This window comes from Zooshikella sp. RANM57, from assembly GCF_050749885.1.
Taxonomy (GTDB): domain Bacteria; phylum Pseudomonadota; class Gammaproteobacteria; order Pseudomonadales; family Zooshikellaceae; genus Zooshikella.
On the sequence record NZ_JBOIUB010000009.1, the window covers coordinates 1 to 115,343 of the forward strand.

The following is a 115,343-nucleotide window of genomic DNA, read 5'->3' on the forward strand; positions in this document are numbered from 1 at the left end:
CAGCAATAAACTGCTATGATAAACTCTTCTACTGACATCCCCTGTCCCTTTGAATTTGTTTCGGCAAAACAAAGGTTGGGGTCAGGGGTTGTCATTTCAAACTAATAAAAGTCGAGCATCGCGTTAACTTTCGACCTCAAGAGATAAATGAAGCTGTTCTTTTCTTAGAAGATGCTCAAGAACTAATCGCCCACAATGGTTTCTGGTTTGATTACTTAGCAATTAAAAAGCTTTACCCCAAGTGGAAGCCTAAAGGTCTACTCAGAGATTCCCTTGCAGAAAGCCGCCTTATTTACTCCAACCTAAAACTGATGAGTCTGTCTTAGGTCGCTTAGATAATCCTCATGCAAAAGCTATGTGTGAGTATTTAACAATTAATAAACGAATAGGACAGTTGGCCGAAGGAGATAACGCATGGCTCCGTTTAGAAAAAGATGGCTTTATCCATGGACGCGTGAATCCAAATGGAGCTGCCACCGGGCGAGCCACACATGCTGACCCCAACGTTGCACAAGTACCAAGTACAAGAGCCGCATATGGACCTGAATGCCGCTCTCTGTTTACAGTTCCTGAAAACTGGTTCTTGTTGGGGAGTGATGCTGATGGTTTAGAACTTCGTTGCCTAGCTCATTACATGGCACGTTATGATAAAGGACGCTACATTAATGAAATTTTATCTGGGGATATACACTGGGCGAATGTCCAAGCATTGGGTCTTGTACCTCAGGGTACGCTAAGAGATAAACATAATCCTGAGCATAATTATTTCCGTGATGAAATAGCGAAGAAATTCATCTACGCTTTCCTTTATGGAGCAGGTGACCAAAAAATTGGGGAAATAATTAAACCCAAAGCCTCTCCAAATCTCCACCGCAAGTATGGCTCTCAGTTTAAGAAGCGATTCCTACAAAACTTACCTGCACTTAAATACCTTTTAGATAACGTTAAAGCAACTGTGAGTAAGTATGGCTACCTAATCGGCCTAGATGGACGCCATATTTATTGTTCTTCTCAACATGCAGCACTTAACTATTTATTACAAGGAGCAGGTGCCTTGATATGTAAACGATGGCTTTTAGAAATTGAAGATTTGTGCAAGGTGAATGGGTTACTACATAGTTGGAATGGTGACTTTACCTTCTGTGCTTGGGTCCATGACGAAGTGCAAATTGCTTGTCGGAATAAGCAGGTTGCTGAAGAAATAGGGAAGTACTGTGAGCAAGCCATGGTGAAAGTTCAGGAGGTCTTTAAATTCAGATGCCCCCTGAAAGCAAGTTATGACATTGGTTTAACATGGGCTGATACACATTAATTACTAACTATATAAGAAACACCTAAAACAATAAAAAAGCCACATAACGTTAAATAAGATAATAAAATTAAGTAATAAAAAAAGTTGACTCTTCGTGTTTTGCAACGTGGTAATCTTGCCAAAGAGTAAAACGTACTCTTGCAACTCCAGTTACCCAAAAAATACATACCCTTATAAAAAAGAGTAATCCCCCTAAAACTAAAAGTATTGCTGTCAGAATCGACATTGTAAATCCTTAAATTACATCAAGCTATAAAAATAATAACCAACATGGAGATAACTTGCCAGATACTAATATCACTATTCTTTTTACTAATCCCCTGTACTTCCCTCTCGTTAGCTACTGATGAATTATACTGCCTCCAGCTTAACCTTTATCACGAAGCTCGTGGTGAAGGCATTGCGGGTATGATTGCAGTTGCTGAAGTAACGATGAATAGAGTGGAAAGTCCTCAGTGGCCTAATAAAGTGTGCCAAGTGGTCTATCAGAAAAAGCAATTTTCTTGGGCTCATGATGATATACCAGACCTTATGAAAGATAGGGAGTCTGCTAAATTATCCGCTCTTTTATCTCAAGTAGTACTAAATGGATTGAACCTAAATTTAACCAAGGGTGCAACTCATTATCACTCACATCTTATCCAACCATACTGGACCCACTCTTTAACCAGAACGGTACAAATTGGAAATCATATTTTCTATAAGTAAAAAATAACAGGAACACACATGATTGAATTTACTACAGATGGCGTAATTACATTAGGCGACCTTAAAAAGTTTATTGCTGAGGCAGACATTCCTGATGATGCCATTCTACATACAGACGATACAACAAAGCCATTTTGTGGCTCAGGATTACTCTATGTAGACAAAATTTATTACGACAGTACAGACGGGAGTTTAACATTTGAGTACTAACCGTGTGGGTCTACTCGACACGGACATACTTTGTTTTCAGGCTGCATCAGCAGCTCAAAAGTCAATTAACTGGGGAAATGATTGGTGGACCTTCCATGCAGACTTTAATGTAGTTAGAGAAATCTTTGAGGAAAAAGTTAGGTATATAAAAAAAGCATGTCAATTAGATAAAGTTATTATGTGCCTGACTGATAAGGACAATTTCCGTAAGACAATTTATCCGCAATATAAAGGAAACAGAAAGGATATTCCTAAGCCATGTTCCTACCCAGCCATTGTCGAATACGCTATAAATAATTATACATCTTTTAAAAGACCCTCATTAGAAGCTGATGATGTGATGGGTATTTTGGCAACTTGGTCTAAGTTTCATTCTAATTACAAAAAAATAATTGTATCTGAAGATAAAGACATGCAAACTATAGGGGACTCCTACTTATTTAATCCTGCAAAAGATTTAGAGCCACGATTTATTTCAAAATCGGAGGCTGACCGTTTCTTTATGAAGCAAGTCTTAACAGGTGATATTGCGGATGGTTATCCAGGCTGTCCAAATGTAGGTGACTCTCTCGCTGAAGAGCTACTCTCAGATAGACTTAAATTTGAACCTTATGAGCACACCTTTAAATCAGGTCCACGCAAAGGGACGTCTGAAATTAGGTGGCAAAAGGTTCCATCAAGTTCTATGTGGGAAACTGTCGTATCTTGCTATGAAAAAAATGGTTTATCTGAAGACATTGCAATTCAGCAGGCTTGTTGTGCTCGTATATTAAGAGCATGTGATTATGACTTTAAACTTAAAAGGGTAATTTTATGGAAATCTTCATGATATGTTTCGCGATAACGTTTGTATTTACTTTAGGTGTATTTAAAGTAATTGAGTTTGGCTTTGAGGAATTTAACGATTGAGCTTTAAAAAAGGCGATAAAGTAGGTGTTAAAGATGAATACCTGCAGCTTTGTAAAGAGCATGGTTGGCCTACTGAGGTTCATCCGAATCGTGTTTACACAGTTTTATCTAATCAGGAAGGACAGGTAAGCCTTGACGGTGTATCCCGTTTATTCCATTACAGTCACTTTGAAAAAGTAAGTGGAGGTAACTTGAGTAAGGATATAAGCTACTCGTTTAATGAGAGTACGTATGTGTCTGAAATAAGGAAATATATAGATAAGACCTATAGTCAACACTATGCTTCTAAAAAGGTTCAAACAGGTGAACTCATTTACTCAAAGCCTGAGTGTGGTCTGCACTTTTCAATAAGTAACATTATTAAATATGCAGACCGCTTTGGTGACAAAAAGGGTATGAATAGAAGTGACTTATATAAAATCTGTCATTACGCTATTCATGCCCTTTACTGTCTTGATGCCTTAGAAGGAGATAAAAATGGCAAAGAAGAAAAAGAAAGAGGAAATAATTACCGCTGTTAACTTTATGCAGTTAATCTCTGAGACTTTAGCAGCTCAATCAGAGATGGAATTAAAGCACTTCCTTAAAGATGGCTCAGTTGAACGCTTCGTTGTACATAAGGTAGATAATGAACATAAGTCTTCTACCGCATAAAGAGCTAATCACCCACCTAGACCAGTCCCTTACTTTCCCCTCTACATTGTCCCCTCCTTTTTAGTGAAAGAGAAGCTTGCTAAGATAATTAAAATGCGTATAAAATATAGCACTGGAGAATAAAAAACCAGTTTTGTTTATTAATGATTTTTTATTTAAACAGTAAGACATTATTTTTATAAATGTTAATTCCTCTACTTTATTTGATAATAGTAAGGATAAAATTACGTATATTTTTATAAAAGCTATAAGTCTTATGTTTGGTGGCGGCTTACTTTATCTTATATAGAATGAATTACTGAATTAACAACAATTTAATATGATGTAAGGTCTTGGTTGAAGAGAGCCTATGCTCCTCAGAGGTAAATCAGGTTATCACTCCAAGTTAACCCTCCCTGCCCCCCTAAGAAGCGTACATAACGATATGAAACAATAGGTAATACACACAGGTGCATATGTATTTTAAGACGACATATGCCACTAAGAAGCTTGCTAGAGGTATCCATGTTATCCAACTCACTAAAACTATTGGCATCATCTCCCTAAAGCCATCTCTTATCAAACCCATAAGAAATAACCAAATAGAGTTCGTCTTTTAAGTGTTGCAGGGAAGTGAAATGAGAGAATAGAATTTTCTGTGAACTTTTTTCGTGTTTGGTCTACTTAAATTTTTCCTTAGCCATTTATAAACAGGGCTTTGAGGTTATTTTAAAGTTTCCTGAGTTGTTCATAAGGTAGGTATGGCTTTAGTCCTCTAGTAGACGTACAAGAACGTGACCTGGAGTTACAGAATACCCTAAGTCGTTTCCTGATGTATCCAAAAGCTATTATTTTAAGTTAAACCTCTCAGCCGCTCTAAGAAGCGTACATAATGAGATGGAATAAAAAATAATACACGCAAGTGCATAGATTCTTTAAGACGACATATATCGTTGAAAAGAATGTAAGAGGTATCCATGTTATCCAACTAGTTAAAACTATTGGCAGTATCTCCCTAAAGCCAGCAATTAGTGTGACCATGAAAAATACCTAAGTGAATTACTCATTTTTAAGTATTGTAGATATTCAAAATGAGCAAATGGAACATTCTGTGAACTTTTTTCGTGCTTGGTCTCTTAATTTCCTCCCTAGCCCATGATGCACAAGGCTTTGAGATCACTTTAACACCTCCTTCTCTGTACAAAAAGTAGGCGCGGCTTTGTTTTTTCTAATATACATGCAGCCCAGTGATGACGTGGTCTAGAGTTACCCCCCCGTTTAGGGGAGACCAAAGGCTCCCCCCGAGTGTGTATAAACAGCACTCCACGACTCACAGGGTATACCTGAGCGCTATCTTGGCATGAGCAATGTGTGTGAATCTTACTTCCAATACAAGGACACGCTAGAAGCTCTTCAGAAGCAGCACACGAACGCAGAGTTAATGTGGGTCACGAGAAACTACAGAGCGTCCAGTAAGGGCGCTAAGATATACACTTACTTTGTGAAATATTTCACCTGAAACTTAAGTCCATACTGCCGTATATTAGGCACTATTAATATAGGCCAGACAGATGTGGTCCTTTGTTTTTATCTAGGTTAACGCGATGCTCGACTTTTATTAGTTTGAAATGACAACCCCTGACCCCAACCTTTGTTTTGCCGAAACAAATTCAAAGGGACAGGGGATGTCAGTAGAAGATTTTATCATAGCCGTTTTAAAGGAGAGGCAGACTACGGTTATTGTGCTTCAAAAAGTGAAACTTATTATGGGTTTAAAGGGCACTTACTCATTGATTTTCATGGTGCAATTGCAGGGTTTACATTAACACCCGCTAATGACAGTGAGCGAGAAGTCGTCTGGGAGTTAACGAAATTGATGAAGAGTGGTATTTTGCTAGGTGATAAAGGTTATTTAGGTGCAGATTTTAAGGCTGAATTACTTGAGCTAAAAGCAGTACAATTAGAAACACTGGTCAGAGAAAAAATGGTGGATCAACTCCCAGAGAAATGGAGGGGGCGTTAAACCGGGTCCGACGACGGGTTGAGACAACGATTGGTCAGCTTGTAAAAACGTTTAATATCCAACGAACAAAAGGTAGGACCTTATGGAGTCTGACGAATCGAATAAGTCGTAAATTGTTATCACACAGTTTATGTGTGTTACTCAATAGAAATGAAGGCAACGCTCCACTTCAGTTGGCTCAATTAATAGGCTAAAAAGTCGAGCATCGCGTAATTTTATGCTTATTCTTTAAGAAAAAATCATCACCAGTTATAGCTGTAAGAATCTCTGCTACAAGTGTTTGTTGTTCAGGTGTAGGCATACATCGTCCTTAAAGTGTAGATTCAACTGAAGCAATAATTTTATGCAGTTCTTCTCTTGTGAGGTTTTTTGCGTCTATAGCTAAAGCTGCATTTTCTAGCTTGTCATGAGTTATGTAGACTACAGAAAGTTTAGGAGAAATAGCTTCAAAGGCTTTCATAGGACCTTTTTCGTACATATAAAGCTTTGAGCTGTTAATAAGCATCATTTTGAATACAAATAATTCTGCTTTTTCTTTCTTTGTTATGTCCTTTAAAGTTTTGCTATCTGGCTTATTTTGGAAAGCAGTCTCAAAGAATTGCTTTATCTCCATTGAGTTTTGATTTTCTCTTATTTCAAATACCAGACCTTTTTTATCAAGTATGACAAATTGAGACTTTTCAGTTGATACCCATCGTTGAATATCATTTTTAGGTAAATTTATTCTGAACGGACCAATCTTATAAGAAAGGCTTTTTTCATATTTGGCTTTAGGCCACTCTATAGATTTGGCCACGAGGTTACATGTAGGGCGATCCTTACATAAGGTCTCAACGCTTGGTAGCTTCTCTTCTTTGACATCTACACTCTGTGCAGCTATTCCAGTTATAGACCAGCAAAGTAACAATGATAGAACTAGATGCTTTAACACTGATAGGTGCTCCATCCTTTGAATAACTTAGAGTGTTGAACCATAGCACAACAAGAGGGGGGGGGTACTTGAGCTACTTCTAATTATGTCGTCCAGTTATCGCTAGATTTGGGTAGGGCTAGAGCAGTACATAATTATCTTCGTCTGTTTCCAGCTTTCCATTTTGAAGTGGTAGATAATAGAAAATAATAACTGGTAAGTAGTAAGACAGTAAGCGTATGATTTAAATTTTGTGAGCTATTTATTAAGTGTAACTATATGATATTGCAGAGAATTATATCCAAATATGGAGGTAATTAGTTCTGTGGGTAGTATATAAATAAAGATTGAGAGAGACAGAAGTAACCGAAAATTATTCTGTTAAAGCATTGCTAGTGAAGGTTTATTTCTTTTTTGTTGGTTGATAAAACTTACCACGTTTAGCATTGGACCAATTAGTTATTGGTGGAATTTCACTAGTATCAATTTCGTTATCTGTCTTTGCCGCTAAAGCGTGTAGTTCCTCAATTTGCTGAGGTGTGAGAGGGTCAGAAGGGTCTATTTCGTGCTCTTCTAGGTTAGTCTCAGTAGTTTCTTTTTCTTTCATCGGTTCAGGCCCAAGAAGTGTTGTGACTAAAGAATTATAGTTGAGAAGAGCTGTATAAGATATAAGGTAGCTTGAAGTCATTAAGATGACACAGATAGAAGACAGTTGAAGACAAAAAGGTTTGACAAGAAGCATTCGAAACTGCTACATAAATAGCTTAGAAGTTGCTACAGAATTGAGATGAATTAAGGATACTTAGAGAGGAAAAAATCTAGGAAAATCAATAAGTTAGGCGATATGGTGCCGAAGGGGAGACTCGAACTCCCACGCCCAAAGGGCACTGCCACCTGAAGACAGCGTGTCTACCAAGGCCGCGTCACATAATGATTTCCAGATTAGTACCTACTTACAAAATACCCGCTTAATGAAACCCGTTCTTTTTCTTTGCACCTCAATTTGCACCTTTATTTTGCACCTCAAGTTTGCACCTAGGACCGAAGGTAGTCAATAAATTCGAAAGAGCGAAGGATTTGTTCTGCATTTTTCTTTTATTTAATTATTTCTATTTTGTTGATTTATAAATTGAGTAAGTACAAGCCAGCTTCTCACATGAAGAAAATGAAATAATTCACCTAAAAATAAAAATTAATAACTGTTAGCCTTAAGAAGCGCTTATTTTGTTGAGCGTTTTATGTTCAAGTAGTAGGCAGATAGAGCGAATAAAAGTAAGTGTAATTTTTAGCCATGAGGCGCTTTAAGCATGCTTCAGGGGATTCCTATGTCTGAAATATGCCGAATGCGGGAGTAACTGAGGGGATACTCGTTATGTAATAAGAATAAAACCTAACTTCAAAAATTAAGCACATCAACCAGAGGCTCTGACTTTCACAGCTTCTCGGCCTCCTATTATCTGAAATATCCCGAATATGGGAGTAAGTAGTAAGGTTAACCATGGATAAGTACAGTAACATCCAAAGGGTAAAAGGTACTGAAGAAGACCAAGCAAGACTTGAAGCAGGCATGGCTCAGGCAGGACGCGATAGATACATTAAGCGTACGCTGAAGGCCGTACAAGGAAGAGATGAGAGTAACACGGCATATGGCAACAGGTTAGTCTCAAAGATGACAGACAGCTTCTCAGACGCTATACGAACATGGCTTGAGAAATCACTCAGAGCTGCAGGAAGACACCACAAGGCAATTCCATATTTACAACAGTTAGAAGACAGGACGACTGCTTACATCTCGTTGAAGGTAATTATGAGTAGTATTTCCGCTCACACAAAGTTAACAAGCTTAGCGTTGAAAATAGGTGAAGCGCTTAGCCTTGAAGTTGAAATGTCGCGTCTATCTGAGGAAGAAAAGGTTTTATATAAAGGCATTCTCAGCAGAGCGAATAAGAGGAGTCAGTATTCAAGGAAGAAATATACAGCTAAATACATGGCTGAACAGAATGGGACACCAATACACTTATGGTGTAAGGATATTTTACTCCTAGTTGGCAAGGTCCTTTTAGAATTGTGCATAAGTGAGCTAGGTATAATTGAGGCAGACATACAAGTTAAAAATAAAACACAGGAATACATTATTAAGCCTACTAAGGAGTGCATAGAGTGGATAACTCAATGTAACGCCTATCATCTGGATATAGCTGCTATTTATGAGCCTATGGTGGTTCCTCCTTTTCCTTGGCAGTGTCCCTTTGTTGGCGGATATATAACTAATCAGGTAGCACCTATCACCTTGGTTAAAACTAAGAATAAACAATACTTAGAAAAGTTAGCTAATGTCGAAATGCCTGTGGTCTATGAAGCAGTAAATAAAATACAAGCTACACCATGGCGTATAAACGTGAAACTATTGGACCTCTTATTAAACCTTGCAAATACAGATAGTGAGCTTGGAGGCTTACCTAGAGCTTCAGAAATACCTGTTCCTGAGAAGCCAAAGGACATAGATACAAATGAGGAGGCCAAGGTTGCATGGAAAATGGAAGCCGCTGCAGTTTATCAAGAAAATATACGCTTAGTATCAAAAAGAGCTGGCCTTTTTTTAACTTTAAAATGTGCTGAGAAATACGCTAAATATGAAAAGATTTATTTCCCTTACCAGCTAGACTTTCGTGGTCGTGTTTATCCAGTGACAAATGGCTCCCTGTCCCCTCAAGGAGCTGACTATGTTAAAGCCTTACTTGAGTTTGCAGAAGGGGAGAAACTAAGCTCTCCTGAGGCCGTAGACTGGCTAGCAGTGCATGTAGCGAATGTCTGGGGGATAGACAAGGTTTCCTTCGAGGACCGCATAGCATGGACTAAGAAGCACTCAGACATGCTCTGTCGTATTGCTGAGAACCCTTATGATAACCGTGAGTGGACAGAGGCGGATAAACCTTTTCAAGCCATTGCTGCTGCTCTTGAATGGAAGGGATACATTGAGAACGGCTTAAACCACGTCTCACACATTGCTGTTGCCTTGGACGGCTCTTGTTCGGGTCTTCAGCATCTGGGTATGGCCTTGAGATGTGAGGAGACAGGAGCGGCTGTTAACTTAACCCCTGCAGATGTACCTCAGGATATATACCAGCGTGTCATCGACAAAATATATGTGAAGCTTGAAGCAATCGTTGGGAAAGACTGGAAGGAACACGACTACACAAAAATAATAAATATCATTGATGAAAAAATTGAAGGTATTTATAACAAGAGTAAGCGGAAATATAAGTTAAAAAAAACACTTTATGAATGGAGACAGTTAGTTAAGTCTGATAAGCGCAACTCAGATGGAACCCTTGCAAAGAGGTCTATTCCAGAGCAAGAAGCTCATGACCTTTACAATACCATGCTCTGTACTTACGCCTGGTTAAACTATGGGTATGACAGAGAGAGAGACTGTATGAGCCGTAAATTAGCTAAAAGTGCCGTAATGACATTTCCTTATGGGAGCAAGGAGTATGGCTTTAAGGACCAGTTGCTGGAGCGAGTAATTAAACCTGCGAAGATTGAGGCAATGAAGTTTAATGACATCAAAGACATAAGTGCGACCATTTGGTCCCGAATATGGGAGGATAACTCTATTGTCTTTAAGAGTGCATCCTTGCTTGCATCACTTCTGTATGAGGCTGTGTGTGAAACTGTAGTTAAAGCGGCTGAAGGCATGGAGTGGTTACAAAAGACTGCAAAAGTAGTGGCTAAAAAAGGTGAGCCTATTTCATGGAAAACCCCCATAGGCTTCTTAGTTGAGCAGAATTATTGGAAATTAAATTCTAAAACAATAAATACAAGCTTTTTAGGAAAAGGAAAAACCGAGTTTATTTTTAAGGTACAAGGTTCTTCTATTGATAAAATGAAACAAGCTTCATCAATTGCTCCTAACTTTGTGCACTCACTAGATGCTACTCATTTAATGATGGTTGTTTCAAGCTCAGCATATATAGATAACTGGGCCTTGGTCCACGACTCTTTTGGGACATTACCAAGTAGAACTCAGGAATTATACAACAATATAAGAGCATCATTTCATCAGCTTTATACTGAGCATGATGTTTTCCATTTATTACATGAGCAAGTTATGCAAAAGGTTCAAGAAAAAGACTTAAAGAAAGTACCATTTCCCCCGAAAAAAGGACAGTTAACAGCATCATCAATTCTGACATCGAAGTACTGTTTTGGTTAATTGATAGTCGAGAGTAGTGAAGCGCGGTAATTTTAGACCCACTTCGCTACAGACCACGTATCATATACTCTAGAGTTATACGGGACTTTTTATCAGTTCTAGTCAGAGAGGATAGGGAAGAAAGGGGTCCTATTATTAGATATACTGACAATAAATTTTTTAAAAACAATAGGTTATATAGTTTTTCTTTGCCTATTGAGTTCTTTTCCATAAGCGCGGCTTTGTTTTTTCTAATATACATGCAGCCCAGTGGTGACGTGGCCTAGAGTTACCCCGGCGTTTAGGGGAGACCAAAGGCCCCCCCGGGTGTGTATATAGGTTATTACTTTAAGTTAACTTTAGGTAAGCTCTTAGTTACCCAGTGGATAGACCCCTTCTTCCCTCTCTGCCTATCTGAGGGCTAACTTATGGCCTCCTTTAAGCTCACATGGACATGGTGTACTTAAACTGTATCCATAAGCTACCTCATGCTTACCTTGTCATATGCTACTGTAGGGATATAAAACATAAGAAGCAGAAGACACAACAAGTTAGAGCGAGCTTGTAGGTAGCAGGTAGGAGACTGTAGCTGAGCGAGTAGGGAAGCTTATCTATCGGTCAGCTATAAGATGACTCTATGGTACCAACTTGTCAGACTCAATTACCCCCAAGAGACCAATATCACCTGTCATGTCATCGTCATGGGTTTGTAACCTCATCTGAAGCCGCATAAGCCAATTTATACATCAGGAGGTGTGGTTTCATCCCTTTAGCTTAAATCACCTCTAGACAGCCTCTCAGGCTCATTTAAAGCATCTTAGTTTGGGGTCCATAAACGTCATGTGTTGTATAAGCTCGCCAGGAGCCGTATGAGCAACTTTCTGTGTAGGTGGTGTGATTCATCAGGTATTGTCTTTTTGTTGTCACAGAGGCTTCACAGGAGCTTGTAGGGTCTATTAGACGTAAAGGTTAACTTGGAGTAGACTTCGGGCCTTGTTCTTGTTTAGCGTTTCTTGGAGTCTTTCATCTGTGGTGCATTTACAAGATATTGTACGAATGAGACAAGCTTTGTCTGAATATAATTTAACCTTACTGCAGTTGGAAATACTTCTAGCCGTTGAAAGCAATGAAGGGGATACTTTATCTGATATAATAAGCAGAGGATTCCTCCCTACAAATAGTCCAATTGCAACAATCTCTTCTCCTCTACAGAGACTGGCTGAGGGTACATCACGAACAGGTGGTAGGGGGTTTGTAAAACGAGTTGTTAGCTCTCATAATGCTAATGCTAGTTTGCTATTTCTAACTGATGATGGGAAAAAAGTGTTAAAAGAGATTAAAAATAAAATTAACTATAAATAACTGTGAAAATGAAATAATTTTGTGTTAAAAATGTGAGTCGTATTTTAATAATCCAGCACGCGTTAAGTTCCCCCGTAGCCCACCCTATGATAAGGAAAAATAAAGGGATTAGTCACAGTTTGTAGTCACAGATAGAGCGCAATCCCTTATATTTACTGCCTTATCAATACACATGTAGTTTTATATTCTCAATTTATTGTTTAATAAGCTTAGATTGCACATCTTTTTGTTTATTTGTTTTTATACCTGTTTTTAGTGTTGACCAATTAAAAAATATTTGATAGCGTAAAAGATAAGTTGAACATGCAAACCTTTTTAAAAGATGATGCTTCCTATAACTCTTAGGGGCAAAGAGCAAGAGTTTAAAATAAACCCTAGGTATTATCTTTAGTGTAATTACTGTTACCTAAATGGTTCTCTCTAATTACCTTAAAGGTTGAACATGCCAACTATTAATCTAAGCTCCAAACCAAAGGCACCCGCAGCCTCACTCGGTGGGCGGCTGTAAGCTTCCAGCTAGGCCACGCTTAGCGCTTAACAGCTAGTAGCTCTTTAAAAAGTAGGTGGGAAATAGACGGACTTTGTAAGAGTAATATCTTACCTCCTGACATTTCATTTCTTAATACATGGTGTGTTTTACGTAGGGCATTAAACCTAGTGCCCTATAAAAAGCATACATGAAATTAATATTTATTTTAATAGGGAGACATTAAAATGACCTCAATTACTTTTTATTCACTTTATGATTATAATTGTGGTAATATATTTGCTAATACATTAAATTTAGATAACTTTTCTACCTTAGAAGAATTAGACGCAGCACTTCACGACTGGCTAGAAGAATTAACAGAGAATAGGAACGATGGGGTAACCCGCGAGGAGTGGATTCTAGCAGACTGTGAGGACGTGCCAGACCAGTATATAAATACCTATGGTATCAATGGGGAATACTTCACTTATAGAGATACCATAGAAGAATTATCTAACTATCATGATGATGCTGAAAACATTTTAAATGCATGGATAGCTTATGGATATGAGCTAAACCTTGATGAAATTAAAGACGCATACATAGGTCACTTTTATTCAATTAGGTCATTTGCTGAGGAATATTTGTGGGAAATAATGGATTTATCCTCACTACCTCAACACCTACAGTTTTACATTGACCTAGAACGATTGGCGAAGGATGTCTTAATAAACGACTGCTGGGAAAGTAACGGTTATTACTTTAATAGAATTTAATTTCCTTGCTACGGATTAGGGGGAAGTAATGCCTAGAGTAACACTATACTCACTTTATGATGCATATTGTGGCAATTTAATTTATCAACATTTTTTCTTGGATAGATATACGACACATGAGGAATACCTTAACGCTGTCTACATCTGGCTGAAGAGCTTAAGTGCAGTCATGGGGGACAACGTGAAGCGCGAACAAACAGCACTCCACGACTCACAGGGTATACCTGAGCGTTACCTTGGCATGAGCAATGTGTGTGAGTCTTACTTCCAATACAAGGACACACTAGAAGCGCTTAAGAAGCAGCACACGAACGCTGAGTTAATCCTTGAGCTTTGGGTCTCCCAAGGTTACAGCGTGGACCATGAGGAACTACAGAGCGTCCAGTAAGGGCGCTAAGGTATACACTTACTTTGTGAAATATTTCACCTAAAACTCAAGTTCATACTGCCGTATATTAGACACCAGTAACGTAGACCAAACAGGTGTGGTCCTTTGTTTTATGTAGGTATGGCTCATTGGTGGAGTATTGTAAATGAGTTCTGTTGTAGTAAAGGGTAAGCAGTATGCAGAAGGGGTCTTACTAGAGCAAACAGAATTAGTATGTGATTATCTCTTAGCGGGAAAGGACAAGTACACAAATATAGTCCAGTGGTGGGCAATAACGCCCTCACTTGGGGAGAAACTAGGAAAGAGAAAGCACGATTCCTTTGTATTATTTAGTTCCTATTATGGGAGTTGGTTAGGCCTATATGATAATAATAACACTATAGATGCAGTGGTTATGGATGCATTAAGCACATAATCCCTTGTTTATTTAGTCTCATATATGGTACAAAGTAGGAAGTGCATAACCAATAGGCGAGAGAATTAAATGGCTGGCGGCTTAAAGTTACTTAAATTTTTAAATGCTGTTCAAGCTATGCGCTCAATTGACCCTGATATGACCTTATCACAGCTAGCTACCCTGCTAACAATTGCTAAGGACGAGGGGTTAAGTGTATCTGAGATACAGCATAGAGTAGGCTTAACGCGTACAACAGGCTCCCGCATAGTTCGCAGTCTTACCAACTGGGAAGGGGAAGGAAAACCCGGGTTTGACTTTATTGAAATGCGAGCAGACCCAATGGACTATAGACGACGTGTTGCGTATTTAAATGAAAAAGGCCGTAAAGTAGTTAAAGACGCAATTAAACATTTATAATTATTTCTAAGGGTAGCTGTCCTCGCTACTCTTTTACTTTTCCTATCTCTTTTTTCTTAATTTCTCCTTTTTTATCTTCTTCATCTAAAAGCACCTATCATTAAAGGAGGCTTACTCATGGCTATTCGTAGGCGTGGTAATCGCTGGCAAGTAGACGTGTATGTAGGTAAACAAAGGGTACGCCTAGCATGTGCAACAAAGAGTGAAGCCTTAGCAGAACAGGCGAAATTATTATCTTTAAGTGCTGAACAAGGTACTTACCAAAGAGAAAATAAGCTACACAAAAAGTTATCTCTGACCGAGTTATTAGAATTAACAACAGCACGTTTCTGGGAGGGAACTAAGAGCGAATTAGTTCAATATAAAACAGGCAGGCAAATAATAAGCTTTTTGGGTCCATTAACATCAGCCTCATCCATTGATGTAAACACAATTGACTCCTTCATTACTCAATGCAAAAAGGAGGGAAATGCAGCCGCAACAATTAATAGAAAGTTAGCCGTTTTACAAAAAATGCTTAGGTATGCTTTTGAACGTGGCTACATTAAATCAATGCCACGCTTTGAGCGCTTAAAGACCCGTCAAGGCCGTATACGTTACCTATCATATGAGGAGGAAAAGCAGCTCCTTTCCTTAGCTGATAAAGACCTCGCTGACTTTATTGTTCTCGCCATTGAAACAGGTGGCAGGCTCTCAGAAATATTCAATTTAAAGCCTCAGGACATTCTAGAGCATAAGGTTATCTTTTGGGAAACCAAGGGTAATAGGAGCCGCTCAGTGCCTTTAACTCAGCGCGCTAAGGAGGTCTTACACAGTAGACAGGGGCAGTTGTGGCCGTCCTCATGGACAAAGGGAGGGATAAGCAGAGCGTGGTCTAAGCTGCGCAAACAGATGAACCTAGAGCATGACACAGACTTTGTATTCCACTGTACACGGCATACCTGCGCTACCCGCTTGTTATCTGCTGGGGCAAGCTTAAGGGAGGTTCAGCAGTGGCTAGGGCATGCCTCAATCAACCAGACAGCAGTCTATGCGCATATCGAGGAGGAAGCCTACTACAGGCTTGTGGATAACTTAGAGAAGCAGAGATTTGAGGGAGTGTTATGAATAATCTAAATGTGCCACAATGTCACATATTGAATGCTTTGGAAGAGTGTGTAATACTTAGTATGTGCCACTCTGTCACGTATAGGAGATTAACTTATGGCTACGAATGACCCACGTATAACAGCGCGCGTTGACCAAGAAACACAGCAACTTTTAGCAAGAGCGACAGCTATTACTGGAATGGCTAGCATTAACTCATTTGTCTTAAGCTCATCCATTGAAAAAGCAAAGCAAGTCATTGAACAAGAAGAGCTTTTAAAATTAAGTCGGCGGGACGCTATGATGCTGGTTGAAGCTTTGGATGCTCCACCTAAATCACTCCCACGTTTGAAAGAAGCGGCAAAGCGGTATAAGGAAAAATTTAAAAAATGAAGGTTGTACCTCTTGATAAAAAGAAACATGACAGGAAACGCTTTGACTGTGAGATTGATGCCTTAAACAATTACCTAAAAGTAATGGCGAATCAGCAGGATAAAAAAGACAATACACGAACGTATGTCCTGGAGGATGAAGAAAACCAAAGTACTATTATAGGGTATTATACATTAACTCTTGGTTCAGTGTTTTTAGGTGCTTTACCTCCTGACCTGCAAAAGAAACATCACAATGCTAGCTCTGGAGGGTTAATTGCGCGTCTTGCGGTAGATAAACGCTATAAGAAGCAAGGATATGGAGAGTTGCTACTAATTGATGCTCTATCAAAGTTATTACAAGGGAGTGATTTAGTTGGTTACCCCTTAATAATTGTTGATGCAAAAGGAGGGGCTGTAGATTTTTATAAAAAGTTTAATTTTAGACAGTTTAAAGATATGCCTAACAAGCTTTTTGTTTGTATTTCAGAAGTTCGATTAATCTTAGAGGAAATAATAAATAACTTTGAGTAGTTGAGCGGAAAGCAAAAAGCTATTAATAATAAAGCACAGCTGCATGTGCTAGAAGGGGTAAGTGTTATGCCTGATATTCTTATAAAAGATGTAAATGTAAGTCTAGAAAAAAAGTTAATTTCTCAAGCTGCTGTGAACAACAGGAGTTGTGAGGATGAAATAAAAGCTATTTTAAATGAGGCCATGTTTGGAGGTAGACCCAAAAAAATACCTCTTAATGAAGTATTAGAAGAGTTAGCCTGCATAGATAACAACCATGCAGTAACTAACTCAAACAATAATGGTTTATGTGAATAGCTTTTTGAGGCTACAGCAAAACCTCTCTGACTTCCTTAAAGTCCACTCTCTGCAAACTCTCATTCAATAGACGCAAAGAAAAGCCACTCCCATAAACACCATGGGTGATGTCTTTCTGTGCGTGTCCAAGTAAGGCTTTAATGTGCTCACTAGGTATGCTTGCCTCTACAGCAGCGTCCCTGAATGAGTGTCTGAAGCTGTGGAAGACCTTACTAGAAGGGAAGCCCAAAGAGCGTTTGAACTTACTGAACCAGTTAGTTACTCGCTTACCATATTTGCCTGTCACCTTACTTAAATTGAAAAGCTTAATATTTTGCTGCTGTTCAACATAAGTAAGAAAGCCTAGATTTAACAGGATATCATGCAGAGGAATTACACGACGGGAGCCTTCATTTTTTAATTGGTTTCCATCCTCGTTGTGTATCTGAAGATAAATAATAGAACCTTCCGCTTTAACATCAGTGGTTTTAAGTTGGGCAAGTTCTTCCAAGCGAGCACCTGTAAAGTAAGCAAGTAAGGGAAGCCAGTATTGCCAAGGGCTTTTATATTGCTTGTCCTTGAACAGCGGCTGAGAAAAGATATGTACGAGGTCCTCGTGACTAAATGCTTCTTTCTTAGTGGCTGTTCGTTTCCCTTTAGGAGCTAGACCAGTAATGGGGTTTTCCTTTGTATATCCTTTACTTACTAGCCAATTAAAAAAGACATTAACCCTAGTACAGTGGTTCTTAGCTGTGGTGGGTGTGATTGATGGGGCTTTTTTCTGGATTAGCTCTGCCAGTGTATATCGAGCATTTTTACCTAATGTTCTTCTCTGAGGATAAACCAAGAGCACTTCTACATAAGTATTTCCCTGTTCCTTGCTAAGCTGTTTTGCTGGGATGTCGCCTAGAATATCCACAAGTGCTTTGAAAGCAGTTCTATAGTCATCAACTGCCTTCTGACTCCATTGGGTTAACTTTTTCTCATGCTCAAACTTGTCGTATAGCTGGCTAAGAGTAAGACCTTTTTGGGTATCAGGAGTTGTATATTTTTTAACCTTTTTTCGAGATGGAAAAGGTGCCAAGCTGGTTTTTGCACCTCTCTTTTGCACCTCTCCAAACTCCTCTAGAAAGTGCATGAGTTCTAGGGATAGCGCTTTCTTTTTGCACCCCTCATTTGCACCTCTCAGTTCGAAGAATGTCCTATTAATTCTGCCTAAAAGTAGCTGAGAGTTAGTAAAAGCTTCGGCTTTAGACCTTGTATATAAAGAGATAACGAAGTTAGTTTTGTGGAAGTAAGGACGTAAATCAGCAGGAATAACTTTACGTAAGTAATAGCCTGACTCGCGTAGAATTAAGTTTTGCACCTTGAAAATCCTGAGCAGTCGAGACGCTAGTTTGCACCTCAAATTTGCACCTGAGTTTCAAAATTTGGGGGTAAGAGAGGAAAAAATCTAGGAAAATCAATAAGTTAGGCGATATGGTGCCGAAGGGGAGACTCGAACTCCCACGCCCAAAGGGCACTGCCACCTGAAGACAGCGTGTCTACCAATTCCACCACTTCGGCATGGAAGAATAAGAATGGTGCCCAGAGGCGGAATCGAACCACCGACACGGGGATTTTCAGTCCCCTGCTCTACCGACTGAGCTATCTGGGCAACGCTCGGGCCGCTATTAAACCGTTAGCGGCACAAAGAGTCAAGAGCTGGTTGTTAAAAAAGTTTGTAAACGGAGGAGGGTTGTATAAATAGTATTCAATTTGCTGGTTAATCTGATGTAGGCACAAAGCCATCAGCCTGATCTACCTCATCATTCGCGAAGAACTTATCCATTTGTTCTGTGAGGTACTTTCGAGTATCTGGTTCCATTAAGTTGAGTCGCTTTTCATTAATAAGCATGGTTTGATGCTTTTGCCAGGCTTCCCACGCCTCTTTACTGATGTTGTTATAAATCCACTGACCTTTTTCTCCTGGGTAGGGAGGCATCGCTAAGCCTTCGGCTTCTTTATTCAATTTTTGGCAAAAAATGGTGCGTGTCATATTGTGAGAACTCCATTAAAGCTCAATGGCATACTGTGTAGCCTGTTGGTGTGCAAGTTTGCTAATCAGCTTTTTAACAGGCGCCGCTAAACCTATTGATGGTGGTTGATAGACGTTATACCAAAGCCTATTGGTGTCTTCCATGATTTGCAATGGCTGGGGACTCTCCAGCTGGCAGACCACAGGGATTATATTGAGTTGAAAGTGGCTAAAGACATGCTTTACTGGGGACCAGTGCACAGGTTTAGATAGCTTCAACTTAAGTTGTTTTTCTAACTTATTAAGCTGTTGGCGTGTTACAGAACTATTATCTGATTCAGAGAGTGCTATTTCAGGAAAGCTCCAGAGCCCGCCCCATATACCTTGTGCAGGACGCTTGTTTAACAGTACTTCGCCCTCCTTGTTTACAGCGAGCAGCATGGCGACAGACTTAATAGGTTGCGTTTTCTTGGGTTTAGGACTCGGAAAATGAGTAGGATCACCCATTTGATAGCCTTGGCAATTTTTTTGTATCGGGCACTCATCACATTTAGGTTTGGTTCGGGTACATATCATTGCCCCAAGATCCATCATAGCCTGCGTATAATCAGCTACCCGTTTTTGTGGTGTGTAGTGTTCGGCTATTTCCCAAAGTTGATTTTGAATAGACGTACTGCCTGGCCAACCTTCAATTGCTTCAAAACGAGCCAGCACCCGTTTAACATTCCCATCTAATATGGCTGCACGCTGGCCTAAGGCTATAGACGCGATGGCTCCTGCGGTTGATCGACCTACGCCAGGTAATGTACTTAATTCGTCAACGGATGATGGAAATTGACCGTTGTATGTTTCACAGACCCTCTTGGCAGCTTTGTGAAGGTTTCTGGCTCGTGCGTAATAACCAAGCCCTGTCCATAAATGAAGTACTTCATCTGTTTCGGCGGAAGCTAGTTTGGTTACATTTGGGAAACGTGCCATGAACCGTTCAAAATAAGGGATTACAGTATTTACTTGCGTTTGCTGCAACATAATTTCTGATATCCAGACATTATACGGGGTTTTCTTTTGTTGCCAGGGCAAATGTTTGCGGCCATGCCGATCAAACCAGCGTAATACTGCTTGATTAAAAATATTGGCTCTAATCATGAGTGTATTGTTTTTTATACTGAAACGAGGGCGATATAGTAGCTATTATGTAACGCAAAGAAAAATATCTCCCTATTGTTAATACATTGAATGATGTTGGTATGCACTAGCGATCAGGGGTGATGGACCGTTGTGGTTATCAATCTAAAACTGATTTATGGTTTTGTGGTTGTGCACATGCTTGTAAAAAGTAGGTTGGAAGTATAACAGATGTTCAGTTTTAAACGTTAGCCTGGGTTGGTTTTTATGGGTAGGATATCAAAAAGGCATAGCTTAACTGCTATACCTTTTTCTGATGATAAATTATCAATAATAAAACTAGGGTTAATCTAAAAAGCGTTTCAGTAAATCACCCACAGGTTTTAGTTCAGGTTTATCTTCCAGTTTTTTATCAATTTTACGTTCAAGTTCAGATTTGACTTGGCTTGCAGCAATTTCGCCTATTTTTTCCTGATCGATACCGCATAACTCTTTATCAGAAAATGTGCCTTGACAACGAATAGGCCAGCGTATGTTCGCATAACGCTTATTGATTTGGCAGGCTGCTTCTCCTGCATCACTTTGAGTACCTGTGATGGTGAGTCCTAGTCGATAATCTAAGGATTCGCTTAAAAGGTTAATAGTGCCATAACCATCAATGTTTAATTGATCAAGTTTTGCAATAAGTTTTTGGTTATCCACTACGCCATTTCGAATAATGATTTGACCAGACATATCTTTAAACGGTGTACTTGTTTCCCAGTCGTTTTTACTGACTTTTTCTTTTCTTACTTTGGCTATGGCTTTACATAATATTTTATCCACATTGGTCTGAGTAAGTTCGCCATTAGCTATAGCAAAGTTTGCTTGACCATTAAGAGACTGAATCAATTGTGTTTTGGTATTGCCTTGTGTTGAAAACTGCCCGGTTAAGTTTGCTGCACCTTTTAATGCGTTCAGATCGGCATAATTCATTAATGCTTGGTGAACATCGATATTATTTGCTTTGGCTGTGACATTGATAACGGGTGTTTTTTTTGTGACATCAATTGCAACAGTTTTATTTATTGTGCCACCTAATGTTTTTGCCGTGACTGGGGAAAGTTGAATTTTTCCATTATTGGCATTGATCGAAAGGTTTACATCCTCAAGTTTTGTTTTTTGCTGCGTAAGTGCGTTTAAGTGTAACTTACCTTTTAGATTTAATTGGCGTAAGGTATCTACAGGTAGAATCGGGGTATTATCTACCGTTTTCGCTTGAGTAGAGGTCTTAGTTGACGCTTTTTTTTCAGATTTACTTGTTGAGTCTGATGAGCTTGTGGCAGAACTGGCTGCAGGAGTAAAGTGATCTACAACTAAATCATTTCCTTTGATATCAAACTCATACAGTGGCTGTTTAGTAATGTTAGCCAGGGTTACTTTGCCATCGAGTTTAAACTCACCTGCGGTTAAATTTAATTTATCCAGTACAATATTACCGGCATCACCATTAATCTGACTTGTGAATGAAAATTTGTTTAATGCGTCTGGATTTGCAGGCTTATAATTTATGCCTAAGCTCTCTAGCCACTCAGGTAAGTTATCTACTGAAAGTGAGATATTACCTTTGACAGTTGGCTGAATAAAGTTGGTTAGTGATACATTGCTTTTAGCCGTGAGCTGCTTATCAGACAGTGTCAGATTTTTAATATTTATTTGTTGTGTTTGACTAGCTAACTCAATTTTTTCTGCAGACACGTCTAAATTTATTGCAAAAGGCTTTTTATCGGATACCAGTTGACCCTGGCTGTTTAATGAAAGATCTTTTAGCTCAAAGCGTTGTTGTTTAAGATCAAACAACAAATCTGTGCGAATCTTTTCATTAAGGTTAAATTCAGGTTTATTACCTGATGCTGAAAAGCTAATTATGATTGGGAAGTAGTGACTGCTTGTAATATTGGCGGCACTTACGTCTAAATTCTCTAGGTGAAATGCTTGTGCTTTTTGTTGGTCTTGATAATTCAAGGTGATGTTTTTTAAAGAAACAGCACTGATATTAAGTTCTGTTGTATTTTTTTCTCTATTTGGTGTGGTATTACTATCCTGGTCTGATGTTTCTGCCGGGGTTGTTTTACTGGCAGGTTTATTTTGAGATTGTGTTGTTTCTATTTGCCAGTTTGGTACGCCCTTTTTATCTTTAACAAGATTAACTTCTGCGCCTTCTACATTAAGTGCCGTGACTTTTAATTTGTCGCTCAGTAAGGGAAGTAACTCAACTTCAACTTGCGCATAGTCCACTAACACTAATTTTTCTTGTTTAGGTGTGGTTACCGTAAGCTTGTTTGCTGAAAAGCCTAATGCAGGGAAAAACGAAAGCTCTAGAGGGCCGTTAATATCGAGCGTCAACCCGGTATTATCTTTGACGATGGTGCGAATTGTCTTTTTGTATTGGTCAGCATCGATAAAAAAGTTCAATGCGAGAATTGCGACCACAACCAGTAGTAATAAGGTGAAAATGACACCTAATGAAATTTTAATAACCGACTTCATATCAGTTTCCTTAGACTCGAAACATGTACGCTTTGCAAGAGGTAGTGTGCAATACCATAAAAAGTGTATTCATAGCACACCATTTAGTGATAGACGTCAAGTAGGGCAGGTAAAGACTTGACCCTGAATAGGAGATAGAGCCTTATGATAGTGCGCTAATACAAAGTACTAACATACCGGTATCGTATTTAGCTTTGGTGAAAATACGAGTCACTCAGCTTGTCAGCAATGTTATCTGCAATAGCGAGAGCCGCTGTTAGACCAGGACTTTCTATTCCAAACAGATTTATTAAGCCTGGTATATTATGGTCTGTTTCTGTTTGTATTATAAAATCAACAGGGGGCGAGTTTGGCGCCTGAAGCTTGGGGCGAATACCTGCATAGTCTGGAATCAGTTGTTCTTTTTTTAAGGCTGGGTAGTAACGCTGAATAGCGTGGTAATAGTTTGTAAGGTGATGTGTACTGACATCATAGTTAATGCTATCAATATATTCTGTATCGGGACCAAAACGTACCTGACCCGCTAAATCGATGGTGGCATGGATCCCCAATCCCGTTGTCTGCGTATCAGGTAGGGGATAAACCAAGTGGCTGAGCTTAAGTGGACTGGCCAGTTTAAAATAATTACCTTTGCAATAGAACAACGGAGGAACACAGTGTTTGGGAAATCCAATCATATTGTTTGCAGCTGTTGGTGCATGCAAACCACCCGCATTGATCAACACCTGGCTGGAAAACCTGTAAGCTTCTTTGTCTGTTTGAACATCCAGAATAAATGGGTTGTTTGAAATTTCCCCATGTTTAAATTGGGTATTCCGTAAAAGTAGTGCTCCTCGTTCTTCAGCTAATCGGGATAATGTTAACAACAACTGATGGCTATCAATAATGCCTGTACTGGGGGAAAGTAAAGCACTGGTGGCTTTTATTGCAGGTTCAAGCTGTGCGACTTGTTGAGAAGATAAGAACTTAAGGTCATCTACGCCATTATTGATGGCTTGTTGCTGAAGTGAAGACAAGCGTGCTTCGTCACTCGTACTTGTTGCTACAATCAGCTTACCACAACGACGGTGTGGTATTTGATACTGCTGACAGAAGTCGTATAGTTGCTCTTTTCCCTGAACACAGAGTCTAGCTTTTAACGATTGTGTGGGATAATAAATGCCCGCATGTATCACCTCGCTGTTGCGGCTACTGACTTCTTCGCCAACACGTTTATGTTGCTCTAAAATAACAACTGTTTTATTGGCTTTAGCAAGGCGTGCTGCAATCGCAAGTCCAATGACTCCAGCTCCAATGATTGTAATATCGACTGCTTCCATGACCTAATACTGAGAATACCTTAAAATTTCATACATAATAATTCGCAAGGTATTTTCAGGCTATAAATATTTAGTGCTTATTTAAGACTGAATTTAGACTCTCTATACTCCTAGGCCAAGGTTTTATATTACGTAATTGGTTGAGTGGTGGTGTTGATAGTGCAAGTTTGGCTTGCTGTTGATTTTCATAAAGTCCATACACTAATACATGCCAGTTTTTTTGTTTGGCTGTGTACTCAAGCAAGATGCCACTTTGCAAGAAAGGGTGTTGTTTAAGGAGATTATTGATTGTTTGGGTCTTTTGTGCAGCTAATAACTGTAAGGTCAAGTAGTTAGTGGGTACCTCAGAGAAAATATTTCGAGGGATACTTGCCTGCTTTATTTGTTTATGAATCACTTTAGTAATGCGTGGGCGTTCTTTTGTGCTTACAGACTCAAGTGTTTCATTAAAGTTTTCTCCATTATCTTGTTCTCCAGGCCTGCATTTCCAAGCCGTGTTTTTACCGGCTAAACACTCCCAACCAGAGGTAATACCTGAGGGGAGTTCAGACATGGAAACATCGGCATCACTGACGGCTTGGGTATTTGACTCTTCCATGGCGATATCTTCACTGGCATCTTCGGTATCATTAAAAGAAAACCATGAACAGCCTGATAATAAGACTATTAATACACTGACAAGATAATGACTGAAGGTTGGCTTCATTGGAGCGCCCCCGCTTGATGCTTTACGAAATCTTTAATTATTTTTAAAGAACCATTTGTGAAGGCTATATAAACGAAACCTTTCTTCTTTTTGTGTGAGGTTCTTCAGTTTGGAGCTACTTAAATAGATATAGCAACCGAATGGCTATAAGGCGAATCTTTGATTAACTGAATTTAGGATTCAGGTTCATGAGATTAAAGTGTTCAAGTTTTGTGAGGGCTAGAAAGTAACAGCGTAACTTTGTGACAGTTTGGATAACGCAAGCCATACTTAAAGTATGTTGTTAGGGGGTATATTAAAGCAGAAGGGAGGTTCCCATATGCCGATAGAAGAGCTCAAACAACAGACAATTGAGTACACTCAACAATTAAATTCTTTATATAAAACGTTAGCATCCACTATTCAGCAACAACCAGAAAATCAGGAGTTGATAAAACTAGTTGAAGAGTTGAATCAGTGCTGTCACCGAGTTGAAAAGCATACGAAAGAGCTGCTTGTTTCCGCAGGTGTCATGAACCAAACAGCAGAACAGCAGTTTGAAAGGGATTTACAGCAAGTGATGGAAAAATGGTAATTTTGAATGTTATTCATTGAGTAGCCTTGGCTTTTGCTCAAGGCTAGTCGTTAAGCTATAAATCTTTTGGAGCTTGCTCAAAAATCAAGTTTACCTGTTGCTGCTGGGCCAAACGATTGATTTCAGTATGGAGTCGTTTACCAACACCTCTACTTCGTGTGACTTTTCTGACGCACATTGAACGAATATGCCAGTCATGTTCTAGTTGTTCTACAACAGCTGCCCCAACAAGGCGGTCATTAAATCGGGCGCCAATAAAGTGAGTCATTGGTTGTTCGATAATGGACTGAACAAACTGTTTAACTTGGGTTATCGCATGATGGTTTTCATAGTCGCATAACATCCAATCAGGTGCATCCAAGTAGATTTTGGTCAAGTCTTCACGGTCTTGCTCGCTAGGAAAATCAAGAATTTCAACAGTAATTGGCATAGTTAACCATCATCTTAAAACACAAGTCGTATGCAAAACGGCCATCCATTTAAAATCTGCTAGCTAAAGCATGGAGGTGGCTTACTTGGTGACTACTATAAGTCGAGTATATACCTTGCGCGAATTCTTTTTTATGCAGTTTATTTTCAGCTGTTATTTTCACGGGTCAGTGAAGTTGTTCTACTCGGTTTCTAGGCTATTCAATAATGTTCAACGTAAGGTGCATACGACAAAATAGAATAGTCGTTCGATCATGATTAATAGCCATAACATAATAATGGGCTAGTTCTTTAAAAAATGTTCACTTATAGGTAAATGTATATACAGTTTCTTGACAAAATAATCGTAAAACCAGTGTAAAAGTGCACAAAATGACTCTATCTGCGGTTATAATGTGCCTATCTTTAAATTAGTGATGAGTCTTAACGGGTTAATTTATACCTAAAACAAAGGGTATATTTGAAATAAGCACCCATGTATGGGCGAGAAGTGTACTGAATTGAGCTTTTTACTCATTATCAAATAAATTCATATCAACAAAATGAGTGCGTGGAGATCTGAATGGTGAGTCGTACTGCCACTGTAGAGCGCAATACCCTGGAAACTCAAATCAAGGTGACGGTTAATCTAGATGGTTCTGGTCAATCGCACTTTGATACTGGCGTTCCCTTTTTAGAGCATATGTTGGATCAGATAGCACGACATGGTCTGATTGATATCACCATTGTGGCCAAGGGCGATAACCATATTGATGATCACCATACCGTAGAAGACATTGGCATCACATTAGGGCAGGCTATCAGTCAAGCACTGGGTGATAAGGCAGGTATTACTCGCTATGGCCATGCGTATGTACCTCTGGATGAAGCGCTATCTCGTGTAGTGATAGATTTTTCGGGACGGCCAGGGCTGGAGTTTCATGTTCCTTTTACTCGCGCGATGATTGGACAGTTTGATGTGGACTTGTGCTACGAGTTTTTTCAAGGGTTTGTTAATCATGCCCTAGTATCACTGCATGTGGATAACTTGCGGGGGCGAAATGCTCACCACCAAATAGAAACCGTCTTCAAAGCTTTTGGGCGCGCACTGCGTATGGCGTTGACCCCTGATCCTCGAATGTCTGGCATTGTACCTTCCACCAAAGGTAGCTTGTAAGAAGGAGCACTTTGGTGATCGGCTTTGGGTTTTAGTGGAAAAAGGGAAAGGGGAAATTCATGAAACGTGTGGTGGTGGTTGATTATGGTATGGGGAATTTGCACTCGGTGGCAAAAGCTCTGGAGCATGTTGCGCCCACTGAATGGAAAGTACAGGTAAGTGCAGATGCCGCAGTGATTCATCATGCGGATCATGTGGTATTTCCTGGAGTAGGTGCGATCCGTGACTGTATGGCTGAGATTAAACGTCTGCAACTAGACTCATTGATTAAAGAAATCGTTCAGCAAAAACCTGTACTTGGGATTTGTGTGGGGATGCAATCACTGCTGACTCACAGTGAAGAAAATGAAGGTGTTGATTGTATTGATTTAATTCCAGGTCATGTGCGCTTTTTTGGTAAAGACTTAAAGGATGAGCGCAACCAACGATTAAAAGTACCACATATGGGGTGGAATCAAGTTGAACAAGTGGGTAGCCACCCTATTTGGCAAGGTATTCCCGATAATAGCCGTTTTTACTTTGTGCATAGCTATTATGTTCAGGCTACTCAGCCAGCACATGTCATTGGACGTGGCCACTATGGGGTGACATTTGATGCTGTGCTTGCTGTGGATAACTTGATTGCGGTGCAATTTCACCCAGAAAAAAGTGCAGCGCTGGGGCTTCAGCTGCTGAAAAATTTTCTCTCCTGGCAACCATAAGATAGGGCTTTCTCAATGTTGTTAATTCCAGCCATTGATTTAAAAGATGGAGAATGTGTTCGTTTACGCCAAGGTGAAATGGCCGATGCAACGGTTTTTAGTGATGACCCTGTAGCAATGGCAAGTCATTGGGTTGAAATGGGATGTCGTCGCCTGCATTTGGTTGATCTAAATGGCGCTTTTGCAGGAGAACCTGTGAATGGCGAAATTGTTAAAGCAATAGCTAAGGCCTACCCTAACTTACCTATTCAGATTGGTGGTGGTATTCGTTCACTAGCCACGATCGAAGCGTACCTGAGATCAGGGGTTCACTATGTAATCATCGGTACACAAGCGGTGAAACAACCCGAATTTGTGGCAGAAGCTTGTGCTGCTTTTCCCGGCCATATTATTGTGGGGTTAGATGCTAAAGACGGCATGGTGGCTATTGATGGCTGGGCAACCGTGACTTCAGTGAATGTGATTGAGCTTGCCCAGCGCTTTGTGAATGATGGTGTTTCAGCCATTGTTTACACGGATATTGCACGAGATGGCATGATGCAGGGCGTCAATGTTGAAGCAACTGTGCAGCTGGCGGAGCAATGCAATATTCCAGTGATTGCATCAGGTGGCATCACTAATATGGACGATATTCGTGCACTCAGTGCGGTGGCTGATCGCGGTATTCTGGGTGCAATCACAGGGCGTGCTATTTATGAAGGTACGTTAGATTTGGCTGAAGCCCAGGCATTTTGTGACTTATCCACAGAGCAACGAGGTAGTTAACATAATGGGCTTAGCAAAACGAATTATTCCCTGCCTGGATGTTGAAAATGGCCGTGTTGTTAAAGGCGTGCAGTTTGTTGATATTCGTGATGCTGGTGATCCGGTTGAGGTAGCTAAGCGTTATAACGAAGCTGGGGCTGATGAAATCACGTTTCTGGATATTACAGCCAGCCATGAAGAGCGAGATACCACTGTTCATACTGTGGAACGAATTGCCGGTGAGGTATTCATTCCGCTGACTGTGGGGGGGGGGATCCGTAAGATTGAGGATATACGAACGATGTTGAATGCCGGTGCAGATAAAGTCAGCATTAACACCGCTGCCGTCTTCAATCCTGACTTTGTTAAAGCTGCTGCTGACCGCTTTGGTGCTCAATGTATTGTTGTGGCCATTGATGCGAAAAAAGTGAGTACACCACAGGAAGAAGATCGCTGGGAAATTTTTACCCATGGAGGCCGTAAACCCACAGGTTTGGATGCGGTTGAGTGGGCAAAAAAGATGGAAGCCTATGGTGCGGGTGAAATTTTATTGACCAGTATGGATCAGGATGGCGTTAAATCTGGCTATGACTTAGGGGTAACGCGGGCTATCTGTGAAGCAGTAAGCATTCCAGTGATTGCTTCTGGCGGGGCAGGTAATCTCGATCACTTAGTGGATGGTATTAAAATCGGTTTGGCTGATGCAGTACTGGCCGCGAGTATTTTCCATTTTGGAGAGTACACGATTCAGCAAGCGAAAGATTACATGCGTCAACAAGGCATAGAAATGCGCTAATTCATGCATACAAGCTAATGCAATGCTTGCGAAGTGATTTCTTTTACCAAAACGGCAACCATGAAGTGGTTGCCGTTTATGTTTTGGTGTTTACGATATTTTAGTGTGCAGCTTGATCACGCTGATGACGAGAAACACCTCGAATAAATGTTTCTTTGATATTTCGGTCATCACCCAGAATGCAAAGCACAAAGAGTGTTTCAAACAGGTTTTTGCAGTTGTTCATCCGGTACTTCATGAGTGGTGTACTGTTTAAGTCCAGTACAACAAAGTCAGCTTCTTTTCCTGGTAAAAAGTTACCCAGTCGATCATCTAACTTTAATGACTCTGCACCCGCTAATGTTGCAAGGTAGAAGGACTCAAAGGGGGAAAGTTTATCGCCACGCATTTGAGTGACTTTATACGCCTCATTGAGGGTTTGCAGCATGGAAAAGCTGGTGCCTGCACCAACATCAGAACCAAGACTTACGTTAACTTTATGTCGCTCTGCCTGCTTTAGGTTAAATAAGCCACTACCTAAAAACAGGTTGGATGTTGGGCAAAAAGAAATCGCGGCTTCTTGTCGTGAAAGTCGCTGAAGCTCGTCTTCACATAAGTGAATACCATGAGCAAATACTGAACGTGGACCTACTAAACCATAATGGTCATAGACATCCAGGTAGTGGCAACGCTCAGGAAATAGCTCACTGATCCAAGCAATTTCTTTATGATTTTCAGATAAGTGGGTCTGCATATACAGGCCATCATATTCTTTCAGTAATTGACCTGCGGCTTGTAGCTGTTCTGGAGTACTAGTGATGGCAAAGCGAGGTGTAACGGCATAATGCAGTCGTCCTTTGCCATGCCACTTTTCAATGAGTGTGCGGCTTTGCTCACATCCAACTTCTGGTGTGTCACGAACAGATTCAGGTGCGTGACGATCCATAAGCACTTTGCCAGTGATTAAGCACATATCACGCTGGTAGGCTTCTTTAAACAGGGCTTCTGCTGACTCCTGGTGGACACTGGAGAAGACCATTGCAGTCGTGGTGCCATTACGCAGTAATTCGTCGAGATATACGTTGGCAACTTGTTGGGCATATTCCAAGCTTTGAAATTTACTTTCTGTAGGAAAGGTATAGGTTTCCAGCCAGTCGAGAAGCTGCTCGCCAAATGCCGCTATCATCTCAGTCTGGGGAAAGTGATTGTGTGTATCAATAAAACCAGGGGTAATAATGGCATTGGGATAGGTTGTAATAGGAAACCCGGCTGGGAGAGTTGGCAGAATTTGATCGGCTGGCCCCAGGCGTTCTACTTTACCCTCATCATTAATCACCAGAATACCATCGGCATAGTATTCATAGGCTTCTTCTGGTGTAGCGGTTGATGCAGGGTCTGCTAAACAGTGAAAAATGCCCGCTCGATAAGCATGGCTGACAGATTGTTTACTCATGGCATTAGGACTAATTTTAACTACTACTTAAAGTTTATTCACTCCGAATACCCTTTGCGAATCGTCTTTGTCGTTAATAAAGCATAACGGCACCTAGCCTTGGCTAGCCAGGTGAGAGTGCTTGAGTACTTACACTAAAGTGTAAGCTCTATAAGCTTGAGCACAACACACCTTTCGCTGGATATGACGAAGCACGTTTTAAATACATTTGTGAGCATATTTATGGCATACGTGGACTGAGTCATATGCGCTGACCGATATTCATTGATGGACTGATAAAATGAATTTCAGTCAATAATTAACTCACAAACGCTCAATTCTATTTAAAGTGAGACTGGCGGTCTAATGCTTTTAAGTGGTTTTTTTTACATAAAAAAATGCCCTTTTTGAAAGGGCATTTTTTAAATTGATCAGTGTATCTGTGCAGTTTAAGGGGATGTCTTAACAGCGATATGTAACCCTTTTAACAGGTTTAACGCTTGTTGGACCTGGTAGTCTTTTTCTGCAAGATCATCGGCTTTGTCAGCTGGAGTTTCCTGGGATGAAGGCTTATCCGCTTCACCATTGCCATTCGAAAGGTGTCTTGCCAAGTCGGCTTCTTTGTAAGAGGCAACATTGTCATCTTCAATTTTGGTGACTTTAGCACGGTCAACACGAATATCGGGTGAGATGCCATGGGCTTGAATAGAACGGCCATTAGGTGTGTAGTAGAGAGCTGTTGTAAGCTTTAAGGCTCGATCTCTGTTGAGGGGGAGTACTGTTTGCACGGAGCCTTTACCAAAGCTGTCTGTACCCATGATAATGGCACGTTTATGGTCTTGTAATGCTCCTGCGACAATCTCTGACGCTGAAGCAGATCCTGCATTAATCAGCACAACCATGGGTATACCATCTGATGGGTCATCCGCAGTAGCATTAAAACGCAATTCAGAATTAGGAATGCGGCCCTCTGTATAAACAATTGTACCTTTAGTTAAGAAGGCGTCAGATACGTTAACGGCTGCTTCCAGTACACCACCAGGGTTATTACGGAGATCTAAAATAATCCCATTTAAGCCATGAGCTGACTTTTTAAGCTTTTGTAAGCTTTTGATGACTTCTTCACCCGTGGAGGTTTGGAACTGTGTTACACGCAAGTAACCATACTTATTGTTGAGCAGCTTATGCTTAACACTTTGGACTTTGATGACTGCGCGTTTGAGTGTGATTGTAAAAGGAGCACTTTTTCCCTCTCTGACAATCGTCAGTGTAATAGGCTCACCCACCTTACCGCGCATTTTCTCAACAGCCTCTAATAAAGAAAGACCTTTGACAGGTTTATTATCTAACTTAATGATTAAGTCTCCTGCCTGGATGTCCGCTTTGGCTGCGGGTGTGTCATCAATCGGCGCGACGACTTTAATAAAGCCATCTTCCATGCCCACTTCAATGCCTAAGCCACCAAACTCGCCTGTGGTATTAATCTGTAAATCTTTATAATCATCAGGAGACAGGTAGGCAGAATGTGGGTCTAGTCCAGATAACATGCCTCGAATAGCGTTTTCCAAGAGTGTTTTGTCATCAATCTGTTCAACGTAAGCAACCTTGATACGATCGTAGACTTCAACGAATGTTCTTAGATCTTCAAGAGGAAGGCGTGGTTGGGCTTGCTCTGTTACTGGCTCTTCAGCACTCACGGGCATTGTCAGTGCTAGAGCAAGAGTGACACTGCCAAACAATGACCAAAGCTTACGGTGTGTCATATTCATCAATTACTCTCAGATAAATCAAAGTCTGTAAGTGTAGTTATATCCCATTACTGGGCTACACACCAATGTAATGGATTCTGTGGTTTTCCTTTGCGGCGAATTTCAAAATATAAGCCATTTTCTTGCCGTCCTCCGGTATTTCCCACCGTTGCTACTTTTTCACCTGCTTTTACCCAGTCACCTGTTTCTTTGAGTAGGGTTTGATTATGAGCATATAAGCTCAAAAAGCCGTCACCATGATCAATGATAATCAGCAGTCCTGATCCCCGTAGCCATTCTGAGAAGACCACACGACCATGGTGGATAGCATAGACGGGCTTTCCTGCACTCGCTTTAATAAACAGACCATTGTTACGCAACTTGGTTTGTTTATGAATAGCGCCAAATGACTGCGTAATGGCTCCTTTTGCAGGTAGTGGCATCTTACCTTTGTTAAACTGGAAAGGTTTGCCTGGTACCACTAAGTTGGCAATAGTACTTTGTAAATTCTTTAAAACTTGTTCTAGTTCGCGCCTGTCCTGCTCTAATTTAGAAAGCTCTTTATCTTTACTCGCAATTGTTTGTAACAGCGTAGAAATTATTTTTTGACGTTCATTGCGTTGAGTAGAAAGCTGTTCCTTGGTGCTAACGACTTTCATATGCTGTTCATTTAACTTTAGCTGTTGCTGGTTTATTTGGTCAGTAACTAACTTCAGTTCTTGTAATGTCTGGTTATAAGCTTTTATCTCTTTAATTCTTGCTGCATTAAAGTAGTCAAGATACTCAAGTTGTCGGGCAAGTTTCATCGGATCTTGCTGGTTTAGCAGCAATTTCAGATAAGGTTCATGACCTGCGAGATAGGCGGCACGAAGTGTAGCCGCCAGTCCCTGTTGTTGGCGCTGTTTAGCAACATCAAGGTGATGTTGCCGGGTTTGATACTTTTTTAGTTGTTGCTGGCCCTCCACTAACCGGCGCTCAATGTTTGCAATTTCCTTATGCAAGCGTTCCATTTCAACTTCAGTTTTACGAAGTGATTCCTGTGCGGCTGAACGTTTTTGCTTCATTTCTTCCAGCAATTCACGCATGCGTGAAATATCAGCTTCTAGCTGATCAAGTTGCTGTTTAGTTGCTGCCTCATCATTAATCTTTGGTGATGTATCAGCCTGGGCCTGAATTGCACCAAGCCACAGTGGTAATGAAAGGCTGATAACACAAATGAGCTTTTTAGCCATTTGAGGCTTACGAGTTAAGTTGCTTATCATCTTGTCATTCTTCAAAAACGGATTCGGGTTAAGTATGCATGTAGGACTAAATATAAATAAAGCCCGAATACCACAAACGGGTATTCGGGCTCATTTTTTTATAACAAAATGTGATTAATGATAGATACTGGGTTAATGCTTGATAAGTGACTTGCCAGACATCTCTTCAGGTTGAGGTATTCCCATTAAATCCAATAGAGATGGCGCTATGTCAGACAAAACACCTTCTTGTAACTGAATTTTCTTTGGACCAAAGTAAACCAAAGGCACTAATTCGGTTGTATGTGCTGTATGAGCCTGACCTGTTTCCTTATTCACCATCAGTTCAGCATTACCATGATCAGCAGTAATGAGACACTGGCCATTAACCTCTTCTAATGCACCAACAACACGACCAACACATTCATCAAGACACTCTATTGCTTTCACTGCCGCATCATAATCACCAGTATGACCTACCATATCACCGTTAGCGTAGTTACAAACAACCAAGTCAAACTGACCACTCTTGATAGCCTCTACCAATTTGTCGGTGACTTCTGGTGCACTCATTTCGGGTTGTAAATCATAAGTGGCTACTTTAGGTGAGTTAACTAGAATACGGGTTTCACCTTCATAAGGCTCTTCTCTGCCACAGCTGAAGAAGAAAGTTACATGAGCGTACTTCTCTGTTTCAGCAATCCTTAGTTGGGTTTTACCCATGTTAGCCAGGTATTCACCTAAACCATTTTTAAGTACGGCAGGAGGATAGGCACTAGGTGCAGCAAGGTCTGCAGCATATTGGGTGAGCATAACAAACCCAGAAAGTTCTCTAACTACTTCACGCTCAAAGCCCGTAAATTCATTATCCACAAATACTTGAGTGAGTTGGCGGGCACGGTCTGCACGGAAGTTCATAAAGACGACAGCGTCACCATCTTCAATAAAGGTTGGTTTATTCGTTTCATCAACAATAGCTGTTGCTTTGACAAACTCGTCATTTTCATCTCGTTCGTAAGCAGCTTTAAGCCCAGCAACTGCAGAGTTAGCTGTGAATTCTGCTTTACCTTGAGTAAGTAAGTCATAGGCTGTTTGGACGCGATCCCAGCGTTTGTCCCGATCCATTGCAAAGTAACGACCAATTATGCTGGCTATACGACCTACGCCAAGTGCTTTTAGTTTGGCATCCATTTCTGCAAGGGAGTTCTCCGCGCTTCTTGGTGGCGTATCGCGACCATCTAAAAAGGCGTGTACATAGATTTTTTTCGCACCCTGTTTAACAGCAAGGTCAACCATGGCATGTAAGTGAGATTCGTGGCTGTGTACACCACCAGGAGACATCAAACCCATAATATGAACAGCTTTATTGGCTTGAACAGCGGCTTGAACGGGTTTGACTAGAACTTCGTTGGTATAGAAATCGCCATCCTCAATGGCTTTGCTGATACGGGTCAGTTCTTGGTAAACAACACGACCTGCGCCAAGGTTCATGTGTCCCACTTCAGAGTTGCCCATTTGTCCATGGGGTAGACCAACATCATTACCAGATCCAGAAACGAGGGCATGAGGATTGTTAGCCCAGAGCTTGTCCCAAACAGGCTTTTTGGCTCCAGCAATTGCATTTGCTTCGCTTTCTTCACGATAACCGAAACCATCCAAAATGATGAGAGCTGTAGTACAACGTTTGTCAGTCATAGGATCCCACTACTTATGTGAAGGGTAAGTGAACGAGAAATATTAACGATTCCTGAAGTGAATATCTATTGATACTGGCTACTAAGTATACATCACTAAGCAAACAATTGTGCTGTATCAATTATGTGCTTGGGGGCAGTGTGTACCTAAGTTTTGTTTGTTCATAGCCTGCTTAAAAGACAATGGGTGTTTAGCCAACAAATGTAACACGCTATACTTGCTAGCTTGATTAATATCGGGTTGGTAAGTTAGATGGAACACCTAATTGTATTTGTCAGTAATCACCCAGAGTTGGTTACTTCATTTGTTGTGTTGTTGTTACTCTTGTTATTCACTGAGAGTCGTAAAGCGGGTAAGACAGTCGCTACCCAACAAGCGACTCACCTGATTAACCAGCAACAAGCAAAAGTTATTGATATAAGAGAACGAAAAGAATTTTCTGAAGGACATATTGTCGACGCGATCAATATTCCTCTTAATAAGCTTGAAGAGCGTATGTCAGAGTTGGAAAAGTTCAAAGACACTCCCGTTATTATTGTTGATAATAACGGGCAACACGCAAGCTCTGCAGGTAAGATCCTCAACAAAGCAGGTTATAAGCAAGTCGTTCGTTTGCAAGGCGGAATTTCTGGCTGGCGGGGAGAAAGTCTACCGTTAGTTAAGTCATAGTGCAGGGATCAGTTGATGAGTAAAGTTGTAATCTATTCTTCAGCCTATTGCCCTTTTTGTATACGTGCGTTAAGACTGCTTGATGCAAAAGCTGTGGACTATCAGTTGATTTCTGTGGATGGTCAACCTAATGTCAGGCGTGAAATGACTGAAAAAGCAGGTCGTACTTCAGTCCCGCAAATCTGGATTGGCACTACCCATGTTGGTGGATGTGATGATTTGTATGCGCTTGAAGCTAGGGGCGCGCTTGATCATTTGCTGAATCAGGCGCAGTAACTGAGTACATTACATTTAAATGAGTAAACTAAACAAAAAAGGAAAGCTCGATGGCTGATAATCAAAATAATCAGGCGCAACCTCAATTTGCTTTACAACGTATTTATGTAAAGGACTTATCATTTGAATCTCCTAAGGCGCCTGATGTATTTACCAAAGAGTGGAAGCCACAGGTAAATCTGGATCTTAATACACAGAATAAACAGTTGGAGGACAATGTTTATGAAGTTGTTTTGACTCTGACTGTAACAGTGACCTCCGATGAAGAGACAGCATTTGTTGTAGAAATTCAGCAAGCAGGTGTTTTCTTGATTCGTGGCTTAGAAGATGAATCACTACATCAAACATTAGGTGCATTTTGTCCTAATATTCTATTCCCTTATGCGCGTGAAGCGGTTGATAACCTTGTGTTGCGTGGAAGCTTCCCTCCAATTATGCTTGCGCCAGTAAACTTTGATGCACTTTATATGCAGGCTTTAGAGCAAAGAAAAGCTGAAGCTCAGCAATCTACTGAAACTATTCAGTAAAACGCATTGTAACACATCAGATAACCACATTATCTAAAACGGCTTGGTCTTACTTGTGTAGTAGTAAGAAGGCTGAGCTGAACTTGCTTAGGAAAAGACACAAGGCTTTTCTTGAGCAGAGTCAGAGTGCACAATGGGCTATTTGATGTGTTACTTTTTTTCATGATTAAACTTGCGACCTCCTCATATCGTGTTTATTTAGCTTAATGCTTCCTTCTCACTGATCCTATCCGTATAAAGTTCCTCTCGATATACACGTATTCGTTTTAAACGTTTTTTTGGTTTATGCACATTTTAAATGAGCATAAAAATACGGCTGTTTAAGTGCTAAACAAAGCATACGTATAAAATACTTAATACCTTAGTCGAATAGTCAACATGCCATATCGGTATATATAATACTATTTGAAAAGGCAGGTATAATAACAAAAACTAAATTAGCTTTTCCTAGGGAGGAGGAATGAACAATGATTATAGCTATGATATAAAACTGATAAATGTAAATAAAATCATAGCTACTGAATATCACTGCAAAGAACATGCGTATAAGTTGTCTCAAATAATTAAAATAGAAAGTATCTGGACAGATCCTCTGATTATTGAAAAAAATAAATATTTTGTAATGGATGGGCATCATCGTTTGGCTGCTGCACAGTTACTTGGTTTTTCTTATGTACCGTGCATTCTGCTTGAATATAGTGACCCTCGTTTAAGTGTTTCAAGTTGGCGGTCAGAGGTTGAGGTGACGGAGTCGCTTATTAATCAATATGTACAAAAAAAGTCGCTTTTACCTTATAAAACAACGAGACATACGCTAAATCCAAAGCCGGGAAAAATAAAAATTACAATAAATGAGTTAACACAAAATGAATCAACCTGTAGTTACGCTTTATGATAATAAAATAACTGAAATATACCATTCTCCAATAGATTATAGACCGAATAATATTTTCTTTTGTTTAGATAATATTATTCGCAGTAATGTTTATATGAAGTATGAGGCAGGCAACTTTTCCGGGTCAATAAAGCTAAAGCCTGCACTCAGGATGATAGAAGCATTAGAAAAAGAAAATAAAGTTAATAGAGATACGGTTATTGTTGAATCTTCATCAGGTAATTTAGGTATTGCTCTAAGCTTAATTGCCGCGTCGAAAGGCTATAAATTTTTGTGTGTAACGGATGCTATGGCCTCTAGACAAAGTATTAACCTTATGAAGAGTTATGGCGCAGAAGTTGTAGTTATCACAGAACGTGATGAAAATGGTGGTTTTTTAAAGAAACGTATTGAGTACATTAATAGTTACTTACAAAATAATCGAAATTGCGTTTGGCTCAATCAATATGCTAATCCCAATAATTACCTGGCACATTATTACTCAACGGCAAAAGAGCTGTTAGATAGTTTTTACCATATTGACTATCTATTTGTAGGAGCAGGAACAACGGGAACATTAATGGGCTGTATTAAATACTTTGAAGAATTTTCACCAAAAACAACTATTGTGGCGGTTGACAATAAAGGATCTGTTACTTTTGGTTTGCCTCCAGGTAAGCGCAATATTCCTGGTTTGGGAACCAGCCGAGTTCCAGAGATTCTTCAGACAGATAAAGTGAGTCATTTAGAAATCGTCAGTGATCAGGAAACGATTGCTATGTGTCGGCAGATGGTTAAGCGCGGTTATCTGATCGGTGGCTCAACAGGCACTGTTTTGGCGGCAATAAAACGTTGGAATGACGTCATAGAACCTCATGAAACTGTGGTAATGATTGCTCCTGATAGTGGAGAAAAATATATAGATACGATCTACAACGATGAGTGGTGTGAATGTATTGCTGGGTAGCTTTTGTAGATAAAAATAAAGTGAGAGTGAAATATATTCTTCGCTTAGTGAGAACAATACATTTTCCATAAAAGTTTAGTATCTTTAGTAAAAAGAGTTAAAAATGAATACAGTTCCAAAGTTTCAGGTAATATCTGGAGAAGTTGTTAACAGCTTGCTTACTCAAGATTATGAGTCTCTAGCGAATATTATTGAAAAAACCTATTTGGACCATGGTCAAGGACTGACAATTAACCCAGATAGTTATTTTTTACGATTTAAGCATAAACCTAATGCAAGGATAATTGCATTACCAAGTTACATTGATCCAATAAATGTGAGCGGTATAAAATGGATTTCCAGTTTCCCTGATAATATACAAAATGGTGTTCCTCGGGCATCAGCTGTTTTGATTCTCAATGATGGAAATACAGGCTATCCATTAGCATGTATTGAAGCCAGTATAATTAGTGCGATGCGTACAGCTGTTTCTGCTGTTATTGGTGCATACCATTTAAGGAACAAAAATAAAAAGGTCGGTACACTTGGAATTGTGGGTAATGGGCTTATTGCAAAATATGTTGTATCGGTTTTGCATGGCTTACATTGGGAAATTGATCAAATTAACGTTTATGATCAAAATACAGACTATAGTTGCCAGTTCTCAGAGTCTGTGGGTAATAAAACGGGTTATGCTTTTAATATCAGTTCTGGTTTAGATGATTGTTTACAAAACTCTGAGGTTATATTACTGACAACGACGGCAGCACAACCGTATATTCATGATTTAAGCTTACTTCAGCATAATCCCCTTATTCTAAATTTATCACTAAGAGATTTGGGAGAAGAAGTTATTCTTAATTCGTATAATGTGCTGGATGATGTAGATCACTGTTTGAAAGCAAATACATCCCCACATCTTGCCGAAATGAAAGTCGGTAATAGAGGATTTATCGATGCGACCTTGCCTGAAATATTAAATGGTACTAAAAAGATATCAGACAATAAAAAACCTGTCGTTTTTTCGCCATTTGGTCTTGGTGTCTTGGATCTAGCAATGGGCCACTACATATATCAACAGGCTATTGAGCAAGGTTCAAGTGTTGAAATAGATAACTTTTTTTATGACCTGAGCAGAAACTAACTTTAGGGAACTGTTATGTTAAAACAAGAAAATATTGGGTATAGTCGATTTCCTCACGATCAATATTGGCCACCTGTTAATGCAGTCAATGAATTTAGTTTAACACTGAATTCATTGTTAGCCTGTAATATGGGCGAAATAACCAGTCAGTTAAACGATATCATTGCCGCTAAAAATAATGAAGAACTTATTAATAAGTATCTGGCAGAGATTTACTCATTATACTATGGCTATAAAGATGCTCCCAGATTAGACTTTTGGGCCAAGCCTGAGGTCTTTTCCCGTATTGAGTTTATTAAGCTAACACTAGAAGATTATTTTATTAATACGTTACTAAAATCCAGGTATGAACTCCCTGAGATCACGAGTGTCGCTCAAGTTGGTGATTACCTAAGATTTTTTGTTGAGCATAATTATGGTGTCAATCATACCTTCTTTGACTTCGTTGCCGATGAAATGCCAGAGCAACAGATGAAGGAATTTTTACTATTAGAAGTTATGCGAAATGAAATTGTTGATGATGAAGTTGCATTAATGGTACCGGGATTACAGCACTCAATGAAGCAAGTGGTCGTATCTAATTTATGGGATGAATGTGGTAATGGGGCTATTGATAACTTTCATACTAATTGGTTAAGACGATTACTGGCTGCTCATAATGACTGGTCCAATATTTTAGAGTATCGAGCGGGACAAAAACCATGGTTTGCATCTATATCATCTAATTCTTTTAATGCGATATTAACAACACGGTTTAAGTGTCACCGAGCATATGGCCACTTTATGACAACAGAAGCTTGGGTTGCACCTCACTTTAAAAAGATACTGCAAGGGATGGACCGTGTGGGTATTAATGATCAAAATGTACGCGTTTATTTTGATGCTCATATGAGAATTGATCCACACCATGCTGATGAAATGATTGAAGGACTATTAAAAAATACGCCAGAATTAGCACAGGTAGTGTTGTATGATATTATCAAAGGAGCTCACCAAGCTGCGATGGCTGGTGAAATAATGTATAACAAATTATTAGAATACTTTCGAGGGAATGGACATTGAACAGTATCTACTTCCTATTGGCGGCATTACCGGTGCTGTCGTCGATTACTGTGATTCTTTGTGGAAAAGGAGCCCTAAATGGGGCTCTTGTTGGTTTAGTTACAGCAATCTTAGTATCCCTATTTATTCCTGAATTTGCTATTGCCTCATCACAGTATAATTCAGGTGTTGGGACAGTTTTAATTTTAGGGTTAAGTGTTGCATTGGTTATCGTCCCTGGTCAAATACTTAATCGTGTTCTACAGCAGCAAAATATTATTAAAGCGCTGGCTCATTATATTGACTGTGTAAAGCTACCAAAATTACATAAAGCTTTATTATTATTGCTGGGAGTGGCGCCAGCCGTTGAATCTCTTACAGGATTTGGTGTTTCGCTTTTTTTATCGGTGCCTATCATTTTTCAGCTTTATCAAGGAAAGGCTGCGTATAGAACTGCAATGTTAACAATGAATATTATGCCATGGGGAACGCTGGGACTCGCGACAGTGGTTGGAGCAGGCATTGCAGGTTTATCTATTCAGCAGTTAGGTATTTATTCTAGCATTACCAGTATGGCGGTGTTTCCTACATTAGGTATTGCTTGTTTATTTGCTTTGGGTGGCTGGCATGCATTTCGTCAATATAGCTGGTTGGCGATCTTACTTGGCTTTGTCTTTTCAAGCTTATTGTATATTAATAATCGTTGGTTATGGGTTGAGACCGCAGGAATTTTTTCGGGTTTGGGTACATTATTGGTTGGTGTTCTTTTAACGCAAGCTCGATTTGAAAAAAAAGAGTTTATAGGGGTACCTCTTGTAAGAGCATTAACACCTTATGGTTTTTTATTGATGCTTGTTGCTTTACCGCGTTTAATCCCCGGCGCGTGGGACTGGCTAAGCCATCTTCTGGTATTAGAAACTGAACACATCAGGTTTACGCCTTTTACCAGTCCGGGTTTTGCTTTGTGTATTACTGCAGTGATAATCGCGTTATCTCAACGAACTCGCGTATCGATTAAATCAATATTACCAACAGTGGCAAGGCCAATAGTGTCTATTATTGCCTTTGTGGCCATGGCGCAAATTATGCGTGAGAGTAATATGTTGAGTTATGTAGGCGGTACACTGGTGGGTGCTAATCAAACGCTTAATGTTGTGCTTTCCTCTTTTCTTGGTGGGGTAAGTGGTTTTGTCACTGGCTCTAATGTGGGTGGTAACGCATTAATGATGCCATTACAGCAGACGTTGTCTTCTGGTGCTGATACGCAACTGGCAATACTGGCTGCTATTCAAAATAGTGCGGCTGGGCATTTAGTCTTTGCCTCAATTCCTATGATTTTATTAATGACTACAATAGCTAAGGACTTAGCTGGACCTCAGGAAGTCCCAGTCGCTTCGTTGCTTAAATTTGGTCTTGGTATGGCTGTGTTAATTGTGTGTGTAATCGGGCTGGTGGGGATTTTTTTAGCAAGGATAATATAAGATAGATCATTTCATTATATCCAAAACAATATCTGTAAAATTCGCCTTAATTAACGGGTTAAGGCGATTATCAATAATAACGAGTAAATAATGTAAAAATTAAGTGATTGGTGACCAAGAGTACATTTTGCTTTTGTTTCATAATACCTAAAGAGGAGTATTATCTCTAAAAATATCTTGTTATTTGACATACGATGGATTGTTGGCTTGTATTAGTTGTGCCTTTAAACCGTGGTTAAAAAGGTAAGCAGAATATTATTACCTAATGTTAAAAAAACAAGGACATTGAAATGGAAAATTCAAAAAAATTATCTATAAAAATAATATCTACAGTATTTTCTATTATTCCTCCTTTATGTGCTTTTGCTAATGAACCTGTGCGTGATAATGTTGATATGACGTTAGAGGGTACCTCTCCAGTGTACCAAGCTAACTTTGCTGATTTGGCATGGAATGGCATGTCTACAGGGGATTATGCAGCTGCTGATGTGATGGTAAATGGCGCTGATTTACAATATACAGGTGTTTTATTGAACGTTGGTGCAGGGTCGTCAAATATTTTTATTAAAGTTCAACATCAAAATGGCAGTGGTAACTTTCACTATGCGGGTTGTTATACAGGAAATAATGGACCAAGCTTTGGTTTAGGTTTTTTTGCATTGACTCGCCCTTTTGCAAAAGGGCACTTGGAAGCGAGACGTAGTAGTTCAGCCATAAGTATTTTTATAACAAATGCTGTTGATGCTGGAGGTAATCCTGTTGCTGACCAGAGTTATGTATGTACAGGTGCACCTAAGCCTGAAGGTGATCGCATTGGTGTTCATGGCTATAGAGGAAGAGCGCTGATTGATAATTTTAGTAATGGATATACTATTCTAGATCCTTTCTTCTTTAATGGTTCCTTAGCTTCAAGTGGTAATTGGATTGATATTAATCCAGGGATGACTGCTGATTGGAATAACGCTAAAGGTGGACCTAGCGCACGTTCAGTATGGGCTGGAAAAGGCTGCATTGTTAATGATGAGAATAAACAATTTTAATGATATTTTTCTAAGTTAATACTACTTTTCAGTATACCCTTGCGAATTTAAACTACCAACTTTGTGGTATAGAGGCCACAATTATGTGGTCTCTATTGTCTGAAATATTATTTACTTTTGGTGAGGTCAAATTACACAGGGTATACTGAAATCGTGAGCGTGTAATAATAACTAATTTGTATAAGCGTTTATCCATTCTTCTGTAGTGTAGACATCACCATAAGCAAATTGTAAGGCATACATAATAAGTGCCTTATTATCTTTTGCATTAATTTTAGTTTGCTTTAAGTCTAAAGAGGGAGCTGCACAAGCATCACTGATAATGGTGCATTGATAGCCTTTGTCTGACAAACTCCTTGTTGCCGCATCAATACACATATGAGCCATGGCACCTACGATAATGAGCTGTGAAATTCCTTTTTCAATTAAATATTGCTCCAATGTAGTGGCAAGTGTGCTATTTGCTTTGTGCTTGGTAATAACGATTTCATTGGGTTGAGGTGCAACACTAGGATGTATTTCTTTGCCTTCGCTATTTGGTTGAAAAAAAGGCGCATCCACATGCTTAAAAATATGTTGAATATGAATGACTGGTTGTTGAGTATTTCGAAAATGTGTAAGCAGTGCGTGTGAGTTTTTAGCTGCGGTTTCAATATTTGTTAATGGCATTTTACCATTTGCAAAATAATCTCGTTGCATGTCAACGATAAGTAGTGCTGTTCGTGAGGGATGATTTATAGGTAAAGCATCGTGTTGGGCCAATACACTAAATTCGTCTTCTGCTAATAACCATTTTCCAGAGTGATCTTTCACCCAAAGTTCTTTGGTAATAAAACCGCTTGCGATGTTCATTTGCCAATCAGCAGATAAAATAACGTGTGTTGGATTTAATATTCTTAACTGAATATTTCTGTATGTTAATTCTTTGGGATGTTTTAAGGAAAATGTTTGCCAGAAATCTGCAATTTTGTTCTTATGATCAAACGTGCCTATGGGATTGACTCGCATAGTCGCTGTTTCAGTATAAGTGTTAATACACTGTTCAATATCACCTTGATTAAATGCATTAATCCATGCTTGGCTGGCGGTCATGACCTCGTTGTAGATTGTTTGAGACATAGATTGCGCTCCTTCAATGTTGTTTATTGATTGATGAGGGTGCTTTTGGTTAAGTCATTCTGCATGGTTACCATTGTATTGTTTTACTAATGAATAATAATTAGTGTTATATTGAACTAAATGTTCTGAATAGCTGAACAATATGAAGGAATGTATGAGTCATCGTCGTAATCATAAAAAGCCACTCGCCTACAGAATGCTGGTTTTTGCTGAAGTGGTCAGGCAGGGGTCTTTTACGGCTGCGGCAGAAGTATTAGGTCATTCTAAATCGGCGGTAAGCACCTATATATCTGAGCTTGAGCAACTAGTTGGGGTAAGGCTGTTAAACCGAAGTACGCGCTCTCTTAATCTCACAACAGTTGGACAACAGTTTGCAGTACGTTGTCAGGCTATGGACACATTAATTGAGACGGCACTTGATGAGGTTGTTCAACAAGCTGATATTCCACAAGGCCCTATTCGTATTACGGCGCCAGAAGTGTTTGCGGAGGAAGTACTGGTTCCTGTAATCAATCAGCTATGCCAACAATATCCTGAGTTACAGCCCGAGCTTGTTTTTTCCGATGAGCGCTTGGATTTAATGAAACATAAACTTGATCTGGCTATATCAGTTGGAGAGTTAAAGGACAGCAATTATCGAGCAATAAAAATTGGGTCACTTACCTCGGTATTGGTGGCTTCCCCAAAGTTGGGTTTGAGTAATGAAAAATGGGGGGCTGATAATATTGAAGGCTATAGGAAAATAATTACAAGCTGGCAGCGCAAGACACAAATATTCGATGAAAACACAGGGTGCTATCATCGTTTTTTTACATCAAGTCATAGCGTGCTTGTTAATAATTTACCTGGTGCATTGGCATTAGCTATTCAGGGTACGGGTATTGCTCTGTTGCCAAAGTTGTTTGTAAAGCGTGCTGTAGAAGATGGTTTGTTAGAGATTCTTTCTCCAAACTTAATTGGAGAAAAAAGAGATATTTACGCTGTACACGCTTATGAAAAACAGTTGCCTTATATATTTAGAGTAATGATTCAGCAACTTAAAATGCACTTGGCAATGACTTAATGGCCTTCCTGAAAACCGAGTTGCCGCCAGCTTTCATAGACCATAATAGCAACGGTATTTGACAGGTTTAAACTACGGCTGTCTGCTCGCATTGGAATACGGATTATTTGATCTTCAGGAAGAGACGCTAACACGGATGTCGGTAACCCTCGGGTTTCTGGCCCAAAAACTAAGGCATCACCCTCTTGATAACAGGGTTCAGTATGATAACGCTTGCCTTTGGTGCTGATGGCATACACATTTTTAGGTTTAACCTGAGTAAGAAAGGCAGAAAAATTATCATGAAGTTGAACACGTGCAAACTCATGGTAATCCAGTCCTGCACGTCGCATGCGTTTATCATCAAAATCAAAGCCTAACGGTTTGATTAAATGCAAGTGAAACCCTGTATTTGCACAAAGCCGAATGACATTTCCGGTATTAGGGGGAATTTCAGGTTCAAACAATACAATGTGTAGCATACTTCGTTAAACTCACTGGCAAACTAAGCTAAATAGGCCTGAACAAGTATATAGAAGGTCTCTAAAAATGCACTATCTGTTGTTAATGAGTCGTTACTGTTGCAAGTGATTGTTAGCTGGCAATACTACCTTCATCTTCTTCATCATTGCTGTACATGCCTAACTCTTTTATTTTTCGTGTCAGCGTATTTCGTCCCCAACCAAGTAAGTTGGCAGCATCACGTTTGCGTCCTCCCGTATGCTTTAGCGCTACTTCGATCATGATGCGTTCAAAGGTCGGTACTGCTGTTTCCAAAATATTTTTGTGTCCTTTGCGTAGCTCCTTATTAGCCCACTGTTGTAAGGCTTGTTCCCAATCCAGCGAAGGTGTGGGTTGGTCATTTTGTTGCAAAAGCTCTTGGGGAAGGTCTGAAATATGTACTTCCCGGCCAGATGCCATGACGGTTAGCCAACGGCAAATATTTTCAAGTTGGCGAACATTACCAGGCCATTCAAATTGGGTCAGAAAGCGGGCTGTTTCAGGTAGTAAAAGTTTTGGCTCAACATCCAGTTCGCGTGCCGCACGATTCAAAAAATGGTTTGCTAATAAAGGGATATCTTCCCTGCGATCACTGAGTTTGGGGATATGAATACGGATGACATTTATTCGATGAAATAAGTCTTCTCGAAATAAACCCTTAGTGACGAGTTTTTCCAAATTCTGGTGAGTGGCAGCAATAATGCGTACATCAACTTTAATGGGGGTGTGGCCACCAACTCGGTAAAACTCACTATCGGCTAATACACGTAATAAGCGCGTTTGTGTTTCTGCGGGCATATCACCAATTTCATCCAAAAAGAGGGTGCCACCATTGGCTTGTTCAAAACGACCTTGTCGCTGTTGTGTTGCTCCTGTAAAGGCACCTTTTTCATGACCAAATAACTCAGAATCCATCAAATCTTTAGGTATTGCTGCCATATTTAGCGCGATAAAAGGCTTCTGGGTTCTTGGGCTATGACGATGAAGCGCTTGGGCTACCAGTTCCTTCCCGGTTCCTGACTCACCATTGATTAATACGGTGATATTGGATTTGGATAAGCGTCCAATTGCCCTAAACACTTCTTGCATGGCCGGTGCTTCACCAATGATTTCGGGGGTAACAGGTATGTGGTCTGAGGTAATGTCAGGTTGTTGTTCATGGGCATGAGCTACTGCACGTTTCACCAGACTAACAGCTTCATCAACATCAAAGGGTTTCGGCAGATACTCAAATGCACCCCCTTGATACGATGCCACGGCACTTTCCAGGTCGGAGTGTGCCGTCATGATAATGATAGGAATATGGGGGAATTGATGACTAACACTATTTAGAAATTCAAGGCCATCAGTGCCCGGCATGCGGATATCACTGATGATGACCTGAGGTTGATGGCGACGGAGTTGAGCCAGTGCGGCATCAGCTGATGAAAAGCTACTCACAATATAGGTTTCCCGTTGTAAGGCTTTTTCTAAAACCCAACGGATAGAGCGGTCGTCATCAATTATCCAGACGTGATCATTTGTATTCATGGGTAGATCCTTGATGGTGCTCAAAGGGCAGGTAAATCGTAAAAGTGGTATTTCCTGGTTCGCTACTGCAGCGTATTAGTCCTTTGTGTTGGCTAATAATGGCTTGAGCAATGCTGAGCCCAAGACCAGTGCCCTCTGCCTTACCACTGACCATAGGATAAAAAATGGTATCTATTAGGTGAGCAGGTATACCTGGGCCGTTATCATTGATATCGATCTGACAAACTAAACGATGACAGGTACTGGCAATGGTGAATTGACGAACAATACGACTGCGAATGGTAATAGTGCGAGGCAATGCTTGTTGAGAGGCTTTAAGCGCTTGTAATGCATTATGCATGATATTGAGGACAGCTTGGATAAGTTGCTGTGCATCGCCAGGAAGTTCGGGAATGCTGGGGTCATAATCACGGATAACATCAATACCACCAGAAGCTTCAGCGGTGATCAAGTTGCAAACATGTTCCAGTACGACGTGGATATTTATGGGGTTCATTTGCGGTGGACGCATTGGACCCAGCATACGATCTACAAGGTCTCGTAAGCGGTCAGCTTCTTCAATAATGACATGAATATATTCTTGTAAATCTGAGCTAGGCAGCTCTCTGGAGAGCAATTGAGCTGCACCTCTAATGCCGCCAAGCGGGTTTTTTATCTCATGCGCCAAGCCTCGAATTAAAAGCTTTGAGCTTTCTTGTTTGGCAAGAATGGATTCTTCTTTAGAGATACGTAAAAGGCGGTCTTTAGGAAAAAGCTCAACGAGCAGAGTACAGCTATCTGCACAAGCATCATGCTCATTTAATGGAGTAATGGTGTAGTCCAGTACGAGTTGTTGACCATTAATGAGTGTTAGTTCTGCCTCTCGTTTGGTAAGAGGGTGTCCACTGCTGGCAGTATGTAGAAGATTGGTTTGGAATTCATCTGGATTACGAAACAGGTCATCCAAAGCTTTATGTTGAATACGTTGTCCACTCACCGCTAATAATATTTCTGCTGCATGATTGATATAACTGAGCTGTAATTGTTGGTCAATCACCACCACTGCAGTTGTTAGATTATTGAGAATGGTCAGGTTATCCACGGTGATTTGCTGCATTGCTAATAGGTTAATGGGCTGTTTATGTTAAAGGTTCAACATCAACCGGAATGTGCTCTTAAGTAAGGCAAAATTGGGGCCAAAAAAGTTATTAAGAAGAAAATACTTATAACTTTTTTATTTTTGGAAAGCTTTAGTAAGTTAACGGTATGCTTTACCTAACCCAAGAGGGCTTAATAGGGGTTGTATGAGGTAACGATAATTAGTGGATAAGGTAGAAGCCGTTTGTCAGTGCTGAAGTTTTCCTTGCACTATTTTAGTGCAAGGAAGTTTTTTTGCGAACTCTCTTATTGAGTTTCCAGACTCATTCTAGTTACCACTATTATTACTGGGTGCTGGGGTAGGTTTTGGCTTTGGTTTATTTTGGGGGTGGTTAGGGTTTTTAATACTAGTACGTTTAACGTGAACAGTTGTACTCGCTGATTGAATCTCATTGTCTTTACTATCAAATAACTTAACTTCAATAGTATGCGTTCCTCTTTCCACATTACTTAACTGGAAATTCAGGGTGGAATGTTTGTCACCTATTGGGGTTCCATCTAGAAAAACTTGCCCCTTATGACCCCGTTTGAGGCTGGGAGAGGTTTTCGCTGTTACTGTGAAGTTTCCTGGGTCACGGACAGTAGAGTTATTTGCAGGAGCAGTAATACTAAATGATTTATAGGTAAAACGTTTTTCATTATCTTTTGATGTATCATTTGAGCTTGAAGGAGGCTTAGGTAAAGAGATAGTCGTTACAGGTTTTACTTCAATTTTTTCGGGGTTTTTAGTGGTAGGCTCATCTGTAAAAATAATATTACCGTGCTCATCAACTTCTTTATAAATCTTATCTGCACCTGTTAGCAGCACTAAACAGCAGCTTAGAAAAGCAAGTGTTATTAGTCCTTTGCTCACCATTTTATTTGTGACATACATAAGCGTTCTTTCCTAGATGGGGTTGTACAGATAATTATAACGATGAACCATATCAAGGGCGTGTCAAGAAAGAAGAGGCGAACTGAACAGAGGATAAGCCGTATCATATAAAAAGGGCTACTGAATACCCTTCACTGTTGGGTATATCAAGTAGCCCTTTTTTATAGCATGTGCTGAGCGGTTGAATTACACGCTGTAATACATATCGAATTCAAGCGGATGCGTGGTTTGTGCTAAACGCTCACACTCAGACTTCTTGAGAGCAATGTAGCCATCAATTAAGTCGTCACTGAACACACCACCTTCTTTCAGGAACTCACGGTCTTTATCCAGAGCAATCAATGCTTCTTCAAGACTTGTGGCAACTGTTGGGTATTCTGCAGCTTCTTCTGGTGGCAAATCATACAAGTCTTTATCAGCGGCATCACCAGGGTGAATCTTGTTGCGAATACCATCAAGGCCTGCCATCAGCATTGCTGAAAAAGAAAGGTAAGGGTTAGCTGCAGGGTCTGGAAAGCGAATTTCAACACGGCGAGCCTTAGGGCTGTTAACGTACGGAATACGGATAGATGCAGACCGGTTACGAGCAGAATATGCAAGCATAACAGGTGCTTCAAAGCCTGGAACCAAACGCTTATAGGAGTTGGTAGCAGGGTTAGTAAACGCATTCAGTGCTTTCGCATGTTTGATAATACCGCCAATATAGTAAAGTGCTGTTTCAGAAAGGCCTGCATATCCATCACCTGCGAAAATATTTTCGCCTTGTTTGGAGATGGACTGGTGACAGTGCATACCACTTCCATTGTCGCCTACTAAAGGCTTGGGCATGAAGGTAGCTGTTTTACCATAGGCATGCGCCACATTGTGTACACAGTATTTAAGAATTTGTACTTCATCCGCCTTGCGAACGAGTGTATTAAATTTAACGCCTATTTCGTTTTGGCCTGCTGTACCTACTTCGTGGTGATGTACTTCAACGGCTAAGCCCATTGCTTCCATGGCAGAACACATGGCTGTACGAAGGTCATGACAAGAGTCGACAGGAGGCACAGGGAAGTAACCGCCTTTTACTTTGGGGCGGTGGCCGATATTACCGCCTTCAAAAACTTCAGATGATGCCCAGTGTGCTTCTTCTGAGTTGATATGATAGTTACAACCAGAGATATCCACTTTCCATTTCACATCATCAAAAACAAAAAACTCTGGCTCTGGACCAAAGAAAGCAGTATCACCAATGCCTGTAGACTTCAGATATTCTTCGGCACGCTTGGCAACAGAGCGTGGATCGCGGTTGTAACCTTGCATGGTAGCGGGTTCGATGATGTCACAGCGAACAATTAAAGTTGTTTCATCGGTGAAAGGATCAAGCACAGAGCTGCTGTCATCAGGCAACAAGATCATGTCTGATTCATTGATTCCCTTCCAACCAGAAATTGATGATCCATCAAACATTTTGCCTGACTCAAAGAACTCATCATCAATTTCGCTAACAGGCATAGACACATGCTGTTCTTTACCATGGGTGTCGGTAAAGCGAAGATCTATCCATTTAACTTCATGTTCTTTGATAAGATTCAGCGTATGCTCTGACATTGCAATTCCTCCAGAGGGGTATACCCAGCGGGACACTGCTATTGTTATTTTGCAGAGTTGCCCGTAATGATTTTGGCTACTCAGTTTAAGTAAAACGCGAACAGCCCCCATAAAAGATGTTTACCTAGACAGCAATTAGTGTGCCATACAGATAAACACCCTTATTTGGTGAGCAAATGCACCAGAATTGAGGGTGAGTTGATTCACTATATGCACAAATGTAGTGCAATATATTGATTTATGCACTTAAAAAGTGCCTTTTTAAACCAACTGGCTATTTACTATTCATTATTGATTAGTTCCATGGCATCGAGGGAGCACTACCAAGGGGCTCAATGCTCGATTGCGTAAAGAGTGAGTGTGTATCTTGGGCATTAATTAAAAAATCCAAGATAGATTAACGGTGCTGATAATAGCCAGATTTTGTATAATGTTTTGCTACATTTTTATTGACCATCCATGAAATTTGCCCATGAATTTTGTTGTAAAGATCTTTCCTGAGATAACCATTAAAAGTAAGCCAGTTCGGCAGCGCTTTGTTAAGCAGCTTCGGCGTAATATCCGAACCTTATTACGGCCTATTGATCCTGGTATCGATGTGACGGGTACATGGGACAAAATCATTGTATCTACCGAACAGCAAGACGAGCAGGTATGTCGGCAAATTAGAGAGCAGCTCCAGCATACACCGGGTATCTGCCAAATTTTGGAAGTTGTAGACTTTCCTCTCATTGACCTCGATGACATCACTGAAAAAGCCTTTCAAGTGATGGGTGAAGCTATTCGAGGCAAAACCTTCTGCGTACGTTGCCAACGTAATGGGCATCATGATTTTACATCAATTGAGGTTGAGCGTTATGTGGGTGGGGGACTATTACAACGTGTTCAAGATTGCTCAGTAAAACTCAAAGATCCTGATGTTACAGTGCGTATCGAGATTCATCATAAGCAACTGTATATTGTGCGTGAGCGGCATCTTGGCATCGGTGGTTACCCTCTTGGTACACAGGATGCGGTTTTATCACTCATTTCTGGTGGATTTGATTCAACGGTTTCCAGCTTTTTAACCATGAAGCGTGGTGTACTCACCCATTTTTGCTTCTTTAATTTAGGTGGTCATGCCCACGAAATAGGCGTTAAAGAGGTTGCTTACTACTTGTGGAGCAAATATGGTGCATCCCACCGTGTGAAATTTATTACAGTGCCTTTTGAAGGTGTTGTGGAAGAAATACTCACCAAAGTGGACAACTCCTACATGGGTGTTGTGCTTAAGCGAATGATGTTACGTGCTGCAGATAAAGTCGCTGAGAACCTGGATGTTCATGCTTTGGTAACAGGGGAAGCCATTTCTCAAGTTTCCAGTCAAACCTTACCTAACTTGGGAGTGATTAATCAGGCTACTGACAGGTTAGTGCTAAGGCCTTTGATTACCATGGATAAGCAGGACATCATTGATACGGCTGCAAAAATAGGTACCGAAGAGTTTGCTAAACATATGCCTGAATATTGTGGGGTAATCTCTGTTAACCCTACGACGCGTGCCAAACCAGAAAAGGTTTCCAGGGAAGAACAGGCATTTGATTTTGCAGTACTTGAACGAGCGATTGATGATGCAAGTGTGGTGAGTATTCATGAAGTTATGCAGGATGATCAGCAGATTCATGAAGTGGAAATTGATGAAGTGCTGCCTGAGCAGGCTATTGTTATTGATATTCGCCATCCAGATGAAGAGGAGCATAAACCGCTTGAGCTGGATCGTGAAGTGATGACAGTACCTTTCTATCAGCTGAGCCGTGTATTTGCTGAACTAGACCGTAATCGACTCTATTATCTCTATTGTGAGAAGGGCGTCATGAGCCAATTACATGCACTGCACTTGCTCGATGAGGGGTACAAAAATGTTAAAGTATATCGTCCTGCTTAATAATTAACGCTGTTCGTCAAATATGCCCACTATGATGGGTATTACTATAAATTTTTAATGCTTTTTAGTTGAAGGTGCCATATCTGCGGTTAAGATATGGCACATTTTGTTTGCCGGTTGAAAAGTCACATATTCTTTCATCAGAAGAATAGGTGAAGGGTAAAAACGTATCACTATTTAGTCGTTATGTTAGTAATGAGCTTATACTTTACGCAGAACTCTTGGGTATAAAGCTAAGTGTTTGTCCGTTGGTTTGTTCATTGCAGTCCAGTAAGACCGGGTAATCCTTATTGAGGCACTGTCTTGTGATTGAGAAGTTACGGAATATAGCCATTATTGCGCATGTTGACCATGGTAAAACTACGCTGGTGGATAGATTGTTGCAGCAGTCTGGAACGCTGCAACGTAAAGATATGGGTACAGAACGGATTATGGATTCCAACGATCAGGAAAAAGAGCGTGGAATCACTATCTTAGCCAAAAATACCGCAATAGAGTGGCAAGACCACCATATTAATATTGTGGATACACCAGGACACGCTGATTTTGGTGGTGAGGTAGAGCGTGTATTGTCCATGGTTGACTCTGTGCTCTTATTGGTTGATGCCGTTGATGGCCCTATGCCTCAAACACGTTTTGTTACACAAAAAGCTTTTGAGCAAGGACTTCATCCCATCGTTGTTGTGAACAAAGTTGATCGTCAAGGCGCTCGCCCTGACTGGGTTGTGGGTGAAGTGCTCGATTTATTTGATCGTCTGGGGGCGACTGAAGAGCAGCTAGATTTTCCAGTTATATATGCATCTGCTATTCAAGGAAAAGCAGGCTTGGAGCCTGATCAGTTAGCAGATGATATGACACCGCTTTTTGAGATGATTGTAAAAAATGTACCTGCCCCTGATGTCAATGTGGAGGGACCCTTCCAAATGCAGATCTCTGCTTTGGACTATAACAGTTATGTAGGTGTTATCGGGATTGGCCGCATTACTCGTGGTAAATTAACACCTAATATGCCTGTTAAGCTGGTTTCCCGTGAAGGTCAACAGCGTAATGCCAAGGTATTAAATGTAATGGGGTATCTTGGCCTGGAGCGTGTTGATACAACGGAAGCTTCAGCGGGTGATATTGTTTGTATTACCGGTATTGATGGTTTGAATATTTCTGACACACTCTGCCATCCTGACCACCCTGAAGCATTACCTCCACTCACCGTAGATGAGCCCACCGTCAGCATGACCTTCCAAGTCAATGACTCACCCTTTGCAGGTCGTGATGGCAAGTTCGTTACTAGCCGGAATATCAAAGAGCGTTTGGAGCGGGAATTAATCCATAACGTAGCACTTCGTGTTGAGCAAGGTGACAGTGCTGATAAGTTTATCGTTTCTGGGCGGGGTGAATTACACCTATCTGTACTGATTGAAACGATGCGACGTGAAGGTTATGAAATTGGTGTCTCTCGCCCTGAAGTTATTACCCGTGAGGTAGATGGTGAGCACCAGGAGCCTTATGAGCATGTCATGATTGACATCGAAGAAAATCATCAAGGCGGTATTATGGAAGAGCTGGGCAATCGCAAAGCCGAGCTGAAAAATATGATACCTGACGGCCGTGGGCGTATTCGATTGGAATACATTATGCCTGCCCGTGGTTTAATTGGTTTCCGCTCTCAATTTTTAACGATGACCTCTGGTAGTGGTATTTTGACGCACGTCTTTGACCACTATGGTCCAGTCAAAGTGGGAGAGGTTGCGAGTAGAACAAATGGTGCCTTAGTTTCAATGGTATCTGGAAAGGCGTTAGGTTATGCCCTCTATAATCTTCAGGATCGTGGTCGTTTATTTATAGGTCCAAATGTTGAAGTATATGAGGGGATGGTGGTTGGTATCCACAGTCGTGAAAATGATTTGGTGGTTAACCCTACAAAAGCAAAACAGTTAACCAATGTTCGTGCATCAGGTTCTGATGAAAATATTATATTAACACCGCCTATTAAGCATTCTTTAGAGCAAGCACTTGAGTTTATTGAAGATGATGAACTGGTTGAAGTAACACCTACATCAATTCGAATTCGCAAGAAATTCTTAAAAGAGAACGATCGACGTAAGGCGGCACGCGCTAAAAAATAAAGTACTCACAAAAAATTGAGTATTGTATTGCGTTAAAAAAAGCCTGTATAACAACAGGCTTTTTTTATGAGACTCTAAAAGTGGTAAGTATTTTTAACTTGGTATTATTATGGAATCAATGAGTAACTATAAGTATTATTTAATTATTGATTTAGAAGCAACATGCTGTAATCAAAAAACGATTGCGCGGAATCAAATGGAGATTATTGAAATTGGTGCAGTCATGGTTGACGCAAATACATTGACAATTGTAGATGAATTTCAAACATTTATTCGCCCAGTAAGAAACCCCGTATTAACATCCTTCTGTACTGAGCTGACAAGTATTACGCAAAATAATGTAGATAACGCTCCAGGTTTTCCTGAAGCAATAAAACACTTTAGACAATGGTTACAGTCTTATCATAACTATATTTTCTGTTCCTGGGGCGACTACGATAAAAGTCAGTTTGAACAAGACTGTCAATTTCATCAAGTAGGTTATCCCTTAGCATCTGGGCATATTAATATTAAAAAAGTCTTTTCAATAGCGCAGGGATTTAAGAGAAAGTATGGCATGAGTAAAGCTTTAAAGTTGGTTGGTGCTCCACTAGAAGGAACACATCATCGTGGTATTGATGATGCTCGGAATATGGTTAAACTTATGCCGTTTGTTTTAGGGGATAAAAAATTAAGCAGTTTATAAACTTGACGAGTTATGGTTGATCATAAAAGCTTGTAGGTAGTGTTTTACTTATGCTAGTGAATCTTTGGTAAGTGGTTAGCGTATGGAAATTTTTGTTATAGGTGTAATTGTAGTCGTTGTTATTTTTTTTGTTATTAATCATAAGTTGAAGAAAGTTCAACAGCTAAATTATATTGAGCGCTACCGATTTCAAAATGCGCTTAAAATGAAAGTGAGTAAAAAGTACCCTCAACTTGATAGAGAACAATTAAAGCTCGTTTTTGAAGGGTTGAGGGATTATTTTTGGATGTGCCATAAAGCTAATAATCAAATGGTTGCCATGCCTTCACAAGTGGTTGATGATGCTTGGCATGAGTTTATTTTATTTACGCGAGCGTACAGTCAATTTTGCAAAATGGCTATTGGTCAGTTTCTTCATCATACTCCAACAGAAGCAATGAAAACTTCAACGGATGCCAATGAAGGTATTAAGCGTGCTTGGCGCTTAGCATGCGCAAGAGAAGAAATAAGTCCTAAATATCCAGCACAGCTACCTTTGATATTTGCTATAGATACGATGCTTGATATTCCTGGTGGTTTTAGGTACGTATTGGACTGTAAAAATAACAAATTTGGTGACGGTTATTGTGCAAGTCATATTGGATGTTCTTCGGGGTGTGGTGGAGATTCTGGTGCATCTAGTTGTAGTTCTGATAGTGGTGGTTCAAGTTGTGGAAGTAGCTGTGGTGGTGGAGGAGGAGATTAAATGTTTAGGCATTCTCAAAATTGACCTACTAAGAGATAGTAGGCCTTTTCGTAGATAGTACATCGCAGGTGATAAGATATGATCAATATTAAGGTCCAGGAAACATCGTAATTACTTGGTTGACTACTGAGTTGTATAAAATACTTCCTTTTTTAGTTGCTGCACAATTATTATTGGCAAGGCTGCCTAAGTCATTAGTGACTGTGGCAGAACCAAGTATTCTTCCTCCACGTAAAGAGGTTTCAGAGCAGTTGGCATCTGAAACAATTACATTGCAAAGGTCTATCATAGTTTGTTTTGATGTACAGTGAGTATTGTCGAACGTGCTGTTAATATTGGCAACACATGGATTATTACAATAAGTGCTTTGTATAAATGTCCAGGTTGTATCACTGACATTAGCGCAGTCAATATTTGTGCACGCAGCTTGAATATTAAAAGCCAGTAGAGACAGCGGTAGTATTTTTGAAAAAATAGTGAGATATTTAACTAAGAGAAACTTAAATTTATTCATTGTCGTACCTTCCTTGATACAATAACCCCTCTTTGTATTTATAATAGTTTAAATTTTCATCTTATTGAATATCACTAACTATGATGACTTAGGTTAAGCTGCTCCATCTAGATTCCAGTTTTATATAATTAGAAGATATGTTGATTTGAAGGGTATTTATAAGATGAGTAAAAAAATAAAAGCCCACCTTTAAGGCAGGCTTTCTATCATATTTCCTTTTTTAGGCATCTATCTACATAATATTATGCGTAAAGTTTCCAGTAATATTCAATATAATAATGACCACCGTGTCCATAAAAATGACTACGACGAATACCTGATGTAGTTGAGCCCCAAACACCATTTATAGTCCAGCGCGCACCAAAAGAAGGAACAGTACAGCTGACGGTTTTGGGTGGGAAAATATCATCATTCCAAGCATCAATAAACCAATCAATAATTTTAGCCACGGCATAACCTACAGCTGCACCAATGAGTGTTCCTAATGGACCAAAACTGGAACCAATCAAACCACCAACATAAGCAGCAACGGCATCTTTTACTTGAGACTCAACTTTTTCCCACAGTTTTTGTAAAAAGGCAGCTAAACCACCATTATCTTTTTCAGCAAGAATCATAGTGATGTAGTAGGATTTTGGCCAACTGTCACCTTCACGCATACTGAACCAGTGGAAACGCCAGTTAGGGTTATACCAACGGCTATCACCATCATCAAAGCCACCACCGACAAAATGCTCATTTATTTTTTTGGTGTCACCAGTTTCATCAACAGATGTTCCTGCAACAGATATTTCATCTGATCCCCACCATTCAGGGTTTGTCTCATCAACACACTTAACACGACGTACATAAAGCGCAAGTTTGTCTGTGACAGCTTGAGGCTCAAAGTCATCATGGTCAAATTCACCTTGTAAGTCAGTGAATACTCGACCTCCGCCTAATAAAGCATCCGAGGTTAAAATATTATGACTATTGAGAATTTGAGGCTGGGTGGAACGCATACGCTCTATTTCGGGTTGACTAATATCGGCTTCAGGGGTAGGCGTCCAAATACCAAGTAAGCGAGGATCAATTTTGAGTTTAGGCAGCTTGGTCACTTCATGCTCAACACTTTCCATGGATTTTACATCAATTGCACCAAGATCACCGTATAAACGTGCTCTAACAGCCTTATCTGCTGTATAAATGGGTTTTAGGTTGCGTCTAATCGTTTCTTGTTTTTCTTTGGAATACTCGCCAAAGCGTGATTTAAAAATATCTTCAAAGCTACGTTCTAGGGGATGAAAGTTTTCTTCAACAGCTACTTTTTCTGCAGCAATTTTTGCACTATTTATTACACGCTCAACAATCTTCTTAATTTCGCTATTGGCAAGTGTAATATTGTCATTAATAATTGGTTCAAGCTTCATTTTATCCTCACTTTCCTTGTGTTAGTTGATACCCTACCAATATGCTTATAGGGTTTTTTGTTAATTTAAAAAACGGATTTATTTAGTTTAGAGCGACTCTTTAATTGTTATTCGTGAACTTAGAACAGAAAAGTCACAAAATCCGTTAGTTTTGTTATTATATGCATTTGAAGTGTTTGCATTAGTTTTAGCACTAAAGCCAAAAAGTGCAAAAAAAATTATTTTTTTAAATAATTGTGAATTGTCAACCCCGCTGCAATAACACATGCTTGGGAACTGCCAGAGTGGATATGCCAGTGAGTTAAGCCAGTTGATTCAATGTTATATCCAGGTATTACGTAATGGTCACTTTCTGCTTGATAGCATTCTGGAAGTACTTTTCCTTGGTTGTCACATGCGGATATTGCAAAAACATCTGGAAGTATTGCGGGAAACAAAAGCTTATCGTGACCATAATTGCCTGCTGCTGCAAAAATGGGAATACTGCGTAAACTTAATTGCTTCACAACATGTGCTATTTTGGGGTGATTAGCCATTGAGCCTAAAGGCATAATGATGAGACTGGCATGTTTGAGGCACCATGTTAATGCTTGTAATATCGCATTAAACTTTTGTTGCTTGGACAAACATCGCCCCATTACTTTTGCTATGATCAGTGGTTTATCAGGAATTAATCCGTGGAAACCATCCTTATCATGGCCTACTAAAATGCCAGCACTGTGTGTGCCGTGCCCAATATCATCCCGACAACCGCCTTGTGGATAAGTGAAGTCAATTAACGTTAGCTGACTGTTTTTAAAGGCTGGATGGTTTGCATTGATGCCTGTATCCAATAAAACAATATGGTCCTTGCTGTGTATCCTTTCTTGCTGCTCAGTGGATAGTTTGGGTAATAAGCAGTATTTCTTATTTATTTGTTGGGTGATTGGCAGAGGAATGTGCATTAGATAGATATACTATTTGTGATTTCTACTCTATCTCTATAACCCATATACATGCTAAATCAAGGTGTTTGCTAAGTATAAAGAGTATTTTGTTTAGTCCTTTATTTCTAAGTAGGAGAGAAGCCATTGGTCGTCATCTTTTTCCCAGCGGCCTTTAACATGATAGATTTTTCCTGATTCAGGTATCCATCCTGCCTGACCGGTAAGTAAAACAGTGGCTTCAGTGTCAGCTTCGTTGGGATGTTGTTTATTAATTTGTGTATCTGATTGAGTGATTAGAATAGTGATACTTTTATGACGAAAAAAATAAAGCGCCATGATGCGTTTTGCCCATGTTTTATCCTGGTTCTTATTTGTTATAAAGTCATCACTAAGCGCATTGAGGACTAATTTGCTATTCTTGGTTTCCAGTCCTTCTTGAATATCGCTCATAGCATTAGCAATAAGTTCTTCATCTGGGGAAGAGCTGCATGCACTTAAAAGAATACTGATACTTAATGCGACTAATGCTTTTATTAATTGTGAAAACAGGGTACTTTTTCTATTCATAGCGGTTTCGTTATACTCAAAGCGAATTTTAGTAGGAATGTCAGCAAGCAACTTGAAGTAAGCGTTTAGTGAGTGTGTGTGAGTAGGTTAAATGAGTTGGTGCATAAGTCTATGTAAATGAATGCTTAGCCATCGACTGTATTGGTCACACCTTTTCCTAAAGACGTTTCGTGAAGGGTATATCATATAGGGGTCAGGCCTGGGTAAAGGAAAAACTATGTATACACTCTATCCTGCAATTAAGCCTTATGCTCGTCATACATTGCAAGTAGATGAACCACACCAACTCTATCTTGAAGAAAGTGGTAATGCTGATGGTATCCCGGTTTTGTATTTACACGGAGGCCCTGGGGCCGCATGTGATAAACATAGCCGACGTTTTTTTGATCCTCAAACTTACCGTATAGTCTTATTTGACCAACGAGGCTGTGGCCGGTCTACACCTCATGCAGAACTGACCGCTAATAATACTCAAGCTTTGATTGAGGATATTGAAGCGATACGTAAGTTTTTAAATATTGACCGGTGGGTGCTTTTTGGTGGATCTTGGGGGTCAACACTTGCATTACTTTATGCACAACAGTATCCGTCTAATGTAATGGCGATGGTTTTGCGTGGTGTATTCTTGTGTCGGGAAATAGATATTCGCTGGCTTTATCAAGAAGGTGCAAATCGTATTTTTCCCGATTATTGGCAACACTTTATTGCACCTATCCCCCTGGAAGAACGAAAAGACTTATTAAGTGCTTACTATCGTAAGCTGACGGGTAATGATGAGCTTGCACGTATGTTTGCTGCTAAAGCCTGGTCAGTTTGGGAAGGCCATTGTGCAACGTTAAGACCCAATCAGGAAGTACTCGACTCTTTTTCTGAGCCTTATCGTGCCACATCACTAGCAACGATTGAATGTCATTATTTTACCAATAAAGGCTTTTTAGAGCATGATCAAATCATGCGGGATATTGATAAAATTGCCAATATTCCCGGCATTATTGTGCATGGCCGTTATGATATGATTTGTCCATTGGATAATGCATTACTGCTGCAGGAAGCTTGGCCCTCTGCTGAGTTACATATTGTACGTGATGCAGGACATTCTGCGGCAGAACCAAGTATTGCGGATGCTTTAATTCGTGCAACGGATGAAATTGGTAAGCGGTTAAAGCATGAGTGGGGTGATGAATAATGCATGAAATACACTGTAAGTTGTATTTTTAGTGATGTGAATTAGGTTAAATCAGTTAACGAAGTAAGATGAATTATGAAAGCATTGTTGCAGCGTGTTTCTCAAGCACAGGTAGATGTAAATGCTGAAGTCGTTGGAGCCATTGATCATGGGCTCCTGCTGCTTTTAGGTGTTGAACAACAGGACACGGCTACTGTAGCAGAAAAGCTAGCGGAAAAAGTTTTACATTATCGTGTGTTCAGTGATGCTGCTGGGAAAATGAATTTAAATGTACAGCAAGTCAATGGGGGAATATTAGTTGTTTCTCAATTTACGTTAGTAGCAGATACTAAAAAAGGTTTGCGCCCTAGTTTTAGTTCTGGCGCTTCGCCTGAACACGGTGAAACAATGTATGATTATTTTGTTAACTATTTGCGCCAACGTTACTCCCAAGTTGCAACAGGTATATATGCTGCGGATATGCAAGTATCATTAACCAATGATGGACCTGTTACATTTATGTTGGAATTTTAAATAGGCATAAAAAATTTTTTGGCTAAGAATATCGCTTCAGCAAACACGACGTTCGCAGTTTCTAATGAAAGGGTAAATTATATTAGCCACTACTACTAAGTTAGATTAAACATGCGGCCAACAAGTGTAGGAATGGCCGTTTCTACTCTTAATATGCGTTCACCTAATCGAACAGGTTCAAACCCTCTTTCCGCTAACATTTCGACTTCGTATTCAATAAATCCACCTTCAGGACCTACAGCAACAAGACTGGGTGTTGTCAGGTTGGTTGGAGGAGTAGAAATCGCTGTTGGATGTGCTACATAACACTGATTACCTGCACAAAGTGCAGGAAGTTCATCTTCAACAAAAGGCTTAAAACGTCGTGCAAGAATAACTTCGGGTTGATGAGTATCTTTCGCTTGCTCTAAACCGGCATGTAAAAAGGGTGCCATTTTTTCAGGTTGAAGCCATGGGCTTTGCCAGTAGCTTTTTTCAACACGATAACTGTTGATAAGTATTATCTTTTTTATTCCTAGAGTGGTGATTGAATATAAAATACGTTTGAGCATTTTGGGGCGCGGTAAACCCAGCAACAAGGTCAAAGGTAAGGGGGCTGGAGGTGGGGAGGTTAACTCAACTTCTAATTCAATACCGTGTTCATTGATTTCTGTAATAATACCATGACCGACATCACCGCCCACTAGACCAACTGTAACTTTATCACCGATCTGCTTCGTCAGGATGTTTTGGATATGCCAGCGTCTTCGGTCAGTAATCCTCACATGACTTACACTGATAAAGTCTTCTTTAAACAGCAGTATTAAATTCATATTTTTATAATTATCACTTAGTGATTGGTTGTTTCAGATGTCCGTTGTGTAATCATTTTTCCAAAAAACAGACCACCTTCAAATAACAGCCACATTGGAATTGCCAGCAAGCTTTGTGAAATTATATCTGGTGGTGTCAGTAACATGCCGACTACAAAACAGATAACAATAATATAAGGCCGCTTAGCCTTTAAACTATCAACAGATGCAACCCCTGACCAAATAAGTAATACAGTGGCTATAGGTATTTCAAATGCGGAGCCAAATGCCAAGAATAGTTTTAGCACAAAATCCAGATATTTGTTTATATCTGTCATTATTGCCACATCCGTGGGGCCTATTTTAGTGAAAAAATCAAACAGTAAGGGAAATACGACAAAATAGGCAAAAGCTACACCCAAGTAAAATAAAAGCACACTAGAAGCAAGTAATGGAACGGCTAGCCGACGCTCGTGCTGATATAAGCCTGGTGCAATAAAACTCCATGCTTGATGAAGTATATAAGGAATCGTTAAAAAAATTGAGGCAATAATAGTGAGTTTAAAAGGTGCCAATAAAGGAGAGGCTACTTCAGTAGCAATCATGGTGCTGCCTTCTGGAAGTAACTCTCTTAAAGGCAACGAAATAAATTCATAAATAACGTTGGCAAAAGGAATTAAGAGTACAAATGCTACCCCAATAGCAATAAAAACTCTAAGTAAGCGACTTCGAAGTTCTGTTAAATGCTCAATAAAGGGTTGTTCTTTATCGCGGTTATGGGTCTCTTCAGTACTTGAGTTTTGCGAGCTCATGGATAGTCACAACTTATATCGAACGGTTAGGAATCAGATGGGTGAACTGACTTTTCTGTTGGCGCTTCACTTTTACCTGTGTCAGATGCAGGTTGTGAAATAGAGTAAGGCTTGATCGTTGGAGCCTTTGAATCAGTTTCAGGTGGTTGTGAAGACGATGACTGGGAGAGTGCAGGGTGAATCGAGTTGTCCAAGTCGTGTTTTACACCCTCAACATTTTCTTGCAAGCTTCTTTGAGCCTGCTTTAACTCATCCATGATTCGCTCATTATGAAGTTGGCGCTTGATTTCATCCGCGCCAACTTCTCGCTCAATTTCAGATTTCATTGCTGTAAAACCACGACGAATCCTGCCAACCCATAAAGTAACAGTGCGAATAGCATGGGGGAGTCGCTCAGGACCTAATACGATCAGGCCAATAATGGCAATAAGCAGAAGCTCTGCAAAGCCTATGTCAAACACGTTATTTCCTCAGTGTGGAACTCCAAAACTACTGTTTATTTACAGTGTCGTGCTCTTTGGTGGTGTCTTGTTTACTTTCAGAGGATTTGTCCTGCTGCTGATTTTGTTGCTCTAGCTTGTGAGGAGGCGCATCTTTATTAGCCTCTGAGTCAGAGTCCATTGCTTTTTTAAAGCCTTTGATTGCAGAACCTAGGTCACCTCCTAAGTTGCGTAAGCGTTTACCACCAAACAACAGTAAGACGATAACGAGAACAATTAACAGCTGAACCCAACCAATATTACCCATGTGTTACTCCTTTTAACGAAATTCCACAGCAAAAATGATGCTGTATTATAAGGGATTTAGTGGCCCACCACCTAGTATATGAAAGTGAAGATGGAATACTTCCTGGCCACCGCCTTCACCTGTATTGGCTACCGTTCTAAAGCCGTTATCCAGATTTTGCGCTTTGGCAATGAGTGGAATGGTTTTTATAAGGTGGGTTAGCAGGTGATCATGTTCAGGTTTTATATCATAAAGGTTACAAATATGTTGACGAGGGATCACTAATAAGTGAGTGGCTGCCTTGGGGTTTATGTCTTTAAAGGCAATACAGTGTTCATCTTCATGGACAATATCTGCTTTAATGTCACCCGCTACAATTTTACAGAATAAACAGTCAGTCATTATTTATTACCTGTTCGAGAAGCTTTTTCTTCTAAGCCAGATATTGAAAAGCGTCTGGCTAACTCTTCTAGTATTTCTTCCGGTTTAATATTCAAGTGAGACAACATGATAAGAGTGTGAAACCACAAATCTGCTGTTTCGTAGACTACATCCGCCTTCAGCTGTGTTTGCTCAGCGTCTTTGGCGGCAATGATTACTTCTGTGGCTTCTTCACCCACTTTTTCCAGAATTTTATTGAGTCCTTTATCATAAAGGCTCGCAACGTAAGAGCTATCAGCACTTGCATTTTTTCTTTCTTCTAATACTTTGCCCAGTGCTATTAATACATCACTCATAGGTTTGACCATAGTAAACAGGTTTTTGTCAGAAAATCTTGCATCGTAAGCGCTACGAGCATTTATTTAAAAAATTAGACATTCCAGATAAACACCTATTTTTTGGAGTAGATGGTTTCTGGATCTTGTAAAACAGGGGTGACGATTTGCCATTCTGGCTCTTTTTGGCTGGTATCCAGCTGACGATAGAAACAACTAAACCGACCTGTATGGCAAGCAATGCCTCCTTGCTGAGTAACTTTTAGAATGATGACATCACTATCACAGTCCAAAAAAATACTATGGATTTGCTGGGTATGACCAGACTGCTCACCTTTATGCCATAGTTTCTGGCGTGACCTTGACCAATAGACAGCTTCACCTGTTGCAACGGTTTGTTGAAGGGCGGTTTTATTCATCCACGCCATCATGAGAATTTGGTCAGTGGCGGCATCTTGAGCAATAGCGGGTATTAGCCCATTAGCATCCCATTTGAGATCGTTTAGCCAATCATTTTGTTCTCTATTTGCCATACTGTGCTTAGTCCTGCTTAACCAGTAATACAACACCCAGTGCTACAAGTATTAAGTGGGCTTCACTTGCATTTAGTATGACGTTATACCAATCAGGAATCCACAAACCAATAAGGCCAACCGCGAGTGTTGCACCGCCAACCCACTGCTGGATTCTACGGCGTTGTTGCTTATGCCGTGCTTCTTCAAGTTGTTGCTGATAGTGATGTTGATGAGCAACATAACCCTCAACGGCTTTGACGACTGTCTGTGAGAGCAGTGGAGCTTGTTCCAGTAAGTCAGGTGCTTTTGTATGCAGTGACTTTAATAGGCCCACTGGACCAATACGCTTTTTCATCCATTGTTCAAGAAAAGGTTTAGCGGTTGACCAGAGGTCTAGCTCAGGGTATAGCTGTCGACCAAGACCTTCTATATTGAGCAGTGTTTTTTGTAACAGTACCAGTTGAGGCTGGACTTCCATATTGAAGCGGCGTGCTGTTTGAAATAGGCGTAATAACACTTGGCCAAATGAAATATCTTTAAGGGGTTTTTGGAATACAGGCTCACATACAGTACGAATTGCGGCTTCCAGTTCATTCACCCTGGTCTTTTTAGGTACCCAGCCAGAATCAATATGTAGTTGAGCAACCATTCGGTAGTCTTGCTTAAAAAAAGCAATGAGGTTGCGAGCCAGATAGCTTTGATCCTCAGGAGTGAGTGAGCCACATATTCCACAGTCGATCGCAATATAACAGGGATTACTGGGGTCTTCTGTTGCCACAAAAATATTGCCTGGATGCATATCTGCATGAAAGAAACTATCCCGAAAGACCTGAGTAAAGAAAATTTCTACACCACGCTCAGCTAGTTTTCGCATATTGGTGCCTTGCGCTAACAATGCTTCAACATTGGCAACAGGGATACCGTGAATCCGCTCCATCACCATGACCTGGGTAGACGTGAAGTCCCAATACACTTGTGGTACATAGAGTTTGTCTGACTCCGCAAAATTACGGCGGAGCTGTGAAGCATTTGCGGCTTCACGTTGCAGGTCTAACTCATCAAAAATAGTATTTTCATAGTCTTGCACAACTTCCAGGGGACGAAGTCGTCGGCCTTCGCGAGAGACCAAAACAATAATGCGTGCTAAGAGATAAAGTAAGGCAATGTCTTGTCGTATAACTTTGTTGATTCCAGGGCGAATGACTTTTACAACAACCTGTTGTCCATCTGGTAATTCTGCAGCATGTACTTGAGCCACCGAGGCTGAAGCCATAGGTGCTGCAGAGAATGAGGTAAACACTTCTGAAACAGGTCGTTGCAGGCTTGCTTCAATAATTTTAATAGCCTCTTCGCTGGCAAAAGGTGGGACTTGGTCTTGCAGCTTTTGCAGTTCTTGGGCAACGTCATCTGGGAGCAAGTCTCGGCGAGTCGATAATAACTGGCCAAACTTAACGAAAATAGGACCGAGTTCTTCTAAAGCCAAGCGTAAACGCTCTGCCCGTGGGCGTTGATTTCGGACGAACCAGCGCCACGGTAAGCACCAAAATGCCAATCGCAAGTAAAAGGGCAGTGGGGCATCGTCTATCAAGTTATCTAAACGATACTTGGCAGTAACATAAATGATTTTGAGCAGGCGGGGAATCTGAACCACGGCTAGTCCTGTTGAGGCGCGTTTTTAAATTGTTGCTGGAGGCGAGCAAGCCGATATTCAAGTTGCTCTGTATCTGATTGCAGTTGAGCCAGGTCTTCTTGAAATATCTCTACCGCATTTCGAGGTGGGAGTTCTCTCAGCTCTTCTTGTAAATATTCTGTGATATTTTGCTGTAATGTTAACCGGGTATATTGCAGCCAATGGAGACCACTTTTCAAACCGTTAGTGACTTTATGCGCTAAAAGTGGACCTATGAGCTTGGCAACCATGGCTTCCCAGTCAAGCTCGCTTTCTTGAATGGTATGATGAATAGCCATGATAAAGTCAGTGTTGCCAGCTAACTGTAAGCGCTCATGTAAAGTGTTATCTGCCGTTGATTTGTGGAGGAGGAGGCGCAGTAAATCAACACCTTCACCGGTGATACAGGCAGTCAGGTTACTTTCGTGATGGCTATGCAGATTAACGCCTTGCAGCGTAAATGATATGTAAAAAGTTAATTTAGGTTGTGTACTTTGGATACACAGTGTTTCACCACTAAAATGTGCAAGGCGCTGCTGAGTGAGTGGATCAAGCGCCAGTAACTCATTTACCACCTTTTCCATGGCGGCATACAAAGCTGTATTAACAGTAATGCTCATACTTCTGACTCCCTTCTACTTCGCAACTTATTTATAAATGTGCTAGTCAGGGTAAAAGTGCTAGCTTGATAAATGCGTGCTAATTAAACACGGAGCGGTAGCTCAAGTTGATTTTATAAATTTAATGAAAGCATGACACTATGGTTTCGTTCCTTTATGCAGTGCGACTATACCTCCCGTCATATTGTGATAGCTCGTGCGAACAAACCCGGCATCTTTCATCATTCGTTCTAATGTTTCCTGGTCAGGGTGCATACGGATAGATTCAGCAAGATAGCGATAGCTGTCACTGTCCTTGGTGATTAACTTGCCCAGCAAAGGTAGTACCGCAAATGAGTAAGCATCATACATCTTACTCATTATAGGGTTATTGGTTTTGGAGAACTCAAGGATCAGCAAGCGCCCGCCAGGCTTTAGTACCCTGTGCATGGACTTAAGTGCTTCTTCTTTATGAGTCACATTACGTAAACCAAAAGCAATGGTAATACAGTCAAAGGTATTATCCGCAAAGGGCAGTTTTTCTGCATCTGCTTGTACATACTCAACATTACCGCAAACTCCTCGATCAATGAGTCGGTCACGACCTACCTTCAGCATTGAGTCATTGATATCGGCGAGAACGACTTGGCCATCCACTCCTACAAGGTTGGCGAATTTAAGGGTGAGGTCACCTGTGCCGCCTGCAATATCTAATACTTTATTGCCTGTGCGAACACCACTAAGCTCAATGGTAAAGCGTTTCCAGATTCGATGAATGCCCATCGACATGAGATCATTCATCAGATCATATTTTGGCGCTACAGAGTGGAAAACATCAGCGACTAACTTGGCTTTTTCGCTTTCATTAACTTGTTGGTATCCAAAATGGGTCGTGTTCTGATGGCCATCTGATGGCTTATTATTTCCAGACATACGCGCCTCTATCAATGGAAAAAGTAAAATAGTTTTTGAGTGAAGGTAGGGTTTTTCCTATTGGAAAGATGCCTATCCATGTAATGATGTTTAGAAATATACCCTTCACAAATGACTTTACCGCTTTGTGATCATTGATCTTCACTCCAATCACCTATTATTTACAGGTTTATGGGGCCTTACAGAAAAAACAGTGGTATTGGGTATAGAGCGTGGAAATCAGCCTTTACTCAATAAATTTAATAACACTCACATCTGGGTCTCTACTTGCTCCAGCGTGGTGAAGCTGTTGCAGATAGTTATCCCAGTATTGTTGCTGATGACAACATAAGTCGTACAAATAGTCCCAGGTAAATAGTCCGCTATCATGGCCATCATCAAAGGTGATTTTTAACGCATAATGACCAATAGGCTCAACCTGTTGTATGTTCACTAAACGCTTTCCTGTTTGCAATACAGCTTGGCCTTGGCCGTGGCCACGAACTTCCGCTGAGGGAGATAATACTCTTAATAATTCACACGATAATTCAAACTGTTCGCCATTGCCGTATGAGAGGCTTATCTTACGTGATTTTTTGTGGAGTTTGATATCGGTCAGCAAAGGTGTATTCATAGTGTTGCTGGTGATCGTGATTGTTTCAGATGATAGCTCGCGTTGATTGTAGACTACTCTTAGGCAGATTGGGAGAGAGGTTTTAGCTGGTAAGCCTATAGACGCAGTGGAAGGGCGCTATTTTGAGAATTAAAGTAGAGAAGAAATACATCATAAAGGATCTGAATGAGCTTAAAGTGATAAAGCTCATTCAGAAACAACATAGAGTTTGGTTTTGCTAAGTTACTATAAAATGTAGCGACTTAAGTCTTCATCTTGAGCCAGTTTGCCTAAATGCTCATCAACATATTTGGCATCAATTGCAAGTGGCTTATCATTGTACTCTGAGCTTAAGTCTGCAGCACTGAAAGATATTTCTTCTAATAGTCGTTCCATCACCGTATGTAGGCGGCGAGCACCAATATTTTCAGTACTTTCGTTGACTTGCCATGCTACTTCTGCAATACGTGTGATTGCATCTGTCTTGAATTCAACATTCAGACTTTCAGTCGCAATCAGTGCTTGATATTGCTCTGTGAGAGATGCATCAGGCTCTGTCAAAATACGCTCAAAATCCTGAACAGTCAGTGCATTAAGCTCAACCCGAATGGGTAGACGGCCTTGCAATTCAGGAATTAAGTCTGAAGGCTTGGACAAGTGGAATGCACCCGAGGCAATAAAAAGTATATGATCTGTTTTGATCATGCCAAATTTAGTGTTGATGGTGCAGCCTTCGATTAAAGGTAGCAAGTCACGCTGTACACCCTCACGGGACACATCCGCATTGCTGCCAGCAGAACGCTTGGCAACCTTGTCAATTTCATCAAGAAAGACAATACCATTTTGTTCAACAGACTCAATGGCACTGGCTTTAAGCTCATCTTCATTAACCAGCTTAGCTGCTTCCTCATCCTGAACCAGTTTGAACGCATCCTTTATTTTTAGTTTGCGTGCTTTTTTCCTGCTTGAGGACATATTGGAAAAAATATTTTGCAGCTGGCTTGTCATTTCTTCCATGCCTGGAGGAGCCATAATTTCTACGCCTACAGGGGAATCTTTGACTTCAATTTCAATTTCTTTGTCATCAAGCTCGCCTTCTCGTAATTTTTTACGGAAGACTTGTCGAGTGCTTGAGCTTTCACGCTCTTGAGCACTGTCTTCAAAGCTGCGAGCGGGTGGTAGTAACGCATCCAGAATACGTTCTTCGGCAGCATCTAACGCAAGATGTTTTACGCGTTCCATAGCTTGCTCACGCTTCATTTTGATAGCTGCATCTACCAGGTCACGCACGATCGATTCAACATCGCGCCCTACATAACCTACTTCAGTAAATTTGGTGGCTTCAACTTTAATAAAGGGAGCATTAGCCAGTTTAGCCAGGCGACGGGCGATTTCAGTTTTACCCACCCCTGTAGGGCCAATCATTAAGATATTTTTAGGGGTTATTTCATTACGCAGATCAGCATTGACCTGCATTCTACGCCAGCGATTACGTAATGCGATCGCTACAGCTCTTTTGGCTTCAGCCTGGCCAATAATATGTTTGTCCAGCTCGTGAACAATTTCCCGTGGAGTCATATTTGACATGGTAAACCTGTGATATCTAAAAGGTAAATCTTACTCACAATACGACGTGTCGTGCTCTTGTGTCCTGGCTCAGCGTTTACTCACAATCAAGCTCTTCAATGGTGCGATTGTGGTTGGTGTAGATACAAATATCTCCAGCGATCTCCAGGCCTTTTTCCACAATGTCGCGAGCGGATAATTCAGTGCTTTCTAGTAGAGCGCGAGCAGCAGATTGAGCAAATGGACCTCCTGAGCCAATAGCAATTAACCCATTTTCAGGTTCAACAACATCACCGTTACCTGTGATAATGAGCGAGGCTTTTGAGTCTGCAACTGCCAATAAGGCTTCTAAGCGTCTAAGGGCTCGGTCTGTACGCCAGTCTTTTGCTAGTTCGACGGCCGCTCGTACTAAGTGACCTTGATGTTTTTCCAGTTGTGCTTCAAAACGTTCAAACAAGGTGAATGCATCAGCGGTTCCACCAGCGAAACCCGCAATCACGTTGCCATTGTATAACCGTCTTACTTTGCGAGCATTTCCCTTTAAGACGGTATTACCCAGGGTCACTTGGCCATCACCACCAATAACGACTTTACCATTACGACGTACAGACAGGATGGTTGTGCCTCGATACTGTTCCAATGTGAACTCCTCTGATCTTGCTTGGAAATAACGCTGTCTGAACATATTCAGTTTGCCGAAATATTGTCTAACTCTCTGTGTATTAAGAAGACAATACTGGCATGGGCCAAAATACGCTTGTCTGCACCAAAAGTGAGCTGGTGAGTTCGGTTGGTTCAGTGCGTCATAATGGAGCCTGGTAACAGGCTCAGGTATGTTTTCAATATGGGGTAATTAATGAATAATTCAAGTACACCAGGCGAGGGGAAAATGCTACTTAAGCTGAAGCGCAATAGCGTCAATATTATGCTGTGCTAAATTGCCCTTAACACTCACCATTTGTTGCTTATTGGCAAATGGTCCCACTTGCACACGATACCAGGTTTCTCCATTACGAATGTTAACAGGTTGGGTCTGTGCAGTTAGACCGAGCAGTATGAGTTCTGCGCGTCGACGGTCTGCATCCTGTCGGCTCCTAAACGATCCAGCCTGAAGCGCGTACTGAGTTTGAGCTGCTTTTTCAGGGGGGGTAGGGGCTGGGCCTTCTTTTTTAGGCTGTGTTAATTTGGCTGGTAGTACTTCATTGTCTTCAACATTTTGTACAACGGTTTCAGACTCCGTTAATAGCGTATAAAAGTCAAAGACAGCTTTAGATGTACTACCTGATTGCTGCTCTGAAGCAGGCTTATTACTGGTAGTGACCTTTTTGCGAATATCACTCGCATTAGGAACGAGCTTGATCAGAAAAGCTAAAAAGAGTCCAACCACAACACCTGTGACTAACCAAGGGAGTCCAGAGGGGCGTGCTTGTTGAGTTTGTTTGGGTTTACGACTTGCACCGCGTTTAGACATAGTTTTATGTTTCTTACTTACCTATGTGAAAAGATTATCAAAAAATTGAAAAATGTCTTCCTTCGTTTTTGAATTACATGCCACATGCTGAATTTAACATCTATTAGTAGTATATATAGTTTGTTAATTTAATAGACTATATATATTGCAGGTGTATTCAGTTTAGTCATTAAAAGTTTGAGATTTATTGTTTAGATATGGCACTTGAGATGTATTCTGAAGGCAGCAATTGATGTGTATTATGCCAAAGCTTATTTGAATTATCAGTAGCCGAACACTAAAGTTGTTTTGATGTCAAGATTCGGCTAGTATGCACGCGCTATGAAACATATTTTAGGTAAGACAGTACAGAATTTTTATGGAGGTGTTACGCCCATAACTCTTTATTGGGGGACATCTGCATTATTACCATTCCGACGAGGCTTTTCATTACTGCAGTTATGATGGCAAGCCTGTCGGTCTGTGCTCGTAGAATGTAACACAAGCCCGATTAGCATTGCTAATCGGGCTTTTTGCTTATGCATCTGGTAACAGCAAACAAAGGAAATCTGATGAACATTCGCCAGTTTTTAGAATCCGAAGTTAGCCGGGCGTTAGTTGCCGCTGGGGCACCAGAAGGAACTCAAGCAATGGTACGAACCAGCGCGCGAGCCAACTTCGGTGACTATCAGGCTAATGGAGTAATGGGTGCTGCGAAAAAGCTTGGCAAGAATCCTCGTGAACTGGCTGAAGATGTAATTCGACAACTCAGTTTGGCTGATGTGGCTGAAAACATAGAGATCGCAGGCCCTGGCTTTATTAACATATTTTTAAAGCCCGAATGGATGCAGCAGCAACTCCAACATTGGACAACAGATCCTAGAGTTGGGGTGCCTAAAGCAGATAAATCAAAGACGATTGTAATTGACTATTCTTCGCCTAACTTAGCAAAAGAAATGCATGTAGGTCATTTGCGTAGCACCATCATTGGTGATGCCGTGACTAGAGCCTTTGAATTTTTAGGTCATAAAGTTGTTCGGCAAAACCACGTAGGTGACTGGGGAACCCAGTTTGGGATGCTGATTGCTTATATGGAGCGGTTAGCCGCAGAAAACCCTGATGCGGTTTCTATGGAACTGTCTGATCTGGAAACTTTTTATCGCGATGCTAAAAAGTCTTTTGATGAAGATCCAGAATTTGCTGAAGTGGCTCGTGAATATGTGGTTAAGCTGCAAAGTGGTGATGAGCATTGCAAAAAGCTATGGGAAAAGTTCATTGATATCTCATTGAACCATAGTGAAGAAATTTACCGTCGGCTCAACGTGTCACTGACACGTGATAATGTTATGGCTGAAAGTGCCTATAACGATGATTTGCCTAACGTGATTAAGTTACTTGAGGAAAAAGGCCTACTAACTGATGACCAGGGCGCTAAGGTTGTCTTTTTGGATGAGTTTAAAACCAAAGACGGCGACCCAATGGGTGTCATTATTCAGAAAAAAGATGGTGGCTTTTTATATTCAACAACAGACTTGGCAGCTATACGTTATCGTTGTCATACACTGCATGCTGATCGTGTACTGTATTATGTTGACGCACGACAAGCGCAGCATTTTGAGCAGGTTTTCTCAATTTGTAAAAAAGCTGGATTTTCTACACCTCGCTGTTCGCTAGAACACCATGCTTTTGGCATGATGCTAGGTGATGATGGCAAGCCTTTTAAAACCAGAGCGGGTGGGGTTGTAAAACTTGCAGAGTTATTAGATGAAGCTGAAGATCGTGCAGCTACATTGATAGCACAGAAAAGTCCTAACTTAGATGAGGAGCAAAAAGTAGACGTTATTCGTGCTGTTGCAATGGGCGCGATTAAGTATGCTGACCTTTCTAAGAATCGTACCAGTGATTACATTTTCAACTGGGATAATATGCTGGCGTTTGATGGTAATACAGCGCCTTATATTTTGTATGCTTACACTCGTGTAAAAAGTATTTTCCGGAAAGCCAGCGTGCAAATGGAAGACTTGTCAGGTGAGTTGATGGTAGCCACGTCTGAAGAGCGTACGTTGGCAATGAAGTTGATGCAGTTTCATGAAACCCTTGATGTTATGGTCGCTGAAGGCCAGCCACATCTGTTATGTGGCTACTTATATGATGTAGCGGGTACATTTATGACCTTCTATGAAGCTTGTCCAGTGAATAAGCCTGGTGTGGAAGAAGCAACTAAACAGAGTCGTTTACTGCTTTGTGCATTAGTGGCTAATACCCTTAAAGCAGGGCTTGATGTGTTGGGTATTGATACGGTTGAGCAAATGTAAAATTTTTTACTGTAGTTGGTTGTGAAAAAAGGGCTTTTTTAAAGCCCTTTTTTTGTTGTGTTTTACATCATATCCTGAGGGTCAATGTCCACAGACCAGCGTACTTTACGAGCAAGTTTAATCATCGCTTGAGTTCCACTTTCAAGTTGATGGGTGGCAAAAGTAATCGCTGAGTGCAGTGGTTGTCGGGAGAGACTGCTGATGAGCAGTTGCCATCGATACCAACTCTGCCTTTTTTCCATGGGGGCTGGAAGGGGGCCAAGCAACGTAACGCCTAGAGGACCATTCAAGTTATTGTACTGCAGGAAATGATCAATTAATTCTCGAAGTTGAAGCAATAGCTGCTCACCATCTTCTTGGTTTTTACACTCGACTCGAAATAGTCCTAAATAGCTGTAGGGCGGTAAGCTAAGCTTTTCTCGTTCAGCTAACAGTGTTTTTGTAAAAACCTCATACCCTTCTGTGACTAAGCTATTTAGTATCGGACTTTCAGGGTGATGAGTTTGTATAATCACTTCCCCTGCTAGTTTTCCCCTACCGGCTCGCCCCGCTACTTGAGTCACGAGTTGTCCCAATCTTTCTAAGCCACGAAAATCAGTACTGAACAGCCCTGAATCTGCATCCAGAATGGCAACCAGCGTCACTTTAGGAAAATGATGACCTTTGGCCAGCATTTGAGTACCTACCAGGATGGCGGGCTTGCCTTGGTGTATATCACTAAAGAGTTGTTGTAAACGGGTTTTACCTCGTGTGCTGTCACGATCGATGCGAATAATGGGAATAGGGTCAAACTGACTCAGTAGAAAGTCTTCAATACGCTCAGTGCCAGCACCCACAGGAAATAGACTTGAAGTGTTACAGTGCCCACAGCGTACAGGAATAGATTGCTGATGGTCACAGTGATGGCAGTGTAAATGAGGTGGCTGACGGTGAATGGTGAGGTGAGCATCACAGTCAGGACAGTCTGCAACCCACCCACACTCATGGCAAAGTAGAGTAGGTGCATAGCCTCGACGATTAATAAAAATGAGTACTTGCTGACCTTTTTCCAGGTGTTGCGTTATTTTTTGCTGTAATGCTGAAGATAAGCCTGCCTGTAACGTTTCCCCTCGAATATTAAGCAGCTCTATGCTGGGAGGTTTAGCTTGTCCTGCTCGCTGATTTAAATGTAACTGTCGGTAGCGATGGGTTTTAGCATTATGAATAGACTCTAGGGATGGGGTTGCACTACCCAGTACAATAGGAATGTTGGCTTGTCTGGCGCGATAAATAGCAATATCGCGGGCTGAGTAGCGTAAACTGTCTTGCTGTTTATAGGATGCATCATGTTCTTCATCAATGATGATTAAACCAGGCTTAGCGAGGGGGGTGAATACGGCTGATCGTGTACCAATAATAATTCCCACTCGATAATCAATAGCTTTTTGCCAGGCAAGGTAACGCTCACTATCGTTTAGTCCTGAATGAATAACAGCGATGGGTACTGCAAAACGTTGCTCAAAGCGGTGTAATGTTTGTGGAGTTAAGCCTATTTCAGGAATGAGTACCAGCGCTTGTCTACCAGCTTTTAGCGTTTGCTCAATCAGTTGTAAATAGACCTCTGTTTTGCCGCTGCCAGTAATGCCTTGTAACAAGAATACCTGAAACTGCTGTGTAGCTTGCAGTACCTGCTGTACAACATGAGCCTGCTCGGGGTTCAGAGTTAAGGGTGCTTCATGCAGTATGCTTTGAGGCATGGTATGAAGCGTTGGTAGATTTTCATAAATACACTCTGCTTCTCCTTTTTTCTCCAAAGCTGAAAGCGTTTGGCCGCTGACTCCTAAGCTTTTTAGCATGGGCTCATGTAAGCCTTTTAAATGTTGTTTTAATAACTGCCAGGCAGCCAGTTGTAGCTTAGCATTGCGTGCTATATGGCTAGGGGCTTCTGCATGAGGGTAGGTAAGACGCCATAGTTTTCGAGTTTGTTGAGCAACGGGTTTACCTTGTCGTAACGCCGTGGGAGTGGCAGTACTGATTGTTTCCCCAAGACTATGGTGATAGTAGTGGGCAACCCACCGGCAAAGCTCTAGCAAGTCTCTGGGGATGATGGGGTGTTCATCGAGCACTTGCTCGACACGCTTTAAGTTGGCTAGAGGAATATCTGTTTTCGTGGTAATGCTAATAAGAACGCCAATAAGTTTTCGGGGACCAAAGGGTACTTTGAGTCGAATACCAAGAGTTAAAGAGTCAATACCTGATTTAGGAGGAAGGTAGTCAAATACTCTACGTAACGGGGTTGGCAAGGCCACCTGAAGGTAATGTGTTGGCTCTGACTTGGCGTAGTTGCCCATAATGATGCGATCAATAAAGGTTTAATAAGGCTGCTCAAAATAGCACATCATAACAGGCAATTTCTGTTTAAGCGTAGTGTTCTAGCGCTTGCTATAGATATCCACTATAGGATAAATAATGACCAGTGATTGCTGGAGGTTGCCATTACTATACTTTCTGGTAAGATGCCCGGTCAGTTTTATTTAGGTGGCAATGTACGCTTGCATTTCCACCCTAGCATGCTTTAAGTGCTAAATATATTATTTACATAAGTGCGGTGCCTGACAAAGCGTTTAGGTAGATGGTTCGGGTAGCGGCACATGATGCAAGAGGAAATGTCATGAAAGCAGAAATTCATCCAAATTATGAGACAGTTGACATCACTTGTAGCTGTGGCAATGTAATCAAGACTAAGTCCACTGTCTGCAAAGATTTTAGCATTGAAGTATGCTCTGCTTGCCACCCGTTCTACACTGGTAAACAAAAGATTCTTGATACTGGTGGCCGTGTTGAACGCTTTAAGAAACGTTTTGGTATGCGCACTACACGTAAAGCATAATACCAACGAGCAGATACTTTCTGAGAAGGCGTTGATAATCAGCGCCTTTTTTGTTTTAACCGTTTTTTATCTATCACCTTCAATTGCTTCAACTTCTCCTCCAAGTTCCTTTTCTACTGCAGTTTCTTATCAATCAACAACGCAGCCCAGTTGTATTAAACCCAAAGGAAAACAACAGCTACTCCATAATCCTGTGGTGATTGATGGTGATACCCTCTATGCGAATAAACAAAAAATCCGTCTAATAGGCATTAATACACCTGAGATAGGCTATGATGGCCGCCCCTCAGAGCCTTATGCACTCACGGCAAAAGAAGAAGCCAAGCATTGGTTAGCAAAATACTCAAAACACCTGGTTTTGATAACAGGAAAACAGCAATATGATCACTATGGAAGAAGGTTGGCATATGTTGTTAATCTGCAGGGAGAGCTACTTTCTGAGTATTTATTGCTTAAAGGATTAGGTTTTTATATAGCCATTCCACCTAATATTGACTTGTTGTCTTGTTTTGTTGCAGCTGAGCAGCATGCTCGAAATAACAAGCAAAATATTTGGCAGGATTTGTCACCAACAGGTGCAGATCATATTCGTCAATCTGGCTTTCAGCTTATATATGGCACGGTAACGCAAGTCATTGTTACCCGAAATCATTGGTGGGTAATTTTGGGTGTTAATAATGTGGCATTAAATATTAAGCAGAAGGATCAACACTTTTTCAGTGTGGAGTGGGTCAAAAAGTTAGCGAATACAACAATAGAAGTGCGTGGCTGGTTAATTGATCGGCGAAAAAAAGGGCGTAAACTGCCAAAGCACTATGCTCGTTGGTTGATGCCTGTGAGGCATCCCGCAGTGATTCAGCTAAAAAAATCCTCAATAAGTGTACACTAGTCTTATTGTGCTAATGTCTGGCAACATGCATGAAATTGTAAATGCTCATGAAACGTATCATACCTTCACTCTCTTTTTATAAGAATTTGATCTTGGTTCTGCTGGTAGGGAACTGTTTTTATCTTTCTGGCTGTGCGGTTAACCCTGCAACGGGTGACTATGACTTTGTCTTAATGAGTGAACAGGATGAGCAGAAGGTTGGACGCCAAAATAACCAGCAGATCCGCAAACAGCTTGCCATACTCGAAACCACAGAGTTACAACGCTATGTCCAACAAGTTGGACTTAAGATAGCCCGTGTAAGCCACCGTCCGTCATTGCCTTACCAGTTTGCTGTGATTGATTCTCCTGAAGTGAATGCCTTTGCTTTGCCTGGTGGTTATATCTATGTTTACCGTGGGTTGCTGGCTTATCTGAATTCAGAGGCTGAATTGGCCGCTGTATTGGCGCATGAAATTGCGCATGTAACCGCAAGGCACAGTGTTCAACAGCATGGCATGAGCACTGCCAGTAATGTATTTGGTAAAGTGGTTGCAGCCTATACAGGAATAGGTGTCGCAGGCGATTTAACTAATATTTTAGGTAGTGCTGTCGTGAGAGGATATGGTCGAGAACATGAGCTTGAAGCCGATGGTTTAGGCGCTGCTTATCTCGCTAAAGCTGGCTATAACCCTCAAGCCATGATTAGCGTGGTGAAAATACTGAAACACCATGAAATATGGGCTAAAAAGCAGGCTGAAGCTGAGGGTAAAGAGGTAAGTACTTATCACGGTATTTTTTCAACACACCCTGATAATGACACACGATTACATGAAGTAGTGACAAGTGTAGCCACCACATCTCAAGGACATATGTTTTCTGAGCGATACCTGCAGAAAATAAATGGTTTAGCTTTTGGGGAAAGCGTCAACAGTGGTGTAACTGTCGATAGCCAGTTTTTACATAAACCGATGAACTTTAAATTACGTTTTCCCCACCACTGGAAAATTATTAATACACATGCTCACTTAGTCGCTCATCCTATTGAACAAGAAGCCATTTTTGTTATGGAGCAAGGCCCAATCAAAAATGGTTTTAGACCTGATACTTACTTAAAATCGCTGGCTGACCAGCGTTATCGATTACGAGGAGGGGAGTCTATTCATATAGGCAATACCATTGGTTACACGGCAGTTGTTCAACCTAAGTTGGGTGGAAGCTATATACGTTTGGCGATTTTGTTTCACCAGGGAAAGGTATTTATTTTACAGGGGCAAGTGAAACAGAGTTCAGCATTTACCAGCTATGATGTGGAGTTCTTGCAAATCATTAAGAGCTTTCAACCGCTGCCTCGACAAGATTACCAACGCGCAGAAGGGAAAAAGCTTAGACTTATCAAAGTAACGCCTGGTATAACATTTTCTAAATTGGCAAATAGCAGTCCTTTGAAGGAACATGCTGAGCTTCAACTACGTTTAATCAATGACATGTATCCTAGAGGCGAACCGAAGGTGGGCCAATGGTTGAAGGTAATAAAATAAAACAAGTGTTTTTTAAAGTAGCAAATTTAACATATAAGCTTGGTAACACGTTGACACATGATTAAGTAAAATTGACTATTAAATTTTGTGAGTGTTTATGCAACATTGCCTGCTTGAGGGAGAAATGCCTTTTCTTTAAGCCTTTTAAATTAACAACAAATAATTGGAAAACAACGCCATGTCCGAGGACTTGAGAAACGCTGCACTGGAGTATCACGCCAATCCTATACCAGGAAAAATCAGTATTGAGTTGACTAAACCTGCTGAAACTGCACGACATTTAGCGCTGGCATACAGTCCAGGTGTTGCAGAACCGGTTCGCGAAATCGCCAAAGATCCTGAAAATGCATACAAATACACTGGTAAAGGAAACTTAGTTGCTGTCATTAGTAATGGCTCAGCCATTTTAGGGTTAGGTAATTTAGGCGCTTTGCCGAGCAAACCTGTTATGGAAGGAAAAAGCTTATTGTTTAAGCGCTTTGCAGGTATAAACTCTATTGATATTGAAGTTGACTCCGAAAGCCCACAGGCATTTATCGACACAGTGAAGCGCATTGCCATTAGTTTTGGTGGCATTAATTTAGAAGATATCAAAGCACCAGAGTGTTTTGATATTGAGCGTGAGTTGATCGAGCTTTGTTCAATTCCTGTGTTTCATGATGACCAGCATGGAACGGCTATTGTGACTGCTGCAGGTATGTTGAATGCGTTGGAGCTAGCAGGCAAGTCAATCAGTGATGTTGCTATGGTCTGTTTAGGTGCGGGTGCTGCAGCGATTGCTTGTTCTAAGTTACTTATTTCTTGTGGCATGAAGCCTGAAAATATTTATATGCTTGATCGTAAAGGTGTTATACACAGTGGTCGAACTGACTTAAACCAGTATAAAGCAGCTTTTGCTAATGAAACTTCAAAGCGTACATTAGATGACGCTATCGAAGGCGCTGATGTCTTTTTAGGGCTTTCTGGACCTAATTTGCTGTCTCCTGAACAACTTAAGAAAATGGCACCAAACCCAATTGTGTTTGCCTGTTCAAATCCTGATCCTGAAATTAAACCAGAGCTTGCTTTATCTGTGCGTGATGATGCCATTATGGCTACTGGTCGTTCCGACTATCCTAACCAGGTTAATAATGTATTAGGTTTTCCATTTATTTTCCGTGGTGCGCTAGATGTGAGAGCCACTGTTATTAATGAAGAAATGAAGCTGGCTGCAGTTCATGCGTTAAAAGATCTTGCTAAAGAGCCTGTTCCTGAAGATGTTGTTAATGCTTATGGTGGTAAGTCACTCAGCTTTGGACGTGAATATATTATCCCCAAACCAATGGATATAAGACTGTTGGGCGCGGTATCAGCTGCTGTAGCCAAAGCAGCCGTTGATAGTGGTGTGGCCAAGCTTCCTTACCCAAATCACTATCCTCTGCAGGCGATTGAAGATATTAAGTAGTCTTCGTTAATGAAGCTAACGTATACAGACTAAAAAAAGAGCAAATAAAAAGGCACCTGTTCGGTGCCTTTTTTGTGACTAACGCTTTTCTTTTTTCTTACTAGAAAATCTCTTCTGTTTTGAGAGCATCATCATTGATACTTGGCATTGCAACTGATGGATCATACTCGGGTGCATTTTCTTTTAAGAAAATTTCAAACATTGCTCCTGGGGTTCCTGCAGCCACAGCCATACCCGTTTCTGGATCAACACGAACACGTACCAAGCCATCAGGCTGTGGTAGTGGATGTTCTGGTTTATCAGCTAGCGCTTCAGCCATAAAACGAATCCATACAGGTAATGCGGCTGTACCTCCATACTCTCTTCTACCTAGGGTTTTTGGTTGATCAAAGCCCACCCAAACAGAAGTTGCGATATCGGCATTAAACCCAGAGAACCAGGCATCTTTCTGATCATTTGTAGTGCCTGTCTTCCCTCCAAGATCACTGCGCTTTAATGCCAGTGCTCGGCGTCCTGTACCATGTTTTATAACATCCTGCAGGATGGTATACATAATATAGTTCACTCTTGGGTCCATAATTTGCTGTGCAGGATAAAAGCTGGAACCATCATCATCAGTCACAAGCAGTTCTGCTTCATCCGCTACTTTTGATGGGTCCGGTGATGGTGGACACGTTTTACAGACTTTATACGGCGTAGCCTGGTATACAGTTTCATCCAAGTGATCAATGCGACTGATAAAGTAGGGTTTTACCTGATAACCGCCATTCGCTAATGATGCATAACCTGTGGCAAGTTCCATTGGTGTAAAGTCTGCTGCACCTAATGCAAGTGATAGGTTTGGCACTAGCTTTTTCTCATCAAAACCAAAACGCGTTACATAGTTAATCGCTTTATCAACACCTATTGCTTGCAAGAGGCGGATAGATACAAGGTTACGAGATAAATAAAGTGCTTTGCGTAATCTGGTTGGTCCAAAAAACTTACCTCCCGCATTTTCTGGGCGCCAAACTTTCAAGTTAGCATCAGGCATAACAATAGGTGCATCATTGATGGTTGTTGCAGCCGTAAAACCATTCTCTAAGCCTGCACTGTAAATAAAGGGTTTGAAGTTTGAACCTACTTGACGAGCCGCTTGTGCTGCTCGGTTAAACTTACTGTGGCTATAATCAAATCCACCTACTACCGCGATAACTGCACCATCAGAGGGATTTAGAGAAACTAACGCACCTTGTACCTCAGGAGTATGACCAAGCTCGTAAGTGTCCTTACCACTTGGTTTAAATAACCTAATCAGGTCACCCACATTCACAACTTCTGCTGGGGATTTTGGCTGAGAACCCAGAGAGTTGACATTACGATAGCGACGTGCCCATTTCAGTCCTTCCCAGCTAACACTGGCAGGACCGTTTTTCATCATGACATCAATTGAGTCAGGACCGATATGCGTTACAATGGCAGGTTCCAGATTGCCAACAGTTGATGTTTGTTTTAGTTCTTTTTGCCAGGCTTCTTCATTGTACTCTGTGGGTGGTAATTGCTTCTCAGGGCCTCTATAGCCATGGCGCTGCTCATATTCCAACAAGCCTAAGTGTATGGCTTCCTGAGCAGAATTTTGAAGCCTACTGGATACGGTGGTGTAAACGGTGTAGCCATCAGTGTAAGCGTGAGAACCAAAGCGTTCAACCATGTCCTGGCGAACCATTTCTGCTAAGTAGGGTGCTTCTAGCTCAATTTTAAGTCCATGATAACTCGCGGTGATTGGTTCTGCGACCGCAGCATCATACTCATCTTGACTTATAAAGCTGAGGAAATGCATACGTCCTAAAATCCAGTTTCGGCGCTCTAAAGCGCGTTCAGGGTTTACTATGGGGTTATATGCCGAAGGAGCCTTAGGTAATCCTGCAATCATTGCAAATTGAGCTAAACTGAGTTGATCAATGGGTTTGCCATAATAAACCTGAGCAGCGGCAGCAATACCGTAAGCTCGGTTACCCAGGTAGATTTTATTCATGTAGAGCTCAATGATGTCACCTTTGGTGAGTTCCTTTTCAATCTGTAAGGCCAGTAGGATTTCATTGAACTTACGGGAGAAGACCCGTTCTCTGCTGAGGAAAAAGTTACGGGCAACCTGCATGGTGATAGTACTACCACCAGATTGTATGGCACCGCTTTTTAAGAGCTGAGCAACGGCTCGACCCAGACCTTTTGGGTCAACGCCATTGTGAGAAAAGAAACGGTTGTCCTCTGCAGCAACAAACGCATTGATCATTTGTTTGGGTGTGTCTTCGAAAGCAATAGGTGCGCGCCTTTGCTCACCAAACTCACCAATGAGTTTGTTATCGCTGGAGTATATCCGTAATGGGGTTTGCAAATTAATGTCACGTAAACTTTCAACAGATGGCAATGCTGGGCTAAGGTATAGGTATACACCCGTCAAAATGAGGAATGTGCCACATATTAAGAGAAAAGTGGTCCAAATAAAAAATCTGATCAGTGTCACAGTATTCCTCGTTTTTTTCTAGACATATTAAGGAGTTAGCGAAGTGGTTAATCAATTTTGCATTGTTTTAGTATCGATTATAAGGACTTTTTTTGCATTTCATATAATTGCGCGAATGTAAAGTCTGGTATTTAATGTAAATAATGAGCTTTTAACTGTAAGTGGCCGTCTTGATAGGGAATTATCCGTGTTAGGGTTCCTCAATAAGAAATCAAAGCCCGTTTTGGGGGTAGACATTAGCTCCACATCTGTCAAGTTGTTAGAGCTAAGTCGAAGTGGTAACCGATTCAAAGTAGAGGCGTATGGTGTAGAGCCTTTGCCGGAGAACTCGGTTGTTGAAAAAAACATCAACGACGTTGATGCTGTTGGCGAGGCTATTGCCAAAGCACTCAAAAAGTCGCGCAGTAGCTGTAAAGACGCTTCGGTAGCGGTTGCAGGCTCTGCAGTCATTACCAAACACATCGAAATGGATGCCTCGCTTTCTGAAGATGAAATGGAAAATCAGATTTCGGTAGAGGCTGACCAGTATATACCTTATCCACTTGATGAAGTAGCCATTGATTTTGAAGTTCAAGGTGTGTCACAGCGTAACTCTGAGATGGTTGACGTGTTATTAGCAGCATGTCGGCGGGAAAATGTGGAGATGCGTGAGGCTGTGCTTGAACATGCAGGGTTGACTGCGAGAGTAGTGGATGTTGAAGCTTATGCTATGGAAAGAGCATTTGAGCAAATTGCCAAGCAATTAAATCTGGATGATGAGCATCAGACTGTAGCCATTGTGGATATAGGCGCCACAATGACGACGTTGAGTGTACTGCACGAAGGGAAAACCATCTATACCCGAGAACAGTTGTTTGGTGGTCGACAGCTTACAGAAGAAATACAGCGACGTTATGGACTCTCTTTTGAGGATGCAGGGCTGGCAAAAAAACAGGGTGGTTTGCCTGATGACTATGAGTCTGAGGTGTTAATTCCTTTCAAAGAAGCTGTTGTTCAGCAGGTTTCCCGGTCATTGCAATTCTTCTACTCATCTAGCCAGTTTAACGATGTTGATTATATTGTCCTTGCTGGCGGTACATCGTGTTTAACTGATCTGGATAATTTGGTTCAGGAAAAAATTGGTAATTCAACAACGATAGCAAACCCATTTGCGGATATGGCGGTTGCTAGTCGAGTCAATGCAACGGCTTTAAGTAACGATGCACCTGCAATGATGATTGCCTGTGGTTTGGCCATGAGGAGTTTTGACTGATGGCAAAAATAAACCTTCTTCCATGGCGGGAAAAGCGAAGAGAAGAGCGGAAAAAACACTTTTTAACTGCGCTGGGGATAACAGTTGCGGTGGCTGCTGGATTGGTATTTTTAGGGGACCGACAGATTAATGGGGCCATTTCAAACCAGCAGGGACGGAATGATTTTTTAAAAAAAGAAATTGCCGCACTGGATACAAAAATTACTGAAATTAAAGAATTGAAAAAAAGGCGAGAGCAATTACTTGAGCGGATGAATGTTATCAAACGTTTGCAAGGAGATCGTCCCATTATTGTCAGAGTATTTGACGAGCTTGTTCGGGTTATTCCTGATGGTGTGTATTTTAACAACCTTGCGCTTTCAGGTAATAAACTTGCGATTACAGGAATAGCTGAGTCTAATAATCGTGTTTCAGCTCTGATGCGACAGTTTGATAGCTCTAAATGGTTTAAAGAGCCTAATTTAACATCAGTGAAAAGAGATCCTGCGAATAAGTCTATGAACCAATTCGTTATGGCGGTGTTAAAGACAACGCCTGAAGCTGATAAAAAAGATAAGGAGGAGTAACTATGAGTGTTGCTGATTCCTTTAAAAATATAAATGAGCTAGATCTTGAAAATGTTGGATCATGGCCAGCGCCGATAAAAATCGTTGCAGCAATTATTCTTTTTGGCGCTGTATTATTTTTAGGCTATAAATTTCATTTAGAAGAATTAAATAATCGATACGAAACGGTTCAGAAAGAAGAAGATCAGTTAAAAGAACAGTTCAAAATTAAAGCATTCCAGGCTGCAAACCTTGATGCTTATAAAACTCAGATGGTGGAGATGGAGCGTACATTAGGTGATTTGGTTAAACAACTACCTACAGATACAGAAGTTCCTGGTCTTTTAGAAGACATTAGCCGTGCAGGTTTAAGAAGTGGTCTATACTTTAATTCAATTGACCTGCTGCCAGAAGTTACAAAAGAGTTTTACATTGAGCTACCCATTGACATAAGAGTTCAGGGTAATTATCACGACTTAGGGAACTTTGTAAGTGCTGTTGCAAGTTTATCAAGAATTGTAACGTTAAATGACTTTGAAATTAATCCTCAGCAAAATAATGCTGAAATACTGACGATGAGAATTACTGCTAAGACTTATCGTTATAACGATAAGACTGAAGGAAACTAGGGGCTGGATATGAGCGGTTACACTAAAGTTTCCCTGGTAGCGTTATTGAGCAGTGCTGTGTTACTGGCTGGTTGTACGAGTAGGGAGTATGAAGATTTACAATCATTTATGGATGAAGTGAGAGCTCGACCAAAAGGGAATATACCACCTATTCCAATCGTTAAACCGTATGAAGCATTCACTTATAGTGCATCGGGGTTACGAAGTCCTTTTATAGCACCTATTCAGGTGACAGAAAAGGAAGATCAACAGGAGTCGTCGGTTAAGCCGGATTTTAACCGTCCAAAACAGTATTTGGAAAATTTTGGTATAGAAACATTCCAGATGGTTGGCAGTATCAGTAACGATGATGGTTTTTGGGCTTTGATTCGAGGAGGGGGAGGTGTCCATCGAGTCAAAGAGGGAGATTACTTAGGACGAAATCACGGCAAAATTATTTCAATTTCGGAGACAGAAATAAAAGTGACGGAAATTGTCCCAAGTGGTAAAGATAAGTGGGTAGAACGCCCTAGAACAATTGCATTAAATGAAGGGTAGGCCATTAAAGCACATCTTCGGGGGAAGTCTGTTTTATTCAATTCACTACTCCAGTGCTGGCTGTGCGAACTTTACACAGTAATGTGTAAGGCATGGAATCGCCCGCCTTTAAGGATTGGCTTGGAAACATTAATGCATATTTTTTTATAAATATGCTGGCGATTGCGGAATGAATTCGCTTGTTTATTAATGTTGAGCTGCTCTGGTTAAGGTTATTCAAGACTCAGTGATAATCGTGGTATTCAATAACATTGGTGGGTAAGTATGAACACCATACGCTTAAAAAAAGCTGGTTTGGCAATAGCCACTGTTTTGGCTTTCAACTCCTGGCAGGCGTTGGCATCAGTCATTACAGATCTGGATGTAGCCTCTCTTCCGGGGGAGAAAGTTGAATTAAAACTGCAGTTTGATGGTGCAGTGCCAACACCGAAAGGGTATACAGTTGAACGCCCTGCACGAATTTCTATTGATTTACCTGGTACACAGAGTGGCCTGGCGAAGAAATTCAATGAAATTGGTTTTGGTAATACAAAAAGTATTACTGTCTTAGAAACAAAAGATAAAACACGCCTGGTTGTTAACTTAAATCAACCGGCTAAATATGCGACTAGGATTGATGGCAATAATTTATATATTTTAATTGGGACGGAAGGGCAGGATCTGGCTGCTGCGCAACAGACTTCCCGGCCGGCTACACAGGCAAAATATACTCAAACTCCGCCAGCAGTTAGCAATAAACAAACAAGAAAAAAATTATATAACAGGAATGTCAAAGCTATTAGTAGTATTGACTTTGAACGCGGTACAGAAGGTGAGGGAAATATTGTTATTCAATTATCGAATCCTAATGTGCCCTTGGATATGAATGAACAAGGTGGACGGATTCGTTTAGAATTTCCTGAAACGCAAATCCCTACAAATTTACGTAATCGTCTAGATGTAGTTGATTTTGCAACACCAGTACACTACATCGATGCTACGGTAGAACGTGGTAATGCCGTTATCACAATCGAGCCAGAAGGCGAATATGATTATTTGGCTTACCAAACAGATAATACACTCACTATCAGTGTAAAATCTTTAACGGCTAAAGAAGTTGAACAATTAAAGAGAGACCGTGCGCTTTATACGGGAGAGAAGTTATCCCTTAATTTCCAAAATATTGATGTTCGATCTGTATTACAATTAATTGCTGATTTCACTGATTTAAACTTAGTGGCCAGTGATACGGTTGCAGGTGATATTACACTCCGTCTCCAAAATGTTCCCTGGGATCAAGCGCTTGATCTTGTTTTAAAGGCGAAAGGATTGGATAAACGGCAAGTGGGTAACGTGTTAATGGTTGCCCCAGCAGAAGAAATTGCTGCACGAGAAAAGCAAGAGCTGGAAAATAATCAACAAATAGAAGAGCTTGCTCCGACATACACGGAGCTAGTGCAAATTAACTTTGCTGATGCGAATGAAATAGCGGGTATTTTACAAGGTTCTTCTGGAGAAGGTGGTGTTCAGTTACTTTCTGAAAGAGGTACGGTGCAGGTTGTTAATCGCACTAATAGTCTTTTAATAAAAGATACGCGGGCCAAGCTGGATGAAATGCGGGATTTGCTTACAAAAATCGACATTCCTATCAAGCAAGTGATGATTGAAGCTCGGATTGTTACGGCTGATGTTGATGTTTCTAGTGACTTAGGGATTGAATGGAGTGGTGGTAAGGTTAAGAAAGGTGGTAAGTGGCGGTTAGGCGGGACTGGAGATGAAAATACTACAGGATCAACTACTCCTGGCAATAACACCTTAGTTAATTTACCTCTCTCTCCTGCTACAAGTACATTCAGTATTGGTTTTGTATCTAATAGTGCAATATTGAATTTAGAGTTGAGTGCCGTTGAGTCTGAAAATAAAGGAGAGCTGATTTCTCAGCCCAAAGTTTTAACTCAGGATAAGCAAACAGCAAGGATTGAGACCGGCCAAGAGGTTCCTTATCAAGAAGCAAGTTCCAGTGGTGCAACATCAACCTCTTTCAAAAAAGCAGTGTTATCTCTAGAGGTCACGCCCCAAATTACACCTGATGGACATATTTCTCTTAAAGTTGCTGTGACGAAAGATGCTGTTGCTGAGACTGAATTTAATGGTGCGCCAGCTATTGATACCAATGAAGTAAACACGACAGTACTTGTACCTGATGGTGAAACGTTAGTGTTAGGTGGTGTTTTTGAAGAAACAAATAGACAAGTAGACAGTAAAGTACCCTTTTTAGGTGATTTACCTGCAATCGGTCGATTATTTCGTAGAACAACAGATAATAATAAGAAAGAAGAACTGCTGATTTTCATTACGCCTAGAATTGTTGATAATGCGCTAACAAAACGCTAATTGACATGTATAGGCCATGATTAAAACGAGTATCTTTTTAGTTGGCCCGATGGGTGCTGGTAAAAGCACCATCGGGCGTTTGCTTTCTAAAGCTTTAGATGTTGAGTTCAAAGACTCTGATCGTGAAATAGAAGCGCGAACGGGTGCTGATATCCCCTGGATTTTTGATGTAGAAGGGGAAGAAGGTTTTCGTGACAGAGAATCAGCTATGTTGGAAGAGCTTACTCAACAGAATGGAATGATTTTGGCGACAGGTGGTGGCGCTGTTTTACGGGAAAAAAATCGTCGTATGTTATTACAGAGTACTGGTACGGTGATTTACTTGTATACGAGTGTTGAGCAACAACTAGCACGAACATTTCGAGATAAACGACGTCCATTACTACAAAACGAGAACCCTCAAGCGGTTTTAGCGAAATTGATGAAAATTCGTGACCCATTGTATAGAGAAGTGTCTGACTATATTATTACCACAGATAACAAAATACCTCGCACTGTGGTTAATGAGATTTGTCGAGTTATTCAACAGTAGATGTGTTGTGTATGTTTGATTGAGTTTTAATACTCGATTGACTATGGACTTTGTAGCAGTGTTTTTTTAAACACTGCAGTAAGTGATGTACATCTACTTCCTTATATTGTTTATGTCAATTCATTTGCAACTTGTCTTACAATGCTTGCAGTCTCTTCCTTAAATTGGTATACAAGTATTGTCCTTGCTGGTCATGGTCTAGCTTGGTGGAAACACCGGAGCGGTGATGCGCCGTTCTTGCTTATTACTATGCACTGTACACAAGGAAGGCTATTTCAGGCTCGCTTTGCCACTATATACCGTTATGGTAACCAGCGACCTGAGCCAACCACGCAATCGCGGTTTCGCTAGTTACCATAACGGTATATAGTGGCGCGATCCAGTGAGCCTTCCATGTCCCAAGTCATGAAGTAGACACACAGCAAGCAAAACCTAACAACTTAACTTATAGTGTCTTGTTTTTAGAAGATATATACATAAGCCGAGTTGTTAGGTTTAATTTTATTCCCACATGATGATTAACTGTTTCTCGCGTATTATATTTGTGAGCAGATTTAGTTCTGCTAAATAACTAACCTAAGCTCTGGGTATAAGAAATTGTGACGTTAGTTTGATAATAATAAATTTAATGAAACGAGGAATTCCCAATTAAGAAAGATGTACGCGTTGAGTATTCTGAGGTAATAAGTTAATAAAGTATATATATCAGTTGTGTCATGTTGGATATAAGTAAGTGATAAAAACTAAAATGGACAAGCCAGTAGTATTATAAAGGTGTTACCTTGTCAGCATTATTATCGTTAAGCACACTTCAACAAGCCCTCCATTCAAAAGATCCTCAGTTTTCTACGTTTCTTAATCAGTATATAGATCAACAGCAGGATATCGAACAGTTTCCAAGTGAGGAACAACAAACTGAGTTAATGACAGTTGAGCAGTTTGTTCAGTATTTACGTTCTTCAACTTATTTGCAGCTAACAGTAGAGCAACAACAGCATTTTCGAGAAGATTTTTTTCAACAAGCGACAAAATTACCTGAGACTCATGGGCGTTTATTGATATTTAAGTTGCTATTACCACTTTGGAATAGCAAATGTGTCGTAGATCGGCAAATACTTTTACAGATTTTAGCAGAACTACCGTTTGTTTATGGTTGTTGGCGGGCTATTAAACTCATTGTTAAGCTGGCTGAGTCAGAACAAGATTATGAAGTCTATGGATTGTTAGCTGCTCGAATTGATATGGCACTGGCAAATCCATCACAGCACGAGGTAAAACTGGAAACACTGGCGTATCTCGCACGCCGAGCGTGGCGTACCCTACGAATTATAGGTAAGCGTTGGCCATCACTTTATCCTATAGTTGCTGGGCAAGTATTAATTCATTATCGAAATGATACTAAGTGGGCTGCTACTTGGATTGCTAACCACATTTTTTACCATGCCACTAAAAAATATTCACGAAATCAATTTCGACATATCCGTGACCGGCAAAATGTCATTAAACATTGTGCTTTTCCTGATGCTTGGCAATTACACTTAAAACCCCTCATTAAAATATTGTCATTAGCAAATGCTGAACTGGTAAGACGATTTACTGTTGAATTATTACAGAAATACTTTTTAACTGGTTTACGTTCACTGCCTGGCGAATGGTTAAAGAGTTTGCCTACGGGGCAAAGTAAAGAAATTGATAAGTTTGTCATTTGGCTAATACATCATGCTCCTGTTTATGAACAAAAATCATTATTAAAACTAGGCTTATTTGACTTGTTGTGGGGATTATTAAACTCTCAAGTTGCAGATGCTCGACAGTTTGCAATTGACATTTTTCAGGTGCACAACAAAGCAATAACCTGCGATCAATTTCTCGAACTTATACAGTCGCAGTACAAGAATACTAGAGTATTTGCTGAGACTTCTGTTCAAAAATTTAATCTTCGTAAAAGTGTACTGCTCACAACATGGGGTATATTGCTGGTTGATAAGTACGCCCATGAGTTTGCAGCAACGCAGATAAAAAAATTATATACGCGTAAAGAAATTACTTTAACATGGTTAAAGCAACTGTTGCTTGCAAATAATTACGAAGCTTTTAATTTTGCTGTTAACTATTTGGTTGATAATTTCAGCTTATCTGAAATTACTTTGGATTTTTTCCTGGATTTGTTACTGGTTAATACGAATGAAGAGCAATCATTAGGTGCTTATGTTGCTGACTTTGCTTTATCAAATATTAAAAGCTTTGATTTGTCCAGTTTAACGCAAGATCATTTACAACAGCTGTTACTCCACCCTTTAGCCAGTGAAACCGTTGTTGACTGGGTCAATGAAGGTAAACTACAAGCAGAAAAATTTGGTGCTACATTCTGTCAATCACTGGTTTATGAGCCAGATTGGCAGCAAGCTGAATGGCGAACACAGCTATTAACCCAAGGTAAAACATGGCCTGCTGTGATTCACTTTGCTGAAGACTTAGCAGAAGAGGTCCGTTATTGGCTTAAAGATGTACGACAGTTCTCTGCTAAAACATTGGGTTTGGACTGGTTACTGACTTTAGCCGCATCGTCCAACGCTGACTATCATTCTTTTGCGGTTGATGTTCTTACGCTTAATTATCTTCCTGCTGATTTTGCCTGTAATTCATCATCTCAAACCATAAGTGGATCTGAGACAGAATCAACTTTATCGACAAAAGCTGCAGAGTCTGTGAGTTTTGACGGTCAGCGCTTTTTGTTCACGGGTAAGCTGGCAACAATGACCCGTAGTGAAGCTCAAGCTCTTGTTAAGCAACGAGGTGGTGCTATTGTAAGTACCGTCAGTGCAAAATTAAATTATTTGGTTATTGGTGATGACGGTTCGCCGTTATATGGCAATGGCAAAAAAGGCAGTAAGCAAGTAAAAGCCGAGCAGTTACAGGCTCAGGGTGCAGACATAGCAATTATTTCTGAAACTGCATTTTTGAAAAAAATATCAGGACAGGAAGCTGAGTCTTCATCTGAAGATGTCATGAGTGGCTGTGAAAGGTTATGGCTATGGGCTACAGAAGCTAAAGCTGAGCAGCAGAATTTAGCTGAATTTGCCCGACATTATTTAATTCGTCACCATCAAAAACTTTGCTTGATTGAAACAGATCGTCCCGTTGATCCTGGAGCAGAAATACCAGCTGAATTTTTAACTTTACAGCGTTTTTTCCCTTTACTTAAACATAGTAACCGCAAGTTAAGAGCTTTTGCGTTACGGTTTGTAGAGCATGAGTGGCAGGCTTGGTTACCAAGCACCAAATGCTTAGCTCAATTACTTGAGCAAAATTATTATGATGTGAATGTATTTATTCAATCAAGTATTGTAAATCAGCCCGAAAAGCTAAACGCCTGCCATTTAGACCTAACGCAGTATACGGTTACAGATTGGCTAGTGTTATGTGAATCAAACCATAAAGCAGCAAGAACAGTTGGCCTTTATGCTTTGCAACAACTTGGTCAGTTATCTGCAGATGTTCTTTTATTACTGTTGGATAGTCCAGATCGACAGTTGCGTTATTTTGCAATACATCAAATGTGGCTTCACTACCGAAAAGTGAATGATATTCGCTCAGTTAATATATCACTAGAGAACTGGCAGCAATTAATCTGTAGTGAGTTATTTACCATTCCCCCTACCCGTATGAGTAAAAATAAAGAGACCTTTTCTACAACATTTTCCTCAATAAAAAGTAAATGTGCGTTAATTGCGACCATTCAGGAGTTTGCAGAGCGTGATCTACAGTTTGCTCAGGCAATTTGGTCATTACTACAAGGCTTTAGTTGCTCTTTAAGTAAAATGGAACGAGAAGCGTGTCTGGTTGCTTTGACACGTATTCGTCGCGCACACCCAACGCAGTTTGCCTAATTAAAAAAGAGCAGGAAGAAGTTATGAGCCAGACACTTTATTTTCCCTATCGAGGTGCCATTCGTGCTCTGTTAGGTCATGACAATCAATTGTATTGGGTGACTGAGCATGCAGAAGGACACGCTACAGGGTTATATTGCTATAACCTAAAAACACAACAGTTTAGATGTAATTCGTTAGAAAGCGGTGCTAAACATATTGTTATTAAGGATGACAACTTATGGTTAGTTGATAGTCGGCATCAATTATGGAAGAAAACGTTAACAGAAGATGCATTGACACTTGTACCATTCTCACCGGCTGAATCAATAGATATTGATGCGATTGCCGTCGTACAGCAACAGTTAGCTATTTTGCAGCAACAGTATATTTGGTTGCTTGATATACAAAATGGTGAGTTACAGCAACAGCTCACACTTATGGAACCGGGAGCCAAACTAGCTGTAGATAAAACAGGCAAATACATAGCGGTTGGTAGTACACAAGGCTTACTCACCATTTATGCTGCTACTGAAAAAAATGGTTGGCAGTTATACCTCCAGCAAGAAGTGCATAAGCAAGCTGTTACTACTTTGGCTTTTAGTGATGTAGATGGTCGCTTATACAGCTGTGGTCAAGATAAGACATTTTATTGTATTGATATTCATACTGGGCATGATGAAGTTGCGCTGCTTGATCGAGGGCAAAGCGCAATGCATAAGCAAGCAGTCAAACAATTATTAATTGCTGGCAATCGACTAATAACGGCTGCAGGTGATAAAACACTAAAAAGCTGGCCTATGACAAAAGGCCAGCCAGTGACTTATACAGGAAAAATTCCAGTCCCTGTAGGGCTTGCGCATGTACAAGATTCACAACAGGACTGGTTGGCAGTTGCAGGTGAAGATCACTCCATTCAGTTATTAGCGCTAACGGCAGAGCAACGCTTTGGGCAATCTCAAAAGGTAATTAAAGACGACATTGCTGAAGCAAAATTTAATCTTTCTGCAAATGACATTAAGCATCGGCAGCAAGGTATTGAACAGCTAGCTAAGCATGTTGATCAGCAATCGCTCACCTTGTTAGCAGGTGTCGTTGATCGAGAACGGGATGTTACACTTAGACGCTTAGCTGCAAAATATCTCACTGAGGCACGACACCCGAGTTGTTTGAATTTATGGACAAAGCAGCTTAATCATAGTGATGATGATGTGCGGCTCAAGGCCTTTACTGCTCTGCAAGCCATAACCCAGCGTGGTGATATTCGGTTAGCACAAAAAGCATTACAAACTGAACACGAAAATATTGGTTTTGCAGCATTAACTTTACTTACAGAATGGGTTAATGCTAATGAAGAGGGGCAGTCAAAAAGTGTTTTAATGGAAGCATTAAATCACAATAATAATCGAATACGACATTATGCTTTGCATTGCCTTGAGCAAGTGACCAATGAAAAAATTGAAATTTATTTACATGCCTTAAATACACATTTTTCTGATATTCGACGCGCAGCACTTATTCGTTGTTATCAACAGCAGCAATTAATGAATACTGCAGTCAATATTGCTTTAAGACAGTGCTTAAATGACCAGGATAATGATGTTCGGCACACGGCATTTTGGGTTATGGTGCTGAGCCGTCAGGCTCTTGCTGCTTTTTTATATCAGGCGGATGAATATATTGCCCGGCGATTAACCGATATAAATGAATTTACGCTCCATGGCCAAAATAATCATCAGCCTCTGGAAAAACAGTTTGCGAATGCACCTTTACTTACACAGCATGATATAGACATTTTACTGCCTGCTACTGTCTCTCAATATACCGATATCGTTTTATTAGCTGCTCGATGTTTAGCGCATCAGCAACACCCCTGTGCATTGCCTGTATTATTACAACTAGCTAACCATCAGGCACAACCCATTAGACTGGATGTGTGTTATGCCTTGTCATTACTTAAAGATCAGCATGCTCTCTCTCACCTGCAGTGGTTACTAAACGATAAAGACGGTGGTGTGCGTATGGCTGCTTTAAATGCGATTGAGCAGCTGTTAAGCGATGAGCCTTATCAAGTGGTTGCTATGGCGTGGCAGTCTACCGCAGAGGATGTTCATCTTCAGGGCTTACAACGATTAATGGCTATGCTAGATGATGATGTAGAACAGCAACATCGTAAGTACTGGCTATTACAAGGTATTAACAGTCCTCATCAGCGAGTAAGACAAGAAGCGGCAAAGGCGTGCTTAAATACAGTCTGGCCTGAAGGTAAAGCAGACGGTGTAGTGTTATTGCTGGAAAGTCATTTTGAAGACTGCCATCTTATCGCATTACAGGAATTGTTAGCGCATAAAAGAAGTGCTTGGCAACCAGTTTTGTTGATGCAGATGTTTAATGATGGGTTTTATGAGGTTCGTTCTCAGGCATTTGTAGCAGCTCAAAAACAGTTTGAAGATCAGCCGATAAAACCATTACAGCACGCGTCTGAATCACTCCATAGAGATCTCCGTCAACAAGCTTTAAATAAGCTGATTGATTTAAATTCAGATGCGGCACAATTACTACTGGTGTCGTTTATTGCGGATGAAGATCCTGAACTTCGTCGACAAGCCATTGATTCGCTTATTGTTGCTCAGGCTTGGGATGAAGTGGCGGTTGCACTAAGTGCGGTTCATCAAGATATTGTACTGGCTGCGGCAAAAGCGCTAGCAGTAGTGGGGGATAAACGGGCAAAACAACCTTTATTCCAATTACTGGCAGAAAAAGAACCTGAGAATAAAGAACAAAAAACCAAATGGCGAAGTCGGCAAAAAGAAGTGCTTGAGGTGCTTGCTGAATTAGCACCTACAGACGCTGTACCTTATATTCACCCTTACTTGCAGCATAAACACCAGCCATTAGCGACTGCTGCCACTTATGCGTTAAGTTGGTGTGCATCAACTGCAGAGCAAGGTTTATTGCAACGCTTGTTACAAGTCGATAATGCTCAACAACAAGCTTATGCTGCCCTGGGCTTGGTATTGTTGGGGCAGCATGAGGCTGCAGGTATTCTTGAACAGAAAAACGCAGCCTTAACTTCTTGGCAGCAATTGGCGGTATTTCTGTGTTTGAACAAAACATTCGCTGGAGCTGGTGAACAAATTACTGTTCAAAATACGCTGCCTGATATTGTTCATAACCAACCACTTCTGGGTTATTTGTTGGGTGTTTTACCCTATATGCATCCACATGCAGTAGACCCTACCCCTTTATTAGATTTATTAAATCAGCAAGATTTAGAGCTTCATCTTTATGTTGCTCAAACCTTAGCGGTATTCAATGATAAATCTGCGCTGCAAAAAACAGTTGAGCAAAGCGTTGCATGTTGGCTTCAACAAGAAAGTAATGAATTGTCAGTGCCTCATAGTAAAAAAGCTGATGATAACTTTGCTAGCCAGGCAGGTTTAACCACTGAAACACTGCTAACGGTGGATGATTTTGCTGTCATGACGTCTATTCTTTTGGCGGATAATCTTCCATTAAAGGCACGTTTTGCTTACCAGTTATTTTCATGGGTATCTGAAGAGCCAAAACGTGCGCGATTAGTTTGGTTGCGATTTAAACAACGCTATCAGAGCGAAATTCAGCAGTTACCGCTTAATGCTGATATGCAATCTCAACAAAATAAACCTACCAGTGAGCAATGTTTACAGCAGTGGGCATTAGGTGTTTTGTATGGCTTATTAAGTCATCAACAGTTACTGACATCGCAGGGGGTTGCTTTACGCTTAAATACGTTGCAAGCCATCATTAAATTAACAGATCAGTTTGGTCAATGGTGGCAACAAGCTGAACCTGTATTAATTCAGTGTCTTCATGATAAGTATGCCGATGTGCGCCAGCGTGCGTGGACGTTATTGTCATCTCGAACTCAACAAAAGTCATTGTTGATTGGCGAGGCACTCCAAAGTCAGCATTTAGATATTGCAAAAGCAGGCTTACAGTTGTTGGCTGCAGGAGAGGCTGGTGATGCTGAAATCATGGTTTTGCAGCAATGTTTGCAAGAGCGTTCGGATGGCTTGGAGTTTGAGGCTTTTAGCTTATACAGTCAGTTTAAAGGCGAAGTTCAAGCGGCAAGATTAGGCACAAGGGCCTTTTCAACCAAGTTGAGGACAAATACGGTTCAATGGTTACTAAAACACTTTGATGAGGGTGAATCTGAATTACTCAATATTTTAGTGGAAGCAATGCAGGGTGCTTGGCGGGATACTGCACTCCAGATTGCCATTGCGCTTTATCAACAACAAGGACAGCAACCTTCTCAAAAAGATGCTCATTTACAAGCGGGTAGTATGCTTGTTTCACAAGGGCAATCTCAAGCCATGATGGTGTTGTTAAGCTTATTAGCGGATAGTCAGCAGCAAAGTGAAACACGAGCCATTGTTAATGCATTACGGCAGGTTGATCAGCCTGAACTCGTTGAACCTGTTATGCAGATGGTTGAAGTGAACCACTCAAAATCACTTCCTGTTGCAGATCTGCTAAACATCGTCGCTAAATATCGACAACAAGCTTTAGCACCACGGCTACTCAAACTTTTAAATAAACATCAGCATACACGTGCTGTAACTGATGCATTGACCGTTATCAGCGGTTATGACCAAACATTAAAATGTACGCCTACCCAACAACTGCAAGCTACGAAGTATCCATTACATGATGAGTTACTTGTGCAGTTAGTACAAACGCTGGTGAATTTAGGTCATTCTGACCGTTTAGATAAGCTCCTGATTCCCTTAAAGTTTGCTGAGTCTGCTGACATTAATACGTTGCTCGCGAATATCATGCCTTGTTTGCCTGATGCCATGTTTTATAACTTGCTTGAACATTATTCATGGCGTGTCAGATATCGCGGGGCGAATGTACAACTGTTGCAGCAATTACTTGCACATCGACAGGCCCAAGTACGTTTTATCGCTGCAGAAGGTTTAGCTATGGTGGGTCAACGAGCAGGTAAAAGTATCTTGCTCGCGGCTATTGACCTGGATCCACTATTTGAAAATCGTCAGCGAGCGGTAGTAGCGCTAGGTAGTTTAGGCGATACAGATACCGTAGACCTATTATTGGATCTTGCTACCAATGAAGAACATGCTCTACAAGATGATGCTATAGAAGCAATTGGTTATCTCAAGCAAACAGACCAGGCCGATAAAGTGCTTAGCTTGTTAACCAAAATACTGAAGCATGGTGAGAATGAGTACGCCTCACAAATTGATCGAGCCATTAAAGCATTACGGTGGTTTGACTCCTCCAAATCTTGGTCAGCACTGGTTGCCTGTATTAAGAATAAAGAGATTTTTCCACGCTATCGTATTGAAGCGTTAAGGCAAATGATATTTGCTCAAGATACACAACACTTGAGTGTGTTGTTTGAGCTAGTTGAACATGAGACCAATTCACATGTTGTCGGTGTGGCAATGGATGTGGCTGATCATATCTGGCCTGTTAGTGATAATCAGGTGCGTAAAATTGACTATGCATTTCTTAAAAATCAGTCATGTTACTGGAATGAAAAATTATTAATTCGTGTTGCGCGTTATGGGGATGGGCTACAGCGTTTACTTTTATTGGAAAATTGCAGCTCAAGTATTAAGCAGTTCTTAAGTCAAGGCTTTTTAGCCAATCCAATTAATGACGAATCAATATTATTGCAAGGTATTACTCACGAACATCCTGATGTAAATGGTATGGCCGCGAGGCTTATAGGGCGTTTGAGCGAGCCTTCGAGTACCGCATTAGCCGCGGTGGAAGCCATGTGTCAGCGTCAGTTAGCACACTTTCGGCACTCAGTATTACCATTGCAAGTAATAGAAATTGATCAGAAAATATTTGAGAGTAAACAGTTACAAAACTGTTTACGAGATGGTATCTGGTGTCTAATTAAACACCAAGCAGCCGAAACAGTGCTTGCTGCTGTTTACCAGTTACCTGCTAAGTATTTGGCTGTACAGTCGTTAATTTCACAAGCAATACAGCTTCAACTACAGCAGTCGTACATCATAAGTGAACAACTCGTTGAGTTGTTGACATCACTCTCAGAGCATGTGCAAGGCAATTTACAGCAACAAGTACGTGTATTGTTGAGTAAAGTGGAAAATGCATCCACTTTATCTGATTCTGCAATAAGTTCGTTTGATACGTTAGCAGAGCACTGGTTAGGACAACCTTCTTTAGAGTCACTGCAAACACTGGAAGAAGACACACAACAACCATTGTTAGCATTGGCAGGAAAGCAACGACACTCAATAGAGTCTCTATTATCGTTAGTCAACAATGAGCAACTCATTACCCAGCAGCGTGCCGATGCCCTCTTGGCATTAGGTTATTTACAAGTCGAAGCAGCTGAACAAGCACTGGAACAGCTCATTAAAGCTAAGTCATTGTCACCATCTTTGCAAAAAACGGCATATCGCGCATTGCGTAGTAGTCAACGAGCCCGCCAATGTAAAACAATCAAGTTGAACGTTGCTGATGTGTTAGGTGATGACGTCAGTGGTAAGTCACTGGAAATAGGAGAGCAGTATGAGTGACAAGGCACAACAGTCATTATCCCCACAAAATAATCAAAATGCTGAAGTGGTGGGCATGAATACGACTTCTGTTCACTTAACCTATCAGCAGGTTAGTGAGGTACATACCTCTGAGAGTCAGCAACAATTGTCGCTGTTTAGTGCATTGGCTCGGCAACCTGTTAAGCTTCATGCTCGATTAACTCATTCGTCCGTCATGCGTAGTGGTTTATCTGCTCTATATCAGGTTGTAAGCAGTGATTTACGTTATAAACCAAAAGATCGTGCTCAATATTTAGCTTTTAAGGAACTGCAGCGTACTAATCAACGTCGTCATATTTTATCTGCACAACAAGCTTACTTTAACTGGTTGGCTGAAAATGATCCGCTAGCTTATTGCGTGTTAGATCCTGTGGTCAGTGTTCATCCTGACTGCACGACCTTTGAAGTATTTAGTAAAGATGAAAGTTGTTATGCACAGTTAACAGTTGACCATAATCAGTTAGAGCTATTAGCTCCTGTGAGTTGTGGTACTACTAATGTTGATTTTTCAGCACATTTTTTTCAGGGCGTTCAACAGTTACGGCAGTATAAAACCACTGAAATCCATATAGGCCAGCAAGCTGTTGGCTTGGAAACAGCACAGCAAGGGGAAGTGTTAGCAAAGCAAACGCACTTGCCTGATAGTTGGTTACGAGGGTTATTGCAGATTCAATCAGCTATGCAGTTGCCTGGTGATAGTTTTAAGCTGGCACCCATTGATCTTTATAACGTACTGCATTTTTTACGTTTAAATCGTGATGTTAAAGGCAAAAAGCGTGGAATTAAAATTGAGCTGGTGCCAAATCAATACCCAAAACTTGTTTTAGAACCTTGGGAAAAAGTCATTGAGTCTTCTGCCGAGCGTTGGAGTGGTTCAGAACCCAAGGTTATACGCATTTGGGGACGTCGTAGACTACAGCATTTGCAGGCATTTTTATCACATGCTGAATATATTTCTGTACATTTATTGGATAGTGGTTTACCCAGTATTTGGCAGGCTCAAGGTGAAGGTGTCGGATTAACCTTGGTATTAAGTGGTTTTACTGCGGCAAATTGGTCACAAGCTGCACGTTTTGATTTATTGTTACCAAGACATCAAAACATAAACGCTGAACAGTTCGATGCATTGCTATCATGCTTACAAAAACAGCCGAGTAATCTGGATGCGTTGACCACTAAATTAAACTTATCGTCATCTGATACACTGGCACTGACTCAACATGGCATACAACATGGTTTAATTAGTTTTAACAGGCTTCAACAGTGTTTTTATTATCGGCCTTTATTGGATCAATTACCTGATAGTCAGCAGCTTCGTTATCGTGATGATGTATTTGCTGAAGCCATGAATTTAATTAATAACAAGGCCGTTTCTGATGTGAAACAGCATTGGTTGCCAGGTGACACGGTTGAATTAACTGCAACGTTGAATGCTTCAAGCAAGTCACCTATCAGTACAATGATTCAGGTAGCAGAAGAAGGTCATGTCAGTAAAGCAGAGTGCAGTTGCTTCACATTCGTTAAGCAAGGTATGAGTCAAGGACCATGCGCACATATTGTCGTGCTACGTATGACACACTTTCAACAGCTCCAACAACCTGAAAGCGACCCTATTTACGAACGTCATTATTTTACCCGTCGTGATGTTGAGAGTGAGCATATTTACTTAGTGCAACGCCACCAGCAACGCGTAACACTTCGTTGGGGAAAAGCAGGTACTTCATTACGAATGCAGCAGTGGGTTTTTAATACTCAGCAAGCAGCGCAGTCGGCCGTTAATGAGCAAAAGCAACGCTTAATAGCGCGTGGCTTTATTGATGCAACAGCAAGGTAGTATGACCAATGACTGATTTTCAGCAACTTTGGCAGGATATACAGCATGTTGGCAGTATTGAAGCGTATGTAAATAAGCAGCTGCAGGAAAAAGGTTATTTGGTTAAGCGGCTGGATGCAAAACAACTGTCGGCTAAAGAGCTTGTGCGTTATAAACAGCAGCTCAAACAAGAGGCAGAAGCTAAGCGAAAATTAAACCAGGAGGCCTGGCAGGCTTATAAACAAAATAACATTGTCTATTTAGGTGATCAGGTTTATTGGCATGATAATGATGACTGGGATAAATATGATCGAGAAGATGCAGATAAAGCATTGGTGGGTTATCAATTGCCCGTTATTCGAACCCCAGCTCAACTGGCAGAGCAATTAAAGTTATCTATCAGTGAGTTACGCTGGTTTACCTATCACCGTAACGCCGCAGAGTATAGCCATTATCAAGCGTTTTCTATTCCTAAGCGAAGTGGAGGAGAGCGCAGCATTTGGGCGCCAAAGCCAAAATTAAAAGCGGTACAGCGCTGGATATTATTGAATATCGTAGAACGTATGTTAATTCATGGTGCTGCTCATGGCTTTGTGGGTGGTCGTTCTATTTTGACCAATGCTCAACAGCATACACAAAGCGAGCTTGTGGTTAAATTTGATCTTGCAGAATTTTTCCCATCAGTTTCTTGGCGACGTGTGAAAGGAGTATTTCGTAAAGCTGGCTATAAAGAGCAAGTAGCAACGTTATTAGCTTTGTTATGTACAGAGGCTCCTCGCGAACGAATTGAGCATGAGAACAAAACTTATTTTATTGCGTTAGCAGATCGTTGTTTGCCTCAGGGAGCACCAACAAGTCCATCATTAACGAATATATTATGTAAGACTATGGATCGTCGCTTAACTGCATTTGCTGAAAAAAATGGATGGCGTTATAGCCGTTATGCCGATGATTTAACATTTAGCTGGATAGGCTCTCAGAAGGAACCAAATATAAAACAACTCATGGGTATTGTGCACCAGGTTGTTAAAGATGAAGGGTTTAATATTAACAGTAAAAAAACGCGTATTTTGCGGCCAGGAAGTTGCCAACAAATAACAGGGTTAGTGGTTAATGAGCATGCTTACCCGCGAGTGCCAAGGGCGACGAAGCGTCAGGTACGAGCAATGCTGCATAACCTTGCAAAAGGGAAATCGCTCCATGAGGATGAAACATTGTCACACCTTCAAGGGAAAATTAACTTTATTCGTATGGTTGAACCAGAGTTAGGTGCACGTTTTCTAGCACAGTTTCAGCAAATTGTTCAATCAGCCTAGTGGTTATTTAGTATAAAAAAGTTCTCTCTCTTTAGTTAGGGAGAGGACAATTTTGTTCATTTAGCTTTTTTATTTCAAGACAGATAAAATAATTATTTATCAACATTTTTAATCAGATTACTGCAATAGTAACAACGGTTAATTTGGTTTGATATTTTTCTGTTACAATGAGGACAAGTAGTAGCGTTAGAAAACTCAAACTGCTTGCCTAGTGGTACATCAAAAATTTTGCAGAAGGCAAGAGCGAGTTGTCTAGATTCTTCACCTTGATTTCCTGAAAAATCAATCAAATCATCACCTGTAAGTACACCAAGCAGACCTGTCATTTTGGCACCTTCACCTCTAAATGAGCAGAGCTTGTATTTTTCACCTCGTTTGGTTGAAATTGAAAGGGTGTATTTTTCAATAGTATCAGTTTTAGTAATACCACCCTCATCAAGGGATAATCCCCAACCTGTTGCGAAATCACTAAAACCGTAATCAAGATACTCAATTTCATTAAATGAAATAACTTTTTTAGAAGTAAAAAAATAGAAAAAACGGTGGAAGAAAATTATTTTTTTCTTTTTTCTATCTATGAATACAGATTCTAATAATAAAAAAAGTGTAAGAAGTTGTAGTGCTTTCGAACTTTTTATTATAAGTAAGTCGCCCTCTACCTTAATGGTTGGACTAAATGAAAAAAGGGGTGAGGTATAACTAACTAAGCTCATTATTTTCCTGTACTGAAGGGGTAAATAGATATTCGGGAACAGCCAATAGTTTAGCATATTCTAATGGTGGTTTTTGTGACCAGCTGAACGAGAAAAGTAAAGGTGAGAATTATAGCCAATCACGAAGAGTATATTGATGTTTGTTAATAATGAGTAGGTAAAACCGGCGTATACTCATTACCTTTAAGCACACCGTGACCAGATTAATGAGGGGAAAGTGGCGTGAACCTTCAAGCACAAGTAAGAAAGATTGCTAATCATCCTCACTTAAGTCCTGCACAAAAGCAAATGCAGATAGCGCAATTAGCAGATCAAAGCCTTGACTATCCTGAGATTTCAGCAAAGGCACAGCAAGCATTAGCATCGGGTTTAATTTGTGATCTTTATGAAGGGCATGCCCCTTACAAACCACGTTATGTGCTTCCAGATTATCAAAAAGCGCTGCGTAATGGCTGTGAATACCTTGAATTAGAACCTCCAAGAGATCTTGATGAAGCCATCCAGTTTTTGATGATCATGTATCATCATGTGCCATCCGTGACAGGATTTCCTGTTTATCTTGGTGATATTGATCAGTTGTTACTACCTTTTATTACAGATGAAATGTCTGAGGACTATCTGTATAAAAAGCTGCGTTTATTTTGGCAATATTTAGATCGGACGTTACCTGATGCTTTTATGCATGCGAATATTGGTCCAGTAAACAACCGTGTAGCACAAGCAATATTGAAAGTTGATCGTGACTTACAACAAGCAACACCTAATTTAACCTTTAAATATGATTACCTAAATAGTAGCAGTGATGAACTGCTGAAAGAAGCTATTACCAGCATTATTCAGTGTAATAAACCTCATGTGGCAAATCATCAATTAATCAATAAAGATTTTGCTGAGGGTTATGGCGTTGCAAGTTGCTATAACTCATTGCCTTTGGGAGGAGGAGCCTTTTCATTAGTCCGATTGAATTTGGCAGAGAGTTTTAAGTTTGCACTAAAAGAAGTTCCCCAAGAAAAAGATATTGAAAAGCATTATATACAACACATTATTCCCCAATGTGCTGGCTTGTTATTTGAAATATTAGAAGCAAGAATAAAGTATTTAGTCGAGCAATCTGGTTTTTTTGAAAACCATTTTCTGGTGAAAGAAGGATTTATTTCCGCTGACCGATTTACTGCAATGTTTGGTGTTTTTGGTTTAGCTGAACTTGTTAATAGTATAATGGAATTGAAAGGTCAAGGAGGACGTTATGGGCGTGATGAGGTCGCAAATAATCTGGGTAAGCGTATTATAAATGCATATGCAGAGTTAATACAAAACAAGCAAGTTTGTTACTGTAGAAACCAGCAAGTGCTTTTTCATGCCCAATCAGGTATTAGTTCTGATATCAATGTGACTGAAGGTACGCGGGTGACTACTGGAGAGGAGCCTGAAACATTTACTCATATTCTTGCTGTTTTGCCCATGCATCAATATTTTCCTGCAGGTATCAGTGATATTTTTAATATTGATGAAACCATCGAACGGAATCCTTTGGCATTGTTAGAGGTATGTCAGGGAGCCCTTCGCCAAGGGTTAAGAATGTTTACCGCTAATGTGGCTAATCGTGATTTAGTCAGAATTACAGGATACATGGTAAGACGTTCTGATATTGAAAAGTATAAAAAAGAAGGTTCACGCTTAAACAGCACAGCATTGGGGAGTGAGGCAATTGATAATGATAAGGTAATCAACAGGTCAATAAAAAAAATATAAGTAGTAATGATCTAAAAAGTAAATATCTCTATTGACCTGAAGGATATAGTTGATGAGTAGTATCACTGGACGAGTAAGTAAAATTATACCATTCAGCTGTGTAGATGGACCTGGTAGCCGTATGGTGATTTTTTTACAAGGTTGTAACTTTGATTGTATTAACTGCCATAATCCACATACTATTGGTCATTGTGACCACTGTGGTGAATGTATTGAAGTTTGTGAGCAGCATTGTTTACAAATAAAAAATGGTAAATTAGTTTATAATCCTACTGACTGTATCCAGTGTGAAAAGTGTATTGATTGTTGTCCTCGGTCTGCTAACCCTACGATCAGATATTTTTCAGTAGACGAAATGAAGCAGCAGATTTTAAAAGTAACGCCTTTTATTTCGGGCATTACTTTTTCAGGTGGTGAATCTACCCTCCAATACCCATTTATTATTGAAGTTGCGAAAGCAATAAAGCATGATCCTGCGACAAAGCACTTATCAATTTACATTGACAGTAATGGAAGCTTACCTATTGCTAAGTGGGAATTATTACATGGTTATTATGATAAGACGATGGTTGATTTAAAAGCACTTGATGATGCGTTGCATCAAAAAATAACAGGTAGGTCAAATAATAGAGTATGTAAGGCAATTAAATATTTAGCAGATAGAAATAAGCTGTATGAAATTCGCTATTTACTAATTCCAACGCTTAATGATAAAACAACAGATATTTGTTCGCTTGTTGATTTTTATAAATCTCATGAGCTTAATGTACAATTAAAACTTATAGGGTTTCAGCCGCACGGAGTACGCTTACCCTATAATGAGAAATATAGAACAGCGACCATAGAGGATCTGAATTGTTTTCATGAAAAGCTATCGGGACTTGGTTTGACTAATATTATGTTAGGGCCTGTTAACAGGCCCTAGTCAACCTTTGCTCTAAAAATTAAAAAATGTTACTGACGATCTTTATAATTAGCAGTACGTTTTTGGAAATTGGCTTGCATGGCTTCTAATTGATTGGATTTACCCAATACCTTGCTTTGCAAATCAGCTTCAAGTTTTAAGCGTTCTGCATGTTTAAGTTGAATGGCCTCATTAAGCATTTTTTTACTTTGTGAAATCGCATCGGGTGATTGTTGGCAAATATGCTGCGCCAAAGATAAACCTCTTTCCATTGCATGTTCATCAACAAAGGTTACCAAGCCAAGTTCCTTCGCTTCTTCCGCAGATACTTTACGACCTGTCCACATTAGTTCTTTAATGACATCTAAGGGGGCTACATAGGGTAATGTTGTCGTAATTGACATATCAGGAATTAGCCCCCACTTGATTTCCATAATAGATAATTTTGCACAAGGAGAAGCTATCCTAATATCGGCACCCATCGCAATTTGAAAGCCACCACCAAACACCGGGCCATGAAGCACTGCGATAACAGGAACAGGTAACTCAGTCCAGGCATAACCCACCTGTTGAGCCTTATTGGCTATTTTTTCATCGGAAAAGTTCATCAGGTAAGGTATATTTTTAGGTTGTTGGACAACTTCCATAAAGTCCAATCCTGAGCAAAAACCTTTACCCTCACCATATAATAGCACTGCACGAATCGTTTTATCTGCAGCAATTTCTTCTATTGTGGCTATGAGTTCATTGAACATAGCCATATTGATACCATTATATTTTTCAGGTCGATTAAGACCGACCTTAGCGAGTGGACCTTCTTTTTGATATTTTATACAGCCCATTGCTTGACTCCTTAGTACTATATCTGAAATTCCCCAAGTGAAAGGAAAATACTATTCTTCTGAATGTGAGAGTCTATACTTTATTACTGATTTTTCATAATCATAAGCACTGTTACGATTAACTTCCCCAAAAAGTTTAGTGAATGCTTCATCACTCCAGTCAAATGTAGTTTCTCCAGTTAAAGCCCGGTCAGCGCTACCAAGAAATGTAAAGTGAATATGGGTGTATAATGCTAAAGCACGGTTATAAATATACTCATCGGGTTCAGCATAATAATTACTTACTTTAGGAATTAATAACTTAACCATTGTATAGGGAAAATGTTCATAGTGTGATACAAAGGCAAGATTCCAAACACTGTAAAGATCAGCCCACTTTTTAGGTAATGGCATACTAATAAGAATGGATTTATGATTGTCATTAAAGCGACTGGGTAGTTCACCTGGGTTATTTGCAGTCAAGACTAATCCTGCTATAGCATTATCCAGATAGCCATTTTCAGTATCAACAGCCACAGCTTCAAGAATATTGAGTGGCAGTAAAAGTTTAGTAAAATACTCTGGAACATAATTCTCTTTATGAAAGGAAATGATTCTGCTAATTGGATACTCTACAGAAACGAGTTTTACTTTCGAAAAAAGCCCCATATGACTATAAAAGTCAGTTTCAGTACGGGCTTTAGTCCAGATTGTTTTACAATCCTCAATGATTTTCCAATCATCATACATAGCTGTGGTTAGATATTGTTGGACAAGTGCATAAGCAATAACATCAGTTAAATGCTGTTGGCGATTATGGGAAGATTTATTGATGAGATCTTTGAAAGTATAACGTTCTGCTTTTTCTAGAAAACTCATAAGGTATTCATTTTTTTCCAGACTATTTGCAGTTTCTTTAATAAGTAGATCTGCATCTTGCTTACTTATATTTTTAGGTAATAGCCGGTTTGAAATTGAACTGAGTCTTGGTGTAACCCATTGATTTTCTGCATCTAATAAACGTAATGTTTGATAGTGCTCTTGCATTTTGATATAAAGTGTATCGTCCGCCATATTATTAACAGTTTCACTAAGAATATTAACGACTTTGCTAAGTAAGGGCGGTGATCCATAGGAATTGAATGAGATTAGAATAAGAAAAATAGGGATAAGGCTATATTTTATATTTTTAACGTTCATTGTTTGAACTTCCCTCGTTTATGAATAGATCCTATAAAAATATATTAAGGTAAATTATTGTTCATAGAGGGAAAGAAATATTGTGATGTATCAAAAGAGTTTGCTGAGTGAGAAAGGTATTAGAGGGGAGGCCATCAAGTAATGATGCCTCCCCTGTTACTTATACTCTTCGTTATGGGTATATATTATTAATTGTTTTCATCAATAATCATATCATCAAAGAAGTGAGTGACACATTTAATATAATCACCTTCTTTAAAAGCGCTAAATGATGTTTGATAATTTACAAGTTTACATTTGTAGCTTTTTCCCGATGGTGTACTTTGATCCCAGCTCCAGTCTTGTTCCCAGTAAATATTTAGCGCTCCACTGCCTTTAGTATCAAAGCGCTTCATATTGGCACATCCTAATATTTCATCACTAGGAATGGGCACTTCAAGATATCGACTAAATTGCTTGTAGTAGTTAATGCGATTAATGGATTGTCGATGTTCAGTGGCTGCACCACATTCGACACCACCATTAATAATTTGTGTTGTAGCGCCAAATCCAGGCACTAATCCTCCCGCTTTATCATGTTCATTAGGTTGCCAGGAGCCATTCATAACATGAAACATACTTGGTTTTGGAGGTTGTGGGTAAACATAGAAAAATACGGCACTGGCTAGATTTAGCCATGTTTCAGCTACTTTTTCTGGGTTATCTAATAACGTGCGGGTGGTACCGAACATAGCTTCTGAAAAAGGGCCATAATTGTAGTTATAGCTAAGCTGTTTAGCGCCTCGCCCAAAGTAACTTTTGTACTCCCCGCTGGAGAATTTACCGCATGGCCAGGTTTTCCCTTGCCAGGTTTCTGGACTACATTCAGCGTTATAGCCGCCCTTCATATTTTCATCCCATCCCATTTCTCTCACATAATGCAATCCTTGTCGCCATTCTGCTACATCCATATGAGGGTTATGTCCACCAGTTTCTTGAGTGAAATGGGCAAACATGGTTGCTAATGATTTACGGCAAATAGCTTCTGCATTTCTACCATCGCCGTAATTGCCACAAAATGCGGGAAATTTTCCTATTGCTTTTAAAAAGTTTCTATAGGTATATTCCTGAGCTCTTTTGGGAAAGAGGTATTCCCAGTCTGCTTGAGAGATAATGGCTTCTACGCGTTTTACATTATCAGGGTTGACTGAATCTCCCGCGTTAATTTGTTCTACTATTGTATTATCAACGGTTGTAATACTTGCCTTAACTTTTTGCATAAGGTCAGTATTGGTTAGTTCTTGTTCTCTTTCTTTTATTTTGCTGAGTGGAATCACATAGCCGTTATCTATCGGTGTATTTGAGTCAACAATTTCTAAATCTACAGTCATTAATGAACGGTTAGAATGGCTCCTGTTTGTAGCAGTATTCATCCCTTTATGGATAGCATTAAGAATATCACCGTTATCTGCATCAATTTCCCAAGTAAACATGCCTGCAAGATCATTATTCAACACATATTGACCTTTAGCTTTAACTGAGCGTGGATTATCATAAGTAATTAGTTCTCCTTTATTGGGATTCCATAAATAGGGAGCTTGTGCTGTTTCATCGTAATAATATTTAAAGCCGTTAATACCTTGTCCATTGGTGCCCCCCAGGTATTTATTGACTATATGTTTATAGTCTATGACCCCTGGCTGCCATGACCCCTGAATGGGTTTACCGTTTTCGCCGTCCCAAGGATAATGAGTTTGCCCTCCTTGTATACCTGTCCATCCTCTACCATACATAGCTGCACCCAGCACAACTTTAGATGCTGGTAGGCCAGCCTTTATCATGTTTTGTATACCATCATGAGCATTAAACTCTGGTATTTTTTCATGTGAAGCGGCATATAGTCCTGTATGGTGGCCAAGGACACTATCCCATGCACCATAGAAGTCATATGTCATTGCAAAAATATAATCAACATAATTACTTACTTGAGCATAATCAATATTGTTAATTTTATTTGGCCCAGCGCTAGTAGCTGCTGTTAATTGGTACTGTTTTCCTGTTTCCTGGCTCAGTGTATCTAACGCTTCTCGTAGTTCTTTCATTAAGGCGGTAAAAGCTATTTTATCTTCTGGAGAGCCAAGGTTTGGGTTTGCTCCAGGGATGCCGGGAAACTCCCAATCAATATCAATTCCATCAAAGAAAGTATATGTTTTTAAAAACTTAATAGCTGATTGAATAAAGGTAGCTCTTTTTTGTGGGTCTTTAGCGAGATAGTAAAACGGATCTGATAATGTCCAGCCACCGATTGAAGGCAATATGGTTAAATGAGGATTTTCATTTTTTAGCTTTATCAGTTGGCCGAAGTTTCCACGAATGGGATCGTCCCATTTATCTCCAGGATAACTTTTTTCAAGCGCTGCAAAACGATCATGAATCGTTACTGTATAATCAGCTTGATCAGCACATTCTCGCTTAAGTGCACTATAACCTTGAGGATTTTCTTTTTTTAGTGATTCATTGGGACCACAAACTGCGATAAATCCATAGAGCATGTGGGTTAGTTTATTAACTGGAATATCCTTAACATGGAAGTTTCGGCCATAAACACCCCACTCAACAAAATAGGTTCCAATAACTTTATCAGTGCTTATATAAGTATGTTCAATATTATTGGTTAATACTGTTGTATTTGAAAAACAAGAGAAACTTAAGCTTAGGGCTAGACTGGCAATAAATGTATTTACAAGCTTATGTTTGATTGTGTTGGAGTACATATATTCTCTCCTTTATACATTTTTATAGGCAAAAAAATACTGACCACATGAACTGTGGTAAAGAATTTGTTGTTTTAAAAATATTGAGTGATCTATTTGTTGAACTATTTGTTCATTATTTGGCTGAATCACCTCTATAGTGACTAAAATAACGAAATAATTCGCTTCGCGAATTAAGTTTAAAAAAATATTAAACACATAAAGTAGGAACCATTAATTATTTATTGTCAATCATATAATATGACTTCTACGTTTTATTTTACCTGCTGTAGATAAGTAGATTTTAAATAAGTATTTAGTAATAAAGGATTTGCTTTCAAGTTATAGCTGCGATACAGGATTGATCTATATCATTAAGAGTAAACATGATGTCAGTTGAGCGGATTAAAATAAGCCATTTTTGAGTTAGCTTAGTAATATAGGCTATTGTATTCGTATAGATGGTTTACATTAAATAAGTTTTTGTGGATATTTAAATTTCTATTATGTTTCTGCTGTCTTGGAGGGAGGTATTTATTATATTGGATAATTGTATGTACACTCTGAAGAATTTTTGCGAAGAATATATTGTATCAATTTGTCTCAATGATTTTAACTCTATGTGAAATATTTTTCTGTCATTATTTGTATGTAATCTCGTGTTTTTATAGATTTTATAACTAAAACAAAGGTGAGCTGATGTATAAGTATCGTAGTTGTATGAATAAACTTTTATATATGATTTTACCATTTCTTGCAAATATATTACATGCTGAGACAGTTTCTGACTCAATGCTTAATGTAGTTCAACGTGAGCAAGGTCACTGGGTATTTACCGATCATTATGGGCGTGAGGTCTACTGGCGAGGGTTTAATGTTTCAGGATCAACTAAACATGTCGAAAAAGACTTTAAGCCATTTCGTTCACTAAGTGATGCAAAAAAATCACTGAAGCAATTAAAAGATAAAACAGGTACAAATATAATTCGATTTTTAATTGCTTGGGAAGGCGTGCATCCAGCAGTTGATCGTATAGATTATGGATACCTTGCTGATGTAGTGGCCCAGGTTAAAGTGGCAATCGACAACGGATTTTTTGTTTTGGTCGATTATCATCAAGATTTATATTCACGACATTTATTTAATACAGACTCATGGCATACTGGAAATGGAGCACCAGCATGGATAGTGCCCTCAGATGAGTACCCCACCGAGTATTGTGGAATAGTATGTGTCAGTTGGAGTCAACATAATTTAACCAATGAAGCTGTACGTTTGGCCTTTCGACGTTTCTGGGAAAACTCTGTAGTCAATACTAAAAAAGGTGAGCGATATGTTCAAGATGAATACTTGTGGCAGTTAGGGCAGGTACTTCGTTTTTTTAGAGAAAACTTATCCAATGAAGAATTTGGATACATTGTTGGAATAGATCCCTTTAATGAACCTGTTGATGGTGGAATGAATGGTTTATCCGCTGAAGAATGGGATAATCTACGTTTGTGGCCTTTTTACCAACGTGTAAGAGAAACTATGGATGAGTCAGGCTGGCAAGCTCGCTGGGTGTTTGCTGAACCATTAGTATTTTGGAATACGAATGTTGGGTTTGTAACACCTGCGACGGGTGGACATCATCTGTGGCAGTCACCTGGTCAGGGTTTTGTTTTTAATAGCCACTTTTATGATGCTGCGCGAATGAGTTGGAATTTATCTAATGTAAAAAATAAAACATATACTGACTCATTTAAGGAGATAGTAGAAGAAGCAAACTTTTTAAAGATACCACCATTTGTGAGTGAGTTTGGCATGTGGTTACATGGAAAGGGTAGTAAAGATACCAATCGTATGCTGCAAGGATTATATCAAGGGTTATCAACCCAAGTGACAGAAGAGGGTACTCGTCAGGCATTTTATAGTCCATTTATATCATCCACCCAATGGCATTGGGACTATTACTATGGAAACCACCATGAACTACAAAATTTTAATACAGAAAAGTTGATGCAAACTAAAGATGCCTGGAATGATGAAGACTTCTCTGTAGTGGCGGATTGGGGTAAAAGATACAATATTGCTCACAAACTTGTTGAGCGGGCTTATCCTCGCCGTATTCCAGGACAACTGCAGCATTTTTATTTTGCTGAAGGAGGTGTTCCCAATGCAAAAGGTAAAAAAGCTTATTGGGCTTCAATAACACTAGATGATCAAGTATGGTTGGAAAATAAACCGTTTGTATGGCTTACTTGGCATGGCAAGCCATTAAATGCTGGATTAGAGTTATATTTACCTGGTTGGTTTATGGAAAAACCATTAGTGGTGATTACTGAGGATGCTATTGAAAATTGGAATGATGAATATAGTCAGTTAAGTGATATTTCTATAATGACAGAAGGGCAAGGTGGACGTGTTTATCGTTATGCTCCCACTGAAGAACGCATGCAGTTCATGTTAATAGCACCAGCAGAGACTATACCCACTGAACAAAGAAACTTATTACAACTTCAGTTAAGAAATAGCATACATAAGCGAGTTAGTCCTGTAAGCTTTCAGTGAGCTGTCATATCAGTAAGAAGGACACCCTAGTCACACTCGGGTGTCCTTTTGCACTAGTTTTACATTTCAGAATGTCACTAAAATAGCTTACAATAAGCAAATTTTCACAACATCTAATAAGTCATGATAGCTGTTAGCTGAAAAATAACTGGTAGCGCTATTCAAATTTATGTCAAACTAAAGTCTTTAAATATGGCTTGATTTTTATCAATAAAAAATACGGCATTAGAAGTACAATTGTTCGGTAAAAAATAATCTACAGCAAGTTCATTCGACATAAGGAGCGTCGTATGCAACCTCTAATCAAAGGATTAGCAACAAGTTTATTTTGTACATTACTTTCTTTGTCTGTAGCACAAACGGCATCGGCTGATGTTGAACCCAATTCTACGGAGAGCATTCTACCAATAAAAGTGATTGCTAAAGGTTTGCACTCGCTTCAATATGGGAAACGACTTGAAGCGGCGAGAAATTCTGCAAAACTGCAAGAGCTTGCCAGCCTATTTCCATACGGAAATAATGCCTTTGATGAAGTTGATTTTAATAAGCATGTTGTCATTGGGGCATTCATGGGAAGCAAATCAACTGGCGGCTATAACATTGATGTAGTTAAAGCCGTTCAAAAAGAAACAAACAATAGAAAATATATCGAAGTATCTGTTAAATCAAAAGTTCCAGGTCCTAACTGTATGGTGACCATGGCATTTACTCAACCAGCTAAACTTGTACTTATTCCTGCAGATCCACGTACCGATATAGTCTTTAAGGAAAACTACCAAGTCTATCATTGCCGTTAAGTTTGAAAAGTATCACCTGATTTTAAGTTATCTATTAAAATTAAGGTGATACGTTTCAGCACTATTATATTGAAAATAGTCTTAGCCTGAGTATTAGTTTTTGGAACCGTACCAATCAACTTCGTGCTCAATGAGACGATAGGAAAGCTCAGAAATGGAAAGCTGTTTATATTCCTTGAACATAGCAACCTCCATCCGGCTTTGAGGGCCACCACCAATTCGTATTAAATAGTCAATATACTCGATAAAAGAGTCAGACTCATCGCCAAAGTTGGTCCCCACAATAATTTGCTTATTACAAGGGAAGACGCCACTTCTCACTTTTAAAGCTCTTTTAGCTGAGATACCAACTGTTGTCAGATCCATCTCGACAGCAATTTCATAAGCTATTTTGGGTACACCCGTATTTGTAAGACCGCTGACTACTTCAATATTTGAGGAGTCAGTTTTACTCATGATTCCACTAATTTCATTCTTAAGTAAAATACGAGCAGTTTTTTGATCAAACTGCTGCTTACTAAAGCCAACTACACCAATTTTCACAATTTAAACTCTATAGGTTGATCAGTTTATAGCCAAAAACATAAGCGCGAACTTTAGAGTATATTTTGTTCAATATCAAGGCTTTCTTGATGCATTAGATGCTTATTACAATGCCCATCATACAGATTATTTTCATAGTTTAAGCGCTTTGAACACAAACTCTGTTCTGAATAATTATTAGTCACTTATAAAAAATTCTAAATACCAATTATGGTGATATGATCTTTAGTAAGATTGTTGGTCAGTACTGGTTAAGTTTATATCTTTAAAAATAATTTATGTTATATGATTGATAGCTTTCAGATGTGATAGGAACTGTAGTGTCTCAAAATTGTAGTATATAGATTAATAAAGTATAGTGGTTACTACGATGTTTGGTGATATTTTAGTTGTTTTTAATTAAGTTTGTTTTGAAT

99 protein-coding genes, 2 tRNA genes and 2 pseudogenes are annotated in these 115,343 nt (G+C 40.2%); 57 read left to right on the forward strand and 46 right to left on the reverse strand.

What is annotated here, in order from left to right:
- Positions 1–313 precede the first annotated feature (313 nt).
- The 7 genes and pseudogenes from ACQ96U_RS17970 to ACQ96U_RS18000 all read left to right on the forward strand — a co-directional run.
- Positions 314–1,312: pseudogene (locus ACQ96U_RS17970) on the forward strand (DNA polymerase); the annotation flags it as partial.
- A gap of 270 nt (positions 1,313–1,582) precedes the next feature.
- Positions 1,583–2,020: a cell wall hydrolase gene (locus ACQ96U_RS17975; protein ID WP_431722646.1), complete on the forward strand. Its 438-nt coding sequence runs from the start codon at positions 1,583–1,585 to the stop codon at positions 2,018–2,020.
- Positions 2,021–2,038: 18 nt separating this feature from the next.
- Positions 2,039–2,230, forward strand: coding sequence for a hypothetical protein (locus ACQ96U_RS17980; RefSeq protein WP_027708292.1), 192 nt, complete (start codon positions 2,039–2,041; stop codon positions 2,228–2,230).
- The gene (locus ACQ96U_RS17985) at positions 2,220–3,059 is read left to right on the forward strand and encodes a hypothetical protein (RefSeq protein ID WP_431722647.1); all 840 of its coding nucleotides are present in this window, start codon (positions 2,220–2,222) and stop codon (positions 3,057–3,059) included. Before ACQ96U_RS17980 ends, ACQ96U_RS17985 begins: the two co-directional genes overlap by 11 nt.
- A 76-nt stretch (positions 3,060–3,135) precedes the next feature.
- Positions 3,136–3,660: a DUF3310 domain-containing protein gene (locus tag ACQ96U_RS17990; RefSeq protein WP_431722648.1), complete on the forward strand. Its 525-nt coding sequence runs from the start codon at positions 3,136–3,138 to the stop codon at positions 3,658–3,660.
- A complete protein-coding gene (locus tag ACQ96U_RS17995) occupies positions 3,617–3,793 on the forward strand; it encodes a hypothetical protein (RefSeq protein ID WP_431722649.1) in 177 nt (58 codons plus the stop codon). The genes ACQ96U_RS17990 and ACQ96U_RS17995 overlap by 44 nt, the downstream gene beginning before the upstream one ends.
- A gap of 1,687 nt (positions 3,794–5,480) precedes the next feature.
- Positions 5,481–5,989 (forward strand): annotated as a pseudogene (locus tag ACQ96U_RS18000) (IS982 family transposase); the annotation flags it as partial.
- A gap of 116 nt (positions 5,990–6,105) precedes the next feature.
- Here ACQ96U_RS18000 and ACQ96U_RS18005 read toward each other — a convergent pair.
- Positions 6,106–6,726, reverse strand: a complete 621-nt coding sequence (locus ACQ96U_RS18005; RefSeq protein WP_431722650.1) for a hypothetical protein — start codon at positions 6,724–6,726, stop codon at positions 6,106–6,108.
- Between the two features lie 382 nt (positions 6,727–7,108).
- The gene (locus ACQ96U_RS18010; protein ID WP_431722651.1) at positions 7,109–7,447 is read right to left on the reverse strand and encodes a hypothetical protein; all 339 of its coding nucleotides are present in this window, start codon (positions 7,445–7,447) and stop codon (positions 7,109–7,111) included.
- A gap of 756 nt (positions 7,448–8,203) precedes the next feature.
- On the opposite strand from ACQ96U_RS18010, the gene ACQ96U_RS18015 reads away from it, so the two are divergent.
- The 10 genes from ACQ96U_RS18015 to ACQ96U_RS18060 all read left to right on the forward strand — a co-directional run bounded on the left by ACQ96U_RS18015 (position 8,204) and on the right by ACQ96U_RS18060 (position 16,997).
- Positions 8,204–10,921, forward strand: a complete 2,718-nt coding sequence (locus tag ACQ96U_RS18015) for a DNA-directed RNA polymerase (RefSeq protein WP_431722652.1) — start codon at positions 8,204–8,206, stop codon at positions 10,919–10,921.
- A 1,047-nt stretch (positions 10,922–11,968) separates the two neighbouring features.
- Complete coding sequence (locus ACQ96U_RS18020) at positions 11,969–12,262, forward strand: hypothetical protein (protein WP_431722653.1); 294 nt, start codon at positions 11,969–11,971, stop codon at positions 12,260–12,262.
- Between the two features lie 714 nt (positions 12,263–12,976).
- Positions 12,977–13,507: an antirestriction protein ArdA gene (locus tag ACQ96U_RS18025; RefSeq protein ID WP_431722654.1), complete on the forward strand. Its 531-nt coding sequence runs from the start codon at positions 12,977–12,979 to the stop codon at positions 13,505–13,507.
- 28 nt (positions 13,508–13,535) lie between these two features.
- On the forward strand, positions 13,536–13,895 hold the full coding sequence (locus ACQ96U_RS18030; protein ID WP_431722655.1) for a hypothetical protein: 360 nt from the start codon (positions 13,536–13,538) through the stop codon (positions 13,893–13,895).
- A 145-nt stretch (positions 13,896–14,040) separates the two neighbouring features.
- A complete protein-coding gene (locus ACQ96U_RS18035) occupies positions 14,041–14,310 on the forward strand; it encodes a hypothetical protein (protein WP_431722656.1) in 270 nt (89 codons plus the stop codon).
- A 69-nt stretch (positions 14,311–14,379) separates the two neighbouring features.
- Positions 14,380–14,709, forward strand: a complete 330-nt coding sequence (locus ACQ96U_RS18040; protein ID WP_431722657.1) for a MarR family winged helix-turn-helix transcriptional regulator — start codon at positions 14,380–14,382, stop codon at positions 14,707–14,709.
- Positions 14,710–14,826: 117 nt separating this feature from the next.
- Positions 14,827–15,816 carry a tyrosine-type recombinase/integrase gene (locus ACQ96U_RS18045; RefSeq protein WP_431722658.1) on the forward strand — a complete coding sequence of 330 codons (990 nt, stop codon included), beginning with the start codon at positions 14,827–14,829 and terminating at the stop codon, positions 15,814–15,816.
- 96 nt (positions 15,817–15,912) lie between these two features.
- Complete coding sequence (locus ACQ96U_RS18050; RefSeq protein WP_431722659.1) at positions 15,913–16,188, forward strand: DUF1778 domain-containing protein; 276 nt, start codon at positions 15,913–15,915, stop codon at positions 16,186–16,188.
- On the forward strand, positions 16,185–16,700 hold the full coding sequence (locus ACQ96U_RS18055; protein ID WP_431722660.1) for a GNAT family N-acetyltransferase: 516 nt from the start codon (positions 16,185–16,187) through the stop codon (positions 16,698–16,700). Before ACQ96U_RS18050 ends, ACQ96U_RS18055 begins: the two co-directional genes overlap by 4 nt.
- 66 nt (positions 16,701–16,766) lie before the next feature.
- Positions 16,767–16,997 (forward strand): hypothetical protein, encoded by a 231-nt coding sequence (locus tag ACQ96U_RS18060; RefSeq protein ID WP_431722661.1) that lies wholly within the window; start codon positions 16,767–16,769, stop codon positions 16,995–16,997.
- Between the two features lie 10 nt (positions 16,998–17,007).
- Here the strand turns inward: ACQ96U_RS18060 and ACQ96U_RS18065 are convergent, their stop codons facing one another.
- From ACQ96U_RS18065 to ACQ96U_RS18100, 8 genes are all read right to left on the reverse strand, one after another.
- Positions 17,008–18,342, reverse strand: a complete 1,335-nt coding sequence (locus ACQ96U_RS18065; protein ID WP_431722662.1) for a tyrosine-type recombinase/integrase — start codon at positions 18,340–18,342, stop codon at positions 17,008–17,010.
- A 114-nt stretch (positions 18,343–18,456) separates the two neighbouring features.
- Positions 18,457–18,542 (reverse strand) — tRNA-Leu (locus ACQ96U_RS18070).
- A gap of 15 nt (positions 18,543–18,557) precedes the next feature.
- Positions 18,558–18,633: transfer RNA gene (locus tag ACQ96U_RS18075), tRNA-Phe, on the reverse strand.
- Positions 18,634–18,741: 108 nt separating this feature from the next.
- The gene (locus tag ACQ96U_RS18080) at positions 18,742–19,014 is read right to left on the reverse strand and encodes an oxidative damage protection protein (RefSeq protein ID WP_431722663.1); all 273 of its coding nucleotides are present in this window, start codon (positions 19,012–19,014) and stop codon (positions 18,742–18,744) included.
- A gap of 15 nt (positions 19,015–19,029) precedes the next feature.
- Positions 19,030–20,139, reverse strand: coding sequence for an A/G-specific adenine glycosylase (mutY, locus tag ACQ96U_RS18085; RefSeq protein ID WP_431722664.1), 1,110 nt, complete (start codon positions 20,137–20,139; stop codon positions 19,030–19,032).
- A gap of 324 nt (positions 20,140–20,463) precedes the next feature.
- On the reverse strand, positions 20,464–22,647 hold the full coding sequence (locus ACQ96U_RS18090) for an AsmA family protein (RefSeq protein WP_431722665.1): 2,184 nt from the start codon (positions 22,645–22,647) through the stop codon (positions 20,464–20,466).
- 188 nt (positions 22,648–22,835) lie between these two features.
- On the reverse strand, positions 22,836–23,966 hold the full coding sequence (locus tag ACQ96U_RS18095; RefSeq protein ID WP_431722666.1) for an NAD(P)/FAD-dependent oxidoreductase: 1,131 nt from the start codon (positions 23,964–23,966) through the stop codon (positions 22,836–22,838).
- A 70-nt stretch (positions 23,967–24,036) separates the two neighbouring features.
- The gene (locus tag ACQ96U_RS18100) at positions 24,037–24,672 is read right to left on the reverse strand and encodes an SPOR domain-containing protein (RefSeq protein WP_431722667.1); all 636 of its coding nucleotides are present in this window, start codon (positions 24,670–24,672) and stop codon (positions 24,037–24,039) included.
- Positions 24,673–24,991: 319 nt separating this feature from the next.
- Between ACQ96U_RS18100 and ACQ96U_RS18105 the strand changes: the two genes are divergently transcribed.
- Positions 24,992–25,246 (forward strand): hypothetical protein, encoded by a 255-nt coding sequence (locus ACQ96U_RS18105; RefSeq protein ID WP_431722668.1) that lies wholly within the window; start codon positions 24,992–24,994, stop codon positions 25,244–25,246.
- Between the two features lie 55 nt (positions 25,247–25,301).
- Here the strand turns inward: ACQ96U_RS18105 and ACQ96U_RS18110 are convergent, their stop codons facing one another.
- Positions 25,302–25,676, reverse strand: a complete 375-nt coding sequence (locus ACQ96U_RS18110) for an acetyl-CoA sensor PanZ family protein (RefSeq protein ID WP_431722669.1) — start codon at positions 25,674–25,676, stop codon at positions 25,302–25,304.
- A gap of 561 nt (positions 25,677–26,237) precedes the next feature.
- Between ACQ96U_RS18110 and hisB the strand changes: the two genes are divergently transcribed.
- Genes hisB through hisF form a run of 4 tightly spaced genes read left to right on the forward strand, consistent with a single transcriptional unit; the run spans position 26,238 to position 29,072 of the window.
- Positions 26,238–26,831, forward strand: coding sequence for an imidazoleglycerol-phosphate dehydratase HisB (gene hisB, locus ACQ96U_RS18115; RefSeq protein WP_431722670.1), 594 nt, complete (start codon positions 26,238–26,240; stop codon positions 26,829–26,831).
- A gap of 59 nt (positions 26,832–26,890) precedes the next feature.
- The gene (gene hisH, locus ACQ96U_RS18120; RefSeq protein WP_431722671.1) at positions 26,891–27,532 is read left to right on the forward strand and encodes an imidazole glycerol phosphate synthase subunit HisH; all 642 of its coding nucleotides are present in this window, start codon (positions 26,891–26,893) and stop codon (positions 27,530–27,532) included.
- Between the two features lie 15 nt (positions 27,533–27,547).
- A complete protein-coding gene (gene hisA / locus ACQ96U_RS18125; RefSeq protein WP_431722672.1) occupies positions 27,548–28,297 on the forward strand; it encodes a 1-(5-phosphoribosyl)-5-[(5-phosphoribosylamino)methylideneamino]imidazole-4-carboxamide isomerase in 750 nt (249 codons plus the stop codon).
- Between the two features lie 4 nt (positions 28,298–28,301).
- Entirely contained in the window at positions 28,302–29,072 is a 771-nt protein-coding gene (gene hisF / locus ACQ96U_RS18130) for an imidazole glycerol phosphate synthase subunit HisF (RefSeq protein WP_431722673.1), read from the forward strand.
- A 100-nt stretch (positions 29,073–29,172) separates the two neighbouring features.
- Here hisF and guaD read toward each other — a convergent pair whose 3' ends face one another.
- The 4 genes from guaD to gpmI form a co-directional block, all read right to left on the reverse strand.
- A complete protein-coding gene (gene guaD, locus ACQ96U_RS18135; protein WP_431722674.1) occupies positions 29,173–30,504 on the reverse strand; it encodes a guanine deaminase in 1,332 nt (443 codons plus the stop codon).
- A 428-nt stretch (positions 30,505–30,932) separates the two neighbouring features.
- Positions 30,933–32,252, reverse strand: coding sequence for a S41 family peptidase (locus tag ACQ96U_RS18140; RefSeq protein ID WP_431722675.1), 1,320 nt, complete (start codon positions 32,250–32,252; stop codon positions 30,933–30,935).
- 47 nt (positions 32,253–32,299) lie between these two features.
- Positions 32,300–33,493 (reverse strand): murein hydrolase activator EnvC family protein, encoded by a 1,194-nt coding sequence (locus tag ACQ96U_RS18145; protein WP_431722676.1) that lies wholly within the window; start codon positions 33,491–33,493, stop codon positions 32,300–32,302.
- A 132-nt stretch (positions 33,494–33,625) separates the two neighbouring features.
- Positions 33,626–35,167, reverse strand: coding sequence for a 2,3-bisphosphoglycerate-independent phosphoglycerate mutase (gene gpmI / locus ACQ96U_RS18150; protein ID WP_431722677.1), 1,542 nt, complete (start codon positions 35,165–35,167; stop codon positions 33,626–33,628).
- A 252-nt stretch (positions 35,168–35,419) separates the two neighbouring features.
- On the opposite strand from gpmI, the gene ACQ96U_RS18155 reads away from it, so the two are divergent.
- The 9 genes from ACQ96U_RS18155 to ACQ96U_RS18195 all read left to right on the forward strand — a co-directional run bounded on the left by ACQ96U_RS18155 (position 35,420) and on the right by ACQ96U_RS18195 (position 43,165).
- The gene (locus tag ACQ96U_RS18155) at positions 35,420–35,836 is read left to right on the forward strand and encodes a rhodanese-like domain-containing protein (protein ID WP_431722678.1); all 417 of its coding nucleotides are present in this window, start codon (positions 35,420–35,422) and stop codon (positions 35,834–35,836) included.
- Between the two features lie 15 nt (positions 35,837–35,851).
- Positions 35,852–36,112 carry a glutaredoxin 3 gene (gene grxC / locus ACQ96U_RS18160; protein WP_431722679.1) on the forward strand — a complete coding sequence of 87 codons (261 nt, stop codon included), beginning with the start codon at positions 35,852–35,854 and terminating at the stop codon, positions 36,110–36,112.
- Between the two features lie 50 nt (positions 36,113–36,162).
- Entirely contained in the window at positions 36,163–36,639 is a 477-nt protein-coding gene (secB, locus tag ACQ96U_RS18165) for a protein-export chaperone SecB (RefSeq protein WP_431722680.1), read from the forward strand.
- A 460-nt stretch (positions 36,640–37,099) separates the two neighbouring features.
- Positions 37,100–37,534: a ParB N-terminal domain-containing protein gene (locus ACQ96U_RS18170; RefSeq protein WP_431722681.1), complete on the forward strand. Its 435-nt coding sequence runs from the start codon at positions 37,100–37,102 to the stop codon at positions 37,532–37,534.
- On the forward strand, positions 37,506–38,480 hold the full coding sequence (gene sbnA, locus ACQ96U_RS18175) for a 2,3-diaminopropionate biosynthesis protein SbnA (RefSeq protein WP_431722682.1): 975 nt from the start codon (positions 37,506–37,508) through the stop codon (positions 38,478–38,480). Before ACQ96U_RS18170 ends, sbnA begins: the two co-directional genes overlap by 29 nt.
- A 103-nt stretch (positions 38,481–38,583) precedes the next feature.
- Positions 38,584–39,603 (forward strand): 2,3-diaminopropionate biosynthesis protein SbnB, encoded by a 1,020-nt coding sequence (sbnB, locus tag ACQ96U_RS18180; protein ID WP_431722683.1) that lies wholly within the window; start codon positions 38,584–38,586, stop codon positions 39,601–39,603.
- 15 nt (positions 39,604–39,618) lie between these two features.
- Entirely contained in the window at positions 39,619–40,665 is a 1,047-nt protein-coding gene (locus ACQ96U_RS18185) for an iron-containing redox enzyme family protein (RefSeq protein WP_431722684.1), read from the forward strand.
- Entirely contained in the window at positions 40,662–42,125 is a 1,464-nt protein-coding gene (locus ACQ96U_RS18190) for an L-lactate permease (RefSeq protein WP_431722685.1), read from the forward strand. Before ACQ96U_RS18185 ends, ACQ96U_RS18190 begins: the two co-directional genes overlap by 4 nt.
- A 290-nt stretch (positions 42,126–42,415) precedes the next feature.
- Entirely contained in the window at positions 42,416–43,165 is a 750-nt protein-coding gene (locus ACQ96U_RS18195; RefSeq protein ID WP_431722686.1) for a hypothetical protein, read from the forward strand.
- A gap of 171 nt (positions 43,166–43,336) precedes the next feature.
- Here ACQ96U_RS18195 and ACQ96U_RS18200 read toward each other — a convergent pair whose 3' ends face one another.
- Positions 43,337–44,284 (reverse strand): isochorismatase family protein, encoded by a 948-nt coding sequence (locus ACQ96U_RS18200; protein ID WP_431722687.1) that lies wholly within the window; start codon positions 44,282–44,284, stop codon positions 43,337–43,339.
- A gap of 154 nt (positions 44,285–44,438) precedes the next feature.
- Between ACQ96U_RS18200 and ACQ96U_RS18205 the strand changes: the two genes are divergently transcribed.
- Complete coding sequence (locus ACQ96U_RS18205; protein ID WP_431722688.1) at positions 44,439–45,347, forward strand: LysR family transcriptional regulator; 909 nt, start codon at positions 44,439–44,441, stop codon at positions 45,345–45,347.
- On the opposite strand, the gene trmL is transcribed toward ACQ96U_RS18205, so the two are convergent.
- From trmL to glnA, 5 genes are all read right to left on the reverse strand, one after another.
- Complete coding sequence (gene trmL / locus ACQ96U_RS18210; protein ID WP_431722689.1) at positions 45,344–45,808, reverse strand: tRNA (uridine(34)/cytosine(34)/5-carboxymethylaminomethyluridine(34)-2'-O)-methyltransferase TrmL; 465 nt, start codon at positions 45,806–45,808, stop codon at positions 45,344–45,346. The genes ACQ96U_RS18205 and trmL overlap by 4 nt on opposite strands.
- 112 nt (positions 45,809–45,920) lie before the next feature.
- Positions 45,921–47,357 carry a nitrogen regulation protein NR(I) gene (gene ntrC, locus ACQ96U_RS18215; RefSeq protein ID WP_431722690.1) on the reverse strand — a complete coding sequence of 479 codons (1,437 nt, stop codon included), beginning with the start codon at positions 47,355–47,357 and terminating at the stop codon, positions 45,921–45,923.
- The gene (gene glnL / locus ACQ96U_RS18220) at positions 47,344–48,453 is read right to left on the reverse strand and encodes a nitrogen regulation protein NR(II) (RefSeq protein WP_431722691.1); all 1,110 of its coding nucleotides are present in this window, start codon (positions 48,451–48,453) and stop codon (positions 47,344–47,346) included. The genes ntrC and glnL overlap by 14 nt, the downstream gene beginning before the upstream one ends.
- 309 nt (positions 48,454–48,762) lie before the next feature.
- The gene (locus ACQ96U_RS18225) at positions 48,763–49,368 is read right to left on the reverse strand and encodes an Ig-like domain-containing protein (protein WP_431722692.1); all 606 of its coding nucleotides are present in this window, start codon (positions 49,366–49,368) and stop codon (positions 48,763–48,765) included.
- Between the two features lie 186 nt (positions 49,369–49,554).
- Entirely contained in the window at positions 49,555–50,961 is a 1,407-nt protein-coding gene (gene glnA, locus ACQ96U_RS18230; RefSeq protein WP_431722693.1) for a glutamate--ammonia ligase, read from the reverse strand.
- 472 nt (positions 50,962–51,433) lie between these two features.
- On the opposite strand from glnA, the gene thiI reads away from it, so the two are divergent.
- The 4 genes from thiI to ACQ96U_RS18250 all read left to right on the forward strand — a co-directional run bounded on the left by thiI (position 51,434) and on the right by ACQ96U_RS18250 (position 56,438).
- Positions 51,434–52,885 carry a tRNA uracil 4-sulfurtransferase ThiI gene (gene thiI, locus ACQ96U_RS18235; protein WP_431722694.1) on the forward strand — a complete coding sequence of 484 codons (1,452 nt, stop codon included), beginning with the start codon at positions 51,434–51,436 and terminating at the stop codon, positions 52,883–52,885.
- A gap of 305 nt (positions 52,886–53,190) precedes the next feature.
- Entirely contained in the window at positions 53,191–55,008 is a 1,818-nt protein-coding gene (typA, locus tag ACQ96U_RS18240) for a translational GTPase TypA (protein ID WP_431722695.1), read from the forward strand.
- Positions 55,009–55,126: 118 nt separating this feature from the next.
- Complete coding sequence (locus ACQ96U_RS18245; protein WP_431722696.1) at positions 55,127–55,693, forward strand: exonuclease domain-containing protein; 567 nt, start codon at positions 55,127–55,129, stop codon at positions 55,691–55,693.
- A gap of 82 nt (positions 55,694–55,775) precedes the next feature.
- Positions 55,776–56,438, forward strand: a complete 663-nt coding sequence (locus tag ACQ96U_RS18250; RefSeq protein ID WP_431722697.1) for a glycine-rich domain-containing protein — start codon at positions 55,776–55,778, stop codon at positions 56,436–56,438.
- An 88-nt stretch (positions 56,439–56,526) separates the two neighbouring features.
- Here ACQ96U_RS18250 and ACQ96U_RS18255 read toward each other — a convergent pair whose 3' ends face one another.
- The 4 genes from ACQ96U_RS18255 to ACQ96U_RS18270 form a co-directional block, all read right to left on the reverse strand.
- Positions 56,527–56,952 carry a hypothetical protein gene (locus ACQ96U_RS18255; RefSeq protein ID WP_431722698.1) on the reverse strand — a complete coding sequence of 142 codons (426 nt, stop codon included), beginning with the start codon at positions 56,950–56,952 and terminating at the stop codon, positions 56,527–56,529.
- Positions 56,953–57,194: 242 nt separating this feature from the next.
- Positions 57,195–58,361 carry a hypothetical protein gene (locus ACQ96U_RS18260; RefSeq protein ID WP_431722699.1) on the reverse strand — a complete coding sequence of 389 codons (1,167 nt, stop codon included), beginning with the start codon at positions 58,359–58,361 and terminating at the stop codon, positions 57,195–57,197.
- A 218-nt stretch (positions 58,362–58,579) separates the two neighbouring features.
- The gene (locus ACQ96U_RS18265; RefSeq protein ID WP_431722700.1) at positions 58,580–59,305 is read right to left on the reverse strand and encodes a S8 family peptidase; all 726 of its coding nucleotides are present in this window, start codon (positions 59,303–59,305) and stop codon (positions 58,580–58,582) included.
- A gap of 93 nt (positions 59,306–59,398) precedes the next feature.
- A complete protein-coding gene (locus ACQ96U_RS18270) occupies positions 59,399–59,854 on the reverse strand; it encodes a hypothetical protein (protein ID WP_431722701.1) in 456 nt (151 codons plus the stop codon).
- Positions 59,855–60,071: 217 nt separating this feature from the next.
- Between ACQ96U_RS18270 and pip the strand changes: the two genes are divergently transcribed.
- Together pip and dtd are read left to right on the forward strand one after the other, a co-directional pair.
- Positions 60,072–61,040, forward strand: coding sequence for a prolyl aminopeptidase (gene pip / locus ACQ96U_RS18275; RefSeq protein WP_431722702.1), 969 nt, complete (start codon positions 60,072–60,074; stop codon positions 61,038–61,040).
- A gap of 75 nt (positions 61,041–61,115) precedes the next feature.
- Positions 61,116–61,553: a D-aminoacyl-tRNA deacylase gene (gene dtd / locus ACQ96U_RS18280; RefSeq protein WP_431722703.1), complete on the forward strand. Its 438-nt coding sequence runs from the start codon at positions 61,116–61,118 to the stop codon at positions 61,551–61,553.
- Between the two features lie 95 nt (positions 61,554–61,648).
- On the opposite strand, the gene ACQ96U_RS18285 is transcribed toward dtd, so the two are convergent.
- The 14 genes from ACQ96U_RS18285 to ACQ96U_RS18350 form a co-directional block, all read right to left on the reverse strand.
- Positions 61,649–62,365, reverse strand: a complete 717-nt coding sequence (locus ACQ96U_RS18285; RefSeq protein ID WP_431722704.1) for a 16S rRNA (uracil(1498)-N(3))-methyltransferase — start codon at positions 62,363–62,365, stop codon at positions 61,649–61,651.
- 17 nt (positions 62,366–62,382) lie between these two features.
- Positions 62,383–63,156, reverse strand: coding sequence for a twin-arginine translocase subunit TatC (tatC, locus tag ACQ96U_RS18290; protein ID WP_431722705.1), 774 nt, complete (start codon positions 63,154–63,156; stop codon positions 62,383–62,385).
- A 26-nt stretch (positions 63,157–63,182) separates the two neighbouring features.
- Entirely contained in the window at positions 63,183–63,617 is a 435-nt protein-coding gene (gene tatB / locus ACQ96U_RS18295; RefSeq protein WP_431722706.1) for a Sec-independent protein translocase protein TatB, read from the reverse strand.
- Between the two features lie 28 nt (positions 63,618–63,645).
- Positions 63,646–63,903, reverse strand: coding sequence for a twin-arginine translocase TatA/TatE family subunit (gene tatA, locus ACQ96U_RS18300; RefSeq protein ID WP_431722707.1), 258 nt, complete (start codon positions 63,901–63,903; stop codon positions 63,646–63,648).
- Positions 63,904–63,948: 45 nt separating this feature from the next.
- The gene (locus ACQ96U_RS18305; protein WP_431722708.1) at positions 63,949–64,284 is read right to left on the reverse strand and encodes a histidine triad nucleotide-binding protein; all 336 of its coding nucleotides are present in this window, start codon (positions 64,282–64,284) and stop codon (positions 63,949–63,951) included.
- The gene (locus tag ACQ96U_RS18310; protein ID WP_431722709.1) at positions 64,284–64,619 is read right to left on the reverse strand and encodes a phosphoribosyl-ATP diphosphatase; all 336 of its coding nucleotides are present in this window, start codon (positions 64,617–64,619) and stop codon (positions 64,284–64,286) included. The genes ACQ96U_RS18305 and ACQ96U_RS18310 overlap by 1 nt, the downstream gene beginning before the upstream one ends.
- Positions 64,620–64,714: 95 nt before the next feature.
- Positions 64,715–65,131, reverse strand: coding sequence for a phosphoribosyl-AMP cyclohydrolase (gene hisI, locus ACQ96U_RS18315; protein WP_431722710.1), 417 nt, complete (start codon positions 65,129–65,131; stop codon positions 64,715–64,717).
- Between the two features lie 7 nt (positions 65,132–65,138).
- Positions 65,139–66,764 carry a ubiquinone biosynthesis regulatory protein kinase UbiB gene (ubiB, locus tag ACQ96U_RS18320; RefSeq protein WP_431722711.1) on the reverse strand — a complete coding sequence of 542 codons (1,626 nt, stop codon included), beginning with the start codon at positions 66,762–66,764 and terminating at the stop codon, positions 65,139–65,141.
- Positions 66,765–66,766: 2 nt separating this feature from the next.
- Complete coding sequence (locus ACQ96U_RS18325) at positions 66,767–67,402, reverse strand: ubiquinone biosynthesis accessory factor UbiJ (protein ID WP_431722712.1); 636 nt, start codon at positions 67,400–67,402, stop codon at positions 66,767–66,769.
- Between the two features lie 138 nt (positions 67,403–67,540).
- Entirely contained in the window at positions 67,541–68,314 is a 774-nt protein-coding gene (gene ubiE / locus ACQ96U_RS18330) for a bifunctional demethylmenaquinone methyltransferase/2-methoxy-6-polyprenyl-1,4-benzoquinol methylase UbiE (protein ID WP_431722713.1), read from the reverse strand.
- Between the two features lie 226 nt (positions 68,315–68,540).
- Complete coding sequence (locus tag ACQ96U_RS18335; RefSeq protein ID WP_431722714.1) at positions 68,541–68,927, reverse strand: gamma-butyrobetaine hydroxylase-like domain-containing protein; 387 nt, start codon at positions 68,925–68,927, stop codon at positions 68,541–68,543.
- A 225-nt stretch (positions 68,928–69,152) separates the two neighbouring features.
- Positions 69,153–70,493, reverse strand: coding sequence for an HslU--HslV peptidase ATPase subunit (gene hslU / locus ACQ96U_RS18340; RefSeq protein ID WP_431722715.1), 1,341 nt, complete (start codon positions 70,491–70,493; stop codon positions 69,153–69,155).
- Positions 70,494–70,569: 76 nt separating this feature from the next.
- Positions 70,570–71,112: an ATP-dependent protease subunit HslV gene (gene hslV, locus ACQ96U_RS18345; protein ID WP_431722716.1), complete on the reverse strand. Its 543-nt coding sequence runs from the start codon at positions 71,110–71,112 to the stop codon at positions 70,570–70,572.
- Positions 71,113–71,364: 252 nt separating this feature from the next.
- Positions 71,365–71,943 carry an SPOR domain-containing protein gene (locus tag ACQ96U_RS18350; protein ID WP_431722717.1) on the reverse strand — a complete coding sequence of 193 codons (579 nt, stop codon included), beginning with the start codon at positions 71,941–71,943 and terminating at the stop codon, positions 71,365–71,367.
- Positions 71,944–72,494: 551 nt separating this feature from the next.
- On the opposite strand from ACQ96U_RS18350, the gene argS reads away from it, so the two are divergent.
- Positions 72,495–74,237 (forward strand): arginine--tRNA ligase, encoded by a 1,743-nt coding sequence (gene argS, locus ACQ96U_RS18355; protein WP_431722718.1) that lies wholly within the window; start codon positions 72,495–72,497, stop codon positions 74,235–74,237.
- A 62-nt stretch (positions 74,238–74,299) separates the two neighbouring features.
- On the opposite strand, the gene ACQ96U_RS18360 is transcribed toward argS, so the two are convergent.
- Positions 74,300–76,567: a primosomal protein N' gene (locus tag ACQ96U_RS18360; RefSeq protein ID WP_431722719.1), complete on the reverse strand. Its 2,268-nt coding sequence runs from the start codon at positions 76,565–76,567 to the stop codon at positions 74,300–74,302.
- A gap of 320 nt (positions 76,568–76,887) precedes the next feature.
- On the opposite strand from ACQ96U_RS18360, the gene rpmE reads away from it, so the two are divergent.
- The 4 genes from rpmE (at position 76,888) to ACQ96U_RS18380 (ending at position 80,959) form a co-directional block, all read left to right on the forward strand.
- Entirely contained in the window at positions 76,888–77,106 is a 219-nt protein-coding gene (gene rpmE, locus ACQ96U_RS18365) for a 50S ribosomal protein L31 (RefSeq protein ID WP_431722720.1), read from the forward strand.
- On the forward strand, positions 77,078–77,995 hold the full coding sequence (locus ACQ96U_RS18370; RefSeq protein WP_431722721.1) for a thermonuclease family protein: 918 nt from the start codon (positions 77,078–77,080) through the stop codon (positions 77,993–77,995). The genes rpmE and ACQ96U_RS18370 overlap by 29 nt, the downstream gene beginning before the upstream one ends.
- Positions 77,996–78,042: 47 nt before the next feature.
- Positions 78,043–79,515 carry a M48 family metalloprotease gene (locus ACQ96U_RS18375; RefSeq protein ID WP_431722722.1) on the forward strand — a complete coding sequence of 491 codons (1,473 nt, stop codon included), beginning with the start codon at positions 78,043–78,045 and terminating at the stop codon, positions 79,513–79,515.
- Positions 79,516–79,693: 178 nt separating this feature from the next.
- Entirely contained in the window at positions 79,694–80,959 is a 1,266-nt protein-coding gene (locus ACQ96U_RS18380; protein WP_431722723.1) for a malic enzyme-like NAD(P)-binding protein, read from the forward strand.
- Positions 80,960–81,059: 100 nt separating this feature from the next.
- On the opposite strand, the gene ACQ96U_RS18385 is transcribed toward ACQ96U_RS18380, so the two are convergent.
- Positions 81,060–83,462, reverse strand: coding sequence for a penicillin-binding protein 1A (locus tag ACQ96U_RS18385; RefSeq protein ID WP_431722724.1), 2,403 nt, complete (start codon positions 83,460–83,462; stop codon positions 81,060–81,062).
- A gap of 187 nt (positions 83,463–83,649) precedes the next feature.
- On the opposite strand from ACQ96U_RS18385, the gene ACQ96U_RS18390 reads away from it, so the two are divergent.
- From ACQ96U_RS18390 to ACQ96U_RS18435, 10 genes are all read left to right on the forward strand, one after another.
- Positions 83,650–84,714 carry a pilus assembly protein PilM gene (locus tag ACQ96U_RS18390; RefSeq protein ID WP_431722725.1) on the forward strand — a complete coding sequence of 355 codons (1,065 nt, stop codon included), beginning with the start codon at positions 83,650–83,652 and terminating at the stop codon, positions 84,712–84,714.
- A complete protein-coding gene (locus ACQ96U_RS18395; protein ID WP_431722726.1) occupies positions 84,714–85,280 on the forward strand; it encodes a PilN domain-containing protein in 567 nt (188 codons plus the stop codon). Before ACQ96U_RS18390 ends, ACQ96U_RS18395 begins: the two co-directional genes overlap by 1 nt.
- A gap of 2 nt (positions 85,281–85,282) precedes the next feature.
- Positions 85,283–85,888 carry a type 4a pilus biogenesis protein PilO gene (locus ACQ96U_RS18400; RefSeq protein ID WP_431722727.1) on the forward strand — a complete coding sequence of 202 codons (606 nt, stop codon included), beginning with the start codon at positions 85,283–85,285 and terminating at the stop codon, positions 85,886–85,888.
- A gap of 9 nt (positions 85,889–85,897) precedes the next feature.
- Entirely contained in the window at positions 85,898–86,425 is a 528-nt protein-coding gene (locus ACQ96U_RS18405) for a pilus assembly protein PilP (RefSeq protein ID WP_431722728.1), read from the forward strand.
- Between the two features lie 264 nt (positions 86,426–86,689).
- A complete protein-coding gene (gene pilQ, locus ACQ96U_RS18410; protein WP_431722729.1) occupies positions 86,690–88,798 on the forward strand; it encodes a type IV pilus secretin PilQ in 2,109 nt (702 codons plus the stop codon).
- A gap of 16 nt (positions 88,799–88,814) precedes the next feature.
- Positions 88,815–89,330 carry a shikimate kinase AroK gene (gene aroK / locus ACQ96U_RS18415; RefSeq protein WP_431722730.1) on the forward strand — a complete coding sequence of 172 codons (516 nt, stop codon included), beginning with the start codon at positions 88,815–88,817 and terminating at the stop codon, positions 89,328–89,330.
- Positions 89,331–90,112: 782 nt separating this feature from the next.
- Positions 90,113–93,220 carry a BRCT domain-containing protein gene (locus ACQ96U_RS18420; protein WP_431722731.1) on the forward strand — a complete coding sequence of 1,036 codons (3,108 nt, stop codon included), beginning with the start codon at positions 90,113–90,115 and terminating at the stop codon, positions 93,218–93,220.
- A gap of 23 nt (positions 93,221–93,243) precedes the next feature.
- A complete protein-coding gene (locus ACQ96U_RS18425; protein WP_431722732.1) occupies positions 93,244–99,765 on the forward strand; it encodes a HEAT repeat domain-containing protein in 6,522 nt (2,173 codons plus the stop codon).
- On the forward strand, positions 99,758–101,620 hold the full coding sequence (locus ACQ96U_RS18430; protein WP_431722733.1) for a hypothetical protein: 1,863 nt from the start codon (positions 99,758–99,760) through the stop codon (positions 101,618–101,620). The genes ACQ96U_RS18425 and ACQ96U_RS18430 overlap by 8 nt, the downstream gene beginning before the upstream one ends.
- An 8-nt stretch (positions 101,621–101,628) precedes the next feature.
- The gene (locus ACQ96U_RS18435; RefSeq protein WP_431722734.1) at positions 101,629–102,915 is read left to right on the forward strand and encodes a retron St85 family RNA-directed DNA polymerase; all 1,287 of its coding nucleotides are present in this window, start codon (positions 101,629–101,631) and stop codon (positions 102,913–102,915) included.
- A gap of 92 nt (positions 102,916–103,007) precedes the next feature.
- Here the strand turns inward: ACQ96U_RS18435 and ACQ96U_RS18440 are convergent, their stop codons facing one another.
- Positions 103,008–103,628, reverse strand: a complete 621-nt coding sequence (locus ACQ96U_RS18440; protein WP_431722735.1) for a hypothetical protein — start codon at positions 103,626–103,628, stop codon at positions 103,008–103,010.
- Between the two features lie 222 nt (positions 103,629–103,850).
- Here ACQ96U_RS18440 and ACQ96U_RS18445 point away from each other — a divergent pair, with 222 nt between their 5' ends.
- Together ACQ96U_RS18445 and ACQ96U_RS18450 are read left to right on the forward strand one after the other, a co-directional pair.
- Positions 103,851–105,380 carry a YjjI family glycine radical enzyme gene (locus tag ACQ96U_RS18445; RefSeq protein WP_431722736.1) on the forward strand — a complete coding sequence of 510 codons (1,530 nt, stop codon included), beginning with the start codon at positions 103,851–103,853 and terminating at the stop codon, positions 105,378–105,380.
- A gap of 52 nt (positions 105,381–105,432) precedes the next feature.
- The gene (locus ACQ96U_RS18450; protein ID WP_431722737.1) at positions 105,433–106,305 is read left to right on the forward strand and encodes a YjjW family glycine radical enzyme activase; all 873 of its coding nucleotides are present in this window, start codon (positions 105,433–105,435) and stop codon (positions 106,303–106,305) included.
- 29 nt (positions 106,306–106,334) lie between these two features.
- Here the strand turns inward: ACQ96U_RS18450 and ACQ96U_RS18455 are convergent, their stop codons facing one another.
- The 3 genes from ACQ96U_RS18455 to ACQ96U_RS18465 all read right to left on the reverse strand — a co-directional run bounded on the left by ACQ96U_RS18455 (position 106,335) and on the right by ACQ96U_RS18465 (position 111,058).
- Positions 106,335–107,126: a crotonase/enoyl-CoA hydratase family protein gene (locus ACQ96U_RS18455; RefSeq protein ID WP_431722738.1), complete on the reverse strand. Its 792-nt coding sequence runs from the start codon at positions 107,124–107,126 to the stop codon at positions 106,335–106,337.
- A 51-nt stretch (positions 107,127–107,177) separates the two neighbouring features.
- Positions 107,178–108,305 (reverse strand): hypothetical protein, encoded by a 1,128-nt coding sequence (locus ACQ96U_RS18460; RefSeq protein WP_431722739.1) that lies wholly within the window; start codon positions 108,303–108,305, stop codon positions 107,178–107,180.
- Positions 108,306–108,493: 188 nt separating this feature from the next.
- Positions 108,494–111,058, reverse strand: a complete 2,565-nt coding sequence (locus ACQ96U_RS18465) for a glycosyl hydrolase family 18 protein (RefSeq protein WP_431722740.1) — start codon at positions 111,056–111,058, stop codon at positions 108,494–108,496.
- 699 nt (positions 111,059–111,757) lie between these two features.
- Here ACQ96U_RS18465 and ACQ96U_RS18470 point away from each other — a divergent pair.
- Both ACQ96U_RS18470 and ACQ96U_RS18475 read left to right on the forward strand, forming a co-directional pair.
- Positions 111,758–113,587: a cellulase family glycosylhydrolase gene (locus ACQ96U_RS18470; RefSeq protein WP_431722741.1), complete on the forward strand. Its 1,830-nt coding sequence runs from the start codon at positions 111,758–111,760 to the stop codon at positions 113,585–113,587.
- A 290-nt stretch (positions 113,588–113,877) separates the two neighbouring features.
- Entirely contained in the window at positions 113,878–114,384 is a 507-nt protein-coding gene (locus ACQ96U_RS18475) for a protease complex subunit PrcB family protein (RefSeq protein WP_431722742.1), read from the forward strand.
- A gap of 93 nt (positions 114,385–114,477) precedes the next feature.
- On the opposite strand, the gene ACQ96U_RS18480 is transcribed toward ACQ96U_RS18475, so the two are convergent.
- The gene (locus ACQ96U_RS18480) at positions 114,478–114,927 is read right to left on the reverse strand and encodes a hypothetical protein (RefSeq protein ID WP_431722743.1); all 450 of its coding nucleotides are present in this window, start codon (positions 114,925–114,927) and stop codon (positions 114,478–114,480) included.
- Positions 114,928–115,343: the final 416 nt, after the last annotated feature.

Bases quoted from the DNA above. Each gene is read 5' to 3' on its own strand.
- ACQ96U_RS18465 (WP_431722740.1), bottom strand. From the start codon at position 111,058: ATGTACTCCAACACAATCAAACATAAGCTTGTAAATACATTTATTGCC.
- ACQ96U_RS18185 (WP_431722684.1), top strand. From the start codon at position 39,619: ATGTTAAAACAAGAAAATATTGGGTATAGTCGATTTCCTCACGATCAA.
- mutY (WP_431722664.1), bottom strand. From the start codon at position 20,139: ATGATTAGAGCCAATATTTTTAATCAAGCAGTATTACGCTGGTTTGAT.
- ACQ96U_RS18270 (WP_431722701.1), bottom strand. From the start codon at position 59,854: ATGAATAGAAAAAGTACCCTGTTTTCACAATTAATAAAAGCATTAGTC.
- ACQ96U_RS18080 (WP_431722663.1), bottom strand. From the start codon at position 19,014: ATGACACGCACCATTTTTTGCCAAAAATTGAATAAAGAAGCCGAAGGC.
- ACQ96U_RS18140 (WP_431722675.1), bottom strand. From the start codon at position 32,252: ATGAATATGACACACCGTAAGCTTTGGTCATTGTTTGGCAGTGTCACT.
- ACQ96U_RS18380 (WP_431722723.1), top strand. From the start codon at position 79,694: ATGTCCGAGGACTTGAGAAACGCTGCACTGGAGTATCACGCCAATCCT.
- ACQ96U_RS18250 (WP_431722697.1), top strand. From the start codon at position 55,776: ATGGAAATTTTTGTTATAGGTGTAATTGTAGTCGTTGTTATTTTTTTT.
- ACQ96U_RS18285 (WP_431722704.1), bottom strand. From the start codon at position 62,365: ATGAATTTAATACTGCTGTTTAAAGAAGACTTTATCAGTGTAAGTCAT.
- ACQ96U_RS18245 (WP_431722696.1), top strand. From the start codon at position 55,127: ATGAGTAACTATAAGTATTATTTAATTATTGATTTAGAAGCAACATGC.
- ACQ96U_RS18375 (WP_431722722.1), top strand. From the start codon at position 78,043: ATGAAACGTATCATACCTTCACTCTCTTTTTATAAGAATTTGATCTTG.
- secB (WP_431722680.1), top strand. From the start codon at position 36,163: ATGGCTGATAATCAAAATAATCAGGCGCAACCTCAATTTGCTTTACAA.
- ACQ96U_RS18105 (WP_431722668.1), top strand. From the start codon at position 24,992: ATGCCGATAGAAGAGCTCAAACAACAGACAATTGAGTACACTCAACAA.
- pip (WP_431722702.1), top strand. From the start codon at position 60,072: ATGTATACACTCTATCCTGCAATTAAGCCTTATGCTCGTCATACATTG.
- ACQ96U_RS18395 (WP_431722726.1), top strand. From the start codon at position 84,714: ATGGCAAAAATAAACCTTCTTCCATGGCGGGAAAAGCGAAGAGAAGAG.
- dtd (WP_431722703.1), top strand. From the start codon at position 61,116: ATGAAAGCATTGTTGCAGCGTGTTTCTCAAGCACAGGTAGATGTAAAT.
- ACQ96U_RS18225 (WP_431722692.1), bottom strand. From the start codon at position 49,368: ATGTATGTCACAAATAAAATGGTGAGCAAAGGACTAATAACACTTGCT.
- hisH (WP_431722671.1), top strand. From the start codon at position 26,891: ATGAAACGTGTGGTGGTGGTTGATTATGGTATGGGGAATTTGCACTCG.
- ACQ96U_RS18400 (WP_431722727.1), top strand. From the start codon at position 85,283: ATGAGTGTTGCTGATTCCTTTAAAAATATAAATGAGCTAGATCTTGAA.
- sbnA (WP_431722682.1), top strand. From the start codon at position 37,506: ATGAATCAACCTGTAGTTACGCTTTATGATAATAAAATAACTGAAATA.
- ACQ96U_RS18425 (WP_431722732.1), top strand. From the start codon at position 93,244: ATGAGCCAGACACTTTATTTTCCCTATCGAGGTGCCATTCGTGCTCTG.
- pilQ (WP_431722729.1), top strand. From the start codon at position 86,690: ATGAACACCATACGCTTAAAAAAAGCTGGTTTGGCAATAGCCACTGTT.
- ACQ96U_RS18030 (WP_431722655.1), top strand. From the start codon at position 13,536: ATGCCTAGAGTAACACTATACTCACTTTATGATGCATATTGTGGCAAT.
- ACQ96U_RS18010 (WP_431722651.1), bottom strand. From the start codon at position 7,447: ATGCTTCTTGTCAAACCTTTTTGTCTTCAACTGTCTTCTATCTGTGTC.
- ACQ96U_RS17975 (WP_431722646.1), top strand. From the start codon at position 1,583: ATGGAGATAACTTGCCAGATACTAATATCACTATTCTTTTTACTAATC.
- aroK (WP_431722730.1), top strand. From the start codon at position 88,815: ATGATTAAAACGAGTATCTTTTTAGTTGGCCCGATGGGTGCTGGTAAA.
- rpmE (WP_431722720.1), top strand. From the start codon at position 76,888: ATGAAAGCAGAAATTCATCCAAATTATGAGACAGTTGACATCACTTGT.
- ACQ96U_RS18100 (WP_431722667.1), bottom strand. From the start codon at position 24,672: ATGAAGCCAACCTTCAGTCATTATCTTGTCAGTGTATTAATAGTCTTA.
- ACQ96U_RS17995 (WP_431722649.1), top strand. From the start codon at position 3,617: ATGGCAAAGAAGAAAAAGAAAGAGGAAATAATTACCGCTGTTAACTTT.
- ACQ96U_RS18405 (WP_431722728.1), top strand. From the start codon at position 85,898: ATGAGCGGTTACACTAAAGTTTCCCTGGTAGCGTTATTGAGCAGTGCT.
- hisA (WP_431722672.1), top strand. From the start codon at position 27,548: ATGTTGTTAATTCCAGCCATTGATTTAAAAGATGGAGAATGTGTTCGT.
- ACQ96U_RS18145 (WP_431722676.1), bottom strand. From the start codon at position 33,493: ATGATAAGCAACTTAACTCGTAAGCCTCAAATGGCTAAAAAGCTCATT.
- ubiE (WP_431722713.1), bottom strand. From the start codon at position 68,314: ATGTCTGGAAATAATAAGCCATCAGATGGCCATCAGAACACGACCCAT.
- ACQ96U_RS18360 (WP_431722719.1), bottom strand. From the start codon at position 76,567: ATGGGCAACTACGCCAAGTCAGAGCCAACACATTACCTTCAGGTGGCC.
- ACQ96U_RS18090 (WP_431722665.1), bottom strand. From the start codon at position 22,647: ATGAAGTCGGTTATTAAAATTTCATTAGGTGTCATTTTCACCTTATTA.
- ACQ96U_RS18260 (WP_431722699.1), bottom strand. From the start codon at position 58,361: ATGAAGCTTGAACCAATTATTAATGACAATATTACACTTGCCAATAGC.
- ACQ96U_RS18265 (WP_431722700.1), bottom strand. From the start codon at position 59,305: ATGCACATTCCTCTGCCAATCACCCAACAAATAAATAAGAAATACTGC.
- gpmI (WP_431722677.1), bottom strand. From the start codon at position 35,167: ATGACTGACAAACGTTGTACTACAGCTCTCATCATTTTGGATGGTTTC.
- tatC (WP_431722705.1), bottom strand. From the start codon at position 63,156: ATGAGCTCGCAAAACTCAAGTACTGAAGAGACCCATAACCGCGATAAA.
- ACQ96U_RS18350 (WP_431722717.1), bottom strand. From the start codon at position 71,943: ATGTCTAAACGCGGTGCAAGTCGTAAACCCAAACAAACTCAACAAGCA.
- ACQ96U_RS18200 (WP_431722687.1), bottom strand. From the start codon at position 44,284: ATGTCTCAAACAATCTACAACGAGGTCATGACCGCCAGCCAAGCATGG.
- ACQ96U_RS18050 (WP_431722659.1), top strand. From the start codon at position 15,913: ATGGCTACGAATGACCCACGTATAACAGCGCGCGTTGACCAAGAAACA.
- ACQ96U_RS18475 (WP_431722742.1), top strand. From the start codon at position 113,878: ATGCAACCTCTAATCAAAGGATTAGCAACAAGTTTATTTTGTACATTA.
- ACQ96U_RS18255 (WP_431722698.1), bottom strand. From the start codon at position 56,952: ATGAATAAATTTAAGTTTCTCTTAGTTAAATATCTCACTATTTTTTCA.
- thiI (WP_431722694.1), top strand. From the start codon at position 51,434: ATGAATTTTGTTGTAAAGATCTTTCCTGAGATAACCATTAAAAGTAAG.
- ACQ96U_RS18455 (WP_431722738.1), bottom strand. From the start codon at position 107,126: ATGGGCTGTATAAAATATCAAAAAGAAGGTCCACTCGCTAAGGTCGGT.
- grxC (WP_431722679.1), top strand. From the start codon at position 35,852: ATGAGTAAAGTTGTAATCTATTCTTCAGCCTATTGCCCTTTTTGTATA.
- tatA (WP_431722707.1), bottom strand. From the start codon at position 63,903: ATGGGTAATATTGGTTGGGTTCAGCTGTTAATTGTTCTCGTTATCGTC.
- ACQ96U_RS17980 (WP_027708292.1), top strand. From the start codon at position 2,039: ATGATTGAATTTACTACAGATGGCGTAATTACATTAGGCGACCTTAAA.
- ACQ96U_RS18055 (WP_431722660.1), top strand. From the start codon at position 16,185: ATGAAGGTTGTACCTCTTGATAAAAAGAAACATGACAGGAAACGCTTT.
- argS (WP_431722718.1), top strand. From the start codon at position 72,495: ATGAACATTCGCCAGTTTTTAGAATCCGAAGTTAGCCGGGCGTTAGTT.
- ACQ96U_RS18205 (WP_431722688.1), top strand. From the start codon at position 44,439: ATGAGTCATCGTCGTAATCATAAAAAGCCACTCGCCTACAGAATGCTG.
- trmL (WP_431722689.1), bottom strand. From the start codon at position 45,808: ATGCTACACATTGTATTGTTTGAACCTGAAATTCCCCCTAATACCGGA.
- ACQ96U_RS18460 (WP_431722739.1), bottom strand. From the start codon at position 108,305: ATGAACGTTAAAAATATAAAATATAGCCTTATCCCTATTTTTCTTATT.
- ACQ96U_RS18435 (WP_431722734.1), top strand. From the start codon at position 101,629: ATGACTGATTTTCAGCAACTTTGGCAGGATATACAGCATGTTGGCAGT.
- ACQ96U_RS18040 (WP_431722657.1), top strand. From the start codon at position 14,380: ATGGCTGGCGGCTTAAAGTTACTTAAATTTTTAAATGCTGTTCAAGCT.
- ACQ96U_RS18310 (WP_431722709.1), bottom strand. From the start codon at position 64,619: ATGAGTGATGTATTAATAGCACTGGGCAAAGTATTAGAAGAAAGAAAA.
- hisI (WP_431722710.1), bottom strand. From the start codon at position 65,131: ATGGCAAATAGAGAACAAAATGATTGGCTAAACGATCTCAAATGGGAT.
- glnA (WP_431722693.1), bottom strand. From the start codon at position 50,961: ATGTCAGAGCATACGCTGAATCTTATCAAAGAACATGAAGTTAAATGG.
- ACQ96U_RS18060 (WP_431722661.1), top strand. From the start codon at position 16,767: ATGCCTGATATTCTTATAAAAGATGTAAATGTAAGTCTAGAAAAAAAG.
- ACQ96U_RS18025 (WP_431722654.1), top strand. From the start codon at position 12,977: ATGACCTCAATTACTTTTTATTCACTTTATGATTATAATTGTGGTAAT.
- hisF (WP_431722673.1), top strand. From the start codon at position 28,302: ATGGGCTTAGCAAAACGAATTATTCCCTGCCTGGATGTTGAAAATGGC.
- ACQ96U_RS18470 (WP_431722741.1), top strand. From the start codon at position 111,758: ATGAATAAACTTTTATATATGATTTTACCATTTCTTGCAAATATATTA.
- sbnB (WP_431722683.1), top strand. From the start codon at position 38,584: ATGAATACAGTTCCAAAGTTTCAGGTAATATCTGGAGAAGTTGTTAAC.
- ACQ96U_RS18035 (WP_431722656.1), top strand. From the start codon at position 14,041: ATGAGTTCTGTTGTAGTAAAGGGTAAGCAGTATGCAGAAGGGGTCTTA.
- ACQ96U_RS18195 (WP_431722686.1), top strand. From the start codon at position 42,416: ATGGAAAATTCAAAAAAATTATCTATAAAAATAATATCTACAGTATTT.
- hisB (WP_431722670.1), top strand. From the start codon at position 26,238: ATGGTGAGTCGTACTGCCACTGTAGAGCGCAATACCCTGGAAACTCAA.
- glnL (WP_431722691.1), bottom strand. From the start codon at position 48,453: ATGCAGCAAATCACCGTGGATAACCTGACCATTCTCAATAATCTAACA.
- ACQ96U_RS18305 (WP_431722708.1), bottom strand. From the start codon at position 64,284: ATGACTGACTGTTTATTCTGTAAAATTGTAGCGGGTGACATTAAAGCA.
- hslU (WP_431722715.1), bottom strand. From the start codon at position 70,493: ATGTCAAATATGACTCCACGGGAAATTGTTCACGAGCTGGACAAACAT.
- ntrC (WP_431722690.1), bottom strand. From the start codon at position 47,357: ATGAATACAAATGATCACGTCTGGATAATTGATGACGACCGCTCTATC.
- ACQ96U_RS18450 (WP_431722737.1), top strand. From the start codon at position 105,433: ATGAGTAGTATCACTGGACGAGTAAGTAAAATTATACCATTCAGCTGT.
- ACQ96U_RS18325 (WP_431722712.1), bottom strand. From the start codon at position 67,402: ATGAGCATTACTGTTAATACAGCTTTGTATGCCGCCATGGAAAAGGTG.
- ACQ96U_RS18110 (WP_431722669.1), bottom strand. From the start codon at position 25,676: ATGCCAATTACTGTTGAAATTCTTGATTTTCCTAGCGAGCAAGACCGT.
- ACQ96U_RS18170 (WP_431722681.1), top strand. From the start codon at position 37,100: ATGAACAATGATTATAGCTATGATATAAAACTGATAAATGTAAATAAA.
- ACQ96U_RS18335 (WP_431722714.1), bottom strand. From the start codon at position 68,927: ATGAATACACCTTTGCTGACCGATATCAAACTCCACAAAAAATCACGT.
- ACQ96U_RS18045 (WP_431722658.1), top strand. From the start codon at position 14,827: ATGGCTATTCGTAGGCGTGGTAATCGCTGGCAAGTAGACGTGTATGTA.
- ACQ96U_RS18155 (WP_431722678.1), top strand. From the start codon at position 35,420: ATGGAACACCTAATTGTATTTGTCAGTAATCACCCAGAGTTGGTTACT.
- ACQ96U_RS18015 (WP_431722652.1), top strand. From the start codon at position 8,204: ATGGATAAGTACAGTAACATCCAAAGGGTAAAAGGTACTGAAGAAGAC.
- ACQ96U_RS18095 (WP_431722666.1), bottom strand. From the start codon at position 23,966: ATGGAAGCAGTCGATATTACAATCATTGGAGCTGGAGTCATTGGACTT.
- ACQ96U_RS18440 (WP_431722735.1), bottom strand. From the start codon at position 103,628: ATGAGCTTAGTTAGTTATACCTCACCCCTTTTTTCATTTAGTCCAACC.
- guaD (WP_431722674.1), bottom strand. From the start codon at position 30,504: ATGAGTAAACAATCTGTCAGCCATGCTTATCGAGCGGGCATTTTTCAC.
- ACQ96U_RS18430 (WP_431722733.1), top strand. From the start codon at position 99,758: ATGAGTGACAAGGCACAACAGTCATTATCCCCACAAAATAATCAAAAT.